Below are 115,077 nucleotides of genomic sequence, written 5' to 3' on the forward strand. Positions count from 1 at the left end.
ACTGTGGACACGCCCCAGACACAATGTTTTCGGACTATTGAGTGGAGATCGAGATGGAAAGTATCAGTCTATTGCTCGGTGAGGCTCTGAGCCCGTATCAGGTTTCTTTGTCTCCAAGCGGTGCCCACGGTGAATGCCTGGTGACCTTGAAGAACAGCAACGGCGCGATTGTGGTGGAGCGCCAATTCAACCAGGCGCAGTTGACCGACAAGCGTCAGTTGACCGATGTCGTTGACGGCTTGCACCGCGACATTCTGATTGCCGAAGGACGCCTGGAGCCCTGTGTGATTGCGGCCTTGCGTAACGCGGCTCTGGACAAGCGTCCGGCGCTCTGAAAATCAAACATCTATTGTGGGAACCTTCCTGCATCCCTGTCAGTCAGACCCCATGACAGCAGGATCAAGCATTGTGCTCCGGTGCTTGTCGCTTGCTGTTACGGGCCTTATGCAGGCCACGTTTAACCCCGAGTCGTCTCCCCACTTCTCGGGGTTTCTTTTTGTCTGCAATTTGCTCAGGGCGCCGCTTGTTGCTTGAAGAATGATCGGGCCTGTTCGAGGTAATCGCTTCGCATCGCGGGGTCCAGCCAGTCGGCGTACAGCTGGTTCAGTTGGTCGTGGGGGAGGGTGCGCAGCAGTTGGTTTATTTCGCTGATCGCCTGACGGCCCTGGTGTGTGTCGGAGCAGCCGATGTAGCCCGACAGATATTTACCGGTGCCGCGGATCGGATAAAACAGCAACTCGTCTTCGGCGATTTGCGCCAGATGAGCCTGATAACGAATTTCTGGCCAATAGCCCAGCACCACCTGTAATCGTCCCAGGCGCTGCATCATCAGCAGACTGTTCAGGGCGTCATTGCCGTAATGAGGTGTCAGTGCGTTGCGAGGTGCCTGGCGCAGCAGGTCATCGACCATTTCACCGTAACTGCGCTCAGCCACGACACCGATTTTCTCGTTGCCATTGGCCAGGAGCGCTGCCAGATCGATTTCACCCTCCACGAGAAACGGCGCCAACACTTCGCGATCTTTCTGACGCACCACCAGCCCATTACTGACGGCGCGAAAGGCCGGGATGGAGTACGCGATCCATTGCGCCCGCTCTTTGCTCCAGATCAGCGACGGGTCGCAGGTGAAGGAGGCTTCGTGAAGCATCTGAATGCCTCGGGCTCGGTTGACCCGCATCAGCTGGTGTTCGTATTGCGGCATGCCGGCGATCAGCATCGGCATGAGGTGATCAATGACGCCCTGGCCCTTTTTCGGGCCTTCGAAAATAGTCAGCGGTGGCAAGTCGCGCAATAACCAGGTCAATGTCGGTTTCGCCTGAGCCCAGGCTGGCAAGGTCAGTAGAAACACCAGGCCGAACAGCCGCCACGTCCACCACTGGTGGGCGCGGTTGGCGTCCGGTGTTGGCAGGCGTTTCAGCTCAAATGGCTCCGTCTTCGCGCAACCGGGCGATCTGCTTTTCGTCGTAGCCAAGCTCGTGGAGTACCTGCGCATTGTGTTCACCGAGCTGCGGACCGACCCATTCGGAGGAGCCCGGTGTCTCTGAGAGTTTCGGCACGATCCCCGGCATCTTGAAGGGTTTGCCGTCCGGCAGTCTGGCGTGAAGGAACATTTCCCGGGCCAGATACTGCGGGTCGTTGAACATGTCTTCGGCGCTGAATATCCGGCTGACGGGCACCTCGGCCTGATTAAGCAGATCGAGCACGCTTTGCAGAGGCAGCGAATTGACCCAACGATCGATCACGCCATACAACTCGTCGCGGCGCTGGTCGCGACCGTCGTTGCTCGCCAGTGTCAGATCGTTAGCCAGGTCTTCACGGCCGATGATCAGCATGAAGCGTTTGAAAATCGCGTCACCATTGGCGCCGATCTGCACGTGCTTGCCGTCGGCACTGGTGTGGATGGAGGAGGGCGTGATGCCGGGCATGATGTTGCCGGTGCGCTCGCGGATAAAACCGAACACGTCGAACTCCGGCACCATGCTTTCCATCATCGCGAAAATCGCTTCGTACAACGCCACATCGACAACCTGACCGGTGCCACCGTTGACCTCACGATGACGCAGCGCCATCAGTGCGCCGATCACGCCCCACAACGCGGCAATCGAATCGCCGATGGAGATCCCGGTACGCACCGGTGGCCGGTCCTCGAATCCACTGATGTAGCGCAGACCGCCCATGGACTCGCCGACCGCGCCGAAGCCGGGCTGATCTTTCATCGGCCCGGTCTGACCGAAACCGGACAGGCGCACCATCACCAGTTTTGGATTCAGCGCGTGCAAGGTGTCCCAACTCAGGCCGAGTTTTTCCAGGACGCCGGGACGGAAATTCTCGATGAGGATGTCGGCTTCACTGAGGAGTTTTTTCAGGATCGCCAGACCTTCAGGGTGTTTGAGGTTCAGCGTCAGCGACTTTTTATTGCGCGCCTGAACGAACCACCACAGCGACGTGCCTTCGTACAGTTTTCGCCATTTGCGCAAGGGATCACCGCCGTCTGGCGACTCGATCTTGATCACTTCGGCACCGAACTCGCCGCAAATACGCGAGGCAAACGGCCCGGCAATCAATGTACCCAATTCAATGACTTTCACACCGCTGAGCGGTTTGTTGGCGAACGGCATACTGAATCCTGTAGGACAAGGCTAAGCAGATACAGCGTTTTAACATAGCCGGCTGTCAGACGCCGCAGGTTGATCGCCATCAATTCGATGATTGCCTACCGCATCGGTTAGACTTGCCGACTTTCCTCGTATCAAGAAGCCCGTTCATGGCCCAGCCGTCCACTACCTACAAATTTGAACTGAACCTCACCGACCTCGACCGCAGTGTCTACGAGAGCGTCAAGCAGACCATCGCCCGTCACCCTTCGGAAACCGAAGAGCGCATGACCGTGCGATTGCTGGCTTACGCCCTCTGGTACAACGAGCAGTTGTCGTTTGGCCGTGGTCTGTCAGACGTGGATGAACCTGCACTGTGGGAAAAGAGCCTGGACGACCGTGTTCTGCACTGGATCGAAGTCGGCCAGCCTGATGCCGATCGCCTGACCTGGTGCTCGCGTCGCACCGAACGCACCAGCCTGCTGGCCTACGGCAGCCTGCGTGTCTGGGAAACCAAGGTGATCCCGGCGATCAAGAACCTGAAAAACGTCAACATCGCTGCAGTCCCGCAAGACGTGCTGGAAACCTTGGCCAAGGACATGCCCCGCGTTATCAAGTGGGACGTGATGATCAGCGAAGGGACGATCTTCGTCACCGACGATCGTGGTCAGCACGAAGTCCAGTTGCAATGGCTGCAAGGTGAGCGCGGCTGATCCCGCGTCACCACCAGAATAATCCCACGTAATCAAGAGAAGTCTCCGTCACCCCATGCGTATCGAACCTCGTCAACTGCCTGCCACTCTGCCTTTTCTCGGTGATCTGCCGCCGCTGTTGACCCGCTTGTACGCGGCGCGGGGCGTGCAGTCCGAGGCTGAGCTGGACAAGAGCCTGGCGCGGTTGATCCCGTTCCAGCAACTCAAGGGCATAGACGCAGCGGTAGACCTGCTGGTGACGGCGCTGGAACAGCGCCAGCGCATCCTCATCGTTGGTGACTTCGATGCGGACGGCGCGACGGCCAGCACTGTCGGCATGCTCGGTTTGCGCTTGCTCGGTGCGGTGCACGTCGATTATCTGGTGCCGAACCGCTTTGAATATGGCTATGGCCTGACTCCGGAAATCGTCGAAGTTGCGATGACCCGCGAGCCGCAATTGCTGATCACCGTCGACAACGGCATCTCCAGTGTCGAAGGCGTGGCCGCCGCCAAACGCCATGGCCTCAAAGTGCTGATCACCGATCACCACTTGCCCGGTGATGAGCTGCCGCAGGCCGATGCGCTGGTCAATCCGAATCAGCCAGGTTGCGAGTTTCCGAGCAAGGCATTGGCCGGTGTCGGGGTGATTTTTTATGTGTTGATGGCGTTGCGCGCGCGTTTGCGCAGCCTCGGCTGGTACGAGAACACGCCGCAGCCGAACATCGGTGAACTGCTGGATCTGGTGGCGCTGGGCAGCGTTGCCGACGTGGTGCCGCTGGACGCCAACAACCGGATTCTGGTGCATCAGGGCCTGGAACGGATTCGCGCCGGTCGCGCACGGCCGGGGATCAAAGCGATCCTTGAAGTGGCCAAACGAGACGCTGCGCGCATCACCTCCACCGATCTTGGTTTTATCGTCGGGCCGCGCCTGAATGCCGCCGGGCGTCTGGATGACATGAGTCTGGGCATTGAATGCCTGCTGACCGCCGACGCCAACCTGGCCCGGGAAATGGCCGCGCAACTGGACGGCATGAACCAGGATCGCAAATCCATCGAGCAGGGCATGCAGCGTGAAGCGCTGGCGCAGCTCAAGGACCTGCCGGTCGAGTCGATGCCGTTTGGTTTGTGCCTGTTCGATCCCGAGTGGCACCAGGGTGTGATCGGCATTCTCGCGTCGCGGATGAAAGAGCGTTATTTCCGTCCGACCATTGCTTTCGCCGATGCGGGCGATGGTTTGCTCAAGGGCTCGGGGCGTTCGGTGCAAGGCTTCCACATTCGTGATGCCTTGAGCGTGGTCGCAGCGCAGCATCCAAACCTGATCGCCAAGTACGGTGGCCACGCAATGGCCGCAGGTCTGACCTTGCCGCAGGAGAATTTTCCGCTGTTCGCCGAGGCCTTTGACGCTGAAGTGCGTAGGCAACTTCGCGAAGACGACCTGACCGGGCGCATGCTGACCGATGGCACGCTAGCGGTTGAAGAGTTCCACCTCGAACTGGCCCGCGCCCTGCGCCACGCCGGGCCTTGGGGACAGCACTTCCCGGAGCCGCTGTTTCATGGCGTGTTTCAATTGGTCGAACAGCGAGTGGTCGGCGAAAGGCATCTCAAAGTGGTGCTGAAGAGCGAATGTGGCTCGCTGAAGCTGGATGGCATTGCCTTTGGTATTGACCGCGATATCTGGCCGAACCCGACGATTCAGTGGGTTGAACTGGCTTACAAGCTCGACGTTAACGAGTTTCGGGGTAATGAGACGGTACAACTGATGATTGCCCATATCGAACCGCGTTGACCCCTTCGCGAGCAGGCTCGCTCCCACAGGTACGGTGTTGTCCTTGTGGGAGCGAGCCTGCTCGCGAAAGCGTCCTTTCACACACTGAATCACTCTGAACCCTCCCTCATCCCCGGTTGTCGACTAGGCTCTAAGCACTGCTTGATTGGCCTTGTGACGTCTTGTCGAATTTTTTGCCCGCGGGGGCGGGTGCTGCACCTTTTTCCTGTCACTCGTCGACTATTCAAACAGAACCCTGGAGCCTGCCCACTGATTTGAGAGGTGCCCCATGAGTCTGCTGCTTGAACCCTTCACCCTGCGCCAACTGACCCTGCCCAACCGCATCGCCGTCTCGCCGATGTGCCAATACTCGAGCGTCGACGGCCTGGCCAACGACTGGCACTTGGTACACCTCGGCAGCCGCGCGGTGGGCGGCGCCGGTCTGGTCTTCACTGAAGCCACGGCGATCACGGCCGACGGGCGGATTACCGCCGAAGACCTGGGCCTGTGGAACGACGAACAGATCGAACCGCTGCAACGCATTACCCGATTCATCACGTCCCAAGGCGCAGTCGCCGGTATTCAATTGGCCCACGCCGGGCGCAAGGCCAGCACCCATCGGCCGTGGATCGGCAAGCATGGTAGCGTCAAACCCGATGATGGCGGCTGGACTCCGGTCGGGCCGTCGCCGATTGCCTTTGATCCGCAACATACGCAACCGAAACAGCTCGACGAAGGGCAGATTGCCGACGTCATTCAGGCCTTTGTCGATGCTGCCAAACGTGCTTTGACGGCTGGTTTCAGTGTGGTTGAGGTGCATGCGGCGCATGGTTATCTGCTGCATCAGTTTCTTTCGCCGCTTAGCAATCAGCGCCGCGATCAGTACGGTGGTTCGTTTGAAAACCGTATTCGTCTGGTTCTGCAAGTGACTGAAGCGGTGAGAGCGGTCTGGCCTGAGGAGTTGCCGGTGTTTGTTCGCGTGTCGGCGACTGACTGGGTGGAAGACGGCTGGAATCCGGACGAAACCGTGGAGCTGGCGCGACGCCTGCACACTCTGGGCGCCGATCTCATCGACGTATCGTCGGGCGGGACGGCGGCCAACGCTGAAATTCCCGTCGGGCCGGGTTATCAGACGCGCTTCGCCGAACGTGTGCGCAAGGAGTCAGGCATCGCCACTGGCACCGTGGGAATGATTACCGAGCCGGCGCAAGCCGAGCACATTCTGCGCACCTGTCAGGCCGATATCATCTTCCTTGCTCGCGAGCTGCTGCGTGATCCGTACTGGCCGCTGCACGCGGACGATGATCTGGGTGGGCGCAAAGCGGTGTGGCCGGCGCAGTATCAGCGCGCGACTCATCGGGATCAGCCGATTCATGAGTCTGATTTGCGCGATTGAGTATTAGCGATAAAGCAAAAAGCCCCGGTCAGTGATGGCCGGGGCTTTGTTTTCTATCTGCTGAATGTTGTTTTGCCTGTACGGTCTTCGCGAGCAGGCTCGCTCCCACATTGAATCAATGCCGGTCATGACTTTTGTGATCGGCCGAGATCAACTGTGGGAGCGAGCCTGCTCGCGAAGAGGCCTGCCCAAACGCTAGAGAATCCTCAAGGGTACTTACGCTTGTCCGGCGCCGGCGGGAAGTACTGATACAACCAGGTCTCGCTCAACGTGCGGTCATTGGTGCGAATAAACAACCGCAGCTCCACCGGCTCGACGCTGTCATTGGTCGGGTACCAGTCGAACAGGATCCGGTAACCCTTGATGTCATCCAGCACCAGCACGCTGAAGTCCTGCACCTTGCCGTTCGAGCACGTCACCACCGGCTCGATCCCGGTGCCTTGCGGCAATCGATCCAGACCGCCACCGGTGAAGTCCACGGCAAAACGGCGCGCCCAGACTGGCGGGTAATGCTCGCCCGGTGCCCAACCTTCGGTGAAACCGCCCATGCCGGACCGGGTGGCGTGTACGCGGGCCAACGGCGTACCCACTGGCGGCAATGCGCTCCAGTAAAGTTTGTAGCCGTAGTTCAGCGAATCCCCGGCAGCGACCGGTTTTTTCGGGGTCCAGAATGCCACGATGTTGTCGAGGGTCTCGCCGGTGGTAGGAATTTCCAACAGATCGATAGAGCCTTCACCCCACGCGGTGGTCGGTTCTACCCACAGGCTCGGGCGCTTGCTGTACCAGTCGACGGTGTCCTGATAGTTGGCGAATTCGTGGTCGGTCTGCACCAGACCGAAACCCTTTGGATCGGTGTCGGCAAACGCATTGAATTGCAGGGTCGCCGGGTTATTCAGCGGACGGCAGATCCACTCGCCGTTGCCGCGCCACATGGCCAGACGATCCGAATCGTGGATCTGCGGGTGGATGGTGTCGCACATGCGGCGCTCGTGGGTGCCGCAACTGAACATACTGGTCATCGGCGAGATGCCCAATTGCTCGATCGCCGTGCGCGCATTGATGTGCGCATCGACTTCCATCACCACGCGCTCGGCCTGGCAGTCGATGTCGAAACGGTAAGCGCCAGTGGCACTCGGCGAGTCGAGCAGGGCATACACCACAAATCGGGTGGCGTTCTTGTCCGGTGTCTCGAACCAGAACTTGGTGAAGTCAGGGAATTCTTCGCGTTTTTTCGCGTACGTGTCGATCGCCAGGCCGCGCGCCGAGAGGCCATATTGGCCAGTGGCGTCTACCGCACGGAAATAGCTGGCGCCGAGGAACGACAACACATCGTGACGATCCAGCTCCGGTGCTTTGAACAGCTTGAAGCCGGCAAAACCGAGGTCACCCTTGAGCTGCTGGGTGTCGACTGAAGTGTTTTCATAGTTGAACAGTGCCGGGCGGAAATGCACTTCGCGGGCAGTGCGGGTCTTGGCGTCGACGCTGTACATGCGCACCGGCTGACGGAACCCCATGCCGACGTGGAAGAACTGTACGTCGAGCTGGCCCTTGTTTTCCTTCCACAGCGAATGCTCGCCGTCGTAGCGGATCGCGTTGAAGTTCTGCGGGGTCATAGTCGCCAGAGTTGGCGGCAGCACCTGTTTGGTGTCCTGATAGGCGCTGCCAGCCAGTTGCTTGGCCTGGCGTTTCAGCGCTTCGAAGTCGAAGGCCTGAGCCTCGCCATCGGCGGCGCCGCCATTGGCCGCCCACGCACGGCTGGCCAGCAGGCCAGTGGCTGAAAGACCGGTGTAAGCCGCAATGGCCATGGACGCTTTGAGCAAATTCCTGCGGTGCATAAATACAACCTGTCGTGTGCAATCCCGCGCCGTTCCTGGCACGTGCTGGATCAGAAATAACGGTTCGGACAAGCCTTCGGCCAAACGCAACGGACTATTAACAGATGCCCGCTAGCTTAAACGGTTCGCTCGCAATGCAAAATTCGTTGATTCACCGCGCCAGTGTGTCAATGAAACAAGACATGTCGGTTAAAAATCTGACAGCGCGTTCTGATTTACACGGCATATCTGCTTTTTTCGACTAATTACTCTAAAAACCGCTTTTCAGCGCCGATTTAATTTCTATTCTATGGGCATGACCGGTGCTGACCGGTAGGGCACACGGCGCTGCTGTAAGGGGCAGGGCGATGTGGTGGTTTAGCAATTCTTTGAAGTATTGAAGGACATCGTCCATGGCAAAAATACAAGGTATTACCGACATGCTGGGCATCTTTCCCTGCCTCGGCAGCGGCCGCAAAAGGCGTCGGCTCAGCTCTGACGAAGTGAAGCTGGTGGAGCGTTATCGGGAGCTTTCGGAGAATGACCGGATTGCGATGCGGTATCTGGTGGATGCGATGCGGAGTGTTTCGCGGTTTTGAGTGGAAATAAAAAGGGGCGGACTGAAAGGTCCGCCCCTTTTTTATTTGGATCAGCTACACGTTCCCAAGACTGGATATGGCCGCTGGCCGTGCATCAACTCCGGCACATCCCGCCATTTGACCCACGCCTGCTGTTGCCAGTGCAGCAGCGGTACGGTGACGCCTGCCCAATGCATCGAACTCAGGCTCGGGTGGTTTTCCGCAGGGCTCGATTGGGTTTCGCGCAGCATCGGGATGACTTCATGGCTCAGCCATTGGCGCAGGTGGCGGTTTTCCGGGACGAAGTGATGGACGAGCAGGGCGAACAGGCCGGACTCGCTGACCATCGCGCAATCGATGATTTCGCCGTCCTTGCGCAGGAGGACATTGCGACGCTGGTCGGGATCGAGTTTCAGGGTGAGGCGTTCGTTTAGCGGATAACCCATCAAGCGACCGAGATCCTGAACACAGAACCAGGCTTCGTGGTCTTGCATGAAGGCGTGGAGGAAACGGTTGTGGCGGGTGAAGACGGTGGGGGTGAAGTGGGTCGACGATGAATTTTGGATTTGCGCAGACATGTAGTGACTTCCGATTTGAGTAGGAAAGTCGCCATCAACTCTTCGACAAGTTGGGTGGCGAACCGTATGGCGTTCGAAGTCGGGATACTTCCAGTCAAACACGGAAAAGCCAGAAGGCCCGCGCCACACGGCCCGCCATAAAGCAAAACTGAAGCTGTGACAGCCACAGTTCAATGGAGGGCATGCAAGCACCGCGTTGACAGTTTCCGGCTTCGACCCCGGATCGCTGAATTAACAGCGACGGGATAAAGCCTATCGGTCAGGCGCTTGCGGCGACAAGTCTACCCTTTCGCCGCACAGCGTAGGAAATGGGGCTTTCTCCGGAAGGCTGCATCTGTAGGAAATGCCTGTTTTTGCACTCGCTGCAGCCTGTCTGCATCTGAAGCCTGTTTTTTCGTTTATTCATGAAAACCCAAGCAATGAACTGCAGGTTTTCTCCATGTTGATCGAATTCTCGGTATCCAATTACCGCTCATTTCGGGACAGGCAAACCCTGTCCATGGCGGCGAGCCCTCGTCTGAGCAAAACACGCAATACGTTCAAAGCCTCCACGAGCGCAGAAAAGCTTCCGGAGCTGTTGAAGGTTGCAGCTATTTACGGTCCGAACGCCTCCGGAAAGTCTTCACTGATTCGCGCAATGGGCATCGTCGGACGCTTGCTAGCGACACCACGTGGTTCAAATGACGAAGCTCTGCCCGTTTCACCTTTTCGATTTGATTGCACTCTGAGCGATGCGCCCAGTGTCTTTGAGTACGACTTTATTCAGGGCGGACTGCGCTATCGGTTTGTCCTGGGGCTGACCGCGCAGAGGATTGTTCAGGAACAACTGACTGCTTATCCGAAAGGTAAGGAAACACTGCTTTATGACCGCCGGTTTGATGCTGAAGGTGAGCACTACCTGTTTGGTAAAACCCTTGATGGCGGCAAGGAAGTGCATTGCGCCTGGCGCCGATTGACCAGTCCGACGATGCTGTTTATTGCACAAGCCGTCACTCATAGCAGCGAAGAGTTGAGTCAACTGCGCACTCCATTTAGTTGGTTTCAAACCGGTCTGCTAGTCATTGAACAAAACAACATGCTTGGCTTATCCACAGCCTCGATTCGCTTTCTGCAAATGGTGAAAAATCATACGAGCAACCTGCGCGATTTTCTCAGTGCGCTGGATATTCCTGTGTCTGCGATACAGCTCGACCCGGATGACGCCTCTGCAGACTTGAGCAACAGAAAACTGACCTTGAAGGAGTTCTTCGCGGCGGCTCAAAGGGACAAACTGACCCTCACGCATTCCAGCATTTCAGGCGATGCGCAGTTCGACTTCTCGGAGGAGTCTTGCGGAACCAAAAACCTGATTGGCTTCTGGTTGCCCTGGTTCATGATGAATCAGGCCGGTGGCAGTGGGATCCTCTGCGTCGACGAACTGAATAGCAGTCTTCATCCCGAAATCGTCGCTGACTTGATCGCAAAGCATCTGGACAGTGGGTTGGATACCCAACTGATTTTCACGACACACGATACCCACCTGATGAATGAAAAGATTCTGCGGCGTGACCAGTTCTGGATTACAGAACGTGATGCTCATGGCGCCACGAGCCTGTTTTCCGTACACGATTTTGGAGGCCGGGAAAGCGAGGATGTCGAGAAGCGTTACTTCGAAGGGCGTTATCGCGGGCTGCCGCTGATAAGGCGGGGGTGAGGGTCGTGAGTTTGTTCAAATCGTTTGATCGCAAGGCTTCCCGCTTCAAACCGCAGCCTAAGGTGCTGGTGTTGTGTGAAGACAGTAAGTCAGGGAAACGTTATCTGGAGGAAGCCGCGTTTTATTTTCGGGCCAGGGCCCAGGTTGAGATCGTCCACTGCGGTGTTACACATCCAAGCGGCATTGTTGAGCGAGCAGTCGTAAGGCAAAAAAGCTTCGATAAGGTGTTCTGTGTTTTGGATCGAGACACCCACATGTGCTTCGAGCGAGCGTTGAATGCGGCGAAGTCTTATCCAAAAATCCAAGTCATCGCATCTTATCCGTGCTTCGAGTTTTGGCTACTACTGCACTTTGGCTACAGTCGAAAACCGTTCAGCACAGCCGGGAAGAACTCTCCGGCTGATTTGGTGACCAAGAGCCTCAGAGCAAAACCCAGCATGGCTGACTATCAGAAAGGCAAAGACGTCAGCTACTTCGCTCAGCTACTCGGAAAGCCATTTCAGCAGGCAAGAGCGCTGGCCCCCAAAGTTCTTGAGGATGTCGCCCTCAGTGGCGAACACAACCCAAGCACTGAAATTCACCTATTGATGGATGAGTTCGAAGCCCTCTCAAAGCCCCAGCCGATTGACACATAAGCCCTCTCCGAGCCTCCCCATTGGCCTGGCTCAGTAGCTGAGAGGAGACGTTGCTGGCAGGCGCTGGCTGAACCAAAACCATTCAGTCTCCATCCACTGTAGGAAACAAGATTTTTCCTTGAAGGTCACGCCTGTAGGAAATGCCTGTTTTTGCACTGGCATCAGTGAAACCACTCCTAACCAGTATTTTTTCCGTTATTTGTTTGAATCTCGCGCATCGCTACAGATGCTCGGCCCTTGGGATCAGGGCTGGGTGAAAATTTACGTCGCAGCGCTAACTTGGAAGTGAGCTCAATGACGACTGTATTTATTGCCGGCTCTATCAACATCAAGAACCTTGATCCGAAGGTTAAAGGGCGCATCAATAATATCGTCGCGTCAGATTTTGAGGTGGTGGTTGGGGATGCAGGGGGCGCCGATACCTCCATTCAGGAGTACCTGCTGAGTCTCGAACGATCCAGAACCACGGTGTTCTGCAGCGGTTCGGCACCGAGGAACAACCTAGGGCACTGGCCCGCCAGAACAGTCGACTCCAAGCATTCCAAAGGGTCGAGAGCCTTCTTCACCGAGAAAGACGTCGTCATGGCCGAAGCGGCTGACTACGGTTTGATGATCTGGGACGCAAAGAGCACCGGCACGCTCAGCAACGTCATTGAATTGTTGTCGAGAAAGAAGAAGTCGCTTGTTTTCGTCAACAAGGAAAAGGAATTCAAAGTAGTCGGAGACGTCAGTCAGCTCGAAGAATTGGTTGCATTCATGTCCGATTACGCCAAGCAAAAAGCCAATGAAAAAATCAAACTGTTCGATCGTATTTCCTTGCTGAAACACGATCAGGCAGAGCTTTCCTTTTGATGGTTTTTCTCGGTTTTCCTGAACCCCGGCACCTTGTCGGTGCCAGGATCGCAGGCTCTTAGCGACTCACCTTCCAAGCATCCCCAGCCGGGGCCTTGCCATGGTCATACGGCTTGCCAATCCACATATAAACCAGCCCCAACCCAATCACGATCGCCGTGCTCAACACCATCGCATAGTTCACGTACCACGCCGCATCCGGCGTACGTGGCCAGGCCATGTTGATGATTGCGCCAACGCCATACACCAGCGCGCCGATGTTCACCGGCCAGCCCCATGCGCCAAGGGTGAATTTGCCGCTGGGTTTCCAGCCTTTCATCCGCGCATACAACGCGGCCAGGACGATCATCTGGAACGCGAGGTAGATGCCGATCGCGGCGAAGCTGACGATGGTGGCCACGGCGTCTTGCAGGAAGAAGCCGAGGGCGATGATCAGGGCCGGTAGGACGCCGGACACGAACAGTGCGGCAACCGGTACTTGGGTGGTAGGAGAAATCTTTTTCAGCAGTCGGCTGCCGATGACCATTTCGTCTCGAGCGTAGGAGTACAGCAGACGACTCGCCGCGGCTTGTAGGCTGATGACGCAGGAGATGAAGGAAATCATTACCACGCCCATCACCACTTTCGAACCGACCGGGCCGAAGGCGTTGTTGAGGATGGTGGTGACCGGGTCTTTGTCGGTGCCGTTGATCACCGCTTGCATGTCCGGCACGGCGAGGATCAGCGCCAGGCAGGCGAACATCGCCGCGATGCCGCCGATGTAGATGGTCATGCGCATGGCCACCGGGATTTTTGCGCTCGGGTTCGGGGTTTCTTCAGCGACGTCGCCGCAGGCCTCGAAGCCGTAGTAGAGGAACATCCCCGCCAGCGAGGCAGTGAGAAACGCCGGCAGGTACGAGCCGTCGACGCTGATGTCGAAGGTGTTAAACAGCACGCTTAGCGGTTGGTGACGCTCGAACACCAACAGGTAAACACCGACGATCACCGCGCCGACCAGTTCGCAGAGAAAGCCGAACATGGCGATGCGCGCCAGCACTTTGGTGCCGCTGAGGTTGACCAGTGTGGCGAACAGGGTCAGCACCAGGGCGATGACGATGTTGGTGTTGTTGCTCGGTTCAAAACCGAGCATCGCGGCCAGGTACGGGCCAGCGCCGACGGCAACTGCAGCAATGGTGACGCAGAGGGCGATGGAGTAGATCCAGCCGACCATCCATGCCCATTTTTTACCGACCAAGCGGCGTGCCCAAGGGTAAACGCCGCCGGAAATCGGGAACTGCGAAACCACTTCGCCGAAGATCAGGCAAACCAGCAACTGGCCGCAACCGACCAGCAAATAAGCCCAGAACATCGGTGGCCCGCCGGCGGCGAGGCACAGGCCGAAGAGGGTATAAACCCCTACGACCGGTGACAGATAAGTGAAGCCTAGAGCGAAGTTTTCCCACAGGCTCATGCTGCGGTTGAAGTTCGAGGTGTAGCCCAGTTTGCGCAGTTGTTCGGCATCGCTGTCGGCAACGGCTGCGGCGAGATCGGGTGAGGCACTCATGTGTGATTGCTCCGTGAAATCGGCAGATTTCGGATGGCCGAGGCCGTGGCGGGGCTTTGTGGGCGCCGCCCGGTTCGGTAGTTATTGTTTTGGGATCCTGGTGGTGCGTAATGCCGGTTTCCTTCCTGAAACCGAGGTGACGCCTTCGCGAGCAGGCTCGCTCCCACAATTGGAATGCAGTTCCCTGTGGGAGCGAGCCTGCTCGCGAAGCTTTTGACCTTAGTGCTTGAACATCACATGCCGAACCGTGGTGTAGTCCTCCAGCCCATACATGGACATGTCCTTGCCGTAACCGGACAATTTCTGACCGCCATGGGGCATTTCGCTGACAAGCATGAAGTGCGTATTCACCCATGTGCAGCCGTACTGCAAACGCGCCGACATGCGATGCGCGCGTCCTACATCCGCTGTCCACACGGAGGACGCGAGGCCGTAGTCCGAATCGTTGGCCCATTCCAGTGCCTGCGCTTCATCAGTAAATTTGGTCACCGAAACCACCGGCCCAAACACTTCGCGACGAACGATTTCGTCGTCCTGCTGCGCATCGGCCAACACCGTCGGCTCGAAGAAGAAACCATTGCCATCAACAGCCTTGCCACCAGTGATCAAACGAATGTGCGACTGCGCCACGGCACGCTCGACAAACCCGGCCACACGGTCGCGATGTTGCGCAGTAATCAACGGCCCCAGTTCAGTCGACGGATCATCCTGCAAACCGTATTTGATGCTGCTGACTGCCGCGCCGAGCTTCTCGACGAACTTGTCGTAGATGCCCTGTTGCGCATAAATCCGGCACGCCGCCGTGCAATCCTGCCCGGCGTTGTAAAAACCAAAGGTACGAATGCCTTCCACCGCCGCATCGATATCGGCGTCATCGAAGATGATTACCGGCGCCTTGCCGCCCAGTTCCATGTGCATGCGTTTAACGCTGTCGGCAGTGCTGGAAATGATGTTGGCGCCTGTGGCGATGGAGCCGGTCAGCGAAACCATGCGCACTTTCGGATGGGTAACCAACGGACTGCCAACGGTAGGCCCACGACCAAATACCAGATTGAGTACACCAGCCGGGAAGATTTCCGACGCCAGTTCGGCCAGACGCAACGCGGTCAGCGGGGTTTGTTCCGACGGCTTGAGCACCACGGTATTACCGGCCGCCAGCGCCGGGGCGATTTTCCAGGCGACCATCATCAGCGGGTAGTTCCACGGCGCGATGGAGGCAATCACGCCGACCGGGTCGCGACGGATCATCGAGGTATGGCCGGGCAGGTATTCGCCACCGGCCGAACCGCTCATGCAACGGCTGGCGCCGGCGAAGAAGCGGAACACGTCGGCGATCGCCGGGATCTCGTCGTTGAGCGCGGCGCTGTAGGGTTTGCCGCAGTTGGCGGATTCCAATTTGGCCAGTTCTTCGCCGTGGGCTTCGATGGCGTCGGCGAGTTTGAGCAGCAGTAGCGAGCGGTCTTTCGGCGCGGTTTGCGACCACTCGGCGAAGGCGTTGTCGGCGGCGCGCACGGCGGCGTCGACCTGGGCTTCGCTGGCTTCGTTGATTTCTACCAGGACTTCGCCAAGTGAAGGGTTGAGCACCGGTTGCGCCGGGCCTTCGCCGTTGACCAGTTGGCCGTTGATCAAGAGTTTGGTTTGCATGTCTGTTGTCCTCACTAACACTTTATTGTTCTGCCGAAACCGAACCCATGTAGGAGCTGCCGAAGGCTGCGATCTTTTGATCTTGATCATCAAAGCAACATCAAAAGATCGCAGCCTTCGGCAGCTCCTACACGGGATTCGGTTTCTTCAGTTATTCGGTTATTTGCCGCCGCTACCGGCCACGCTTTCGCCGCCGCGCGTCAGGTAATACGCGCCGAGAATCGGCAGCATCGTCACCATCATCACCAGCATGGCGACGACGTTGGTCACCGGCACATCCCGTGGCCGGCTCAGTTGATTGAGCAGCCACAACGGCAACGTGCGCTCATGCCCGGCGGTAAACGTGGTGACGATGATTTCGTCGAACGACAGCGCAAACGCCAACATGCCGCCGGCCAGCAACGCCGAGCCGAGATTGGGCAGGATGATGTAGCGAAAGGTCTGCCAGCCATCGGCGCCGAGGTCCATTGAGGCCTCAATCAAACTGTGCGAAGTACGGCGCAGGCGGGCGATGACGTTGTTGTAGACGATCACCACGCAGAAGGTCGCGTGGCCGACAATGATGGTGAACATCCCCGGCTCGATCCCCAGCGTCTTGAACGTCGCCAGCAGCGCGATCCCGGTGATGATCCCCGGCAGCGCGATCGGCAAAATCAGCATCAGTGAAATGCCTTGTTTGCCGAAGAAATCCCGGCGGTACAAAGCGGCCGATGCGAGCGTGCCGAGCACCATCGCAATCAACGTGGCGATGGCGGCGATTTGCAGCGACAGCTTGATCGACTCCAGAACATCCGGTCGCGAAAACGCCACGCTGAACCAGTGCAACGTGAAGCCCTTCGGTGGAAAGCTGAACGCGGCTTCCTCGGTGTTGAAGGCGTAAAGGAAGATGATCAGGATCGGGAAGTGCAGAAACACCAACCCGCCCCAAGCTGCGATCTTTAAGCCTAATGATGCTTTCTCAGAGTGCATCGAAAGCCCCCAGTCGTTTGACGATGGACAGGTAAACCGCGATCAACACAATCGGCACCAACGTGAACGCCGCCGCCATCGGCATGTTGCCGATCGCACCTTGCTGCGCGTAGACCATGCTGCCGACGAAGTAGCCCGGCGGCCCGACCAGTTGCGGCACGATGAAGTCGCCCAAGGTCAGCGAAAACGTGAAGATCGAACCGGCAGCAATCCCCGGAATCGACAGCGGCAAAATCACTTGCATAAAGGTCTGACGCGGCTTGGCACCAAGGTCAGCAGAGGCCTGCAACAGCGACGGCGGCAAACGTTCCAGCGACGCCTGAATCGGCAGGATCATGAACGGCAGCCAGATATAGACAAACACCATGAACCGCCCCAGATGCGAGGTCGACAAGGTGCTGCCGCCGACGCCGGGAATCCCCAGAATGAACTGCAACACCGGCTCCAGCCCCAAGTGCTGCACGAACCACTGCGCCACGCCGCCCTTGGCCAGCAGCAACGTCCACGCATAGGCCTTGACGATGTAACTGGCCCACATCGGCATCATCACCGCGATGTAGAAAAACGCCTTGGTTTTGCCCGTGGTGTAGCGCGCCATGTAATAGGCGATCGGGAACGCGACGATGGCGCTGGCGATCGACACGACAATGGCCATGCTCAGCGTGCGCAGGATGATGTCGAAGTTCGACGGTTGAAACAGCGCGGCGAAATTGGCCAGGGTCAGGTCAGGGGTGACCGCCATGGTGAAGTCGTCGAAGGTGTAGAAACCCTGCCACAACAGCACCAGCAGCGAGCCGAGGTAGATCGCGCCAAACCACAGCAGCGGCGGCACCAGCAGCATCGACAGATACAGGTTCGGCTTGCGGTAGAGCAGGTTGGAAAACCGGCGCAACGGCGGCGATGCAGTCATCGCGAGCGTGCTCATGTCACACCCCGCTCGTCACGGTGTCGTGCAACGGAATCATCGCTTCCCGCGCCCAACGTGCGCTCAGGCGTTGGCCAGTCTGGTGTTGCGCGCTGCTGTCGATCCATTGATTGTTGGCGTGGCTGATGCTCAGAGTCTGACCGTTTTCCAGCTTCAATTCATAACGCGTGGCGCTGCCCTGATACTGGATGTCGTGGAGCAGGCCGCTGACTTCGATTTCGTGACTGGCCAGCGGGCCTTCGGCAAAACGCACGTGTTCCGGGCGGATCGAAAACGGCTGCGGATGGCCGCTGATTTGGCGTGCCAGATCGCCACGAATCACGTTCGAGGTGCCGACGAATTCAGCGACAAATGTGGTGGTCGGCTTCATGTACAGATTGCGCGGTGTGTCGACCTGTTCGATGCGGCCCTTGTTGAACACGGCGACGCGATCGGACATCGACAGCGCTTCGGTTTGATCGTGGGTGACGAAGATGAAAGTGATGCCGAGTTGGCGTTGCAGCTTCTTCAGTTCGCTCTGCATTTGCTCGCGAAGCTTCAAGTCGAGCGCACCCAAAGGCTCATCGAGCAACAGCACGCGCGGACGGTTGACCAAGGCGCGGGCGAGGGCCACACGTTGGCGCTGACCGCCGGACAACTGCACCGGTTTGCGTGCGCCGTAACCGCCGAGGGCGACCATGTCCAAGGCTTCTTCGGCACGTTTATGCCGTTCGGTTTTGCCGACGCCTTTGACCTTCAAACCGTAGGCGACGTTGTCGAGGACGTTCATGTGCGGGAACAGCGCGTAATCCTGAAACACCGTGTTGACGTCACGTTGATACGGCGGCAACCCTGCCGCTTCGGCACCGTGGATACGGATCGAGCCGGCGCTCGGTTGTTCGAACCCGGCGATCAGGCGCAGGCAGGTGGTTTTGCCCGAGCCGGAAGGGCCGAGCATGGAAAAGAACTCGCCGTCCTCGATATCGATGGAGACCCGGTCAACGGCTTTTACTTCGCCGAACTGCCGGGAAACGTTGGTGAACTGGACTGCAAGCGTCATGGTGCGGTGCTCCAAAAAGGCGAAGGCCGTCGCAGCGGCCCTGTCTGGACTTCTTTCGAATGATCGTTCCCACGCTCTGCGTGGGAATGCATCACCGGACGCTCCGCGTCCATTTGCACGAGGTGACGCAGAGCGTCACAGGCTGCATTCCCACGCAGAGCGTGGGAACGATCGGCATCTAAAGGTGAATGCGATCTGCTTTTAGCTCCCTCTCCCTCCGGGAGAGGGCGGGGGGTGAGGGTGGCGGTTTCGGGCTTTACTCTGAGATCAAGGGCAAGGTCAAAAGCTACCCCCTCACCCCAGCCCTCTCCCCCAGGGGGGCGAGGGGGAAAGGGAGCTCGACCGAGTTGCTCTCGGGCTTAGCGTCCACCCATGATCGCGATGTAGTCCTGCGTCCAGCGGCTATACGGCACAAACTTGCCGCCTTCAGCCTGCGGGGTTTTCCAGAAGGCGATCTTGTCGAACTGGTCGAAGCCGTTGGTCTTGCAGCCTTCAGCGCCGAGCAATTCGCTCTCCTTGCACGCCGCCGGCACCGCTGGCAATGAACCAAACCACGCCGCCACATCACTCTGTACTTTTGGCTTCAGCGACCAGTCCATCCACTTGTACGCGCAGTTCGGGTGCTTGGCCTCGGCGTGCAACATGGTGGTGTCGGCCCAACCCGTGGCGCCTTCTTTCGGAATGGTCGAAGCAATCGGCTGCTTCTCGTTCATCAAACCATTGACCTGATACGGCCAGGCACTCGACGCCACCACGCCTTCGTTTTTGAAGTCGCTCATCTGCACCGTGGTGTCGTGCCAGTAGCGGTGGATCAGCGGCTGCTGCGCGCGCAACAGATCAAGCACGGCTTTGTACTGATCTTCGGTGAGTTGGTACGGATCCTTGATGCCCAGTTCAGGCTTGGTCGATTTCAGATAGAGCGCCGCGTCGGCGATATAAATCGGGCCGTCGTAAGCCTGCACGCGGCCTTTGTTCGGCTTGCCGTCGGGCAGATCCTGCGCGGAAAACACCACGCTCCAACTGCTCGGCGCGGTCTTGAATACGTTGCTGTTGTACATCAACACATTCGGGCCCCACTGGTATGGGGTGCCGTAAGTCTGGTTGTTGACCACGTACCACGGCGCGTCTTTCAGGCGCGGGTCGAGGGTGTTCCAGTTCGGGATCAACGCGGTGTTGATCGGTTGCACACGCTTGCCAACGATCAACCGCAGCGACGCATCGCCCGACGCGGTGACCAGGTCATAACCGCCCTTGGCCATCAGGCTGACCATTTCGTCGGAGGTTGCAGCGGTCTTCACATTGACCTTGCAGCCGGTTTCTTTTTCGAAACCGGTCACCCAGTCGTAGGCTTTATCGCTCTCGCCACGTTCGATGTAGCCCGGCCACGCAACGATATCCAGCTGACCTTCGCCAGCACCGACAGCCTTCAGTGGCTCTGCGGCTTGCAGGCTGGCGCTGGCCAGCAGGGCCGTGGTGATTGCACTGAGCAGTGCGGTCTTGTGCACGAACATGGTTGAACCCTCTTCTTTAAATTATGGTCGGGGCAGTTGTGAACGCGGTGAAGCATGCCGTTGACGGCTTGTTATTAGCGTAGTCAGAGATGCTGGCCGTGGCGGGCCATGATGTGCCGCACCACGCTGTAGTCCTGCAGCGAATCACTGGATAAGTCTTTGCCGTAACCGGAGCGCTTCAGCCCGCCGTGGGGCATTTCGCTGACCAGCATGAAATGGCTGTTGATCCAGGTGCAGCCGTACTGCAGGCGCGCCGCGACTTGCATCGCCTTGTCCAGATTCTGTGTCCAGACCGACGAGGCGAGGCCGTATTCGGAGTCGTTGGCCCAGTCGACGGCCTGCGCGAGTTCGTCGAAACGGGTCACGGTGACTACCGGGCCGAACACTTCGCGCTGGACGATTTCGTCGCTCTGTTTGCAACCGGCGAGCAACGTCGGTTGATAGTAGAAACCGGCGCCGGAATGCACCGCCGCACCGGTCACCCGTTCAATGTGCGGCTGACCGAGGGCGCGCTCGACGAAACTGGCGACGCGGTCGCGCTGACGGGTGCTGATCAGCGGGCCAATCTCGTTATCAGCGTCACGTTTGCCGGCGAAGCGCAGGCTGCTGACGGCGGCGCCGAGTTCGGCGACCAATTTGTCGTGAATCCCGGCCTGCGCGTAGATCCGGCAGGCGGCGGTGCAGTCCTGTCCGGCGTTGTAGTAACCGTAGGTGCGCACGCCATCGACCACGGCCTGGATGTCGGCGTCGTTGCAGACGATCACCGGGGCTTTGCCGCCGAGTTCAAGGTGCGTGCGTTTCAGGGTTTTCGCGGCGGCCTGGAGGATTTTCTGTCCGGTGACGATATCGCCGGTCAGCGAGACCATGCGCACTTTGGCGTGGCCGACCAAATGGCTGCCGACGCCTTCGCCGCCACCACAGATGATGTTGATCACCCCGCGCGGCAGGATTTCAGCCAGCGCTGGCGCCAGTGCGAGGATCGACAGCGGTGTGTGTTCGGACGGTTTGAACACCAGCGTGTTGCCGGCGGCGAGGGCCGGGGCGATTTTCCACGCGGCCATCATGATCGGGTAATTCCACGGCGCAATCGAGGCGACCACGCCAATCGGATCGCGCCGCACCATGCTGGTGTAGCCCGGCAGGTATTCGCCGCTCAACTGACCAGTCTGGCAACGCACCGCGCCGGCGAAGAAGCGGAATACATCGACGGTCGCGGTCAGATCGTCCTGACGCGCCAGGTGCAACGGCTTGCCGCAGTTCAGCGATTCGAGGCGGGCGAGGTGGTCGGCGTGTTTTTCGACGGCGTTGGCGATGTCGAGCAATAGGTTTGAACGTTGCTGCGGCGTGGTGCGCGACCATTCGGCGAAAGCGCGGTGGGCGGCGAGGATGGCGGCTTCGACTTGCTCGGTGCTGGCTTCGGCGATGTGCGTAAGGATTTCGCCGGTGGCCGGGTTGAGAATCGGCTCGACAAAACCTTCCCCGGCGACCAGTTCGCCATCGATCAACAACGCGGTACACATCGGGGTTTGCGCGCCAGCCATCTTCCGCGATCTCTTTTCTTGTGTGGCCATTGTTGCTCCCTGAAACCGGGAACCGACCGTCTTATAGATGCAGCAAGACTAGTGCGCGGCTCCGAGGTCGACAAATTCTAAATACTGAAGGCAGTATTCGATTAAATAGATGGCTTGCGTCCGCCGTGGGGTTGTTCGCGGGCCACGGTGAGGAATGGGTCGACCAGCGCCGGGCGCGCGGTGCCACGGCGCCAGGCCAGGCCGACGTCGAGGGTCTGGTTGAGGTCGGCGATTGGCCGCGCTTCGATGATGTCGCCTTCCAGTGACCACGGGCGGTAAGTCATGTCCGGCTGGATCGACACGCCCAAACCGGCGGCGACCAGACTTCGCACGGCTTCGGTGGACGCTGTTCTCAGAGTGATCTTCGGTTGCAGTCCGGAACCGCGCCAGAAACGCTGGGCATTGCGATCCATTTCATCGACGTTGAGTTGAATCAACGGTTCGCGGGCGACGTCGGCGAGATTGATGCTGTCGTGTTCCAGCAATGGGTGCTGCGCTGGCAGCCACAAACGGTGCGGCGAGTGGGTCAGCACTTCGGTCTGCAAGGCGTGGCGATCTTCCAGGTTGGAAAGGATCAACACGCCGACATCGATCTCGCCACTGACCAGCAAATGCTCGATGTAAGGGCGCTCGTCTTCCATCACGCGGATTTCGACGTTGGGATAGGCGCGTTGGAATCGTGTGAGCAAATCCGCCAGGTAATAACCGGCGACCAGACTGGTTACGCCGACGATCAACTGCCCGGCGACCTGATCGGTGCTCTGCTGAAGGCTGCGCTTGGCGTTGTCCACGGTCGCCAGAATCAGGTGCGCCTGGCGTAGGAACTGATGGCCTTGGTGCGTAAGGGTCATGCCCTTGGCGTGACGGCTGAACAGGCTGACGCCGATTTCCTCTTCCAGTTGCTGGATCGCCAGGGTCAGGGTCGATTGGGAAATGAATGCGGTTTGCGCGGCGGCGGAGATCGAGCCGGTCTCGGCCACGGCGATGAAGTGACGGATCTGACGCAGGGTCATCATGAAGAGGGTACCCAGTGGGCGGTTTTTATAGATTGGCCTGAGTGTATATCTATTTTCACGAAGGGCTTGGGCGTACTGAGCAACATCTGGAAGCACACTCGCAAGCAGGGCAGGGGCACTTTCGAACTAGGCTGAGGGCCTTATAGATCCGGATAACCCCTGTTTGGAGGCGGAACATGAACACCCGTGGATTGCTCGATCAACTGCTTAAATCTGGCCAGGATCTGTTGCAGAACAAGGCTGGCGGAACGCAGAACAAACCGGCTGCCGGTGGCTTAGGCGGTTTGCTCGGCGGCGCCTCTGGCTCCGGTGGCCTCGGCAGTCTGCTGTCAGGTGCAGGTGGTGGTGCATTGGCAGCAGGTGCGATGGGCTTGCTGCTTGGTAACAAGAAAGTGCGCAAGGTCGGCGGTAAAGTCGCGATTTATGGCGGTCTCGCGGCGCTGGGTGTGCTGGCGTACAAGGCTTACGGCAACTACAACGCGCAAAAGGGCACCGCCCCACAACGCGAACCGCAAACCCTCGACCGTTTGCCACCGGCACAAGCCGAGCAACACAGCCAGGCCATTCTCAAGGCGCTGGTCGCTGCTGCCAAAGCTGACGGCCATATCGATGACCGCGAACGTGAGCTGATCGAAGGCGAATTCACTAAACTCGACAACGATCAGGAGCTACAGCACTGGCTGCACGCCGAGCTCAACAAACCCCTGGACCCGACCGACGTCGCCCGTGCGGCGAGCACACCTGAGATGGCCGCGGAGATGTACATCGCCAGCGTGATGTTGGTGGATGAGGAGAACTTCATGGAGAAGAGTTATCTGGATGAACTGGCGCGGCAATTGAAGCTCGAGCCGGGGTTGAAGTCGGAGCTGGAGAAGCAGGTGCGGCTGGCCTCTGTGTAGAGACGGCGTGTTTTAACAATCGCAACCCCTGTGGGAGCGAGCCTGCTCGCGAAAGCGCCGGGCCAGACGACATCGATGTTGACCGTTCCGGCCTCTTCGCGAGCAGGCTCGCTCCCACAGGTTATTCCGGAGTGCACGGAGCCTGCTCGCGATGATGTTTCAGCCTCACTGCATACGCCATGGCCGATCTATCGCCTCCTTTTGCCAGTACCCCACTGGCACGATCACCTGCAATTGTCGGACAGTCCCACCCCAGAGCCCTCCCGCAAACCATGCCGGACGGGCCCGAGGGTTAAAAAGCGTCTTATAAATGAAACACCGCCCTCGGCTATACTCCCCGCATTTCGATCAGGCACGAGGAATCACTGTGAAGAACTGGACGTTGCGCCAACGCATTTTGGCGAGCTTTGCGGTGATTATCGCCATTATGTTGCTGATGGTCGTCGTCTCGTATTCGCGACTGTTGAAGATTGAAACCAGTGAAAACAGCGTGCGCGATGATGCGATTCCCGGCGTCTATTACAGTTCGATGATCCGTGGCGCCTGGGTCGACAGTTATCTGCAGACCCAAGAACTGCTCGGGCTCAAGGAAGGTCAGGGGATTTCCAGCGAGGACGCGGCCGACTACAAGGCCTTCGAGGCGCGTTTGCAGGAGCAGATGGCCAACTATCGCAAGACCATGGCGACCGACGAGGATCGTCTCGAGTTCGCCGCGTTCGAGAAGTACCACGACGCCTACATCCAGATTCAGGATGCCGTGCTGGACCTGCATAAACGCAATCTGGAAGCGGACGCGGTCAGGATGTTCCACGACAAGCTCACGCCTGCCTGGTATTCCGGGCGCATGAAGCTCAACGACATCATCGGCGAAAACAAGACAGTCGCCGATCAGGCCATGAACAATATCGACGATGCCGTTGCCGCAGCCAAAGTCAGCATGTTCATTTCCCTGTTGGTCGCTGTCCTCGCCGCCGGCCTCTGCGGTCTGTTGTTGATGCGCGCAATCATGGCGCCGATGAACCGCATCGTGCAGATCCTTGAAACCATGCGCACCGGCGATCTCAGTTCGCGTTTGAACCTCGACCGCAAAGACGAGTTCGGCGCCGTCGAAACCGGCTTCAACGACATGATGACCGAGCTGACCGCACTGGTTTCCCAGGCGCAGCGCTCGTCGGTGCAGGTGACCACCTCGGTGACCGAGATCGCCGCCACTTCCAAGCAACAACAAGCCACCGCCACCGAAACCGCCGCGACGACCACCGAGATTGGCGCGACGTCCCGTGAGATTGCGGCAACTTCGCGCGATCTTGTGCGCACCATGACCGAAGTGTCCACCGCCGCCGATCAGGCTTCGGTGCTCGCCGGCTCGGGCCAGCAAGGCTTGGCGCGCATGGAAGACACCATGCATTCGGTGATGGGCGCGGCCGATCTGGTCAACGCCAAACTGGCGATCCTCAATGAGAAGGCCGGCAACATCAACCAGGTGGTGGTGACCATCGTCAAGGTTGCGGACCAGACCAACCTGTTGTCGCTCAACGCGGCGATTGAAGCCGAGAAGGCCGGTGAATACGGTCGCGGTTTTGCCGTGGTCGCCACTGAAGTGCGGCGTCTGGCGGATCAGACCGCTGTTGCCACTTACGACATCGAACAGATGGTGCGCGAGATCCAGTCGGCGGTGTCGGCGGGTGTGATGGGCATGGACAAGTTCTCCGAAGAAGTGCGCCGTGGCATGTCCGAAGTGCAGCAGGTCGGCGAGCAGCTGTCGCAGATCATCCACCAAGTGCAGGCGCTGGCGCCGCGGGTGCTGATGGTCAACGAAGGCATGCAGGCTCAGGCCACCGGTGCCGAGCAGATCAACCATGCGCTGGTGCAGTTGGGTGACGCCAGCAGCCAGACCGTCGAGTCGTTGCGTCAGGCCAGTTTCGCCATCGACGAACTGAGCCAGGTGGCCGTCGGGCTGCGCAGCGGCGTTTCGCGATTCAAAGTCTGATGAGCGACATCATCGCCAAACGCAGCGCCGCGCAGGTGGCGAAGCCGGCGTTGTTCCTGCTGTTTCGCATCGGTAGCGAACGTTACGCCCTGCGCGCCACCGAGGTCGCGGAAGTGTTGCCGCGCCTGCCGTTGAAACCGATTGCGCGGGCGCCGCAGTGGGTTGCCGGTGTGTTCGCTTATCGCGGTGCGGTAGTCCCGGTAATCGACCTCAGCGCATTGACCTTTGGCCATCCCGCTCAGGCGCGTACCAGCACGCGTCTTGTTCTGGTCAATTACCAGCCTGATGAGTCGCAACCGGCGCAATGGCTCGGACTGATTCTGGAACAGGCCACCGACACGCTGCGCTGCCATCCTCATGAGTTTGCGCCCTACGGCCTCGACAACCGCGAGGCGCCTTACCTCGGCCCGGTGCGTGAAGATGCGCAGGGATTGGTGCAATGGGTACTGGTCGATGACTTGCTCGATGACGCCGTGCGTACTTTGCTGTTCCCCGATCCGCCGCTGAGTCCGGCGCAGCTTGAGGCGCAGGCATGAGCAGCGATCAGCGTTTTTTCGACTTTCTCAAGGAACGCATCGGTCTCGATGTGACGTCGGTCGGCCCGGCGATCATCGAGCGGGCCGTGCGCCAGCGCACAACGTTGTCGCAAGCGGCGCATGCCGATGAATATTGGCAGTTGCTGCAAGGCTCGCGGGATGAGCAACAGGCGTTGATCGAAGCGGTGATCGTCCCGGAAACGTGGTTTTTCCGTTACCCGGAATCCTTTGCCACGCTGGGCAAGCTGGCGCGCAATCGCCTCGCCGAGCTGAACAACATGCGTGCGCTGCGCATCCTCAGCCTGCCGTGCTCCACCGGCGAAGAACCCTATTCGATTGCCATGGCCTTGCTCGATGCCGGGCTTAAGCCGCATCAGTTCAAGGTCGATGGCATGGACGTCAGTCCGCTGTCGGTGGAGAAGGCGCGGCGTGCGCTGTATGGCAAAAACTCGTTTCGCGGTCAGGATCTGGACTTTCGCGAACGGCATTTCACGTCTGAGCAGGACGGCCATCGGGTCAACGAGAGCGTGCGTGAGCAAGTGCGTTTGCAGGTCGGCAATGTGCTCGATCCGACGTTGTTGGCCAGTGAGCCGGCGTTCGATTTCGTGTTTTGCCGCAATCTGTTGATCTATTTCGATCAGCCGACGCAAAAGCTGGTGTTCGAGGTGCTCAAGCGTCTGACTCATTTCGACGGCGTGCTGTTTATCGGCCCGGCCGAGGGCAGTTTGCTTGGACGCTTGGGCATGCGTTCGATCGGCATCCCGCAATCCTTTGCGTTCAGCCGCCACAGCGATCCGCACCCCGAACCGCTGCCGACACCCAAACCGATCGCGGTGCCGATCAGCCAACCGCAGCGCAGCACGCCGCCAGCGCCGGTGCGCAATCGACCGTTTGCCGCCGTAACGCCACTGCCAATCGCCAGCAAAAGCGCGAACCCGGACGCAGCGACCTTGCTGGCCAATATCGCCGCGCTGGCTAACGAAGGCAAAAGCGCCGAAGCCCGGGCTGCCTGCGAACAGTATCTGCGCAGTCATGAACCGGTGGCTCAGGTGTTTTACTGGCTCGGCTTGCTCAGCGATGTCGCCGGCCTGACCCTCGAAGCCCAAGGCTTTTATCGCAAAGCGTTGTATCTCGAACCGCAACATCCCGAAGCGTTGATGCACCTGGCCGCGCTGCTGCAGGCCCAGGGCGACAGCGTCGGTGCCAGACGATTGCAGGAGCGCGCCGCCCGCAGCGGGCGCACCACCGACAGTGAGCGTAAACGATGATCCCGTCCGACACCTTGAACGTCACCCACGAAGACGCCCGGGCCATCGATGATTGCTGGAACCGCATCGGCATCCATGGCGACAAGTCCTGCCCGCTGCTGGAAGAGCACATTCATTGCCGCAATTGCTCGGTGTATTCCGCCGCTGCCACGCGCCTGCTCGACCGTTATGCGTTGCAGCAGGACGAGCGCGACCCGGTGGCGACCGCCGTGGAAAGCGATGTGAAAACCCGTTCGTTGCTGATGTTCCGTCTCGGCGAAGAATGGCTGGGGCTCGCGACGCGCAGCCTCGTTGAAGTGGCGCCGCTGCAGGCGATTCACTCGTTGCCGCACCAGCGCTCGCGCGCCTTGCTCGGCGTGGCCAATGTGCGTGGCGCGCTGGTGGCGTGCCTGTCGCTGGTTGAGTTGCTTGATCTGGATGGCAACGCTGCGCCAGCCAATGGCGCGCGCATCATGCCGCGTATGCTGATCATCGCCGCCCATGGCGGGCCAGTCGTGGTGCCGGTGGATGAGGTCGACGGTATTCATGCCATCGACGAGCGCATCCTTGATGCAGCGTCGCAATCCGGGGCGCAGGCCAGCGCCAAATACACCCGTGGTGTTCTGCAATATCGCGGTCGCAGCCTGCGTTGGCTGGATGAAGAACAGCTGTTGTCCGCCGTGACCCGGAGCCTCACATGACCCCCGAGCAAATGCGCGACGCCTCGCTGCTGGAGTTGTTCAGCCTCGAAGCCGAAGCGCAGACCCAAGTACTCAGCGCCGGGTTGCTGGCGCTGGAGCGCAACCCGACCCAGGCCGATCAGTTGGAATCGTGCATGCGCGCGGCGCACTCGCTCAAAGGTGCGGCGCGGATTGTCGGCATCGACAGCGGCGTCAGCGTCGCCCATGTTATGGAAGATTGCCTGGTCAGTGCGCAGGAAGGACGGTTGTTGCTGCGGCCCGAGCATATCGATGCGTTGTTGCAGGGCACCGATTTGCTGATGCGCGTTGCTACGCCGACGAATGCGCCGCAGCCGAGTGATATCGACGCTTACGTGGCGTTGATGGCGAGTTTGCTCGATCCGTCGACGCCAGCGGCAACGCTGATTGCACCGCCGATGGCCGAGTTGCAACTTCAAGCGCCGTCGGTCTTTGAACCCGCGCCAGCTCCTATCATGGACGCGCCGGTTGAGCCTTCCGAGCCGACGTCCCGCAAAAGCAAACGCACCACCGAAGGTGGCGAACGCGTCTTGCGCGTTACCGCCGAGCGCCTGAACAGCCTGCTCGATCTGTCGAGCAAATCGCTGGTGGAAACCCAGCGCCTCAAGCCGCATTTGGCGACCATGCAGCGTCTCAAGCGCATGCAGAACAACGGCCTGCGCGCGCTGGAAAACCTCAACGTGCACCTCAAGGAACATGCGTTGAGCCTTGAAGCGCTGGAAGCCTTGGAGGACGCGCGCCGTTTGCTCGCCGAATCCCAGCAACTGCTGAGCGAGAAAAACGCCGAACTCGACGAATTCGCCTGGCAGGCCAGCCAGCGCGCGCAAGTGCTCTACGACACCGCGCTGGCGTGCCGCATGCGGCCCTTCGCCGATGTGCTCACCGGTCAAGTGCGCATGGTGCGGGATCTGGGCCGCAGCCTTGGCAAACAGGTACGCCTGGAGATCGAAGGCGAGAAAACCCAGGTCGACCGCGACGTGCTGGAGAAACTCGAAGCACCGCTGACGCATTTGCTGCGCAACGCCGTTGATCACGGCATCGAAACCCCTAAGCAGCGTCTGCTCAAAGGTAAATCAGAAGAGGGCCTGATCCGCCTGCGCGCCTCGCATCAGGCCGGTCTGCTGGTGCTGGAACTGAGCGATGACGGCAATGGCGTCGACCTGGAGAAGGTCCGCCGCAGCATCGTCGAGCGGCAGTTATCCCCAGCCGAAACCGCAGCGCAGCTAAGCGAAGAGGAGCTGCTGACCTTCCTCTTTTTGCCCGGTTTCAGCCTGCGCGACACCGTCACCGAAGTGTCCGGTCGCGGCGTTGGCCTCGATGCCGTTCAACACATGGTTCGCCAACTGCGCGGTGCGGTGGTGCTGGAGCAGACGGCGGGCGAGGGCAGTCGCTTTCATCTGGAAGTGCCGTTGACCTTGTCGGTGGTGCGCAGTCTGGTGGTGGAAGTTGGCGAAGAGGCCTACGCCTTCCCGCTGGCGCACATCGAACGCATGTGCGATCTGGCGCCGGAGGACATCGTGCAGGTCGAAGGCCGTCAGCATTTCTGGCACGAAGGCCAGCACGTCGGGCTGGTTGCGGCCAGCCAGTTGCTCAACCGCCCGGCCAGCCAGAACAGCGGCGAAACCCTTAAAGTCGTGGTGATCCGTGAGCGCGATGCGGTTTACGGGGTTGCCGTGGAGCGCTTTATTGGCGAACGCACATTGGTGGTCTTGCCACTCGATGAGCGTCTGGGCAAAGTGCAGGATATCTCCGCTGGCGCCTTGCTCGACGACGGCTCGGTGGTGCTGATCGTCGACGTTGAAGACATGCTGCGTTCGGTGGACAAACTGCTCAATACCGGTCGCCTCGAGCGCATCGCCCGTCATGGCAATCAGGCCGCCGAGTCGGCGCGCAAGCGGGTGCTGGTGGTCGACGACTCGCTGACCGTGCGCGAGCTGCAACGCAAACTGCTGCTCAATCGCGGCTACGACGTCGCGGTGGCGGTGGACGGCATGGACGGTTGGAACGCGCTGCGTTCGGAGGACTTCGATTTGCTGATCACCGACATCGACATGCCGCGCATGGACGGCATCGAACTGGTCACGCTGCTGCGTCGCGACAACCGTCTGCAATCGCTGCCGGTGATGGTCGTGTCGTACAAGGATCGCGAAGAGGATCGTCGCCGTGGCCTCGATGCCGGCGCTGACTATTATTTAGCCAAAGCCAGTTTTCATGACGACGCCCTGCTCGACGCAGTGGTCGAGCTTATCGGAGGAGCGCGGGCATGAAGATCGCAATCGTCAACGACATGCCCATGGCGGTCGAGGCCCTGCGCCGGGCGCTGGCTTTCGAGCCGGCGCATCAGGTGGTCTGGGTTGCCCGCAACGGTGCCGAGGCGGTGCAACTGTGCGCCGAAAACACCCCCGATCTGATCCTCATGGATCTGATCATGCCGGTGATGGACGGCGTCGAAGCCACCCGGCGGATCATGGCTGAAACCCCGTGTGCCATTGTCATCGTGACCGTCGACCGCCAGCAGAACGTGCACCGTGTCTTCGAAGCCATGGGCCACGGCGCGCTGGACGTGGTCGATACCCCCGCCCTCGGCGCGGGCAATGCGCAGGAAGCGGCGGCGCCGTTGCTGCGCAAGATCCTCAATATTGGCTGGCTGATCGGCGACAAAGCGCCGCGCTCACGTCCCGCGCCGACGCCGCCGCGCAGTTCGGGTTCGCGCCAGCGGCTGGTAGCGATCGGTTCATCCGCAGGCGGGCCGGCGGCGCTGGAGATGCTGCTCAAAGGCTTGCCCAAGGATTTCTCGGCAGCCATTGTGCTGGTGCAGCACGTCGATCAAGTGTTTGCTGCCGGCATGGCCGAATGGCTGGCCAGCGCCAGCGGCCTCGATGTAAGGCTCGCCCGCGAAGGCGAACCGCCACAGGCCGGCGCAGTGCTGCTGGCCGGGACCAACCACCATATTCGCTTGTTGAAAAACGGCACGCTGGCCTACACGGCCGAGCCGGTCAACGAAATCTATCGGCCCTCGATCGATGTGTTTTTCGAGAGTGTCGCCAGTTATTGGAATGGCGACGCCGTCGGGGTTTTATTGACCGGGATGGGGCGTGACGGCGCGCAAGGGCTTAAGCTCATGCGCCAACAGGGTTATCTGACCATCGCGCAGGATCAGCAAAGCAGTGCGGTGTACGGCATGCCCAAGGCCGCTGCGGCCATTGATGCCGCCGTAGAAATACGTCCACTGGAAAGAATAGCGCCACGATTGCAGGAGATTTTCCCCAAATGATCAGGTCAATCCGCAATCCTGGCCCCCGCAGTACTCAGGTGACCGCCCATGAATGACTTACAGATCGACGACATTAAAACCGACGAAAACGCCGCCATGGTGTTGTTGGTGGACGATCAGGCGATGATCGGCGAAGCGGTGCGCCGTGGGCTGTCGAATCAGGAAAATATCGACTTTCACTTCTGCTCCGACCCGCAGCAGGCTATTGCCCAGGCGGTGCGGATCAAACCAACGGTGATTCTCCAGGACCTGGTGATGCCCGGCCTCGATGGCCTGAGCCTGGTGCGCGAATACCGCAATCACCCGGCGACCAAGGACATCCCGATCATCGTCCTGTCGACCAAGGAGGACCCGCTGATCAAAAGCGCGGCGTTCTCGGCCGGGGCCAACGATTATCTGGTGAAGCTGCCGGACACCATCGAACTGGTGGCGCGCATCCGCTATCACTCGCGCTCGTACATGACGTTGTTGCAGCGCGACGCGGCATATCGCGCGCTGCGGGTCAGCCAGCAGCAATTGCTCGACACCAATCTGGTGCTGCAACGGCTGATGAACTCCGATGGCCTGACCGGGCTGTCCAATCGCCGCCATTTCGACGAGTACCTGGAACTGGAGTGGCGCCGCTCGCTGCGGGATCAGAGTCAGTTGTCGCTGTTGATGATCGACGTCGATTACTTCAAGTCCTACAACGACAGCTTTGGCCATGTTGAAGGTGATGAGGCGTTGCGCAAGGTCGCCACGGCGATCCGCGAGGCCAGCGCACGACCGTCGGATCTGCCGGCGCGTTATGGTGGTGAGGAGTTTGTGCTGGTGCTGCCGAACACCTCGCCGGGCGGCGCGCGGCTGGTGGCGGAGAAACTGCGCCAGACCGTGGCCTCGCTGAAAATTCCGCACAACACCCCGGCGGAAGGGGCGAGCCTGACGATCAGTATTGGTCTGGCGACCATGGTGCCGCAGGCGGGTAGTGATTGCCGGTTGCTGATTTCAGCGGCGGATCGTGGCTTGTACCTGGCGAAGAACAGTGGGCGTAATCAGGTCGGAATCGAGTAGCGGCTGACCCTCACCCCATCCCTCTCCCGGAGGGAGAGGGGGCCGACCGAGGTGTCTTGGGTTCTGCATCGACCTGAAAGACCTCGGCGATTATGGATCTGTAAGCGTGGCGATCATGGATTCGGCAAAGCCCTTTCACGTCGGCGTACCTCTCAAATATCCCCCGATCGGTCCCCTCTACCTCTGGGAGAGGGTTAGGGTGAGGGCAAAGGCTTTAATGATCCCCGTAGCCGCCAGACGGGCTGCCGTCACAGCCTGATTACGTTATACTCGCCGGCTTTCAAAAGTTCGCCAACGAGTGCTGCCCGTCATGGAAATCAACCCGATCCTGAACACCATCAAGGACCTGTCCGAGCGCTCCGAAACTATTCGGGGGTATCTTTGACTACGATCAAAAGCATGAGCGTCTGACTGAGGTCAATCGCGAGCTTGAAGATCCGAGCGTCTGGAACAAACCTGAATACGCCCAGGAACTGGGCCGCGAGCGCGCCGCGCTGGCACAGATCGTCGATACCCTCGACGAACTGAACGGCGGTCTGGCCGATTGCCGCGACCTGCTGGACATGGCCGTCGAAGAAAACGACGAAGGCGCAGTGGGCGATGTCGTCGCCGAGCTGGCCCGTCTCGAGGAAAATCTGGCCAAGCTGGAATTCCGCCGCATGTTCAGCCATGAAATGGACCCGAACAACGCCTACCTGGACATCCAGGCCGGTTCCGGCGGCACCGAGGCCCAGGACTGGGCCAACATCCTCCTGCGCATGTACCTGCGCTGGGCGGATAAACGCGGTTTCGACGCGACCATCATGGAACTGTCGGCCGGTGAAGTCGCCGGTATCAAAGGCGCGACCGTGCACATCAAGGGCGAATACGCCTTTGGCTGGTTGCGTACCGAGATCGGCGTGCACCGTCTGGTGCGCAAGAGCCCGTTCGACTCCGGCAACCGTCGCCACACCTCGTTCTCCGCGGTTTTCGTCTCGCCAGAGATCGACGACAAGGTCGAAATCGAAATCAACCCGGCAGACCTGCGGATCGACACCTATCGTTCCTCCGGTGCCGGTGGTCAGCACGTAAACACCACCGACTCGGCCGTACGTATCACTCACGTACCGACCAACACCGTGGTCAGCTGCCAGAACGAACGTTCCCAGCACGCCAACAAGGACACCGCCATGAAAATGCTGCGGGCCAAGTTGTACGAGCAGGAAATGCAGAAACGCAACGCCGCGTCGCAAGCGCTGGAAGACACCAAGTCCGATATCGGCTGGGGTCACCAGATCCGCTCGTACGTGCTCGATGCGTCGCGGATCAAGGATCTGCGCACCAACATCGAACGCAGCGACTGCGACAAGGTACTCGACGGTGATATCGACGAATACCTGTATGCCAGCCTGAAGTCCGGGCTGTAAAAGACGCATTACAGGGTCGGCTGATTCAAACCGATCCCTGTAGGAGCCAGCCCTGCTGGCGATCCCCGGGCCGGCAGGCCTGGGGGCAACGAACCTGATGGAATATCTAAAGACATGAGCGACCAACAACTCGACCCGCAAGCCCTGCAACAGGAAGAAAACTCCCTGATCGCCCTGCGCAAGGAAAAGCTGGCTGCCGAGCGCGCCAAGGGCAACGCCTTCCCGAACGACTTCCGCCGCGAAAACTACTGCGATGCACTGCAGAAACAGTACGCGGACAAGACCAAGGAAGAGCTGGCAGAGGCTGCAATCCCGGTCAAGGTTGCCGGTCGCATCATGCTCAACCGTGGCTCGTTCATGGTGATCCAGGACATGACCGGTCGCATCCAGGTTTACGTCAACCGTAAAACCCTGTCGGAAGACACCCTGGCCGCGGTGAAAACCTGGGACATGGGCGACATCATTGCCGCCGAAGGCACCCTGGCGCGTTCCGGCAAGGGCGACCTGTACGTTGAAATGACCAGCGTGCGTCTGCTGACCAAATCGCTGCGCCCGCTGCCGGACAAGCACCACGGCCTGACCGACACCGAACAGCGCTACCGTCAGCGCTACGTTGACCTGATCGTCAACGACGAAGTGCGTCAGACCTTCCGCGTGCGTTCGCAAGTCATCGCGCACATCCGCAGCTTCCTGATGAAGCGCGACTTCCTCGAAGTCGAAACGCCGATGCTGCAGACCATTCCGGGCGGCGCTGCTGCCAAGCCGTTCGAAACCCACCACAACGCGCTGGACATGGAAATGTTCCTGCGTATCGCGCCTGAGCTGTACCTCAAGCGCTTGGTAGTCGGCGGTTTCGAGAAAGTCTTCGAGATCAATCGCAACTTCCGTAACGAAGGCGTTTCGACGCGTCACAACCCGGAATTCACCATGTTGGAGTTCTACCAGGCTTACGCCGACTATGAAGACAACATGGACCTGACCGAAGAACTGTTCCGTGAACTGGCGCAGCTGGTACTGGGCAGCACCGACGTGCCGTACGGCGACAAGGTGTTCCACTTCGGCGAGCCGTTCGTGCGTCTGTCGGTGTTCGACTCGATCCTCAAGTACAACCCTGAGCTGACCGCCGATGATCTGAACGACATCGACAAGGCCCGCGCCATCGCCAAGAAGGCCGGCGCCAAGGTGCTGGGCTTCGAAGGTCTGGGCAAGCTGCAGGTGATGATTTTCGAAGAGCTGGTCGAGCACAAGCTGGAGCAGCCGCACTTCATCACTCAGTACCCGTTCGAAGTGTCGCCGCTGGCCCGTCGCAACGACGACAACCCGAACGTCACCGACCGCTTCGAGCTGTTCATCGGTGGCCGTGAAATCGCCAACGCCTACTCCGAGTTGAACGACGCGGAAGACCAGGCCGAGCGCTTCATGGCGCAGGTGGCCGACAAGGACGCCGGCGACGACGAAGCCATGCACTACGACGCCGACTTCGTTCGCGCGCTGGAGTACGGCATGCCGCCAACGGCCGGTGAAGGCATCGGCATCGATCGTCTGGTGATGTTGCTGACCAACTCGCCGTCGATCCGCGATGTGATCCTGTTCCCGCACATGCGACCGCAAGCGTAAACGTTTCAGTTAAAAAGCCGCCTAAAACAGGCGGCTTTTTATTGCCTGTCTGGTACAAATGTATCAATTGGTTAATTTTGCAATAGCAGAGGAAGTTCTGTCGTGATGGGTGCAATAGCTCAAGAGGGTGCAGCGGGTATCGCCACTGCGGTCGCTGAAAGTGTTCAGTACCAGGGTCGCAAGGCCAGCCGACAGGGCAGTGAGCAGCGTCGACAGGACATTCTCGATGCAGCGATGCGTATTGTCGTGCGTGACGGCGTGCGTGCCGTGCGCCACCGTGCAGTGGCCGCCGAGGCCGGAGTGCCGCTGTCGGCGACCACCTACTACTTCAAGGACATCGATGACCTGCTCACCGATACCTTCGCCCAATACGTTGAACGCAGCGCGGCGTACATGGCCAAGTTGTGGGTCAACAATGAAGGTCTGTTGCGTGACATGGTCGTTAGTGGTGACGGCAGCCCCGAATCGCGCTCGCAACTGGCCGACGACATTGCGCGGTTGATGGCCGACTATGTTCACCGGCAATTGGTTAACCGGCGCGAGCATTTGATGGCTGAGCAGGCGTTCCGTCAGGAAGCGCTGCTCAACCCGCGTCTGGCAATTCTGGTGCGCTCGCATCAGCAGATTCTGTTGCAGGGCACCTGCCAGTTGTTTCAGGTATTGGGCTCGCGTGAACCGCAACAGGATGCCAAGGTGTTGACGGCGATTATCGGACGGATGGAATATCAGGGCCTGCTCAACGACGCCGAGCCTTTGGCCGAAGAGGACATGCTCGGTATTCTGACGCGGTATATGCACCTGGTGCTTGCGTCGGTGTAATCGGTTGTTGCTTCACCCTGTGGGAGCGAGCCTGCTCGCGAATGCGGTCTGACATTCAACATCTTTGTTGCCTGACACACCGCTTTCGCGAGCAGGCTCGCTCCCACAGGATAATGTGGCGATGTTCAGGGCCGTGTGTTCATAGGGAGTATTGAATGAAAGCCTGGCGTGGCGCGTTGATCGCCTTGTCGTTCCTGCTGCTCAGTGGCTGTCTGGTGACCTTCAAGGAGCCGCTGACCGCCAGTGACCCGGCGCCCAAAGGCCTGCTCGGCAAATGGTCGAGCACCAACGCCTGGGGCGAGCCGATGAACCTTGAGCTGACGCGATTGGGCAACGATCGCTATCAGGCCGTTACGTACTTCAAGGCCAAACCCCACGAACGCGAAGCCTATCCGTTCACCGTGTCGCGCCACGGCAACCGCTGGTATCTGTCGGCGAAAGTCCCGGCGCAGTACGGTGGCCACTTCACCATCGCTGGTTTCGAGCTCACCGACAAACACGAACTGGTGGTCTACAACCTCGATCTCGAACAGATCAATCAAGCGATCAAGCAAAAAGCCCTCGACGGTCAAGCCTTCCAGACCGACGATGGCGACGGCGTGCATGTCGACAGCAACCTCGACAAGGTCTTTGCTTACCTCGACGATCCGGCCAATTCCGATGTCTTCGTTGAAGCCGTGCGCTACCAGCGCCAGGCCCGCACCAAATAATTCAGTGTTCTACAGGAGTTTCGGGTGGACGATTACCAGCAGTCGATACGCATATTGTCCGACCGCATTGTGCTGGCGCAGACACCGATCCGTGTGCTCGACGCGGTCAAGTGGGATGAGAATATCCGCAAGGGCTTCCTCAAGGCCAAAGGCAAGGAAATGCCGGCGGTGGATCGCGACTACTACCTCAATCGACCGCTGAGTTTCGACTCGAGCAAGGTCAAACTGGAATTCCAGAACATCGAGCGCGACATCACCCGCCAGCTCGGCCAGTTCAACCCGGTCGGGCAGATCATGCGGCGCATGTGCAAGGAATACCGCATGGTGGTGCGCATGCTCGAAGCGCGCGGCACCGAGGATTTCGGCCTGATCTCGCAAGAGTTGTACGGGGCTGCGTCCGATGCCTTTCACGCCGGTGACCCGACGTTGGCCGACCTCGGCCTGATGATGTCCGACTACCTGAACAACATCGATGGCCGAGGCGATCTGAAAGACGAGCCGAAAACCCTCACCGCCAAAGACGCTGTGCACTTGCTGCAAACCCGTCTGAACAAGGTCTTTGGCGAGGCCGAGGAAACCATTCGCGTGTTCGAGTCTGACGGCATCGTCGCCGACGCGGCGGCCGGCGCGGACTACATCAAGATCCGCACCGACGCGATGTTCAACGATCGTGATGTGCGCGCGCTGGAAGTCCACGAAGGTCTGGTCCATGTGGGCACTACGCTCAACGGGCTGAACCAGCCGATCTGCACCTTCCTGTCCAAAGGCCCACCGTCGTCGACGGTGACCCAGGAAGGCCTGGCGATCCTGATGGAAATCATCACCTTCGCCTCCTACCCGAGCCGCCTGCGCAAATTGACCAACCGCACCCGCGCCATCCACATGGTCGAGGAGGGCGCGGACTTCTTGCAGATCTTCGAGTTCTTCCGCGAGCAGGGCTTCGAGATGGCGGAAAGTTACGGCAACGCCAGTCGGGTTTTCCGTGGATCTACGCCGACCGGTCTGCCATTCACCAAAGACTTGTCCTACCTCAAGGGCTTTATCATGGTTTACAACTACATTCAGTTGGCCGTGCGTAAGGGCAAACTTGAGCAGATCCCGTTGTTGTTTTGTGGCAAGACCACGCTGGAAGACATGCGGACCTTGCGTCAGTTGGTGGATGAAGGACTGGTGGTGGCGCCGAAATACTTGCCGGATCAGTTCCGCGATTTGAATGCGTTGTCGGCGTGGATGTGCTTCTCCAACTTCCTCAATCATTTGAGCCTGGACCGGATCGAAGCGGATTACTCCAATATTCTCTGAATAACCAATATCCCCTGTGGGAGCGAGCCTGCTCGCGAATGCGATTTCACATTCAACATTAATGTTGGCTGACACACCGCTTTCGCGAGCAGGCTCGCTCCCACAGTTTCGATTTGTGTCTGACTCCCTATTTCTGCGAGGTTTCACCGGATGAGAATCCTCGGCATCTTCTGCCTGCTCCTGACCCTCGGCGGTTGCAGTTCGCTGTTGTTCTACCCCGAGCCGGGCCAGATCTTTACCCCGGAAAAAGCCAAGCTCGAATACCGCACCGTCACCCTGGTCACGGCGGATGGCTTGGAGCTCAATGCCTGGTGGCTGCCGGCCAAATCCGGCGTCGAGGTCAAAGGTACCGTCCTGCATTTGCACGGCAACGGCGGCAACCTGCCGATGCATTTGGGCGGGAGCTGGTGGCTACCGAAAAACGGCTATCAAGTGTTGTTGGTCGACTATCGTGGTTATGGCTTATCTGAGGGCGAGCCGAGTTTGCCGGCGATCTATCAGGACATTGATACCGCTTTTGCGTGGCTGGACAGGGCGCCGGAAGTCAAAGGCAAGCCGCTGATTCTGCTCGGTCAGAGCCTCGGCGGTTCGATGGCCGTGCATTGGCTGGTGCAGCATCCCGAGCGACAGAAGCAGCTCAAGGCTTTGGTGCTCGACGGCGTGCCCGCCAGTTACCGCAGCGTCGGCCAGTATGCGCTGAGCACTTCTTGGCTGACCTGGCCATTTCAGGTGCCGCTGTCGTGGCTGGTGCCGGACGGCGACAGCGCGATCAACTCGATGCCGCAGCTCAACGGCGTGCCGAAACTGATCTTCCACAGCATCGACGATCCACTGGTACCACTGTCTAACGGCATCCGTCTGTATCAGGCTGCGCCGCCACCGCGCGTGCTGCAACTGACCCGTGGCGGCCATGTGCAGACCTTCGGTGACCCGGTGTGGCGCCAAGTCATGCTGCGTTATCTGGATGATCCCGAGCACTTCAACGGCCTGCGCCGTCTCGGCGAAATCCCCAATTACCCGACACCCCCGAATTCTGAAGATGAGAGCCCGCAATGAGTGAAGAACGTAACGCCATCCCGCTGATCATCACCGGTATCTGCAGCATCCTCGGCACCGTCGGGGCGCTGTGGTACTACGGCTACCTGCACTTCGCCAAACCCGAGGATGCGTTGCTGCTCAACGAATTCACCATGCTCAAGACCGTGCCCGGCGAAGACTACAAAGTCTCGCTGGACCCGGCACCGCAAGTGGCGCAGTGCATTGATGGGGTGCTGGTGTTGTTCGATACCGAGCAGAAAGGTCTGACAGGTGTGTTGATCAATGCGCAGAAAAAAGCCGTGCGTTGCATGGGCGAGGAGACTCCGCAGAAGCTTGAGCAGTGATTCTGCAGGACAAGCCCTCACCCTAACCCTCTCCCAGAGGGAGAGGGGACTGAGCGAGGTGTCTTTCGCTATACGCCGACCTGAAAGATTGCGTTGATTATGGATTCGGCGAAGCACTTTCAGGTCGACGCAGCTATCGAGCATCCCCCAATCGGCTCCCTCTCCCTCGGGAGAGGGCTGGGGTGAGGGGCTGCGATTTCAGCCCGCACAAAAAAGCCCCGCCTGATCCATCGTGTCGAACACAAATTCTGAAAGCACCACAAATCGGCTCCCTCTCCCTCGGGAGAGGGCTAGGGTGAGGGGCCGCGATTTCCGCCCGCACAAAAAAGCCCCGCCTGATCCATCGTGCCGAACACAAATTCTGAAAGCACCACAAATCGGCTCCCTCTCCCTCGGGAGAGGGCTGGGGTGAGGGGCCGCGATTTCAGCCCGCACAAAAAAGCCCCGCCTGATCAATCAGGCGGGGCTTTCGCGTTACAGCAGGGAGCTTAGTTCGAGCTGACCGCCGAACGTGGCATCACTGGCTGGTTGTCGTTGGAAATGGTCACTTCCACACGACGGTTCATCGCACGGCCGGAAACGCTGCCGTTCTCGGCAACCGGGTATTCCTTGCCGTAGCCTTGGGTGACGATACGCGCTGGATCAACGCCCATTTTCACCAGTGCGGTGCGCACGGAGTTGGCGCGACGCTCGGACAGCGACTGGTTGTGGCTGGCGGTACCGGTGCTGTCGGTGTAACCCTCAACGATCACTTTGCGATCCGGGTTTTCCTGAAGGAACTGCGCCAGTTTGTTGATATTCACCAGACCGCTGGATTTCAGGTCGGCACGGTCGGTGGCGAACAGCACGTCACCGAAAGTCACCAGCGTACCGCGATCGGTCTGCTTGGCGTTCAGGCTGTCCTGCAGCTGTTTGATCTGCTGATCACGCGCATCCAGACGCGCCTGGGCACGTTGGGCAGCGGCGTTCTTCAGGTTGTTTTCCGCAGTGCGCAGGGCGATGGTCTGCTTGGCCACTTCCACACGCTGGTTGGTCAGGTAGGCCAATTGGTCGACCTTGGCCGCGTCTTGCTTGTCCAGATAAGCCTTGTCGGCCTTGTCCAGGTAATCACTGGCGTCTTTGGTTTCCAGCGCCGCGACTTTGCTCGCCTGTGGGTTGGCTTGCAGGCCGGCGTAGTTGGTGCGCGCCTGTTCCAGGTTCGGGTTAGGCGGGGTAGAGCAGGCAGCCAGAGCGACGCTTGCGGCCAGAAGAGCTGGGATCATCAGTTGCTTACGCATAATTTTCGTCCTTTCTATCGATAAAAGTTTCAGCGTTGCTATCGGGATGCGCGCTTACTGCACGGTGCGCTGACTTTCCTGACGCAGTTCCTGAACACCTTTCTGGGAATCCTTCACGGCTTGTTCAGCCTTGGCTGCCTGAGCCTTGCGTTCGGCGACGCGAGCGTCCCACTCGGCTTGCTCGGACAGGGTGCGAGCCTCGTCATACTTCTTGTCGTGCATGGCGATTTCGGCTTGCTTCAGCTTGTCCTGCGCCTGCTTCATCTCAACCGCAGCGAACTCGGTACCGCCGGCGCTGACTGCGCTGTTCACGGCCGATTGGGTCACGGCGTATTGCTCGGTCGGTGGGTTACCGGCGCAACCGGCCAGTACGAAGCTGGTGCCGATCGCCAGAGCAGCCAGTTTCAGACCGCGCAGGTGGGTAAACGAGGTTTGGTTTTTCATGGTCTTCAACTCCATTAGGCATCTCCTGAAAACATCTGAATCCATCCTGGTCGAGGAGCCGCAAGCGACGTGTGAAAGCGCGTTTTTGAAACGCTCGTTCCAGGCGTGGTTACAGGTTCCGACCGGCGGGATTTTTCAAAAGTTCAGAAAAGATGGCTAATCGCCAAAAAAAACTTTGACCGAATGGACAAGGCTCTAGAGCGGGAACTTTGGCGGCAGAGAGTGGTACGCGCGGGGTTTCAAGACGCCGAAAACACATCGATTTTCAGCTTGAAATACGATTCCTGTAGGAGTGAGCCTGCTCGCGATGGCGTCGTATCAGACAACAAAAATGTTGAATGAAAAAACGCTATCGCGAGCAGGCTCACTCCTACAGTTTGATCTAGGTTGTGTCAGTGTTTTTGCTTGCCGGCAGTGGCCGAGAGGTCATGCAAATGCCGGCGCGACAACGCCAGAAACCGCGGCGTCGGCCCGACATCCTCATACAACGGATCACCTTCCTCATCGGTCGCCACCACCGTCGAGCCCTTCACATACGGCAGGCTCGCTTCAAACTCTTCAAGGGCTGCGCCAATCAGTTCGCCGAGCAGTTCTTCGGCATGCCGTTTCGGGTACATCTCGGCAATCGCTGCCAGACGCGCAGCGGCTTCGACGTCCAGATGGATCGTGTAGCCAGTGTCGGTCAGGCGACCCTTGGCGTTTTCTTCCCAATGCTGGGCGAGTTCACGAATTTTCATGATGACCTCATTTCGCGCCTGCTCATGGCAGGCCTGGGTGAGTGTCCGGCAGCGCCGGCGGCAAGCCGTTGTACGGCTTACTGTTGAGACTAGCTTTTGTCAGTAAGGTTTAAAGTCCCTTGGTCGGCTGCTTGTAAGAAGCGTCGTAGAGCGGCACTCTCTAGGTCATGCACTTGTTTCTAAGCCGTCCGGATTACTGCTGGGGAATTGCTGATGACCGATATTGATGCACGCTTGCGCGAAGACGTTCACCTGCTCGGAGAGCTGCTGGGCAACACCATTCGAGATCAATACGGCGAGGCCTTCCTCGACAAGATCGAGCAGATCCGCAAGGGCGCCAAGGCCGATCGGCGTGGTTCGATGGACGCCGAACTGAGCGCCAGCCTCAATCAATTGAGCGAAGACGAATTGCTCCCGGTGGCGCGGGCGTTCAACCAGTTTCTCAACCTGGCGAACATCGCCGAGCAGTATCAGTTGATCCATCGGCGCGAAGAGTCGCAGCCGGCGCCGTTCGAATCCCGCGTGCTGCCGGAATTGCTCGCGCGTTTGCGTAACGAAGGCCACAGCGCCGAATCGCTGGCCCGGCAACTGGCGCGCCTGGAAATCGAACTGGTGCTGACTGCGCACCCGACCGAAGTCGCGCGACGCACGCTGATTCAGAAGTACGACGCGATCGCCGGGCAACTCGCTGCGCAGGATCATCGCGACCTGACCAGCGCCGAACGCGAACAGATTCAAAACACTCTGCAACGGTTGATCGCCGAAGCCTGGCACACCGAAGAAATCCGCCGCACACGACCGACGCCAGTCGACGAAGCCAAGTGGGGTTTCGCGGTGATCGAGCATTCGCTGTGGCAGGCGATCCCCAACCATATGCGCAAGGCCGACAAGGCCTTGCATGAAGCGACCGGCCTGCGTCTGCCCTTGGAAGCGGCACCGATTCGCTTCGCGTCGTGGATGGGCGGCGACCGTGACGGCAACCCCAACGTCACCGCCGCAGTGACCCGCGAAGTGTTGCTGCTGGCGCGCTGGATGGCCGCCGATTTGTACCTGCGCGATGTTGATCACCTGGCGGCCGAACTGTCGATGCAGCAGGCCAGCGATGCCCTGAAGGCCAAGGCTGGCGACAGCGCCGAGCCGTATCGCGCGGTGCTCAAACAATTGCGCGAACGCCTGCGCGCGACGCGCAACTGGGCACACGCTGCGCTGACTGCGCCAACCCCGGCGCCGGCCGATGTGCTGCACAACAACCGCGATCTGCTTGATCCGCTGGAGCTGTGTTTCAACTCGCTGCACGAATGCGGCATGGGCGTGATTGCAGACGGCCCGTTGCTCGATTGCTTGCGTCGTGCGGTGACCTTCGGCCTGTTCCTCGTGCGCCTCGATGTGCGGCAGGATTCCTCGCGGCACAGTTCGGCGATGACTGAAATCACTGATTACCTCGGTCTCGGTCGCTATGAAGACTGGGACGAAGAGCAGCGCATCACCTTCCTGACCCGCGAGCTGAACAACCGTCGGCCATTGCTGCCGGCACATTTCAAACCGTCCGCCGACACCGCCGAAGTGCTCAACACCTGCAAGGAAATTGCCGCAGCACCGGGCGCTTCGCTCGGCTCCTACGTGATCTCCATGGCCGGCGCCGCTTCCGATGTGCTCGCCGTGCAACTGCTGCTCAAAGAGTCCGGCGTGTTGCGGCCGATGCGTGTGGTGCCGCTGTTCGAAACCCTCGCCGACCTCGACAACGCCGGGCCGGTGATGGAGCGGTTGTTGCTGCTGCCGGGTTACCGCGCACGGCTGCAAGGCCCGCAGGAAGTGATGATCGGCTACTCCGATTCGGCCAAGGACGCCGGCACCACGGCGGCGGCCTGGGCGCAATATCGTGCACAGGAACGCCTGGTGGAGATCTGCCGCGAGCAGCAAGTCGAACTACTCCTGTTCCACGGTCGCGGCGGTACTGTTGGTCGTGGCGGTGGCCCGGCGCACGCGGCGATTCTGTCGCAGCCACCGGGTTCGGTGGCCGGGCGTTTCCGCACCACCGAGCAGGGCGAAATGATTCGATTCAAATTCGGCCTGCCGGACATCGCCGAGCAAAATCTCAACCTGTATCTGGCGGCGGTGCTTGAAGCAACGTTGTTGCCACCGCCGCCACCGACACCGGAATGGCGCCATCTGATGGATGAATTGGCGGCGGACGGTGTCAGCGCTTATCGCCAGGTCGTGCGGGAAAATCCGCAATTCGTCGAGTACTTCCGCCAGTCCACGCCGGAGCAGGAACTGGGGCGTTTACCGCTCGGTAGTCGCCCGGCCAAGCGTCGCGCGGGCGGGATAGAAAGCCTGCGAGCGATCCCGTGGATCTTCGGCTGGACGCAAACGCGGCTGATGCTGCCAGCGTGGCTGGGTTGGGAGTCGGCGCTGAGCAAAGCGCTGGAGCGCGGCGAAGGCAAGTTGCTCGGGCAGATGCGCGAGCAGTGGCCGTTCTTCCGTACCCGTATCGACATGCTCGAAATGGTCCTGGCCAAGGCTGACGCGGATATCGCGCTGTCCTACGATCAGCGTCTCGTCGAGGCGGACTTGCTGCCATTGGGCGCGCAGTTGCGCGACCTATTGTCGCAGGCGTGCGCAGTGGTGCTCGGCCTGACTGGCCAGTCGCAGCTGCTGGCACATAGCCCTGACACCCTTGAATTCATCCGTCTGCGTAACACCTACCTCGACCCGCTGCATCTATTGCAGGCCGAACTGCTGGCCCGCTCGCGGCAGCAGGATGTCGAGCAGGGCAGCCCGGTGGAACAGGCATTGCTGGTGTCTGTGGCGGGGATTGCCGCCGGTTTGCGAAATACCGGCTAAGGTTTTTGTCTGGGCACGCGGCTTCCGGAACACGTACCGGATGCCGCTTTGCCTGATGGCGGAAAGTGCCGCCAGGCGACAGTTAATGATGGGGTTGCGACTTGGGTTACCGCGTCGCAAGGTCGCAGGGGGCGTCGGTTTCTCCGACTTTTGGCGTCTTGTGTGGGCGCAGCCTGCTGTGTATCTTGATCAGCCTTTGGCCGTTTGTGCGGCCACGACCCGTATTTTCAGGATTCGTCCCAAGCGGCGAATCCTTTGTTTTGTAAAAGCTTTTTATAAAAAAATTGAGGAGCACATCTAATGCGCGTCATTCTGCTGGGAGCTCCCGGGGCCGGTAAAGGTACTCAGGCTAAGTTCATCACCGAAAAATTCGGCATTCCACAAATTTCCACCGGCGACATGCTGCGTGCAGCGGTCAAGGCCGGTACTCCGCTGGGCGTGCAAGCCAAGAGCATCATGGATGCCGGCGGCCTGGTGTCGGATGACCTGATCATCGCACTGGTTCAGGACCGTATCGCTCAGCCAGACTGCGCCAATGGTTTCCTGTTCGACGGCTTCCCGCGCACCATTCCGCAGGCTGAAGCGTTGGTAACTGCCGGCGTCGAGCTGGATGCTGTGGTTGAAATCGCTGTTGAAGACGAAGAAATCGTTCAACGCATCGCCGGCCGTCGTGTTCACGAAGCCAGCGGCCGCGTTTACCACATCGTCTACAACCCGCCGAAAATCGCGGGCAAAGACGACATCACCGGCGAAGAGCTGGTACAGCGCAAGGACGACACCGAAGAAACCGTGCGTCATCGCCTGTCGGTCTACCACTCGCAGACCAAGCCGCTGGTGGAGTTCTATCAGAGCCTGTCCGCCAAAAACGCTGGCAAGCCGAAGTACAGCCACATCCCGGGCGTTGGTTCGGTCGATGCGATCACCGCCAAGGTGCTGGCCGCGCTGAGCTGAAAAGTCTGAACCGCAGCATCATCCACGGCCCGCTTGCGGGCCGTAGTTGTTTATACTGACGCACTTTTTCCCTCCCCTGTTTTGGAAACATCGATGAGCACCTTGCTGGCCCTGGACACCGCGACTGAAGCTTGCTCCGTTGCCTTGCTGCATGACGGCAAGGTCACGAGCCATTACGAGGTGATCCCACGCCTGCACGCGCAGAAGCTGCTGCCGATGATCCAGCAATTGCTGGCCGACGCCGGCACCACGTTGCAAGCGGTCGATGCGATTGCTTTCGGTCGCGGGCCGGGTGCGTTTACCGGGGTGCGGATTGCCATTGGTGTGGTGCAGGGGCTGGCGTTTGCGCTGGATCGTCCGGTGTTGCCGGTGTCCAACCTCGCAGTGCTGGCGCAGCGTGCGTTGCGTGAACATGGCGTGAGCCAGGTCGCGGCGGCCATCGATGCGCGGATGGATGAAGTGTATTGGGGCTGCTACCGCGAGACGGCGGGGGAGATGCGTCTGGTCGGTGCCGAAGCGGTGTTGCCGCCGGAAGTCGCAGCGCTGCCGGCCGATGCCAGTGGCGACTGGTTTGGTGCCGGTACCGGTTGGGGTTATGGCGAGCGTATCGCGGTCAATCTGACGGGATCCGACGCAGGCATGTTGCCCCACGCCGAAGACCTGCTGACGCTGGCGCGTTTTGCCTGGGAACGCGGCGAGTCGATCCCGGCGGATGACGCGCAACCGGTTTACCTGCGCGATAAAGTCGCCACCCCGAAAGCCCGCTGATTCACTCGATACCGAATTGCCACTTTCGCGAGCAGGCTCGCTCCCACAGGTACAGCGCCGTCCTTGTGGGAGCGAGCCTGCTCGCGAATAGCTTTCTGCCGACGACACCAATCGTCAGTTTCTAACCCCGCGTTTTAAACCTTTTGCGCTTTATGTGTTCTAGTTATCACTCGGCGGTTTGCTAAGTCGGTCAAGTGCCGCTAAATTGCCATCATCGATACCGAGCATGAATTTATGCGTATAGACGGCCTTTCCTCTCAGTCCTACCCCATCAAGCGCAAGCCTCGCAAAGGCCATGTGACTGTGGATGAGTCCGTCGACGATATCGACGGTGAGATCGAATTTCCGACTGAAGAGCAACTGGCTGCCCGTGCTGCCGCCAAAGCTGCCGCGCAACGCCTGAGCAATCTGCCCGCCCGCCAACAAGACATGATCTACCACCGTGCGATGAAAAAAAGCGTAGCGATGGCCTTGGCCAGCTACCTGAGCACCGCCGGTTTTGTCGATTGGGATGCAGACGTGCTGGGCCTCGATCTGTACATCTGATGGATCTGCCTTACTACCTCGGTTGCCCGTCCTGGAGCGAAAACGCTTGGCGCGAGTATCTGTACCCGGTAGACGCCAAAACCTCCGATTTTCTCGGTCTCTATTCCCAGGTGTTCAACGCCGTTGAAGGCAACACGACCTTCTACGCCAGCCCGTCGCCCGCCACGGTGCAGCGTTGGGCTGAGGTGATGCCTGAACACTTTCGCTTCACCGCCAAATTCCCCGGCGACATCAGCCACAGCGGTGATCTGCGCGAGCACCTGACCGCCGCTGAAACCTTCCTGCAATTACTCAAGCCGCTCGGTGAGCGCGTCTCGCCGATGTGGCTGCAATTGTCGAAGAGCTTCACGCCACACCGATTGCCGGAACTGGCGGCATTCATCGATGCGCTGGATTGCCCGCTGGCGGTGGAAGTACGGCATGAACAGTTCTTCGCCAAGGGTGAGAGCGAACGTTTGCTCAATCGTCTGCTGCTGGATCGTGGTGTCGAGCGCATTTGCCTTGATCCGCGTGCGCTGTTCAGCTGCCTGTCGACCGAGTCTTCGGTGATCCACGCGCAATCGAAAAAACCGCGCGTGCCGACACGCCCGGCGGCGTTCACCCAGTTCCCGCAAGTGCGCTTCATAGGCCATCCCGAGCTTGAGGCCAACGACCCGTTCCTGGTGCCGTGGGTGGCGAAAATCGCCGAGTGGATCGAAGAGGGCCGCACGCCGTACATCTTCCTGCACACCGCCGACAATCTCCTCGCGGCGAAGCTGGCGCAACGTTTTCACGCACAACTGATGCAACGTTTGCCTGGCCTGCCAGCGCTGCCTGAGCTATACAGAGAACCCGCCGCGGAGCAACTTGGCCTGCTCTGAAGCGGATTTTTATCCTGTCCAGGAGCCTGCCGATGGATGCCCAAGCCGTTAAAGCACACGCCTTCAAAGCCCTGCATGAACGTCCGGGGATTTTCGTCATTCCCAATCCGTGGGATGCCGGTTCGGCGAAAATGCTCGCCAGTCTCGGTTATCAGGCGTTGGCGACCACCAGCGCCGGTTATGCGTTTTCTCAGGGTAAGGCCGATGGTGGGTTAAGCCTCGACGAGACCCTGGCCAATGTCCGCGCGATTGTCGCGGCCACCGATTTGCCGGTGGCGGTGGATCTGGAAAACGGTTTTTCCGATGATCCAGCCGAGGCCGCGAAAAGCCTGATTCGCGCAGCCGAGGCGGGCGCGGTCGGCGGTTCGATCGAAGACGCGACGGGCCGCGCGGATGCGCCGATCTATTGCTTCGAACACGCTGTGGCACGTATCGAAGCCGCCGTCGCAGCTGTGCGCACGCTGCCATTCCCCTTCATCCTGACTGCCCGCGCGGAAAACTACCTGCACGGCAATCCCGATATCAACGACACCATTCGCCGCTTGCAGGCCTTCGCCGAAGCAGGCGCCGACGTGCTGTACGCGCCAGGTTTGCGCAACGCCGAAGAAGTGCTGGCGGTGGTGCGCGCGGTGGCGCCGAAACCAGTCAACGTGCTGATGTCTGGCGGCTTGAAACTGACCGTGCAGGAGCTGGAGGAAATGGGCGTGCGCCGCATCAGTACCGGTTCGGCATTGGCGTTGGCGGCGTTCGGCGAGTTCTTCCGCGCCGCTGAAGAGATCCAGCAATCGGGCACATTCGGCTTTACCTCGCAGTCGATGCCGTACGCCAAAGCCAATCAGTTTTTCAAAGGCTGAACATGGGGCGGTGGATATTCTGGCTGGTGCTGCTGCTGATTGGCGGCGCTGCGGTCAGTGTCTGGCGCGGTTGGCTTGAAGTCCCACCGCAGTGGAATCCGTGGGCACCGCTGGACGTGAAAGCCGCGCCCAACTGGCTGACCGGCTACAAACTGATGCGTTTGCGCAGTGATCCTGAACTCTGCACCCAGGCGTTGAGCAGCTCGGATCTTCGTGTCACGCGGCAATCCGACAGCCCCGACGCCAAGTGTCCGCTGATCGGCGCCATGCGTGTGCAGGGCGGTGAGGTGGCTTTGAGCAGTAGCTTCCTCGCCAGTTGCCCATTGGCGGTGGCTTACGCGATGTTTGAACACCACACGCTGCAACCCACCGCGCATTCTGTTTACGGGCAGAAGGTCGTGCGCCTCGATCACCTCGGCAGCTTTGCCTGCCGCAACGTCTACAACCGCGAGAGCGGGGCGCTCAGCCGTCATGCCAGTGCCGATGCGCTGGACATCGCCGGGTTTCGCCTGGGCGATGGCCGCACGGTCAGCGTGCTCAAGGACTGGCCTAAGCAAAATCAGGACGCGCAGTTTTTGCGTCAGGTGCGCGATGGCGCCTGCGAGGCGTTCAGTGTGGTGTTGAGTCCGGATTACAACGCCGCCCACCGCAATCACTTTCATGTCGATGTCGGGCGCTGGAGCGTGTGTCGCTGAGGTTTAAGCGGCGAGGCGCAGGTTCTGCAGAACGATCGGGCGCGCCCAGCCGTTATCGAAGTCCAGCGCCTTTTGTTGCTCGACGATTTCTTCTGGCGGGAACGGCGGGTAAGGCTTCTGCATCAGGTCGAGGTCGAATTCGGCAATCGGCAGGTACAGCGGTTTCTTCTGCGGGGCCGGGCCTGGTTCTGGAACGGGCTGACCATTGTTGATCACCACCGGGCGAACCCAGCTGCTGTCGAAATCCTGTTGCTCTTGCTGAGCTTTCAGTTCTTCTGGCGGGAACGGCGGGAATGGTTTGTCCAGCAAGTCCATTTCGAATTCGGCGATCGGCAGGAACAGCGGCTCTGGCGGACGCACTTCGGTTTCCACTACGTCGCATTCGCGCTGGCTGATGATGTGCGCGTGCAGCTCGCTGCCGATGGTCGGTTCTTCAGGGCTGTTCAGGTCAACCGGCGGAAACGTGCCGCAGGCAGGCACCACTTCACTCGTCTGTTCGGCCATCGCTTGGGCAAAGAAATCCTGCCACAGGTGACTGACGCCGCTCAGTGCTTGAGTGTTGTGACGGCTAAAGTCGCCATGGGGCGAGATGTAGCCAATCGATGTGGGAAGAATGCCTGACATTTTTTTCGGTTGACGCTCAGCTCTGGCAAAATGCGCGTTGAATGAGTTATCGGCGGTTTTTGCCGCTCCTTGAATTTTTGAGCGTGTTTTCCATGATTGAGCAACCCGCGGCCTGCCGCATCCATGTTCAGGCCCTCGGCCCGACGTTTGAAGCGCAAGCCGAGCAGTGGGCCGAGCGTCTGGGCCTGCCGCTTGAAGTGGCGGACGGCGAGTTTGCCTTGCAGGTCGGCGAGCAGGGTTTGCAGCTGCAACAGCTCGGCTCGGACGCACCGGGGCCGGTGCGCGTCGACTTTGTTGAGGGTGGCGCGGCGCATCGTCGGCTATACGGCGGTGGCAGCGGGCAGATGATCGCCAAGGCTGTCGGTATCGCCCAAGGCGTGCGCCCGCGCGTGCTGGATGCCACGGCAGGGTTGGGCAAGGATGCGTTTGTGCTGGCGAGCCTCGGTTGCGAAATGAGTCTGATCGAACGCCAGCCGCTGATTGGCGCCTTGCTGGAGGATGGTCTGGCGCGCGCGGCGGAAGATTTCGACGTGGCGCCGATCGTGGCGCGGATGAAATTGCTCAAGGGCAACTCCATCGAGGTGATGCAGAACTGGGAAGGGGAGCCGCCGCAGGTGATCTACCTCGACCCGATGTTTCCGCATCGCGAGAAGACCGCGCTGGTGAAAAAGGAAATGCGCTTGTTCCGGCCATTGGTGGGGGATGATTCGGACGCGCCGGCGCTGTTGCAGGCTGCTTTGGCATTAGCGACGCACCGGGTGGTGGTCAAGCGGCCGCGCAAGGCGCCGTGCATTGAGGGGCCGAAGCCGAGTCATGCGCTGGATGGCAAATCGAGCCGGTATGACATCTACCCGAAGAAAGCGCTAAAACCCTAAGACCGAGTCGCTGCTATTCGCGAGCAGGCTCGCTCCCACCTTGGAATGCATTTCAACTGTGGGAGCGAGCCTGCTCGCGAAAGCGTTCGTCCAAGCAACGCAAGGCTGTCAGGGCCGATAGGCACGCATAAACAACGCTACAACTTCCTGCACATGGCTTTCCGCTGCCTCTTCAGTCAACGGCTCCCCACAGCCATACAACAAGCGAAAATTCCCCGCACCCTTGATCAGGCAAAAGAAATGCTCGGCGGCATTGCGCGGCAGATCGATGCTCAGCGCGCCGGTTTCGTGGATGCGCGTCAACAGCCGCTCCATTCCCTGCACCATGCGTTGCGGGCCGGCCTCGAAGAAGATCAGTGACAGCTTCGGGTCCTGACTGCCCAGCGCCATGATCAAGCGGTGCAGATTCACCGATTCATCACTGTTGATCAGGTGATGGAAGCCGCGCGCAATGTTCAGCAACACATTTTCCACGGCAATGCCTTCGGGCAATTCGAAGAACAATGGCGGTAATTGCTCCTCGCATTTGGCCACCACGGCGGCGGAGAACAGCGTCTCCTTGTCGTTGAAATGGCTGTAGACCGTCAGCTTCGACACGCCGGCCTCGCTGGCGACCGCGTCCATGCTGGTGTTGGCGTAGCCATGACTCAGAAACAGAATTTTCGCCGCGTCGAGGATGGCCTGGCGCTTGGCCAGATCCTTGGGGCGGCCCGGACCGTTTGGAGCTGAAAGATTGTTCGACATTCTTCGCTTTTAATACTGGACTGGTGAGTTTGCTATTAATAACATACCCGCCAGTATAATTATTCCAAGCACCATTAGCGAAAGGTCCGTCACCATGTTCCGCCATGCGTTGTCCCTCGCGTTGCCAGTGAGTCTGGCGTTCCTTTTGTCAGCGTGTGGTCAGGAAGAGGCGACGCAAGTCACCGTGCGACCGGCCATGGTGGTGCAGCCAGAGCCTTCGGCACAGGCGATGGAAAGTTATCCGGGCGAAGTACGTGCCCGTTACGAACCCGATCTGGCCTTCCGCATTGGCGGCAAAGTCAGCCGACGACTGGTCGATGAAGGTCAGCGCGTGAAGGCTGATCAACCGCTCGCCGAGCTCGATCCGCAAGACGTGCGCCTGCAACTGGAAGCCACCCGCGCCCAGGTTGCCGCCGCCGAAGCCAATCTCAATCTGGTCCGCGCCGAGCGTGATCGCTACAAGACCCTGATGGATCGGCAGATGGTCAGCCGCTCGGCATACGACAATGCCGAAAACCTTTACCGCTCTGGTGAAGCCCGCCTCAAACAAATCAAAGCTGAATTCAACGTATCGACCAATCAGGCCAGTTACGCGGTGCTGCGTGCGCCGCAGGATGGCGTGGTGGCCAAGCGTTCGGTCGAGGTGGGGCAGGTCGTCGCCGCCGGGCAAACGGTGTTTACCCTCGCCACCGATGGCGAGCGCGAAGTGCTGATCAGCCTGCCGGAGCAGAGCTTCGGGCGCTTCAAGGTTGGCCAGCCTGTGACCGTCGAACTGTGGACCCAACAGAACCAGCGCTTCGCCGGACAGATCCGCGAACTGTCGCCCGCCGCCGATCCACGCTCGCGCACCTTTGCCGCGCGCATCTCCTTCGCCGGCGGCAAAGTCCCGGCCGAACTGGGTCAGAGCGCCCGTGTGTTCGTGCAGTCGGCCGACAGCGTTTCCCTGTCGGTGCCGCTCTCGGCACTCACTGCCGAAAACGGCGCGACCTACGTCTGGGTCGTCAACGGCAACAACACCTTGAAGAAAACCCCGGTGCGCATCGGCCCGTTCGGCGAAAAAAGCGTGCCGGTGCTTGAGGGCTTGAACGCCAGCGACTGGGTGGTCGCCGCCGGTGTGCATGTGTTGCTCGAAGGGCAGCAGGTGCGTCCGGTGGATCGCTCCAACCGTGTGGTCAATCTGGCGGACAAGGAGTAAGCCCCGATGCGCTTCAACCTTTCCGAATGGGCGCTGCGTAATCGCCAGATCGTACTGTTCCTGATGCTTTTGCTGGCGATTGTCGGCGCCTTGTCCTACACCAAACTCGGCCAGAGCGAAGACCCGCCGTTCACTTTCAAAGCCATGGTGATTCAGACCCGTTGGCCGGGTGCGACCGCGCAGGAAGTCTCGCGGCAGGTTACCGAACGCATCGAAAAGAAACTGATGGAAACCGGTGAGTACGAACGCATCGTGTCGTTCTCGCGCCCCGGCGAATCGCAGGTCACCTTCATTGCCCGCGACTCTATGCATTCCAAGCAAATCCCTGACCTCTGGTATCAGGTGCGCAAGAAGGTCAGCGATATTCGCCAGACCTTGCCGCCGGATATTCAGGGTCCGTTCTTCAACGATGAATTCGGCACCACGTTCGGCAATATCTATGCGCTGACCGGCGACGGTTTCGATTACGCCGTGCTCAAGGATTACGCCGACCGCATCCAGATCCAGCTGCAACGGGTCAAGGATGTCGGCAAGGTCGACTTGCTCGGTTTGCAGGACGAGAAGATCTGGGTCGAGCTGTCCAACGTCAAGCTGGCGACCCTTGGCTTGCCGCTGGCGGCAGTGCAACAGGCGCTGCAAGAGCAGAACGCGGTCTCTACCGCAGGTTTCTTCGAGACTGGTAGCGAGCGCTTGCAGCTACGGGTTTCGGGGAATTTTCAGACGGTCGAGGAGATAAAAAACTTCCCGATCCGCGTCGGTGATCGTACGTTCCGCATCTCCGATGTCGCCGACGTGCGTCGCGGTTTCAACGATCCACCGGCGCCGCGCATGCGCTTCATGGGCGAAGACGCGATTGGTCTCGCCGTGGCGATGAAGGATGGCGGCGACATTCTAGTGCTCGGTAAAGCGCTGGAAGGAGAGTTCTCGCGCATCCAGAAAAACCTCCCGGCCGGTATGCAATTACGCAAGGTTTCCGATCAACCGGCGGCGGTGAAAACCGGGGTCGGCGAGTTTGTTCAAGTACTGGTCGAGGCGCTGGCGATTGTCTTGCTGGTGAGCTTCTTCTCCCTCGGCGTGCGCACCGGCATGGTGGTGGCGCTGACCATTCCGCTGGTGCTGGCGATGACCTTCGCCTGTATGTATTACCTCGGCATCGGCCTGCACAAGATCTCTCTTGGCGCGTTGGTGCTGGCGCTGGGTTTGCTGGTGGACGATGCGATCATTGCTGTGGAAATGATGGCGATCAAAATGGAGCAGGGCTTCGACCGTATTCGTGCGGCGAGTTATGCCTGGACCAGCACCGCATTTCCAATGCTCACCGGTACGTTGATCACTGCCGCCGGGTTCTTGCCGATTGCCACGGCGCAATCCGGCACTGGCGAATACACCCGGTCGATCTTTCAGGTAGTGACCATCGCGTTGCTCGCGTCATGGGTGGCGGCGGTGGTGTTTGTGCCGTATCTGGGGGAAAAACTGCTGCCGGATCTGGCGAAAATTCATGCGGTCAAACACGGCACCGGCGATGGCCAGCCTGATCCGTATGGCACGCCGTTTTATCAGCGCGTTCGGCGCTTGGTGGAATGGTGCGTGGCGCATCGCAAGACCGTGATCGTGCTGACGGTCGGGCTGTTTATCGCCTCGGTGATGTTGTTCCGCTTCGTGCCACAGCAGTTCTTCCCGGCTTCCAATCGACTGGAGTTGATGGTCGATCTGAAACTGGCCGAAGGCGCGTCGCTGGCCAATACCACCGGTGAGGTGAAACGGCTGGAGGCGATGCTCAAGGAGCATGCCGGCATTGATAATTACGTCGCCTATGTTGGCACGGGGTCGCCGCGTTTCTATCTGCCGCTGGATCAGCAATTGCCGGCGGCGAGCTTCGCGCAGTTTGTGGTGTTGGCGAAAACCATCGAGGAGCGCGAAGCACTACGCAGCTGGTTGATTGAAACGCTTAACGAGCAGTTCCCGGCATTGCGTTCGCGGGTTACGCGGTTGGAGAACGGTCCGCCGGTTGGCTATCCGGTGCAGTTCCGCGTCACTGGTGAGCACATCGAAGAAGTCCGCGCGTTGGCGCGCAAGGTGGCGGCCAAGGTTCGCGAGAATCCGCATGTGGTCAATGTGCATCTGGATTGGGAAGAGCCGAGCAAGGTCGTGTACCTGAATATCGATCAGGATCGTGCCCGGGCGTTGGGTGTGAGCACGGCCAATCTGGCGAAATTCCTGCAGAGTTCGTTGACCGGGTCGAGTGTCAGCCAGTACCGCGAAGACAATGAGTTGATCGAGATTCTGCTGCGCGGCACGGTGCATGAGCGCACTGAATTGTCGTTGTTGCCGAGTCTGGCGGTGCCGACGGATAACGGCCGCAGTGTGGCGTTGTCGCAGATTGCCACGCTGGAATACGGCTTCGAAGAGGGGATTATCTGGCACCGCAATCGCCTGCCGAACGTGACCGTGCGGGCGGATATTTATGGCAAGGAGCAGCCGGCGACGTTGGTGAAGCAGATCATGCCGACGCTGGATTCGATTCGCGCCGAGTTGCCCGATGGTTATCTGTTGGATGTCGGTGGCACGGTGGAGGATTCCGAGCGTGGGCAGAAGTCGGTGAATGCCGGGGTGCCGATGTTCATTGTCGTGGTGCTGACGTTGCTGATGGTGCAGTTGCGCAGTTTTTCGCGCACGGCGATGGTGTTTTTGACGGCGCCGTTGGGGTTGATCGGGGTGGTGCTGTTTTTGATGGTGTTCCGTCAGCCGTTCGGGTTTGTGGCGATGTTGGGGACGATTGCGTTGTCGGGGATGATCATGCGCAATTCGGTGATTCTGGTGGATCAGATTGAGCAGGATATTGCTTCGGGGCTTAAGCCTTGGCAGGCGATTATCGAGGCTACGGTTCGACGCTTTCGGCCGATTGTGTTGACGGCGCTGGCGGCGGTTTTGGCGATGATTCCGTTGTCACGTAGTGTGTTTTTTGGGCCGATGGCGGTGGCGATCATGGGTGGGTTGATTGTTGCGACTGCGCTGACGTTGTTGTTTTTGCCGGCGTTGTATGCGGCTTGGTTCCGGGTGCGTAGGGACGCTTGATTGTGTTGTGACGTGGCGGCCTTCGGGCCGACCATGTTCTTGGGGTTTGGGTGGATATCCGTTTCTGCGGGTGCTGCGGCTGGCGGTTTCGCTCTTACAGCGAGTCCCTTTGGCAAACGCCCCAAAGGAACCAAAGGTCTGTGCCCTGACGTTCGGCCCCTCGCTGAGGCTCGGGGTTCCTTCGCTCCGGGATCGATCCGGGGGCATCGCCTACGGTTTGCTTCGCTGCACCTCCTCTCGATGTGTTCGACTTCGTCGAACGGTCGCTGCGCTCCCACCCCCGGATCAATCCCTCCACTCAGCCTGCCGACGGGCTCTAAGATCAAAAGCTGCAGCCGAGCTAACGCTCATCCTGTTGAGTGGTGAGGAGCGGGTGGTAGGCATGGCTTTGCTTTGCTCTTCTGTGGGAGCGAGCCTGCTCGCGAAGGCGGCCTGATAGCCGACCTGTTTTTTGCAGATGTACGCAATCCAACTGTAGGAGCGAGCCTGCTCGCGAAGGCGGCCTGACAGCCGACCTGTTTTTTGCAGATTTACTCAATCCAACTGTAGGAGTGAGCCTGCTCGAGATGGCGGCCTGACAGCCGACCTGTTTTCCACAGGTGTACTCAGTTCGACTGTGGGAGCGAGCCTGCTCGCGAAGGCGGCCTGACAGCCGACCTGTTTTCTGCAGGTGTACTCAGTTCAACTGTGTGCGAGCCTGATCGCCGACCAGTCTCTAGCTGACGACCCATAGCCCGCTTTACCTGCGCCACTTCCTACATCTTTTTCAGAAGCCTCTGATCTTGAGCCAGATTGCCTCGGATGTTGTACTCCAGCCTCTGCTTTACAGCTTTCCTGAGTTTGTCTTGATGAAAAAGCCGCCAGCATTGAAAGGCAGAACCGACCCCGTTTTCGACTTGTTGGTGCGCCCGCCCCAGAAGCATCGTCTGGAGGATTATCTTGCGCTGCTCAAGCCGCTCGATGATCAAGGTCGTTATCTGCCATTTGAAGCGTTGCGTTATCGCTGGGCGCCAGGGCTGGATGCCAGACTGTGCTGGGCTTTGGTCAAGAAGGCACGCGCTGCCCAGCACATTAACCTTCTGCCACTGGGCGAGCCTGTGCAGTGGGGCAAGTATCTGTTGACGCCGTTGGCACAGAAAACCATCTCCATCGTGGATCGACAGGCCAGTACTGCGGCGCTGGAATATATGACCAGCCAGATCGGCGAGCGGGCGCATTTCAGTTATCTGCTTAACGATTTGATCGAAGATGAAGCCATCGCCAGCAGTCAGCTGGAAGGCGCTGCGACGACTACGCGTGTGGCCAAGGACATGCTCAAGCAGCAGCGCCAGCCCCGCACTCCGGATGAACGCATGGTGATGGGGAATTACCGGATGATGAATTTCGCCTGGGAGAGGCGTTACGAACCGATGAGCGTGGAGTTGATTGCGGCGATTCATCGGGTGGGGGTCGAGGGTATCGATGACGAGCAGTATTCCCCAGGGGTGTTCAGGGCCAATGACGAGGTGGTCGTTCAGGACGGGGCGGGCGACACGGTGCACCGGCCACCACCTGCAGCAGGATTGGTGTCGCGGCTTGAGCGACTGTCGCACTGGATCAATCTGCCCGAAGGCTCACCGCAAGAGACGAGCTACCTGCATCCACTGATCAAGGCGATCACGCTGCATTTTGCCTTGGGCTACGAACATCCCTTCCGCGACGGTAACGGGCGGGTCGCCAGGGCGTTGTTTTACTGGTTCATGTTCAAGAACGAGTTTGCGGCGTTTCGCTACATAGCGATCAGTTTGTTACTGCGTAATGCACCGGTGAAATATGGACGTTCATACCTGCATACCGAGGCGGATGAGCTGGATCTGACGTACTTCATCGAATTCCAGTGTTCGGTGATCCAGCGAGCGGTGCTCGGGTTTACTGATGTTTACCGCAAGAGCGTGGGGTGCACCGAAGAGTTCGAGCGCAGGCTGAAGAATTGCGGCTTCTTTGATCAACTCACGGAAAAACAACGCGCGTTGTACGAGGTGGCCAAAAACGGAGTGGCGAAGGAGTTCACCGCGAGCAATGTGGCTGAGAATTTTGCTTGCTCGCATAGCGAGGCGGCGTCGGCACTAGACGGATTAGACGAGTTACGAGTTTTTGAACGAAGGAAGATGGGGCGGGAGTGGGTGTTCTTTTTACGTAATCCTGTAGGTGGATGGAAGCACGGGAGCGAATTCCTTCGCCCCCATGTTGTGACAGCTTAGAGCGTCCCGAACACCTTCTTCGCCAGACTGGTCGCCGCAGCGGCCGGGTTCTGGCGGATGGTTTCTTCCTGTTTGCCGATCATTTCGAACAGGCCATTCAGCGCTTGCTCGGTGACGTAGTTTTCAACGTTGGCGCTCTTCGCATCGACAACGCCAAACGCAGCAGCCTGGCCCGCGAACGAGTTGTACTTCTGCGCTACGCCAACCTTGTCGGTCGCTTGCTTGACGATTGGCAGGAACTTGGCGCGGATCTGTTCGCGGCTGGATTTGTCGAGGTATTGCGTGGCCGAGTCCTTGCCGCCGCTGAGGATGCCTTTGGCGTCTTCCACGCTCATTTTTTTCACGGCGTCGACGAGGATTGGCTGGGCTTGAGTTACAGCGCTTTCCGCCGCCTTGTTCATGGCTGTTTCCAGTTCTTCAACCTGAGCGCCCATGCCGAAGGCTTTCATTTTGCTCGCGGCTTTGCCGAGTTTGCCCGGCAGTTCGATCTTCACGTCCGGGTTGTTGCTAAAGCCGCCGGGGGTGCCCAGTTGTTTGACGGCAATTTGTGCGCCTTGGGTCAGGGCATCCTTGAGGCCGCCGGTGGCGTCTTTTTGCGACAGGTCACTGAGCGACAGGGCCAGCGCGCTGGCGGAGATCATCAGGCCTGCGCACAGGCCGGCGAAGCGAAGGGTAGGGCGGAGCATGGCGGCTTCCTTGAGGCAGAAAATGAATTAACGAACGGCGTCGACGCGGATTTTCAGCGGCTGCGGGTCGTTGCCGTCGAGTTGCACGGCGTGGTTTTCGGTGGTGATGAACATCAGTTCGCCGTTGACTTCAATGCGCGCGCTGACCGAGTAACGATGGCCGGGTTTGACCTGCGTCGGATCGTAGCTCAAGTGGAAGGGCAGCGGCACCTGGCCTTTGACCGGGCCTTTCTGCTCGTCCAGCACCACGGCTGGCGCATCGGCCAGCGAAACGTCCTGCAGGCTGACGCTGAGGGTCGCGCTCGGAGGCAGGGCGATGCGCTGCAGGTAGAACACTTCACCGTCGAGGCCGACCTTGCCGGCGGGACTGGTCGATTGGCAGGCGCTCAACAGCGTAGCGGCGGCGAGCAGAGTCAGTTTTTTCATGGTGTTCTCCATTCAATTGTGGGAGCGAGCCTGCTCGCGAAAGTGGTATTTCAGTCACTGAGATGTCGACTGACACTCCGCCTTCGCGAGCAAGCTCACTCCCACCAGGTTTGCATCAGGTCTCGGGTTGGGCGACGACCTGATCTGCAGCATCCTCACTGCGATGCAGCGCCACCTGGCGGATCGACAAGCGAATCTCCGCCGGCAACACACGTTTGGCCGCACCTTCGGCGAGTTCGCCGAGCAGTTCGTGATAACTCAGTTTGCCGGCCTCGTCGCGACGCAGCACGTCGAGGTCGAGCAGGGTCTGGATAAAGTGGCGGAACAGGCTCTTGTCGAAGAACTCCGGCGCATTCAGGCCGTGGAGGATCGACAGGCGCTGGGCCATGACGGTGCAGAGGTCTTCCAGCTCTTCGGCGCTGATACTGTTCTGGCCGCTGTTGAGCAGCAAGGACACGGTCATGTAGAAGCGCTGCAAGGTCTGCGCGATGCTTTTCGACAGCAGCGTCAGCAGGACGAAATGCCGCGAGCTTGGCGCCGGACGCAGATAAACATCCTTCTCGAAACGCAGCAGGCCTTGCTCGACGAATGCGTCCAGCCACTGATCGACCACACCGTCCAGTTCGTCCAGCGTCCAGCGAATGAACAGTTCCGATTGCAGGTACGGATACAGCGCGCGGGTGTAGCGCAGGATCTGTTCGCGGCTCATGCGCGAGGCGCTCTGGAAGAAGCTCGCCAGCAGTGCCGGCAGGGCGAAGATGTGCAGCACGTTGTTGCGGTAGTAGGTCATCAGGACGGCATTCTGCTCATCCAGATAGAGAATCTTGCCCAGCGCATCGTTCTGCTCGGCGAGCAGATCCATGTCCTTCACATGCTCGATCAACGCGCGGCCGTCGCCTTCCGGCAGCGTAGTGTGTGGCGAGTACGGAACCTTGCGCAGTAGCGCCAGATACAGATCGAGCACCCGCGCCATCGCGCGATCGTCCAGCGCCAGACGCGTGGTCGACAGCAGCGCCAGCGCCACTAGATTTACCGGGTTGATCGCCGCCGCTTCGTTCAGATGCTGCGCGACTTTCTCGCCGAGGCGATTGGTGGTTTCGTTGAGCCACGCTGGTTTGTACTGCGGGCCGAGTTCCTGCTGGCGCCAGTCCGGTTGCTCGGCGTCGAGGAATTCCGCCAGTTTGATCGGCTCACCGAAGTTCACCGCGACCTGACCGAAACGCTGTTTGAGCGCACCGATGACTTTGAAAATGTCGAAGATCGATTCTTTCTTCTTGCTCGCCCCGCGCAGTTCGCCGAGGTAGGTGCGACCTTCCAGCACGCGCTCATAACCGATGTACACCGGCACAAACACGATCGGCATGCGCGACGAACGCAGGAAGCTGCGCATGGTAATGGCGAGCATGCCGGTTTTTGGCTGCAGCATGCGTCCGGTGCGCGAGCGGCCGCCCTCGACGAAGTATTCGACCGGGAAGCCTTTGGTGAACAGGGTGTGCAGGTATTCGTTGAACACCGAGGTGTACAGCGGATTGCCCTTGAACGTGCGACGCATGAAGAATGCGCCGCCACGGCGCAGCAGGCTGCCGATCACCGGCATGTTCAGGTTGATCCCGGCGGCAATGTGCGGCGGGGTCAGGCCGTTGCGGAACAGCAGATACGACAGCAGCAGGTAGTCGATGTGGCTGCGGTGACACGGCACATAGATCACTTCGTGACCCTGGGCGACTTTCTGCACGCCTTCGATGTGGTTGACCTTGATGCCGTCGTAAATCTTGTTCCAGAACCAGCTCAACACCACTTCCAGAAAACGGATCGCGGTGTAGGTGTAGTCCGAGGCGATCTCGTTGCCGTAGCGCAAGGCCTGAGCCTTGGCTTTCTCGGGGGAGATGTTTTCTCGCTCGGCTTCGTCGAGGATCGCTTGCTTGACCAGTGGCTGGTTGAGCAAGCCTTTGACCAGATTGCGACGGTGGGAAATGTCCGGGCCGATGACCGCCGCTTTCAGATTGCGGAAGTGTACGCGCAGGATGCGCTGGGCCATGCGCACGGTGCGCTCGTGGCCCTTGTTGTGTTCGATCAGCTCGCGCAGGTGAATTGGCGCGGAGAACTGCACGCGGGTTTTACGCCCGAGAACAATGATGCTCAGCAAGCGACGCAAACGCCCGGTAACGGCCCAGCTGTCGGCGAACAACAGCTTCCACGGACTGTTTTCGCTGTCCGGCGATTGGCCCCAGAACACGCTGACCGGGATGATCTGCGCGTCTTCGGCAGCGTTCTGGGTGAGGGCGCTGACCAGACGCGTCAGGGTCGGCGGTGCGCCGCGTTTGTCCTGGCGACCGAGCCAGTCCGGATCCGGCGTCAGGTAGAAAAACGCCGCCGGTTCGATCAGCGAACCCACCGACACCGGCAGCACCGGACGCGGCAGGCCGGCCTTGGTGCACTCGGTGTCGAGCACGGCCAGATCGGTCAGCGAAGGGTTTTGCAGGACGTAGAACACCGGACGACTGCGGTCGAGGTTGAGGGTGAACGACGACTGGTTGATCGTCTCCGAGCGAACCCAGAGGTACAACAGTCGGCGCAGGGTGCCAAACACAAGACGGCGGAACGGAGAACGGGTCATACGGCTTCTGCATGAGTGGATAAAACCGAGCGTTTGCTCGGGCGGTCGATAGTGTGCCGTATTGGACGAAAATCGGCAAAAAAGCGGCGAAGTAATCTCCTGTTGAGAGTTTTCGCGCCTGTCATATACTCGGCGGTCTGTCGCCGGGGCCCTTTATGGACGTCGGACACAGGCTGACGTTCCTCAAAGGCTTTCCTGCGAAAAGCCTGTTCAATAATAAAAAAGGAGTATGAACAGATGGCAACACGTGAAACCGGCAACGTGAAGTGGTTCAACGACGCCAAGGGCTACGGCTTTATCCAGCGCGAAGACGGGGTGGACGTGTTCGTGCACTACCGCGCGATTCGTGGCGAAGGGCATCGGTCGCTGACTGAAGGCCAGCAGGTCGAATACGCGGTGATTACTGGCGAGAAGGGTTTGCAGGCTGAGGATGTTGTAGGCTTGTAAAAGCAGCTTCGAGCTGCAAGTCACAAGCTGCAAGCTACAAGCAGTTCAACTTGAGACTTGCAGCTTGCAGCTCGTAACTTGCAGCTGCTTTTATGCTGTTTTCCAGGTGATTTCTTCTTCACCGTCTGCGCTGATGCGAATCCAGCGATCTGCCGTCTCCTCACCTTCTTCTTCAACCCACGTGCCCGGTGCGCAACGCACTTCGACGTTCAGCGCAGCAAACGCTGCACGGGCGCAGGCGATGTCGTCGTCCCATGGGGTCTGGTCGCTTTCCAGGTACAGGCTGTTCCATTTGCCCACGGCTTTCGGCAGCCAGGTCACCGGCACGTTGCCGGCCTTGCACTTGTAAGTCTGGCCTTTCTGTACCCAGTCGCTGCACGGGCCCAGCGCGGCGCCCAGCCAGGCCGAAATGGCCTTGTGGTCGACGTCGGCGTCTTTCAGGTAAATCTCGATGTCCGGTTGGCGCATGGATGTCCTCACTGCGGGTCTGAAAAATCCATTCGCGGATTTAGCCGGCCCCGGGCACTCGCCCGAGACCAAAAGTTATTGAAGAACGAAATAATCGTAGCGCATCGACACGGTGGTCTCGAACGGCTCGGCCTGCTCGATCACCGCCGCACGACGCTCGGCACTGGCGCGCCAGCCGTGGGGTGTCATCGCCAACAGGTTGGCGCGATCCTCGGGCCTGTCCAGCGTCAGCTTGAATTCCAGGGTTTCACTGTGCGCCAGCGCCATGCCTTGCGGCACCAGGGCCAGATGCTTGTCGTCGGTGTATTCGCGCACTTCGTCGTACAGGCGTTCGCGCAGTTCCATCAGGTGGCCGCTGGTCGGGCCGACTTTCATCAGACCGCCGCCGACACTGAGCAGACGCTTGGCTTCTTCCCAATCCAAAGGACTGAAAACGCTGGCGAGAAACTGGCAGCTGCCCGATGCCAACGGCACACGCGCCATGCTGGCGATCAACCAGCTAATCGCCGGGTTGCGCTTGCAGGCGCGTTTGACCGCCTCGCGGGAAATATCCAGCGCGTAGCCATCAGCGTTCGGCAAGGCCTCGGCAATTTGCGCGGTGTAATAACCCTCGCCACAGCCGATGTCGACCCAGCGATCCGGCGCGTAACTCGCCGCCAGCTCGGCCAGACGCTTGGCCACCGGCGCGTAATGGCCAGCGTTCAAGAAATCGCGGCGCGCTTCGACCATGGCCTGGTTGTCGCCAGGGTCGCGGCTGTTCTTGTGCTGCACCGGCAGCAGGTTCAGGTAACCCTGGCGCGCACGGTCGAAGCGGTGGCCGGCGGGGCAGACCACGCCGTTGTCCACCGCATTCAGCGGTTCATTGCAGATGGGGCAAGCAAGCATCAGGCGAGCAACTTGATCATTGTCTGGTAGTAGATCTCGGTCAGTACGTCGAGATCGGCTGCCAGCACGCGTTCGTTGACCTGGTGAATGGTCGCGTTGACCGGGCCCAGTTCAACCACTTGCGTGCCCATGGTCGCGATAAAGCGGCCATCGGAGGTGCCACCGCTGGTCGACGCTTTGGTCTCGCGACCGGTGATGTCCTTGATGCTCGCCGACACCGCGTCAAGCAGTGCGCCCGGTTCGGTGAGGAACGGCAGGCCGGACAGCGCCCAGTCGATATGCCAGTCCAGATCGTGCTTGTCGAGAATATCGGCCACACGTTTCTGCAGGCCTTCGACGGTCGATTCGGTAGAGAAGCGGAAGTTGAACACCGCCACCAGATCACCCGGAATCACGTTGGTCGCGCCGGTGCCGGAGTTGACGTTGGAAATCTGGAAACTGGTCGGCGGGAAGAAATCGTTACCGTGATCCCAGTGCTCGGCGGCCAGTTCGGCCAGCGCTGGAGCAGCGAGGTGGATCGGGTTCTTCGCCAAGTGTGGATAGGCGACGTGACCCTGAATGCCTTTGACCGTGAGCTTGGCGCCCAGCGAGCCGCGACGGCCGTTTTTCACCACGTCACCAACCAAAGTGGTGCTCGACGGTTCGCCGACGATGCACCAGTCCAGACGCTCGTTACGTGCAGCCAGACGCTCGACCACAGCCTTGGTGCCGTGGTGCGCCGGGCCTTCTTCGTCGCTGGTGATCAGGAACGCGACCTTGCCCTTGTGATTCGGGTAGTCGGCAACGAAGCGCTCGGCGGCGACGGTCATCGACGCCAGGCTGCCTTTCATGTCCGCCGCGCCACGGCCGCAGAGCATGCCGTGTTCATCGATCAGCGCGTTGAACGGGTCGATCTGCCACGCGGTGACCGGGCCGGTCGGCACCACGTCGGTGTGGCCGGCGAAGCACAGCACCGGGCCGTCGTTGTTGCCGTGGGTCGCCCAGAAGTTATCCACATCTTCGATACGCATCGGCTCGAGAGTGAAACCGGCATCGCCCAGGCGCTGCATCATCTGCTTCTGGCAATCGGCGTCGACCGGCGTCACAGACGGACGGCGGATCAGGTCGATGGCGAGTTGGAGGGTCGGCGAAAGGTCGGCGTGGGCCGTCATGGAAAACTCCGGGGTCATGAATTTGAGCGAGGGCCAATGTGGGAGCGAGCCTGCTCGCGAATGCGGTGTATCAGGCAACATAAGGGTTGAATGTTACAAAGCCTTCGCGAGCAAGCTCGCTCCCACAGGGATTGGGTTCGGTCGGTTACACCGCGTATCACGCCAAGCCCCGCAAAATGGCGGTTATCTTAAAGCAAAACGGCGACCATTGGCCGCCGTTTAGTGCATCGATGAGGATTTAGACGACCGGCGCCGGCTCCGGTGCAGCCGCCGGTTTCGGCAACGACGACAGGAACGCCATGATCAGCGCGGCCAGATACGGCAGCGACTGCACCAGCAACATCACCACCCAGAAGCGCATGTCGTTGCTCGGCATGCCGTTGACCAGGAAGATCCCCAGCGCCGCGCCCCACAACAGCAGCATGATGAACAGCTCTTCCCGCGCTTCGGAAATCGCCACCCAGAAGCCGTGGTTGTCAGCGTTTTTCGGCGTACGGAAGAACGGAATGCTGCTGGTGAAGAAGCCGTACAGCACCGCTTTGGCGATGGTGTGCGACAACGCCAACCCGGCCAGTGCCGCGCAGAAGGCATCTTTCAGGTTCACGCCAACGGCGCGACGGTAGAGGAAGATGATCTTGCCGACCTTGAACACGAACAACGCCAGAGGCGGGATTGCGAAGATCAGCAGCGGCGGATCGACCCGCTGCGGCACGATGATCATCGCCGCCGACCACAACAGCGCACCGACGGTGAAGAAGATGTTCATGCCGTCCGCGACCCACGGCAACCAGCCCGCGAGGAAGTGATAACGCTGGCCGCGCGTCAGTTCGGTGTCCTTGCCGCGCAGCAGGCTGCCGGTGTGACGTTTGATGATCTGGATCGCACCGTAAGCCCAGCGGAAACGCTGTTTCTTGAAGTCGATAAACGTATCCGGCATCAGACCCTTGCCGTAGCTGTCGTGGTAGTACGCCGCCGACAGGCCTTTCTCAAACACGCGCAGACCCAGTTCGGCGTCTTCACAGATGCACCAGTCGGCCCAGCCCAATTCTTCCAGAACCGAGCGGCGGGTCATGGTCATGGTGCCGTGCTGAATGATCGCATCACGGTCGTTACGGGTGACCATGCCGATGTGGAAGAAGCCTTTGTATTCGGCATAGCAGAGCTTCTTGAAGGTGCTTTCGTTCTGATCGCGGTAATCCTGCGGCGACTGCACCACAGCGATTTTCGGTTCGGCGAAGTGCGGCACCATGTGCTTGAGCCAGTTCGGGTGCACGCAGTAATCGGAGTCGATCACGGCGATCACTTCGGCATCCTTGGCGGTGTGCGGGATCAGGTAGTTCAGCGCGCCGCCCTTGAAACCGGCCAGCGGCGAGACGTGGAAGAACTTGAAGCGCGGGCCGAGGGTTGCGCAGTAGTCGCGCACCGGTTCCCACACCGCCGGGTCCTTGGTGTTGTTGTCGATGATCAGGACTTCGTAGTCCGGATAATCGAGCGCTGCCAGTGCGTCGAGGGTCTGTTTGACCATGTCCGGCGGCTCGTTGTAGCAAGGCACGTGGATCGACACTTTCGGGCGATAGCTGGAGTCGCCCTCGACCGGCAGGAATTCGCGTCGACGCTTGTGAATCCATACCGCTTCGGCCAGTTCATGGGCCTCCGTCAGCAAGACGATAAACACCCCAAGCGCACCGAGCGCCAAGAGGAAGCCGACCGTCAAACTGAACCACGTGCTGTATTGCAGGCTGTAGTCGTAACCGATCCACACCAGCACCGAACCGCAAAGGAACGCGATGAAGGTCAGGAAGATCCGCCCACGCTGGCGCAACGCCGAGCCGTCGATCATCAGCAGGGTCAGCGACAGCAACGCCAACACCACCGAACCGACTGCCAGCACACGCCATTGCGGAATCGCCACCACCGGGCCTTCGAAGTTGAATTTCTGCTGGCGCGCGGCGTTGAACACGCCCCAATAGGCGCCGACCGAACCTTCGTCACTGGCCTTCCACGGCTGGTCGAACGCTTCGATCACGAAGTAGTTGAAACCTTGGCGGTTGAGTTTGTTGACCAGAGTGCGCAGGTAGATCGCCTGATCCGCCGGCGATGCATCGGCGCCACCGCGCATGCGGCCGTTGCTCGGCCAGCCGACTTCGGAGAGCAGCAATGGTTTTTTCGGGAACAGCTTTTTCAGGTCGCGGGCGCGATCGAAAACGAACTGCCCGGCCTTGTCGACCGGAATGAACTCCCAGTACGGCAGAACGTGGGCGGCGATCAGGTCAACGTGCTTGGCCAGTTCCGGGTGTTCTTCCCAGACGTGCCATTGCTCGGACGTGGTCACCGGCACTTTCACCGCAGCGCGCACGCGATCGAGCAATACGCTCAGCTCTTGGGCGGTGATTTCCTTACGGAAGATCGCTTCGTTACCGACCACCACGCGCACCACGCTGCGTGAAGTGTTGGCCAGTTCGATGGCGCGGGTGATTTCCCGTTCGTTGCGTTCCTGGTCGGGGCTGATCCAGATCCCCAGGGTCACGCGCAGGCCGAATTCTTCGGCCAGTTTGGGGATGTCTTGCAACGAGCCGTCGACCGAGTAGATGCGGATGTTGTCCGTCAGCTTGCTCATGATCTCCAGGTCGCGGCGCATCTCTTCGTCAGACGGATATTGATCCTTCTGTGGGTATTGGCCCTGCTGGAATGGCGAATAGGAGAAACCGGAGATCTGCTCCGGCCAGTTCGGCGCGGAAACCGGACGATTGATCAGCGCCCAGAAACCGGTGAACAGGGCGGCGATTGCCAGAACCACCACCAGGTTGAGTCCAAATTTACGCGATGACATAGCTATTTCGGGTTCCAAAGGCTGTGGAACGAAGGATCGGTCGGCTAGACGCCCGAGGGGCGCGCATCCTACACCGGCAGTTCACAAGTCGTACATCAGACATGGAAATGCCCGACATTGGGCAGCCGACTTTGACTTAAGTTCTTACACTTGTAGCTGATGTTTAGAACTTGTCGCCGCATAGCCCTATAATGCGCGCCGGTTTTTGGGGTAATGGTCATGAGTACAGAAGATCCGCGGTTTGCAGGCATCGCCCGTTTGTATGGCATTGAAGGCCTGGAGCGCCTGCGCGCGGCCCATGTGGCGATCGTCGGCGTCGGTGGCGTCGGTTCCTGGGCGGCGGAAGCCATGGCCCGCTGTGGCGTCGGCGAGATTTCGCTGTTCGACCTCGATGACGTCTGCGTTAGCAACGCCAACCGCCAGTTGCATGCGCTGGACAGCACCGTCGGCAAACCCAAGGTCGAAGTGATGGCCGAGCGTCTGCGCGGGATCAACCCGGATTGCACCGTGCACGCCGTGGCGGATTTCGTCACCCGCGACACCATGGCCGAATACATCACGCCGAACATCGACTGCGTGATCGACTGCATCGACGCGGTCAACGCCAAGGCTGCGCTGATCGCCTGGTGCAAGCGCCGCAAGATCCAGATCATCACCACTGGCGGTGCGGGCGGGCAGATTGATCCGACGCTGATTCAGGTGTGCGATCTCAACCGCACCTTCAACGATCCGTTGGCGTCGAAAGTGCGCTCGACGTTGCGTCGCGATTATGGTTTTTCGCGCACCGTGACCCGTCATTACAGCGTGCCGTGCGTGTTTTCCACGGAGCAACTGCGTTACCCGAAACCGGATGGCAGCATTTGTTTGCAGAAGAGTTTTGTCGGTGATGGGGTGAAACTGGACTGCGCCGGTGGTTTTGGTGCGGTGATGATGGTCACGGCGACGTTCGGCATGGTCGCGGCGACCAAGGCTGTGGACAAGATTGTCGCGGGTGTTCGGCGTCCGGCGGATCGCATTAAACCTGAGGTTTGATCGGTGGGGCTGATGGCCTCTTCGCGAGCAGGCTCGCTCCCACATTGAAATGCATTCCCCCTGTGGGAGCGAGCCTGCTCGCGAAAGCGATTAACCAGCCAACTCATTCATTCGCTGAAGTACGGCATTGAGGCCATTGCTGCGCGAGGGCGATAGCTGCCGCGAAAGGCCTAGTTGATTGAACCAGTCCGGCAAATCAACCTGCTGCAATTCAGCCGCCGACAACCCGTTAACCCGTAGCAGCAACAACGCCACCAACCCGCGAATCATCCGCGCATCGCTGCTCGCGCTGAATTGCCAGTGACCGTTGTCCAGTTCGCCAACCAGCCACACCTGGCTCTCACAGCCATGCACCCGGTTAGCGTCGCACTTGTCCGCCTCGCTGAGCGCTGTCAGACGATCACCAAACTGCATCAACAATCGCGCCCGCTGTTCCCAGCCCGCTGCATTCTGAAAAGTCTGCAACGCCTCTGCCGCTTCGACCGGCAAGCTCATCGCAACAACTCCAGCGCCTGATCCAGCGCTTCAAAGAAGCGCTCCAGATCCTCGGAATCGTTGTACAGCGCCAGTGACACCCGAATCGCCCCGGCCAGTTCGAAGCTTTTCAGCAGCGGCATCGCGCAGTGATGACCGGCGCGCACGGCAATCCCTTGCTCGGTCAGCAAGTGCGCCAGATCAGCGTTATGCACACCCTCGACGACAAAACTGGCCAGCGCCAATTGCGGCTTGCCGAGCAGACGAATGCCATTACGCGCCGCGAGGCCACGCAGCAAATAGTCATGCAACGCGGCTTCATGAGCAGAGACCGCGTCCTGATCCAGACCCGCCAGATAATCCAGCGTCGCGCCAAGGCCGATGACACTGGCAATCGGCGGCGTGCCCGCCTCGAAACCCAGCGGAGCAGGGCGGAAACGCGCGTCGTGATAGTTGGCTTCCAGCACCATTTCGCCGCCGAACTGCCATGGCTTCAATTGCTCAAGCGCAGCGTTGCGCCCGAACAATACGCCGAGGCCATCGGGGCCATACAGTTTGTGGCTGGAAAACACATAGAAGTCGCAACCCAGCGCCTGCACGTCATGCCGGCCGTGGACCACGCCTTGGGCGCCGTCGACCACGGTCAGCGCGTTCTGCGCCTTGGCCATGCCGAGTAATGCCGGCAATGGCTGCCAGGCACCGAGCACGTTGGATAACTGACTGATCGCCAGCAAACGCGTGCGCGGACCGATCAGATGCACGGCGGCCGCAAGGTCGATCAAACCGTCGGCATCCAGCGGCAGAATCACCAGCTTCAGATTGCGCCGTTGTGCCAGTTGCTGCCACGGCAGCAGGTTGGCGTGATGCTCCAGGGCGCTGATGACAATTTCATCGCCCGGTTGGAATAGATGTTCCAGGCCATAAGCCAGGAGATTCAGCGCACTGGTGGCGCCGTGGGTAAAGATGATCTGCCCGCTGTCACCGGCATTCAGCCACTGGGCAACCTTGAGCCGACTGTCCTCGAACGCCTGCGTTGCGTGAGCGCCGGGCAGGTGTTGCGCGCGATGCACATTGGCCGCACCGTTGGCGTAGTAATGCGTCAGTGCGTCGAGCAGGGCCTGGGGTTTTTGCGTGGTGGCGGCGTTGTCCAGATAGGTCTGGTCTTGCCGTTGCAGAGCGGCGATGGCCGGAAAATCGGCACGCCAGGGGGAGGGAATCATCACAGTTTTTAGCCCTGGTGAAGAGGGGCGGGATGTACGCCAAATCCTGTAGGAGTGAGCCTGCTCGCGATGGCGTCCGTGAGGGCGCTAAAAGCATCGCGAGCAGGCTCACTCCTACAATGGATTATTCAAACACTTAGTTGTGAGCGTGCAGCGCTTCGTTCAGTTCGATCGCCGATTTGTGGGTTTTGCATTCCACTGCACCGGTTTCCGAATTGCGACGGAACAGCAGGTCAGTCTGACCAGCCAATTCACGCGCTTTCACAACCTTGACCAGGTTGTTGTTTTCGTCGAGCAGCGCCACCTTGGTGCCGGCGGTCACGTACAGGCCCGACTCAACGGTGTTGCGGTCGCCCAACGGGATACCGATACCGGCGTTGGCGCCGATCAGGCAGCCTTCGCCGACCTTGATGACGATGTTGCCGCCGCCCGACAGAGTGCCCATGGTCGAGCAGCCGCCGCCCAGGTCTGAACCCTTGCCGACGAATACGCCAGCGGAAACGCGGCCTTCGATCATGCCCGGGCCTTCGGTGCCGGCGTTGAAGTTGATGAAACCTTCGTGCATGACGGTGGTGCCTTCACCGACGTAAGCGCCCAGACGCAGACGTGCCGCGTCAGCGATACGCACGCCAGCCGGAACCACGTAGTCGGTCATTTTCGGGAACTTGTCTACCGAGAATACTTCCAGCAGTTCGCCACGCAGACGCGCTTCCAGTTGCATTTCCGCCAGTTCGCTCAGGTCAACAGCACCTTGGCTGGTCCAGGCAACGTTCGGCAGCAGCGGGAAGATCCCGGCCAGGCTCACGCCGTGCGGCTTGACCAGACGGTGCGACAGCAGATGCAGCTTGAGGTAGGCCTCAGGCGTCGAAGTCAGTTGGGCATCTTCGGCCAACAGGGTGGCGACCAGTGGCTTGTGGCTTTCAGCCAGACGGGTCAGCAGCTTGCCTTGCACGGCGTCGATGCCTTTCACGGCTTCAGCCAGTTGTGCAGCCTGGGCGGTGGTGAAAGTGATGGCCTGGTTGCCTTCGGTGTAACCGAGGATTGGCGCAACTGCCGCGACCAGTTCGGCCGAAGGGTTGAGCAGTGGCTGTGCGTAGAACACTTCCAGCCAGGCGCCTTGACGGTTCTGAGTGCCGACACCAAAGGCGATGCTGAACAGGGAATTGGACATGTAAATACACCTCTACAAAGAGTGACGGGCTGCTTACTTCAGAGCGGCCGCGTAGATATCTGGCTTGAAGCCAATCAGGGTTCGGTCACCGAGATCGAGCACCGGGCGCTTGATCATCGAGGGTTGAGCGAGCATCAGTTCGATGGCTTTCGACTGGTCGAGATCGGCTTTGCGTTCGTCGTCGAGTTTGCGAAAGGTCGTGCCTGCGCGGTTCAACACCGTTTGCCAGCCATGTTCGTCACACCATTGGGTCAGGTGTTCACGGTCGATGCCGGCGCTTTTGTAATCGTGAAAGTCGTAGCTGACAGCGTGTTCATCGAGCCAGGTGCGCGCCTTTTTCATGGTGTCGCAGGCTTTGATGCCGAAAAGGTGCAACGTTTTACTTGAAACGGTCAAGGAATTGCCCCCTTTACAGGTGCTGGAGAAAAATGGTGTCGGATTATGCCATGACCCTTCGGTGAATACGCAAAACCTGTGGAAGCGAGCCTGCTCGCGAAGGGGCCATATCAGGCGACATCGATATTGAATGATCCACCGCATTCGCGAGCAGGCTCGCTCCCACAAGGGACTGCAATCCGGCAGCTGCGACATAGGTGCAACGGTCAGATTCATCCTAAGCAGCTAATATGGCAGTTCAACGCTGTCGATTGTCTGAGATTTCCGCTTTATGCAAACCGCTTACACCGTCCTGATCCTGCTGATGCTGGTCAGCGTTTCGCGGCTGGTCGGACGGGTCATCCCGTTGCCACTGCCGCTGGTACAAATCGCCGCCGGCGCCTTGCTCGCCTGGCCGACCCTCGGCCTGCACGTGGCGCTTGATCCCGAATTGTTCCTCTTTCTGTTCTTGCCGCCCCTGCTGTTTTCCGATGGCTGGCGCATGCCCAAGCGCGAGTTCTGGCATTTGCGCGGGCCGATCCTGACCCTGGCGGTGGGGCTGGTGTTGTTCACCGTGGTCGGCGCCGGTTACTTCATTCATTGGTTGTTGCCATCAATTCCGTTGCCGGTGGCTTTCGCCCTGGCGGCAGTGCTGTCGCCGACGGACGCCGTGGCGGTATCGGCCATTTCGCAAAACCGTTTGCCGACCCCGCTGATGCATATCTTGCAGGGCGAGGCGCTGATGAACGATGCCTCGGGTCTGGTGACCTTCAAGTTCGCCCTGGTGGCGGCTATCACAGGGGTGTTCTCACTGACCAACGCCAGCCTCACCTTTGTCGTGGTGGCGCTCGGTGGTCTGGCAGTCGGTGTGGCATTGAGCTGGCTGGTCGGGCGCTTGCGGGCGTGGATGATCGCCCGAGGCTGGGACGATCCGGCCACTCACGTGGTGTTCATGTTGCTGCTGCCGTTCGCCGCTTATGTGCTGGCGGAACGTCTTGGCGTCTCGGGCATTCTCTCAGCCGTGGCGGCAGGGATGATGCAGAGCTGGCTCGATCTGTTGCCTCGGCAGACCAGCACCCGCTTGCTCAATCGCAGTGTCTGGTCGCTGCTGGAGTTCGCCTTCAACGGTTTGATCTTCCTGCGATTCATGCCCTGGAGACGGAGGAGGTCGCCCCGCAGGACGCCGCTCAAGCCGCTCTCTCGGCGGAACTCAAGGCGCGGATCATGTCCGAGTATCGCCATCAACTGGAAGTTTTCAACGATTCGGCAGAAGCCCAGGCGCTAGCGTTCCAGATGGATCTGCTGGAACGCCGTTTGCGTTTGAAGGCGCTGCGGGCACAACGCCTTGAACTTTATAGCTTGAGTCGCCAACACGAGATTGGTGATGACGTCCTGCGAGAAGTGTTGGCAGATCTTGATTTAAGCGAAGCAAACCTGGGGCAGGTCAAATAAACATGCACTGGCGGATAAAGTCATTCGCTTGCTTGCGGTGGATAGGGGTAGGCCTTTGCCATGAAGGCTTTGTCGTGTTCACTGAGTTCCAGATTAGGAAAGATCTGGAAGTCACCTTCAGTCCAGGTCTGCTGGATGACGTAGTGCATGATCGATTTACGGTCATACGTTGAATAAAGACTTTCGCTCGGGTCGGCACGGTCAAGGTACAACTGGTTCAGTTTATTGCGTATTACTCCGGCCTGATAGTCATCTTCCTCGGGGTTGTCGGTGATTCCATGACTCTCATACAGGGCTGTTCTATTCCAGGGGATGTTGGCTGTCGGATTGGTTTGTTCGTGTTCTGCGCCGAGCATATGGCCAAACTCATGCATGACGTTCGCTGCGAAATAACGTGCATGATTACTCGAGTGTGGCCAGAGCCGCATGGTGGGTTCATCGGTGTCGAGCAATGCATCGGTGCCAATCTGCGACCAGAACGTGCCATTTTCGCTGAGTATGCGGATATCACCTTCTGCCCCCTCGACGAAGTTGAACTTCAAATTGATGTGTGCCAGCCAGTTACTGGCGGCGGAACGGACGGCTTGTTTGAATTCAGGCGTGCCATTAAGGAAGGCGATACGCAACGTCTGGCCAGGAGTCCACAGTTTGGAGGGATTGTTTCGGGCCCACATTATTGTTGTACTCCGCTTCCGGTTTGAATGTTTGCGAGCATTATGCTGAAGCCGATATTAGTGGTCGGGTTCATGATTGAACTTCCTTGTTTTGATATTTGATATTAGTTAGCAGTTAAATCTGCGCAGCGTGATACGCAGCTCAATAGTAAGCTGTTAGATGGACTAAGGCGGGATACAAGTTTATTGAGTTGTGTCTTTGCAGGGGGAAGTTACCGTGCCAGTTTTGCTGGCACGGTAAAGTTGCTCAGCGTTGGCGAGTCATGAACGCGCGAATCCGTTCCGCGGCTTCCACGCATTCAGCCAGCGGCGCCACGAGTGCCATGCGTACACGGCCGGCCCCTGGGTTGACGCCGTCGACATCGCGCGAAAGATAGGATCCCGGCACCACGGTCACGTGCTCTTCGGCGAACAAATCACGGCAGAACGCCGCGTCATCGCCGTTCACATTCGGCCACAAATAGAAACTGCCATCCGGACGCTGAACATCCATCACCGGGCTGAGGATCTCCAACACCGCATCGAACTTTTCGCGGTACAGCGCGCGATTGGCGCGCACATGCACTTCGTCATTCCACGCAGCCACGCTGGCCAGTTGCGTTTGCACCGGCATCGCGCAGCCGTGGTAGGTGCGATACAGCAGGAAACCTTTGAGGATATCGGCATCGCCCGCCACGAACCCGGAGCGCAGACCCGGCAGATTGGAGCGCTTGGACAGGCTGTGAAACACCACGCAGCGCTTGAAATCCTTGCGGCCCAGTTCGACGCAGGCAGTGAGCAGGCCTGGCGGTGGCGTCTGTTCGTCGAAGTACAGTTCGCTATAGCACTCGTCGGCGGCGATCACGAAGTCGTACTCGTCGGCCAGGGCGATCAGCTTTTTCAGGGTGTCGACCGGAATAAGTGCGCCGGTCGGGTTACCCGGCGAGCAGAGGAACAGGATCTGGCAGCGTTTCCAGATATCTGGCGAAACGTCATCGAAATCCGGGTTGAAGCCGTTTTCGTCAAGGCACGGCAGGTAATGCGGCTTGGCCCCGGCGAGGAACGCAGCGCCCTCGTAGATCTGGTAGAACGGGTTCGGGCTGACTACCAGCGCGTCGTCGCCACGGTTGACCACGGTCTGGGTGAACGCGAACAACGCTTCACGCGTGCCATTGACCGGCAACACGTTGCGCGCCGGATCGATCCAGCCGCCTGGCACGCCGAAACGACGCCCGCACCAGCCGGCGATGGCTTCACGCAGCGCCGGGATGCCGAGGGTGGTCGGGTACACCGCCATCTGATCCAGACTGTTGGCCAGCGTTTCGGCGACAAAGCTTGGCGAGCGATGCTTCGGCTCGCCAATCGACAGCGCGATCGGACGTTTATCCGGGTTCGGGGTCACGGTGCCGAGCAGGGCGCGGAGCTTTTCGAACGGGTAGGGCTGGAGCTGGTTCAGAGCGTTGTTCATTGGGGCTGGGTCTCGTGCAAAGCCATTTGAATCCGGGGGCGCGATCAAATACTGATGCGCGACAGTTTGATATCGGGTTCCTGATTGACGCTCAGTTGCTCAACGATCGCATCCTGCAAACGGCTGCACAGCAACGGGTCGGACAACGGTTGATTGTGGGCGTCGGTGATGAAGAACACGTCCTCGACCCGTTCGCCCAGGGTCGCAATCTTGGCGTTCTGCAGCGACAGGTCGAACTCGAGGAAAATCCCGCCGATCCGCGCCAACAGGCCCGGGCGATCAGGTGCGGTCAATTCCAGCACGGTCACCGGTCGCTGAGCATCGTTGTGAATCGTCACCTGCGGCGCAAAGGCGAAGTGCTTGAGCTGGCGCGGCACGCGGCGCTGGATGATCGTCGGGTAATCGTCCGGATTACGCAGGGCTTCGGTCAGACCTTCGCGGATCTGCTTGACCCGTGCCGGGTTGTCGCCGATGGATTCGCCTTCGTTGTCGAGCACGATGTAGGTGTCGAGGGTGAACTGGCTACTGGACGTGATGACACGGGCGTCGTGAATGTTCAGGTTGAGCTGATCCATCGCCGCCACGGTCACGGCGAAGAAGTCGTGCTGATCCGGTGCATAAATGAAAATCTGCGTACCGCCCTCGAACTCGCGCTGGGTGGTTTCCTTGATCAGCACCAGCGGCCCGCCATTGACGGGCTGCTGAAGAATGGCGTCGCTGTGCCAGGCGACATCGCCGGCGGTGTGGCGAAGGAAATAGTCATCACCCAGTTGCGCCCACAATTGCTCGACATCGTCCGGGTCAGTGCCGCCACGTACCAGAATGTCCAGTGCAGCGCTTTGGGTCTGGCGGATCTGCTCTTCGCGATCCACAGGGTTTTCCAGGCCACGGCGCAAGGCGCGTTTGGTCTCGGTGTAGAGCTGGCGCAACAGGCTGGCGCGCCAGGAGTTCCACAACGTCGGGTTGGTCGCGTTGATGTCGGCCACGGTCAGCACATAGAGATAGTCGAGGCGTGTTTCATCGCCAACCGCCTGAGCGAAATCGTGGATCACCTGCGGATCGGACAAATCCTTGCGCTGGGCGGTGGTCGACATCACCAAGTGGTTTTGCACCAGCCATACAATCAGCCGGCTGTCCCACACCGGCAATTGATGGCGCTGGCAGAACGCTTCGGCATCGACCGCGCCGATTTCCGAGTGATCGCCATGTCGGCCTTTACCGATGTCGTGGTACAGACCGGCCATATAGATCAGTTCGGGCTTGGGCAGTTTGGCCATGAGCTTGGCGGCCAGCGGGAATTTCTCCGAGACCTGGGTGTACTGCAACTTGCGCAGGTGCTTGATCAGGTTCAGCGTGTGCGCATCGACCGTATAAATGTGGAACAGGTCGTGCTGCATCTGCCCGACGATAAAACCGAACTCCGGCAGATAACGCCCGAGAATGCCGTAACGGTTCATCCGCCGCAGATTGCGATGGATGCCGATCTTGCACTTGAACAGTTCGATGAACAGGCTGGTGTTACGGATATCGTTGCGGAAGTTGTCGTCGATCAGGTGACGATGCTCGCGCAGCAAGCGGATGGTGTCGGCGCGCACGCCTTTGATTTCCGGTTGCTGCGCCATCAGCACGAAAATTTCCAGCATGGCGAACGGTGTACGGCGGAACACGTTGTCGTTACGTGCCTCGATGTAGCCGTCATGCAACTGGAAGCGCGAGTTGATCGGCTGCGGCGGCGCTTCGTCTTCCGGCGCGAGGATGACTTCTTCGAAGTGCTGGATGATCAGGTCGCTGAGCTGGGCAATGCTCATCACCACGCGGAAATACTGTTGCATGAAGTTTTCGACGGCCTGCTTGGCGTCGTCACCTTCAAATCCCAGCAGGCCGGCGATGGTGCGTTGATGATCGAACAGCAAGCGGTCTTCTGAGCGACCGGCGAGCATGTGCAGGGCGTAGCGCACTTTCCAGAGAAATTCCTGAGAGGAGGCGAGCAGGGCGTTTTCGCTCTCGACCAGGAAGCCTTCGCCGGCGAGGGCGCGCAGGTTCAGGGTGCCGTACTGACGCCGGGCCACCCACAGAATCGTCTGGATATCCCGCAGGCCCCCGGGCGAACCTTTGACGTTGGGTTCCAGGTTGTATTCGGTGTCGTTGTACTTGTGGTGGCGGGCCTTTTGCTCGGCACGTTTGGCCAGGAAAAACTCCTTGGCTGGCCACATGTGGGCGGTGCTGGTGACGTCAAGCATGCGCTGGCGCAGACGCTCGGGACCGCAGATGGTGCGGCTTTCCATCAGGTTGGTGACAACAGTCAGATCAGCGCGGGCTTCTTCGGCGCATTCATCGACCGAGCGCACGCTCTGGCCGACTTCCAGGCCGATGTCCCACAACAGCGTCAGAAAACGCTCGATGGAATCGCGGAAAACTTCGTGATCGGCGCTGTCCAGCAGGATCAGCAAGTCGATGTCGGAATAGGGGTGCAGCTCGCCACGGCCATAGCCGCCGACCGCGACCAGCGCGATATCGGCGTCTTCGCTCCAGTTGAACTGCTCCCAAGCCTTTTGCAGGATGTTGTCGACGAACCAGGCGCGGTCTTCGATCAGGCGGCGGATGTCACGGCCACTGCGAAAACGCGCATCAAGGACGTCGCGAGCCTGGCGGATCGCCTTCTTGAACGCTGCGATAGGACTCGCTTTCAGGGCCAGTTCAGCCTGGAACTGGCCGCGGTCGAAGAGTTCGGGATCCACCTGCGGCATCGATTGGCTTTCCTTCTATACAAGGCTGGGAGCGTTATGTGAATCAGGCCGAGATGCGTGGGATGGTGTCATCGGCGCGCAGGGTGAAGATCTCGTAGCCGGTGTCGGTGACCAGCAAAGTATGTTCCCACTGGGCCGAGAGCTTGCGGTCCTTGGTGATTGCGGTCCAGCCATCGCCCAATACCTTGGTGTCGGCCTTGCCCTGGTTGATCATCGGTTCGATGGTAAAGGTCATGCCGGCCTTCAGTTCCATGCCGGTGCCGGCGCGGCCGTAGTGCAGGATCTGCGGCTCTTCGTGGAAGACCTTGCCGATGCCGTGACCGCAGAACTCGCGAACCACCGAAAAACCGTTCTTCTCGGCGTGCTTCTGGATCACTTCGCCGATGTCGCCGAGGCGGCAGCCGGGTTTGACGATCTCGATCGCCTTGTACATGCATTCCTGAGTGATCTGCGACAGACGCTCGGCCCAGACCGGCACTTCGCCGACATGGAACATGCGGCTGGTGTCGCCGTGGTAGCCGTCTTTGATGACGGTGATGTCGATGTTCAGGGTGTCGCCGTTTTTCAGCGGCTTGTCATTCGGGATGCCATGGCAGACCACGTGGTTGATCGAGGTGCAGATCGACTTCGGGTAGCCCTTGTAGTTGAGCGGGGCAGGGATGGCTTGCTGCACATTGACGATGTAATCGTGGCAGATCTGGTTCAGCTCATCGGTGGTGACGCCCGGTTTGACATGTTCGGCAATCATTTCCAGCACATCGGCGGCCAGTTTGCCGGCGACGCGCATGCCAGCGATGTCCTCGGGAGTTTTGAGGTTGACGGTCATACAGGCTCTCTCTGCGCTCGGCGGCGCTTGCTGATACGGATAGGGTGGCCGGTGTTCGATCGGCGACCCTGAAAAACGCGATTCTAACAGACGCACGGCGCAATTCAGCGCCCGCGTGCATCGCTTCTCTCTATACAATGGTGCGTTCGGGGCCGATTCCAAGGGGGCTGCGCCCATGTCCTTGGTGCGAATACAGATTCCGGGTTCCGTTTCTGCGCACCCTGTGGTATAAAATGCGCCGCTTTCCGGGGATACCCCGAAAAGCTTAAATCCACACACGTGTCGACACGATGACCTGGGTGCTTTTGGCTTTATGCCACTGGTTGGTCATTGGGATACGTGGAGGCCAAACCCGACTTATTAAGGAACTATCATGTCCCAAGTCAATATGCGCGATATGCTGAAGGCCGGTGTGCACTTCGGTCACCAAACCCGTTACTGGAATCCGAAAATGGGTAAGTACATTTTCGGCGCGCGTAACAAGATTCACATCATCAACCTTGAAAAAACCCTGCCAATGTTCAACGAAGCTCTGACTTTCGTAGAGCGTCTGGCCCAGGGCAAAAACAAGATTCTGTTCGTCGGCACCAAGCGTTCCGCTGGCAAGATCGTTGCTGAAGAAGCAGCACGTTGCGGTTCGCCGTACGTCGATCACCGCTGGTTGGGCGGCATGCTGACCAACTTCAAAACCATTCGTGCTTCCATCAAGCGTCTGCGTGACCTTGAAGTTCAAGCCGAAGACGGTACTTTCGCCAAGCTGACCAAGAAAGAAGCGCTGATGCGCTCCCGTGATCTTGAGAAGCTGGATCGTTCGCTGGGCGGCATCAAGGACATGGGCGGTCTGCCAGACGCACTGTTCGTGATCGACGTTGACCACGAGCGCATCGCGATCACCGAAGCCAACAAGCTGGGCATCCCGGTAATCGGCGTTGTCGACACCAACAGCAGCCCGGAAGGCGTTGACTACATCATCCCAGGCAACGATGACGCAATCCGCGCTATCCAGCTGTACATGGGTTCGATGGCTGACGCAGTGATCCGTGGTCGCAACAATGTTGCTGGCGGCACTGTAGAATTCGCAGCTGAAGAAACTCAGGCTGCAGCTGAGTAATTAACGCCCTGGCGTTGACTCAGTAAGCAAAAAGGGGGCTTGGCCCCCTTTTTGCCACCTCGAAAACCATTTGTCGGCGCCCACGGCACTGTTTGTAATGTGCGGCAGCTAACAAGGGTGGTTCGGGAAGAATTGAACGCCCGTTCGATCGGGTGGAATGGTTGAAAACCTATCCAAGAGGAATTTGAAAATGGCAGCAATTACTGCAGCGTTGGTTAAAGAACTGCGCGAGCGTACCGGCGAAGGCATGATGGACTGCAAGAAAGCCCTGGAAAAGGCTGACGGCGACATCGAAAAAGCCATTGATGACATGCGTGCTTCGGGCGCGATCAAGGCTGCGAAGAAGGCTGGCAACGTTGCCGCCGAAGGCGCAATCGCAATCAAGGACGACGGTAAAGCTGCCGTTATCCTGGAAGTGAACTCGCAGACCGACTTCCTGGCTCTGCAAGACGACTTCAAGAACTTCGTTGCTGCCAGCGTTGAAAAAGCTTTCGCTGACAAGCTGACCGACGCTGCTCCGCTGATCGCTTCGCAAGAAGCTGCTCGTGAAGCGCTGGTTGCCAAAGTAGGCGAAAACGTCAACATCCGTCGTCTGGCCCGTATCGAAGCTGACGTTGTAGGTTCGTACCTGCACGGCAACAAGATCGGTGTTGTTGTGGCTCTGAAAGGCGGTGACGTCGAGCTGGCCAAAGACATCGCGATGCACGTTGCTGCAAGCAACCCTGAGTTCCTGCTGCCTTCGCAAGTTTCGGCTGAAGCGATCGAGCGTGAAAAAGCTGTGTTCCTGCAGCTGAACGAAGAGAAGATCAAAGGCAAGCCAGAAAACATTGTTGAGAACATGGTCAAAGGCCGTATCAGCAAGTTCCTGGCAGAAGCAAGCCTGGTTGAGCAAGCGTTCGTCAAGAACCCTGAAATCAAGGTTGGCGAGCTGGCCAAGAAAGGCGGCGCAGAAATCGTTTCCTTCACCTACTACAAAGTGGGCGACGGCATCGAGAAGCCAGTAGACAACTTCGCTGAAGAAGTTGCTGCCCAGCTGGCTGCCGCCAAGCAGTAAGACGGTTTTTCAACTGTCGCCGAAAGAGGCTGCCCGCTAACGCGCGCAGCCTCTTTTCAGATGGGGTTGCCAATTTTTTATTGGTTTCCACTTGGAACTGACTTACAAAGCCATGTTCCGATGGCGCTGAAGCAGCGCCAAGCTAGAGTGAACGCCAGCTGTAAACAGCTCGCAAAGAATTTTAAATACGCCGCAGGAGAGATTCGCAATGGCTCAGCAGGGCAGTGGTTATCAGGCTCGCTATAAACGCATTCTACTCAAGCTTAGCGGCGAGGCCCTGATGGGCTCGGAAGAGTTCGGGATCGATCCAAAAGTGCTGGATCGGATGGCGCTGGAAGTCGGCCAACTGGTCGGCATCGGCGTACAGGTCGGTCTGGTGATCGGCGGTGGCAACCTGTTCCGCGGCGAAGCTTTGAGCAAAGCCGGTATGGATCGGGTCACAGGCGACCACATGGGCATGCTGGCCACTGTGATGAACGCCCTGGCCATGCGCGATGCGCTGGAACGTGCCAATATCTCGGCCATCGTGATGTCGGCCATTTCCATGGTGGGTGTGACCGATCACTACGATCGCCGCAAAGCCATGCGTCACCTGAACTCCAAAGACGTCGTGATCTTCGCTGCCGGTACCGGCAACCCGTTCTTCACCACGGATTCGGCAGCCTGCCTGCGCGCAATCGAAATCGATGCCGACGTCGTGCTGAAAGCGACCAAAGTCGATGGCGTCTACACCGCTGACCCGTTCAAAGACCCGCATGCCGAGAAGTTCGATCATCTGACTTATGATGAAGTGCTGGATCGCAAGCTGGGTGTAATGGATCTGACCGCTATTTGCCTGTGCCGCGACCACAAGATGCCGTTGCGCGTATTCAACATGAACAAGCCCGGTGCCCTGCTGAACATCGTCCATGGCGGCGCTGAAGGCACCCTGATCGAGGAAGGTCAACAATGATCAACGAAATCAAGAAAGACGCTCAAGAGCGCATGCAGAAATCCCTGGACTCTCTGGCCCACGCATTTGGTCAGATTCGTACCGGCAAGGCTCACCCAAGCATTCTGGGCAGCGTGATGGTGCCGTACTACGGCGCAGACACCTCCATCACCCAAGTGGCGAACATCACCGTTAAGGACTCGCGCACCCTGCAGGTCGTTGCGTTCGAGCGCAACATGCTCGCCGCAGTCGACAAAGCAATCCAGAGCGCTGGTCTGAACCTCAACCCGACCAACCTGGGCGAGTTGCTGCTGATCTCCATGCCTGCCCTGACTGAAGAAACCCGCAAGGGCTTCACCAAGCAGGCGCGCAGTGCTGCTGAAGACGCTCGTGTTGCCGTGCGCAACATCCGTCGTGACGCCTTGGGCGAGCTGAAGAAACTGGTCAAGGACAAAGAAATCAGCGAAGACGAAGAGCGTCGTGCCGCTGCCGATATTCAGAAGCTCACCGACAAGGCCGAGGCTGATATCGACACGGCTACCAAGCAAAAAGAAGCGGATCTGATGGCCGTATAAGGTTCGAGCTTTTAATGGACAAGACCAAGCAGACTGCGCCGTCCGCGGTGCCGCGCCATGTCGCGATCATCATGGATGGCAACAATCGCTGGGCGAAAAAACGCTTTATGCCGGGTGTCGCCGGGCATAAGGCGGGCGTGGATGCTGTGCGGGCGGTGATTGAGGTGTGCGCTGAGGCCAAGGTCGAAGTGCTCACCCTGTTCGCATTTTCCAGTGAGAACTGGCAGCGCCCGGCCGATGAAGTCAGTGCCTTGATGGACCTGTTCTTCAAGGCGCTGCGTCGCGAAGCCAAGCGCCTCAATGACAACAACATCAGCCTGCGCATCATTGGCGATCGTTCACGCTTTCATCCGGAGCTTCAGGCAGCAATGCGTGAAGCTGAGGCGATGACGGCGGGTGCCAATCGTTTCATCCTGCAGATCGCCGCCAATTATGGTGGTCAGTGGGATATTGCACAGGCGGCCCAGCGTCTGGCGCGTGAAGTCCAGGCCGGGCACCTGCGCCCGGAAGACATCACTCCGGATCTGTTGCAAACCTGTCTGGCAACCGGTGATCTGCCGTTGCCGGATCTGTGCATCCGCACGGGTGGCGAGCACCGCATCAGCAACTTTCTGCTGTGGCAGCTGGCTTACGCCGAGCTGTACTTCTCCGACCTGTTCTGGCCGGACTTCAAACACGATGCCATGCGCAATGCGCTGGCCGATTTCGCTTCGCGCCAGCGTCGTTTCGGTAAAACGAGCGAACAGGTTGAAGCTGGAGCCCGGGTTTAATGCTTAAACAACGAATCATCACTGCGCTGATCCTGCTGCCGATCGCCTTGTGCGGGTTTTTCCTGCTCGAAGGTTCCGGTTTTGCGCTGTTCATCGGGCTGGTTGTCAGTCTGGGGGCGTGGGAGTGGGCGCGGCTTGCCGGCTTCACTGGTCAGGCGTTCCGGGTCGGTTATGCCGCCGTGGTCGCCCTGATGCTGTTCGTCATGTACATCCTGCCCGGCCTGGCGCCATGGGTGTTGGGTGCTTCGGTGTTGTGGTGGGCGGTGGCAACGTATCTGGTGCTGACCTATCCGCGCTCGAGCGAGCACTGGTCGAGTGCCGCGACCAAGCTGGTGATCGGTCTGTTGATCCTGTTGCCGGCGTGGCAAGGTCTGGTACAGATCAAGCAGTACCCGTTGGGTAACTGGTTGATCATGGCTGTGATGGTGCTGGTCTGGGGGGCCGATATCGGTGCCTATTTCTCGGGCCGTGCATTCGGCAAGCGCAAGCTTGCACCGCAGGTCAGTCCGGGGAAAAGCTGGGAAGGTGTTTACGGCGGTCTGGCGCTGAGTCTGGTGATCACTGCGATTGTCGGGCTGGTGCGCGACTGGACGGTTGCCGAATTGATCAAAGGCTTGATTGGCGCTGCGCTGATCGTCTTCATTTCCGTCGTCGGCGATCTCACTGAAAGCATGTTCAAGCGCCAGTCCGGTATCAAGGACAGCAGTAATCTGCTGCCGGGGCATGGTGGCATTCTTGATCGTATCGACAGTTTGACGGCGGCGATTCCAGTATTTGCAGTGTTGTTGTGGATGGCCGCACCGTGAGTCGTCCACAGCAGATTACTGTCCTCGGGGCGACCGGCTCGATCGGTCTGAGCACGCTTGATGTCATTGCTCGTCACCCGGAGCGATATCAGGTTTTCGCCTTGAGCGGCTTCACTCGCCTGAGTGAGCTGCTGGCTCTGTGCGTACGCCATGTGCCGCAATTTGCCGTGGTGCCGGAAGTTGCTGCGGCGCGCGGCTTGCAGGACGATTTGCGCGCGGCCGGTTTGCCAACCCGCGTTCTGGTAGGGGAGGAGGGGCTGTGTCAGGTTGCCTCCGCTCCGGAAGTCGACGCGGTGATGGCGGCGATCGTTGGTGCGGCAGGTCTGCGCCCGACTCTGGCGGCCGTTGAGGCTGGCAAAAAGATTCTCCTGGCCAATAAAGAGGCGCTGGTGATGTCCGGCGCCTTGTTCATGCAGGCAGTGCGTAAAAGCGGTTCGGTGCTGCTGCCGATCGATAGCGAGCACAACGCAATTTTCCAGTGCATGCCGCAGGATTTCGCCCGGGGCTTGAGCTCGGTGGGCGTACGGCGGATTTTGCTTACAGCCTCCGGTGGCCCATTCCGGCAGACACCGATGGCTGAATTGGCGCATGTTTCACCTGACCAGGCGTGTGCGCATCCGAACTGGTCCATGGGGCGCAAAATTTCTGTGGATTCGGCCAGCATGATGAACAAGGGGCTCGAGTTGATCGAAGCCTGCTGGTTGTTCGATGCCAAGCCTGCGCAGGTCGAGGTAGTGATCCATCCGCAAAGCGTGATCCATTCGCTGGTCGACTACGTCGACGGTTCGGTGCTGGCGCAATTGGGCAATCCTGATATGCGCACGCCTATTGCCAATGCGCTGGCCTGGCCTGAGCGCATCGACTCGGGCGTGGCGCCGCTGGATCTGTTCGCCATTGCGCGTCTGGACTTCGAAGCGCCGGATGAGGAGCGTTTCCCGTGCCTGCGTTTGGCCCGTCAAGCTGCCGAAGCGGGCGATAGCGCGCCGGCAATGCTCAATGCGGCCAACGAAGTGGCTGTGGCAGCGTTTCTCGACGGACGGGTTCGCTACCTTGAAATCGCGAGTATCATCGAGGAGGTTTTGAACCTCGAACCGGTGGTCGCGCTGGATGATCTCGATGCGGTGTTCACCGCCGACGCCAAGGCACGAGTTTTGGCTGAACAATGGTTGAGTCGTCACCGCTGATAAGTTTTGCAACACAATGGCTTCATGCGGCACTGAACGGGATTGCGGAGAAAGTAGATGAGCGCGCTCTATATGATTGCCGGCACCCTGATCGCCTTGGGTGTGCTGGTCACCTTTCACGAATTCGGCCACTTCTGGGTCGCGCGTCGCTGTGGCGTCAAGGTTCTGCGCTTTTCCGTAGGCTTTGGCATGCCGTTGCTGCGCTGGCACGACAAGCAGGGCACCGAGTTTGTGGTGGCCGCGATTCCGCTCGGTGGTTACGTCAAGATGCTCGATGAGCGTGAGGGCGAAGTGCCGGCCGATCAGCTGGATCAGTCTTTCAATCGCAAATCAGTTCGTCAGCGTATCGCCATTGTCGCTGCAGGTCCGATCGCCAACTTTCTGTTGGCGCTGGTGTTTTTCTGGGTGTTGGCCATGCTCGGCAGCGAGCAGGTGCGCCCGGTCATTGGTGCTGTCGAGTCCGGCAGCATCGCTGCTAAGGCCGGTTTGAATGCGGGCCAGGAAATCGTCGCTATCGATGGTGAGCCGACTTCCGGTTGGGCAGCTGTCAATTTACAACTGGTGCGGCGCCTGGGCGAAAGCGGTTCTTTGCAGTTGCTGGTCCGTGAGCAAGGCTCAAGCGTAGATACCCCGCGTGAGCTGGCGCTGGATAACTGGCTCAAAGGCGCTGATGAGCCGGACCCGATTCGCTCTCTGGGTATTCGTCCATGGCGTCCGGCCTTGCCGCCGGTGCTTGCCGAACTTGATCCGAAAGGCCCGGCCCAGGCTGCCGGTCTGAAAACCGGTGATCGCCTGTTGGCCCTTGATGGTCAGGCGCTGAATGACTGGCAGCAAGTGGTCGATACCGTTCGTACGCGTCCTGATACCAAAATCATGCTGCGCATCGAGCGTGACAGTGCTCAAATCGATGTCCCTGTGACCTTGGCTGCGCGTGGTGAAAGCAAATCGCCAAGCGGATATCTGGGCGCAGGCGTGAAAGCTGTCGACTGGCCACCGGAAATGATCCGTGAGGTCAGTTATGGGCCGTTGGCCGCGATTGGCGAGGGTGCCCGACGCACTTGGACCATGAGCATTCTGACGCTGGATTCACTCAAGAAAATGCTGTTCGGCGAGCTCTCGGTAAAAAACTTGAGTGGACCGATAACCATTGCTAAAGTGGCGGGCGCTTCTGCCCAGTCGGGCGTCGCTGATTTCCTGAATTTCCTTGCTTATCTGAGTATTAGCCTGGGGGTTCTGAATTTGCTGCCCATTCCTGTACTGGATGGGGGGCATTTGTTGTTTTATCTGATCGAGTGGGCGCGTGGTCGTCCCTTGTCGGATCGGGTGCAAGGTTGGGGGATACAGATCGGTATCAGTTTGGTGGTCGGGGTGATGTTGCTTGCTCTGGTCAACGATCTGGGTCGACTGTAACGCTTCGCTGAATTGCGAATCTGCCGCATTTTGCGGCAGTTTGTTTATTGCCAGTTGGAATAAGAAAGGACTTCATGAAACGTCTGCTGCTAACTGCGGTTCTCACCGTATTGATGATCGCCGAAGTTCACGCCGAGTCCTTCACTATCTCTGATATTCGCGTCAATGGCCTCCAGCGGGTCTCCGCGGGTAGCGTCTTTGGTGCCTTGCCGTTGAACGTCGGTGAGCAGGCGGATGATCGTCGCCTGGTGGAATCCACTCGTGCGTTGTTCAAAACCGGTTTCTTTCAAGATATCCAGCTGGGCCGCGAAGGCAACGTTCTGGTCATCACGGTCGTCGAGCGTCCGTCGGTCGCCAGTATCGAAATCGAAGGCAACAAGGCGATCTCGACTGAAGACCTGATGAAAGGTCTCAAGCAATCCGGTCTGGCCGAAGGCGAGATCTTCCAGCGCGCCACCCTTGAGGGCGTGCGTAACGAACTGCAGCGTCAGTACGTCGCGCAAGGTCGCTACTCGGCTACGGTCGATACCGAAGTGGTATCGCAACCGCGTAACCGCGTCGGCCTGAAAGTGAAGATCAACGAAGGTACCGTTGCGGCGATTCAGCACATCAACGTGGTGGGCAACACGGTTTTCCCTGAGGAAGACCTGACCGACCTGTTCGAACTGAAGACCACCAACTGGCTGTCGTTCTTCAAGAACGATGACAAGTACGCCCGTGAAAAACTGTCCGGTGACCTGGAGCGTCTGCGTTCCTACTACCTGGATCGTGGCTATATCAACATGGATATCGCTTCGACTCAGGTGTCGATCACCCCGGACAAAAAACACGTCTACATCACTGTCAACGTCACCGAAGGCGAGAAGTACACCGTTCGTGACGTCAAACTCAGTGGTGATCTGAAAGTCCCTGAAGATCAGGTCAAGTCCCTGCTGCTGGTGCAGAAGGGTCAGGTGTTCTCGCGCAAACTGATGACCACCACCTCCGAGCTGATCACCCGTCGTCTGGGTAACGAGGGTTACACCTTCGCCAACGTCAACGGCGTACCTCAGCCGCACGATGAAGATCACACCGTCGATATCCTGTTCGCTGTTGATCCGGGCAAGCGCGCCTACGTCAACCGCATCAACTTCCGTGGCAACACCAAGTCCGAAGACGAAGTGCTGCGTCGTGAAATGCGTCAGATGGAAGGCGGCTGGGCTTCGACCTACCTGATCGACCAGTCCAAGACCCGTCTTGAGCGTCTGGGCTTCTTTAAAGAAGTGAACGTTGAAACTCCGGCTGTCCCGGGTGTCGACGATCAGGTTGACGTGAACTACGCCGTTGAAGAACAGGCTTCCGGTTCGATTACCGCCAGTGTCGGTTTCGCCCAGAGTGCCGGTCTGATCCTCGGTGGTTCGATCACCCAGAACAACTTCCTTGGTACCGGTAACCGCGTCAGCATCGGCCTGACCCGCAGCGAATACCAGAGCCGCTACAACTTCGGTTACGTTGACCCGTACTGGACCGCCGATGGCGTGAGCCTGGGTTACAACGCGTTCTATCGCACCACTGACTACAAAGACCTCGACGTCGACGTAGCGAGCTATGCGGTAGACAGCCTGGGTGCCGGCGTGAACGTTGGCTACCCGATCAGCGAGACTTCGCGTCTGACCTTTGGCCTGTCGGTTCAACAGGACGAGATCAAGACCGGTACCTATACCGTTGACGAGATTTTCGACTTCGTTAACAAGGAAGGCGACAAGTACCTGAACTTCAAGGCTTCGGCCGGCTGGTCCGAGTCGACTCTGAACAAAGGCGTACTGCCGACCCGTGGTCGTTCCCAGAGTCTGACCCTGGAAACCACAGTGCCGGGCAGCGACCTGTCGTTCTACAAACTTGATTACCGCGGTCAGCTGTTCCAGCCAATCAGCGAGAACTACACCCTGCGTCTGCACACCGAGCTGGGTTATGGCGACGGATACGGCGGAACCGATGGCTTGCCATTCTATGAAAACTACTATGCTGGTGGTTTCAACTCGGTTCGTGGCTTCAAGGACAGCACCCTCGGCCCACGCAGTACGCCGAGCCGTGGTACCAACCCGGGCACGCTGGCTGACCCGGACCAGGATCCGCTGCCGTTCGGTGGTAACGTCCTGATCCAGGGTGGTGTCGAGGTTCTGTTCCCGCTGCCGTTCGTGAAAGATCAGCGTTCCCTGCGCACTTCTGTTTTCTGGGATGTGGGTAACGTATTTGACTCGCAGTGCAAGGACACTACCAATGCAAACGGCTCGACGTCGAACACCAAGTGCAACGACATCAGCCTGAGCAACATGGCCAGTTCCGTCGGTGTGGGTGTGACCTGGGTCACCGCACTGGGTCCTCTGAGCTTCGCGTTGGCCATGCCGATCAAGAAGCCGGATGAGGCTGAAACTCAAGTGTTCCAATTCTCCCTCGGCCAGACGTTCTAAGCGTCTGACCCAAGATAACGACAATGGATTTTGTAGGAGTGCATCGTGCGTAAGTTGACTCAATTGGTTCTCCTGGCCTCCTTGATGGTGGCAGGCCCGGCATTTGCCGACATGAAAATTGCCGTTCTGAACTATCAGATGGCCTTGCTGGAGTCCGACGCGGCGAAGAAATATGCCGTGGATGCCGAGAAGAAGTTCGGTCCGCAACTGACCAAACTGAAGACGCTGGAAAGCAGCGCCAAAGGCATTCAGGACCGTCTGATGGCCGGTGGCGACAAAATGCAGCAAGGTGAGCGTGAGCGTCTGGAGCTGGAATTCAAGCAAAAGGCTCGCGACTTCCAGTTCCAGTCCAAGGAGCTGAACGAAGCGAAAGCCGTTGCCGACCGCGAAATGCTCAAGCAACTGAAGCCGAAACTGGATAGCGCAGTGGAAGAAGTCATCAAGAAAGGTGGTTTTGACCTGGTGTTCGAGCGTGGCGCAGTGATCGATGTCAAACCTCAGTACGACATCACGCGCCAGGTTATCGAGCGCATGAATCAGCTGAAGTAACCCATGACCGTGACTATCAAGCTCGGCCAGTTGGCCGAGTTCCTCGGCGCCACCCTGCGTGGCGACCCTGAGACGAAAATTACTGGGCTAGCCACTTTGCAAGAGGCTGGCCCAGCTCAGTTGAGCTTTCTGGCAAACCCTCAATATCGCAAATACCTGGCGGGCTCGCAGGCAGCTGCATTGCTGCTCAAAGAAGCTGATGCCGAAGGATTTGCCGGTAATGCGTTGGTCGTGCCTGATCCTTACCTGGCTTATGCGCGTATCTCTCATTTGTTCGATCCCAAGCCAAAAGCTGCGGCTGGTATTCACCCATCTGCAGTGATTGCGGCGGACGCGGTGGTTAATCCAAGCGCCAGCATCGGCCCTTTTGTGGTGATCGAAGCCGGCGCACGCGTTGGTGCGCAAGTGACACTGGGTGCGCATTGCGTCGTCGGTGCACGTAGCGAAATCGGCGAAGGCGGCTGGCTCGCGCCGCGCGTGACGCTGTATCACGACGTGCGCATCGGCAAGCGTGTGGTGATCCAGTCCGGTGCCGTGCTCGGCGGTGAAGGTTTTGGTTTCGCCAACGAAAAAGGTATCTGGCAGAAGATCGCGCAGATCGGTGGCGTGACCATCGGCGACGATGTCGAGATTGGCGTGAATACCGCCATCGACCGCGGCGCTCTGGCTGATACCGTGATCGGCAACGGCGTGAAGCTCGACAATCAGATCCAGATCGCCCACAACGTTCAGGTCGGTGATCACACTGCCATGGCCGCATGTGTCGGGATCTCCGGCAGCACCAAGATTGGCAAGCATTGCATGCTCGCTGGTGGTGTCGGTCTGGTCGGCCACATTGATATTTGCGACAACGTTTTCCTGACCGGGATGACCATGGTGACCCACTCGATTACCGAGCCGGGTGCCTATTCTTCCGGCACAGCCATGCAACCGGCGGCCGAATGGCGCAAAAGCGCGGCCCGCATCCGTCAGCTCGATGACATCGCGCGACGTTTGAAACAGCTGGAAAAGCGCGTAGGGGAAGTGACCCCTGACGGCAATGCTTCATCAGATGGCTGATACCATTTCCATATCAAGTGTGCACAGCCGCTAGACTGCCTCCTTGATTTGCTAGAGGAGTGCGCGTCAGTCGCGCTCCCAATCTTTACATAGGCTTCCCCCCGAAATGATGGACATCAACGAGATTCGCGAATACCTGCCTCACCGTTACCCGTTCCTGCTGGTGGACCGGGTGGTGGAACTGGACACTGAAGGCAAGCGCATTCGCGCCTACAAGAATGTCAGCATCAATGAACCGTTCTTCAATGGTCACTTCCCTGCGCATCCAATCATGCCGGGCGTGCTGATCATCGAAGCGATGGCTCAGGCTGCCGGGATCCTCGGTTTCAAAATGCTTGATGTGAAGCCTGCCGACGGCACGCTTTACTACTTCGTCGGTTCCGACAAACTGCGCTTCCGCCAGCCTGTGCTGCCGGGCGATCAGTTGATCCTCGAAGCCAAGTTCATCAGCTGCAAGCGCCAGATCTGGAAATTCGAATGCCAGGCTTCGGTCGACGGCAAACCAGTCTGCTCCGCTGAAATCATCTGCGCGGAACGCAAGCTATGAGTTTGATTGACCCTCGCGCAATCATCGATCCGTCGGCCGTTCTGGCTGATGGCGTCGAGGTCGGCCCGTGGTCGATCATCGGCGCAGGTGTGGAAATCGGCGAGGGTACCGTGATCGGGCCGCATGTGATCCTCAAAGGCCCGACCCGCATCGGCAAGCACAATCGCATCTACCAGTTTTCCTCGGTAGGCGAAGACACGCCTGATCTGAAGTACAAGGGTGAAGAAACCCGTCTGGTGATCGGTGACCACAACGTCATCCGCGAAGGCGTGACGATTCACCGTGGCACCGTGCAGGACCGTTCGGAAACCACGCTGGGCGATCACAACCTGATCATGGCCTATGCGCACATCGGTCACGACAGCGTCATCGGCAACCACTGCATTCTGGTCAACAACACCGCGTTGGCCGGCCATGTGCACGTGGATGACTGGGCGATCCTCTCCGGGTTTACTCTGGTTCATCAGTATTGCCGCATTGGCGCTCACAGCTTTTCCGGCATGGGCACCGCCATCGGCAAGGACGTTCCGGCGTTCGTCACCGTGTTCGGCAACCCGGCCGAAGCGCGCAGCATGAACTTCGAAGGCATGCGCCGTCGCGGTTTCAGTGAAGACGCGATCCACACCCTGCGTCGCGCTTACAAAACCGTCTATCGCCAAGGCCTCACGGTCGAACAGGCGTTGGCCGAACTGGCCGAGCCTGCTGCGCAGTTCCCGGAAGTTGCGATATTCCGTGACTCCATCCAGTCGTCGACTCGCGGCATCACTCGCTGATCATGGCCAATTTGCGTATTGCGCTGGTGGCGGGTGAAGCTTCCGGTGACATTCTCGGCGCCGGTCTCATGCGCGCGCTCAAGGCTCAGCATCCGGCGGTCGAGTTCATCGGCGTCGGTGGTCCGTTAATGCAGGCCGAAGGCCTGACGTCCTACTTTCCCATGGAACGCTTGTCGGTCATGGGCCTGGTGGAAGTCCTCGGCCGGCTGCGCGAATTGCTCAAACGCCGCAAAGACCTGATCGCCACGCTGATCGCCGAGAAGCCGGACGTATTCATCGGTATCGATGCACCGGACTTCAATCTCAACATTGAATTGAAGCTGCGTCAGGCCGGGATCAAAACCGTGCATTACGTCAGCCCTTCGGTGTGGGCATGGCGGCAGAAGCGTGTACTGAAGATCCGCGAAGGCTGCGATCTGATGCTGACGCTGCTGCCGTTCGAAGCAAAATTTTACGAAGAGAAGGGCGTGCCAGTGCGGTTCGTCGGTCACACCCTGGCCGATACCATTCCATTGGAGGCCGATCGTGCTGCGGCCCGTGCCGAGTTGGGCTTGCCCGATGGCCCGCTGGTGGCGTTGATGCCCGGCAGCCGGGGCGGCGAAGTCTCTCGTCTGGGTGCACTGTTCCTCGACACCGCCGAACGCCTGCGCGCCATGCGCCCGGGTTTGCGCTTTGTCATTCCTTGCGCCAATCCGGAACGCCGCGCGCAACTTGAAGAGCTACTCGCCGGACGTGATCTGCCGGTCACCTTGCTCGATGGCAAATCCCATCTGGCTCTGGCCGCGTGCAACGCGGTGTTGATCGCCTCCGGTACCGCCACCCTTGAAGCGCTGTTGTACAAGCGACCGATGGTGGTGGCGTACCGCTTGGCACCGCTGACGTTCTGGATTCTGAAACGCATGGTCAAGAGCCCGTACGTGTCCCTGCCGAACCTGCTGGCCCAGCGTCTGCTGGTCCCGGAGTTGTTGCAGGATGATGCGACGGTCGAAGCACTGGCGCAGACGTTGTCGCCGCTGATCGAAGGTGGCGAAGAACAAACACGCGGTTTCGACGAGATCCATCGCACGCTGCGGCTGGATGCCTCCAATCAGGCGGCGGACGCCGTCCTCAACCTGATCGGTCAGACACGATGAGCAAGACAAGCATGCAGATGGGCCTGGATTTCACCCTGGTCGCCGAAGTTGAAGAACTGGTGGCCGGTGTCGATGAAGTCGGTCGCGGCCCGTTGTGCGGGGCGGTGGTGACGGCGGCGGTGATTCTCGATCCGAACCGGCCGATCCTCGGCCTCAACGACTCGAAGAAGCTCACCGAAGCCAAGCGCGAAAAGCTCTATGACGAAATCATCGAGAAGTCCCTGAGCTGGTGCATCGCCCGCGCCGAAGTCGAAGAAATCGACGAGCTGAACATCCTCCACGCAACCATGTTGGCCATGCAGCGCGCGGTGGCCGGCCTGCACATTCAGCCGAAACTGGCGATGATCGACGGCAACCGCTGCCCGAAACTGCCGATGCGCGCCGAAGCGGTGGTGCAGGGCGACGGCAAGGTGCCGGCTATCGCTGCCGCATCGATTCTGGCCAAGGTCAGTCGCGACCGTGAAATGGCTGCCTTCGAATTGATCTACCCGGGTTATGGCATCGGTGGCCATAAAGGCTATCCGACGCCCGTTCATCTGGAAGCGTTGGCGCGTCTTGGCCCGACGCCGATTCACCGGCGCTCGTTCGCCCCGGTGCGTCAGGCTTATGAAGCGCTGGAAGGTCTGACGCAGGTTTAGTCGCAAGGCTGATGTTTTGTTCGAGGCCCGGTACAATCCGGGCCTTGTTGTCTCTATGTAACTGGACAGGATCACTATGCCGGCTTCATTTGTTCATCTACGCCTGCACACTGAATACTCCCTGGTCGACGGGCTGGTGCGGATCAAGCCGCTGGTCAAGGCGCTGACGGCCATGAACATGCCGGCGGTCGCGGTCACCGACCAGAACAACATGTGTTCTCTGGTCAAATTCTATAAAAACACCATGGGCGCGGGCATCAAGCCGATCTGCGGCGCCGACCTGTGGCTGTCGAACAAGGACCCGGACGCACCGCTGAGCCGGCTCAGCCTGTTGGTGATGAACGCCAAGGGTTATCGCAACCTCACCGAGTTGATCTCGCGCGGCTTCATCGAAGGCCAGCGTAACGGCATGATCATCGTCGAGCGCGAGTGGGTCGCAGAGGCCAACGAAGGCCTGATCATGCTATCCGCCGCCAAAGAAGGCGAGATCGGCATGGCCATGATCGGCGGCAACCCGGCCGAAGCCGAAGTGCTGGCGCGTGAATGGATGGCGGTGTTCCCGGATCGTTTCTATCTGGAAATCCAGCGCACCAACCGTCCCAACGATGAAGAACAATTGCACGGCGCCGTGGCCCTCGCCGACAAACTGGGCGCGCCGCTGGTGGCGACCAATGATGTGCGCTTCATCAAGCAGGAAGACTTTGCCGCCCACGAAACTCGCGTGTGCATCGGTGAGGGCCGCGCCCTCGACGATCCGCGGCGTTCGAAGAATTACAGCGATCAGCAATACCTGAAAAGCGCCGAGGAGATGATCGAGCTGTTCAGCGATATTCCCGACGCCATCGAAAACACCGTCGAAATCGCCAAGCGCTGCAACATTGAAGTGAAGCTGGGCACGCACTTTTTGCCCAACTTCCCGATTCCCGATGGCATGACCATCGACGAATATTTCCGCAAAGTCTCCTTCGACGGTCTCGAAGAACGCCTGTCGGTGCTGCTGCCCAAAGACACTACCGAAGACTACGAAGCCAAGCGTCAGGTCTACGTCGACCGCTTGAATTTCGAACTGGATATCATCATCCAGATGGGCTTCCCCGGTTACTTCCTGATCGTTATGGACTTTATCCAGTGGGCCAAGAACAACGGCGTGCCGGTAGGTCCGGGCCGTGGGTCGGGTGCCGGTTCGTTGGTGGCTTATGTACAGAAGATCACCGACCTCGATCCGCTGGAATACGACCTGCTGTTCGAACGTTTCCTTAACCCGGAACGGGTATCGATGCCCGACTTCGACGTCGACTTCTGCATGGACGGTCGTGACCGCGTGATCGATTACGTGGCCGAGAAATACGGCCGCAACGCGGTAAGCCAGATCATCACTTTCGGTTCCATGGCCGCCAAGGCTGTGGTGCGCGACGTGGCGCGGGTACAGGGCAAGTCCTACGGCCTGGCGGATCGTCTGTCGAAGATGATTCCGTTCGAAGTCGGCATGACCCTGGAAAAAGCCTACGAGCAGGAAGAAATTCTGCGTGACTTCATTAAGGTCGATGAAGAAGCTGCGGAAATCTGGGAGATGGCGCGCAAGCTCGAAGGCGTGGTGCGTAACGTTGGTAAGCACGCCGGTGGTGTGGTTATTGCGCCGACCAAGCTGACTGACTTTTCGCCGATCTATTGCGACGAGGCCGGTGACGGTCTGGTAACCCAGTTCGACAAGGACGACGTTGAGGCGGCCGGTCTGGTGAAGTTCGACTTCCTCGGTCTGCGGACCCTGACGATCATCGACTGGGCGCTGAAAACCATCAACCGTGATCGCGCCAAGGTCAACGAGCCACCGCTGGATATTGCGTTTATCCCGCTGGACGACAAGCCGACCTACACGCTGTTGCAGAAAGCCGAAACCACTGCGGTGTTCCAGCTTGAATCGCGCGGCATGAAAGAGCTGATCAAAAAGCTCAAGCCCGACTGCCTGGAAGACTTGATCGCACTGGTGGCCCTGTTCCGTCCGGGCCCGCTGCAGTCCGGCATGGTGGATGACTTCATCAACCGTAAGCACGGTCGCGCCGAATTGGCGTACCCGCACTCGGATTACCAGTACGAAGGGTTGAAGCCTGTTCTGGCGCCGACTTACGGCATCATCCTGTATCAGGAACAGGTGATGCAGATTGCTCAGGTCATGGCCGGTTACACCCTCGGCGGTGCGGACATGCTCCGTCGCGCCATGGGTAAGAAGAAACCCGAGGAAATGGCCAAGCAGCGCGGCGGTTTCATTGAAGGTTGCGCGACCAACAATATCGACGCCGACCTCGCCGGTAACATTTTCGACCTGGTAGAAAAATTCGCCGGTTACGGCTTCAACAAATCCCACTCCGCCGCCTACGGCCTGGTCTCGTACCAGACTGCATGGTTGAAAGCCCACTACCCGGCGCCGTTCATGGCTGCGGTACTTTCAGCGGATATGCACAACACCGACAAGGTCGTGACCTTGATCGAGGAAGTGCGCACGATGAAGCTGCGCCTCGACGCGCCGGACGTGAACACTTCGGAGTTCAAGTTCACGGTGAACGACGATGGCCGCATCGTGTATGGCCTCGGCGCGATCAAAGGTGTTGGTGAAGGCCCGGTTGAGGCCATTACCGAAGCGCGTCAGGCCGGTCCGTTCAAGGATCTGTTCGACTTCTGTGCCCGTGTCGACCTCAAGCGCATCAACAAACGTACGCTCGACGGTTTGATTCGTAGCGGTGCGCTGGATCGCCTGGGGCCGTATTTCCACGACGAACAAAAAGCCTATCAGGCCAACATCGATCGCAACCGCGCGGTGCTGCTGGCCGCGATGGAGGAAGCGATCAAATCCGCCGAACAGACTGCCCGCACCCACGACAGCGGTCACGCCGACCTGTTTGGCGGTTTGTTTGTCGAGGAGGACGCCGACGTTTACGCGGTGCATCGCAAGGCCAAGGAGTTGACCCTCAAGGAGCGCCTCAAAGGTGAGAAAGACACCTTGGGCCTGTACCTGACCGGTCACCCGATCGACGAATACGAAGGCGAGATTCGGCGTTTCGCCCGTCAGCGCATCATCGACCTGAAACCGGCCCGGGATACGCAAACCGTGGCGGGGATGATCATTGCCTTGCGCGTGATGAAGAACAAGAAGGGCGACAAGATGGGCTTCATCACCCTCGACGACCGCTCGGGGCGGATCGAGGCGTCGCTGTTTGCCGATGCGTTCCATTCTGCGCAATCGCTGTTGCAGACCGATGCGATGGTGGTGGTCGAAGGCGAAGTCAGCAACGACGACTTCTCCGGTGGCCTGCGCCTGCGGGTCAAACGCGTGATGAGCATGGAAGATGCGCGCACCAACCTCGCCGAGAGCCTGCGCCTGAAACTGCAAACTCAGGACCTGAAAGGCGATCAGCTACGCTGGTTGGGTGATTTGCTCAAGCGTCATCGCGGCGCTTGTCCGATCACCATGGAGTACACCAGCCCGGATGCGAAGACCTTGCTGCAGTTCGGCGAGACGTGGCGAATTGATCCGGCGGATGCCTTGATTCAGGCTCTGCGTGACCAGTTCGGGCGAGACAACGTCTTCCTCCAATACCGTTGACCGGCAAGTGCCATCATTGCGCTTGCCCGCAACCTGAATTTTTAATCTCGACCTCAGCGCGCCTCTCCCTTAAGGTAGGGCGCGAATAGACAACCGGCCGGCCCAAGCTCATTTGGGACACGACCCAAGACGGACGCCTATGAACCCGAATTTTCTAGATTTCGAACAGCCGATCGCCGACCTGCAAGCCAAGATCGAAGAGTTGCGCTTGGTCGGTAATGACAATTCGCTGAATATCGGCGATGAGATCTCCCGCCTGCAGGACAAGAGCAAAACGCTGACCGAAGACATCTTCGGCAAGCTGACCAGCTGGCAGATCGCACGCCTGGCGCGTCACCCGAAACGCCCGTACACCCTCGACTACATCGAACACATCTTCACCGAGTTCGACGAGCTGCACGGCGACCGTCACTTCTCTGATGATGCTGCCATCGTTGGCGGCATCGCCCGTCTGGAAGATCAGCCGGTGATGATCATCGGCCACCAGAAGGGCCGTGAAGTGCGCGAGAAGGTACGCCGCAACTTCGGCATGCCGCGTCCGGAAGGCTACCGCAAGGCTTGCCGCCTGATGGAAATGGCCGAGCGTTTCAAAATGCCGATCCTGACCTTCATCGACACCCCGGGCGCCTACCCTGGGATCGACGCTGAAGAGCGCAACCAGAGCGAAGCGATTGCCTGGAACCTGCGTGTGATGTCGCGCCTGAAAACCCCGATCATCGCCACCGTTATCGGTGAGGGTGGTTCCGGCGGTGCACTGGCCATCGGCGTCTGCGATCAGTTGAACATGCTGCAATATTCGACCTACGCGGTGATCTCGCCGGAAGGTTGTGCTTCGATTCTGTGGAAAACCGCAGAAAAAGCGCCGGATGCTGCTGAGGCGATGGGCATCACCGCTGAGCGTCTGAAAGGCCTCGGCATCGTCGATAAAGTTATCGGCGAGCCTCTGGGTGGTGCGCACCGTGATCCAGCCGCTGCTGCGGCGTCGATCCGTGCCGAGCTGAGCTCGCAACTGGCGATGCTGAAGAAGTTCGATAACGAAGCGCTGTTGAAGCGCCGTTATGATCGACTGATGAGCTACGGTCTCTAAGTCGAGCGCAATACCCATCTGGGAGCGAGCCTGTTCGCGAAAGCGGTATAACAGTCGACAACTCTGTTGAATGTTAAACCGTCTTCGCGAGCAGGATCGCTCCCACATTTGGTTCAGGCAAGGGTAAAGAAATGGGTCAGTCCATGAGTGATTTACCGTCGCGGCTTCTGCTGAACCTTGAGCCTTGGCGCAACGCCGCTCATTGGCGCGTCGCGTTCTCCGGTGGTCTCGATTCCACCGTCCTGCTGCATCTTCTCGCCCATCTCGCCCAATCCGAATCCCTTCCTCGATTAAGTGCAGTTCATATTCATCACGGTCTTCAGGCTGCGGCTGACGCGTGGCCACAACATTGCCAGTCTGTCTGTGATGCGCTGGGGGTGCCGTTGCTGATTGAGCGGGTGAAGGTGCAACCGGGTGCAAGTCTGGAGCGGGCGGCGCGGGATGCGCGGTACGCGGTGTTCAGTTCGCTGACGCAAGCCAATGACGTGTTGCTCACTGGCCAGCATCGTGATGATCAAGCGGAAACGCTGTTGTTTCGATTCATGCGTGGTGCGGGTGCGCGCGGATTGGCGGGGATGCCCAAGCAGCGACCAGTCGGGCAGGGCACACTGATTCGTCCGTTACTGGATGTTTCTCGTTCCGAGCTGGAAGCGTATGCGCAGGCTCACCAATTAGTCTGGATCGAAGACCCATCGAATCAGGATCGGAAGTTCTCGCGCAACTACTTGCGCCATCAAGTCATGCCGCTGCTGACTGAGCGCTGGCCGCAAGCGCAGGCGAGCATGGCCCGCAGCGCCGCGCATTTGCGTGAAGCCCAGGGACTGCTCGATGAGCTGGCGCAGATTGATCTGGCTGACGCCGCCACCGCGCATGAATTCGAATGGCTGGGATTGCCGTCATTGGAACTGGCACCCCTGGCTGCATTGTCTGTCGCTCGTCAACGAAATGCCCTCAGCCACTGGCTGGAACCACTGACCCGACTACCCGACACCGACCATTGGTCGGGTTGGGCGAATCTGTGCGACGCTGCCCATGACGCAGCGCCAATCTGGCGTCTGGCCGATGGCGAGCTGCACCGCAGCGCCGGCCGTCTGTGGTGGCTCAGTGGTGACTGGCTGCGTACGCCAGTGATCGGCTGCGAGTGGCAGAGCCCGTCTTCAGCGCTACGCTTGGCCGATAACGGACGTGTCATGTTCAGCGGGCAGACTCCCGGCGGACCGTTGCGTGTTGCCTATCGTCAGGGCGGTGAAGTCATGCATCTGGGTGATCGCGGTCACCGTGATCTCAAGCGCCTGCTCAATGAGCGCTCGGTGCCGGGCTTCGTGCGTGGCAGATTGCCGCTGCTGTTTCGCGGCGATGAATTGCTCGCGGTGGCGAACCTGCCGGGACTTGATGGCTCTATGCAGGACGGCTGGAAATTGCATTGGCTGCCAACAGACGAAGATCAAGGTTTGAGCTGAAAGGAGCATTCCGGTAGACTACGCTCCCTTCTTGATACAACTTCTGTGGATTCGCCTGAATTGCAGGAGTTGCCGATTACCAAGCAGTCTTTGCTGGGCGATTCCAAAAAATGTGTAGCGAGCAACGTACCGGTGTTTCACCTGCCGGTCTGTCCCAACGCGGCGGTTTTTTTGAAAGGTGCACTGTGATTAATGCAGGTGATCGGGGGCTTCGGCCTTCCTTCGCTTTCCCCGGCGGCTCGTACCGCTTTAACGCAGACTTCTAGGGTTTTTCATGACGCGCTACATATTCGTCACGGGCGGTGTTGTTTCTTCATTGGGGAAAGGCATTGCATCGGCTTCATTGGCGGCCATCCTGGAGGCGCGGGGACTTAAGGTCACCATGCTGAAGCTGGACCCGTACATCAACGTCGACCCGGGCACCATGAGCCCGTTCCAGCACGGTGAAGTGTTCGTCACCCACGACGGCGCCGAGACCGACCTGGACCTGGGCCACTACGAGCGGTTCATCCGCACGACCATGACCCAGAACAACAACTTCACCACTGGCCGTGTCTACGAGCATGTGCTGCGCAAAGAGCGCCGTGGTGACTACCTGGGTGCAACCATCCAGGTGATCCCGCACATCACCGACGAAATCAAGCGCCGCATCATCAAGGGTGCCGGTGACGCTGACGTGGCGATGGTTGAAATCGGTGGCACCGTCGGTGACATCGAGTCGCAACCGTTCCTCGAAGCCATCCGTCAACTCCGTTTCGAAGTCGGCGCCAAGCGCGCGATGCTGATGCACCTGACGCTGGTGCCGTACATCGCCACCGCTGGTGAAACCAAAACCAAGCCAACCCAGCACTCGGTAAAAGAGCTGCGTTCGATCGGCCTGCAGCCAGACGTGCTGGTGTGCCGTTCCGATCACCCGATCGACATATCGTCGCGTCGCAAGATCGCTCAGTTCACCAACGTTGAAGAACGTGCGGTGATCGCGCTGGAAGACGCCGACACCATCTACAAGATCCCGGGCATCCTGCACTCGCAGGGTCTGGACGATTTCGTCGTTGAGCGTTTCGGTCTGCAATGCGGCAGCGCTGATCTGTCCGAGTGGGAAGCGGTGGTTGACGCCAAGCTGAACCCGGAACACGAAGTGACCATCGCCATGGTCGGCAAGTACATGGAGCTGCTCGACGCCTACAAGTCGCTGATCGAAGCGATGAGTCACGCCGGCATCAGCAACCGCACCAAGGTCAATCTGCGTTACATCGATTCCGAAGACATCGAAAACCAGGGCACTGCGCTGCTCGAAGGTGTCGACGCGATTCTCGTACCGGGCGGCTTCGGTCTGCGCGGCGTGGAAGGCAAGATCACTGCCGTTCAGTACGCTCGTGAGAACAAGGTTCCGTACCTGGGTATCTGCCTGGGCATGCAAGTGGCGGTCATCGAGTTCGCTCGTAATGTCATGGGCTGGAAAGACGCCAACTCCACCGAGTTCGACCGCGCCAGCGGCCATCCGGTTGTGGGTCTGATCACCGAGTGGGAAGACGCAACCGGCGCAGTCGAAGTGCGTACCGAAAGCTCCGATCTGGGCGGCACCATGCGTCTCGGCGCTCAGGAATGCCTGCTCGAAGCCGGCTCCAAGGTGCATGATTGCTACGCCAAGGACGTGATCGTTGAACGTCACCGTCACCGTTACGAAGTGAACAACAACCTGCTGCCGCAAATCATCGAAGCCGGGCTGAAAATCTCCGGTCGCTCCGCTGACGCAGCACTGGTTGAAGTGGTTGAAGCAGCGGATCATCCATGGTTCGTCGCTTGCCAGTTCCACCCTGAGTTCACCTCGACACCACGTGATGGCCATCCGCTGTTCAGCGGTTTTGTCAAAGCAGCATTGGCTCAACACCAGAAGAAGGCGTAACCCCGATGGCACAGAAGATCATCCGCGTCGGCGACATCGAGATTGCCAACGACAAACCCATGGTGCTGTTCGGTGGCATGAACGTGCTGGAAAGCCGCGACATGGCCATGCAGGTTTGCGAGGAGTATGTGAAGGTCACCGAGAAACTCGGTATCCCTTACGTGTTCAAGGCCAGTTTCGACAAGGCCAACCGTTCTTCTGTGACCTCCTATCGTGGTCCTGGCCTGGAAGAGGGCATGCGCATCTTCCAGGACATCAAACAAGCCTTCGGCGTACCGATCATCACCGACGTCCACGAGCCTGAGCAGGCCGCGGTCGTCGCTGAGGTCTGCGACATTATCCAGCTGCCGGCCTTCCTGTCGCGCCAGACCGATCTGGTCGTCGCGATGGCCAAGACCAATGCAGTGATCAACATCAAGAAAGCCCAGTTCCTCGCGCCTCAGGAAATGAAACACATCCTGAACAAGTGCGTGGAAGCGGGTAACGATCAATTGATCCTCTGCGAGCGTGGTTCGAGCTTCGGCTACAACAACCTCGTGGTCGACATGCTCGGCTTCGGCATCATGAAGCAGTTCGAGTACCCGGTATTCTTCGACGTGACCCATGCGCTGCAAATGCCGGGTGGTCGTGCCGACTCCGCTGGCGGTCGCCGCGCACAGGTTCTGGATCTGGCCAAGGCCGGCATGAGCCAGTCGCTGGCGGGTCTGTTCCTCGAAGCGCATCCGGACCCGGACAACGCCAAATGCGACGGCCCTTGCGCCTTGCGTCTGGACAAACTGGAGCCATTCCTGGCCCAGCTCAAAGCTCTGGACGAACTGGTGAAGAGTTTTCCGACGGTAGAAACCGCGTAACACTCAATTCTCCGGTAAAGTACCGCACGATTTGTCGCTCATGCCCTCGGGCATGAGCGTTATCGTCTGCAAGTCTGCCCGCTGCACACCCCTTGCCGACGGTAAAAAGATTTCCTCTAGCTGCGTCGTTTTCGTCAACTTTGGAGTGTTTACAACAATGGCAAAAATCGTCGACATCAAAGGTCGTGAAGTTCTCGACTCCCGTGGCAATCCCACCGTGGAAGCGGACGTGCTTCTCGACAACGGCATCATCGGCAGCGCTTGCGCGCCGTCCGGTGCATCCACTGGCTCGCGTGAAGCGCTCGAGCTGCGTGATGGCGACAAGAGCCGTTACCTGGGCAAGGGCGTGCTCAAAGCGGTAGCCAACATCAACGGTCCGATCCGCGATCTGCTGCTGGGCACCGACCCAAGCGACCAGAAAGCCCTGGATCACGCGATGATCAAGCTCGACGGTACCGAAAACAAAGCGACCCTGGGCGCCAACGCCATCCTCGCCGTGTCCCTGGCTGCGGCCAAGGCTGCTGCACAGGATCAGGACCTGCCGCTGTACGCACACATCGCCAACCTCAACGGCACTCCGGGTGTCTACTCGATGCCGGTGCCGATGATGAACATCATCAACGGTGGCGAGCACGCCGATAACAACGTCGACATCCAGGAGTTCATGGTGCAGCCGGTTGGCGCCAAGTCGTTCTCGGAAGGTCTGCGCATGGGCACCGAGATTTTCCATCACTTGAAAGCCGTGCTGAAGGCCCGTGGCCTGAGCACTGCCGTTGGCGACGAAGGCGGTTTCGCACCGAACCTGGCGTCCAACGAAGACGCGCTGAAAGTGATCTCGGAAGCTGTGGCCAATGCCGGTTACAAGCTGGGCACCGACGTGACCCTGGCGCTGGACTGCGCGGCCAGCGAATTCTACGAAGACGGCAAGTACAACCTGTCCGGCGAAGGCCAGGTGTTCACCGCTGAAGGTTTCGCTGATTACCTGAAAGGTCTGACCGAACGTTATCCGATCATCTCGATCGAAGACGGTCTGGACGAGTCCGACTGGGCTGGCTGGAAGATCCTCACCGACAAGATCGGCGAGAAGGTTCAATTGGTAGGCGACGACCTGTTCGTGACCAACACCAAGATCCTGAAAGAGGGCATCGATAAAAACATCGCCAACTCGATCCTGATCAAGTTCAACCAGATCGGCACCCTGACCGAAACCCTGGAAGCCATCCAGATGGCCAAGGCTGCCGGTTACACCGCAGTGATCTCGCACCGTTCGGGCGAAACCGAAGATTCGACCATTGCCGACCTGGCCGTGGGCACCTCGGCTGGCCAGATCAAGACCGGTTCGCTGTGCCGTTCCGACCGCGTTTCCAAGTACAACCAACTGCTGCGTATCGAAGAGCAGTTGAATGGCAAGGCCAAGTACAACGGTCGCAGCGAATTCCGCGGCTAAGTACAAATCGATGGAAGGACACCGGATTGTGTCGAAAAAGTCGTGACAGCGATGGATTTGCCACTAATCTGATGCCTTAACAGCACAAGCCTGGGTCTTCCAGGCTTCGTGCTATCAGATGCTTCAAAGTTTTGGCGTGGCTGTCTTTTTTCACTGGATACCTGATATTCGATGCGCAGTCCTTACTGGTTGTTTCTCGTTTTGCTCTTGCTACTGGCCGGTCTGCAGTACCGCCTGTGGGTGGGCAATGGCAGTCTGGCGCAGGTCGCCGAGCTGAATCAGCAGATTGCTGATCAACACGCCGAGAACGAAGGTTTGCTGGAGCGCAACCGAGTGATGGACGCTGAAGTCAGCGAGTTGAAAAAGGGCATGGAGACCGTTGAAGAACGGGCTCGTCACGAACTGGGCATGGTCAAGGACGGCGAAACCCTTTACCAGTTGGCCCAATGATCAATTCCCTGCCGGCCTTCTGGGCCGTGATTCCTGCCGCGGGCGTCGGTGCCCGAATGGCCGCGGACCGTCCCAAGCAATATCTGCAACTGGGCGGGCGCACAATTCTCGAACACAGCCTCGGCTGTTTCCTTGATCACCCAAGCCTTAAAGGGCTGGTGGTCAGTCTTGCTGTTGATGATCCTTATTGGCCGAACCTGGCGTGCGTCAGCGATCCGCGCATTCAGCGGGTTGAAGGCGGGGCCGAGCGTTCTGGTTCGGTGCTCAATGCCTTGCTGCATTTGCATGCGCAGGGTGCCGATGATGAGGATTGGGTGCTGGTGCACGATGCGGCACGGCCGAATCTGAGTCGCGAAGATCTCGACAAGTTACTCGATGAACTGGCGGATGATCCGGTCGGCGGTTTGCTCGCCGTCCCTGCGCGCGACACGTTGAAGCGCGTCGATAAGCATGGGCGCGTTGTGGAAACCGTGGATCGTAGTGTGATCTGGCAAGCCTATACGCCGCAGATGTTTCGCCTCGGCGCGTTGCATCGGGCGTTGGCGGACAGCCTTGTCGCGGATGCCGTGATTACTGACGAAGCTTCGGCGATGGAGTGGGCTGGCCTGGCGCCGCGACTGATTGAAGGGCGGGCGGATAACCTCAAGGTCACCCGGCCTGAAGATCTCGAATGGTTGCGTCAGCGTTGGGCTAACCGCCGCTGAGTGCAGTGGTGCTTGTCAGATTGCCTTCGCGAGCAGGCTCGCTCCCACATTTGATTTGTGCCAGCCACACGTTTCGCATCCACTGAAAATCCCCTGTGGGAGCGAGCCTGCTCGCGAAAGCGATAGTTCAGGCAATCCCATCGCTCAACTCCGATATTCGGGCCGCTCAGCCAACCCTTCCTTGAGAAAATCCACCAACTTGCGCACCTTCGGCGACAAATGCCGCTGCTGCGGGTACAACGCCCACACCGCCGTATTCGGCGGCTGATGCGCCTCCAGCAACGAAATCAGTGCACCACTGTGCAGATGCTCCAGCACGTAATAATCCGGCAACTGACACAACCCCACTCCCTGCAACGCCGCATCCAGCACCGCCTGCCCGCTGTTGCAGCGCCAGTTGCCCTGCACGCGCTGGGAAAACTCGCGCCCGTTTTGCTCAAGCTGCCAGATGTCCGAGCTGCCGATCAGGCAATTGTGCCGACTCAATTCCGACAGACTGTGTGGGCGGCCGTACCGCTCAACGTAGGACGGTGACGCGCAGAGATACATTCGCCGTGGCGCCAGGCGTGTCGCGACCAACCGCGAGTCCTGCAAACGCCCCAGACGAATCGCCAGGTCCAGCCCTTCATGCACCAGATCGAGCTGGCGATTGCTCAGTTCGATATCGATGCGCAGCTGCGGATACAGCCCCATGAAACGCGTGACCAGCGGCACGATAAAGCGCTCGCCATACGCGACGGCACAGGTCATGCGCAACATGCCTTTCGGTTCGCTGGTCAGATCGCCAACCGCACGCAGTGCTTCCTCACGACCATCCTGCAAGCGTTGGCAATGTTGCAGGAATGTCTGTCCGGCCTCAGTCAGCGTCACCCGGCGGGTGCTTCGATAGAGCAGGCGCGTCTGTAAACGCTCCTCCAACCGTACGATTTGTCGACTGACGTGCGAGGACGAAACCCCAAGACGTTCGGCAGCGGCAGTGAACTGGCTGCATTCAGCAACGGCGACGAACTCGTCGATGCCTTCCCAGCGGTTTTCGGACATCGGGATTATCCCTGTGTGGCAATAATGTTTTGCTTTTGTCCGGATTATTCATCGTAAAGCTGTGTATTACACTCCTTGTCTGGTTTTTTTTATTCAATGCATTCACTGGAGAGTCAGCATGATCAAGTCGCGCGCCGCCGTTGCCTTCGAGGCCAAGAAGCCGCTGGAAATCGTAGAAGTCGACGTCGCCATGCCCAAGGCCGGTGAAGTCCTGCTGCGCGTGGTGGCTTCCGGGGTTTGCCACACCGACGCCTACACCCTGTCCGGTGCTGATCCGGAAGGCATCTTCCCGTCGATCCTCGGTCACGAAGGCGGCGCCATCGTTGAAGCCATCGGCGAAGGCGTGACCTCGGTTGCCGTGGGCGATCACGTCATTCCGCTGTACACCCCGGAATGCGGCCAGTGCAAATTCTGCAAATCGGGCAAGACCAATCTGTGTCAGGCAATTCGCGCAACGCAAGGCAAAGGCTTGATGCCGGACGGCACTTCGCGCTTTTCCTACAAGGGCGAAACGATTTTCCACTACATGGGTACGTCGACGTTCTCGGAATACACCGTGTTGCCGGAAATCTCCGTGGCCAAGATCTCCAAGGATGCGCCACTGGAAAAAGTCTGCCTGCTGGGCTGCGGCGTCACCACCGGTATCGGTGCCGTGCTCAACACCGCCAAGGTCAAACCGGGTGACACCGTGGCCATCTTTGGTCTGGGCGGCATCGGTCTGTCGGCAGTGATCGGAGCGGTGAAAGCCAAGGCTGCGCGCATCATCGCCATTGACATCAACCCGGCCAAGTTCGAGATCGCCAAACAACTGGGCGCAACCGACTGCGTGAACCCGAAAGATTTCGATCGTCCGATCCAGGAAGTGATCGTCGACATGACCGATGGCGGCGTGGACTTCTCCTTCGAATGCATCGGCAACGTGCAACTGATGCGCGCAGCGCTTGAGTGCTGCCACAAAGGTTGGGGCGAGTCGGTGATTATCGGCGTTGCCGGTGCCGGTCAGGAAATCTCCACCCGTCCATTCCAGTTGGTCACCGGTCGCGTCTGGCGCGGTTCGGCGTTCGGCGGCGTGCGCGGTCGTACCGAGTTGCCAAGCTACGTCGACATGGCGCAAAGCGGCGAGATCCCGCTGGATACTTTCATCACCCACACCATGGGCCTGGAAGACATCAACAAGGCCTTCGACCTGATGCACGAAGGCAAGAGCATCCGTACCGTCATTCATTTCTAAAAGCAGCCCAAGTTACGAGCTTCAAGCTGCAAGTCAGGCCGCTTTTGCCTTTGCTTGCAGCTCGAAGCTTGCCACTTGCAGCTGGGAGAACCCCCATGAGTCTGGAAAACATCTCCTGTCAGAAAAGTTTCGGCGGTTGGCACAAGCGCTATCGCCATCGCTCCGACGTGCTCGGTTGCGACATGGTGTTTGCCGTGTATCTGCCACCGCAGGCGGAGCAGGGCGGCAAACTGCCGGTGCTGTACTGGCTGTCAGGCCTGACCTGCACCGATGAAAACTTCATGCAGAAGGCTGGCGCGATGCGCATGGCTGCCGAACTGGGTCTGATCATCGTTGCGCCGGACACCAGCCCGCGTGGTCCGGATGTGCCGGGCGATCCGGATGGCGCCTGGGATTTTGGTCTCGGCGCCGGGTTCTATCTGAATGCCACGCAAGAACCTTGGTCGCGCCACTATCGGATGCATGACTATGTCGTGCAGGAATTGCCGTCACTGGTTGAAGCGCATTTCCCAGCGTCAGACAAACGCAGCATCAGCGGACACTCCATGGGTGGCCACGGTGCGTTGGTCTGCGCGTTGCGCAATCCTGGGCGTTACCAATCGGTGTCGGCTTTTTCGCCGATCAACAACCCGATGGATTGCCCGTGGGGGCAAAAGGCGTTCTCCCGCTACTTGGGCGAAGATCGTTCGAAGTGGAAAGAGTGGGATGCCTGCGCGCTGATCGCCGAAGCGGATGAAAAATTGCCGCTGCTGGTTGATCAAGGTGATCGCGACGACTTCCTCGAAAATCAGCTCAAACCCGAAGCCCTGCAACAAGCGGCAAAACAAGCGGGCCATCCGCTGACATTGCGTCTGCAACCGGGCTACGACCACAGCTATTTCTTCATCTCAAGCTTTATAGACGACCACTTGCAGCATCACGCACGCGCCCTGCGCGGTTAATGCAGGTAGAATCACGCCCTGACAAAAATCGGGGCGTTTTTTTTATGCGTATTGGCCACGGCTATGATGTGCACCGTTTCGCTGAAGGCGATTTCATTACTCTGGGCGGCGTGCGCATTGCACACAGCTTCGGGCTGCTCGCTCATTCCGACGGTGACGTCCTGCTGCACGCCTTGAGCGATGCCTTGCTCGGCGCTGCGGCGCTGGGTGATATCGGCAAACACTTCCCGGACACCGACCCGCAATTCAAGGGCGCCGACAGCCGTGCGCTGCTGCGTCATGTGGTCGCGTTGATCCATGCCAAAGGCTGGAAAGTCGGCAACGTCGATAACACCATCGTTGCCCAGGCGCCGAAAATGGCCCCGCATATCGAATCGATGCGCGCGTTGATCGCGGCGGATCTACAAGTTGAGTTGGATCAAGTGAACGTGAAAGCTACCACCACCGAAAAGCTCGGCTTTGTCGGTCGCGAAGAAGGCATTGCCGTGCACTCCGTTGCCTTGTTGCTGCGCGCATGAATGAACTGCAATTGCTCGGCCCGCGGGCCTATGGCGAACCTCTCGGCACTGCGGTACTGAAAGCCATCGCTGAAGATTTTCAGGTGGATGAAGTCCTCGACATCCCGTTCAGCGGCGACGGCGAGCACCTGTGGATCTGGGTGGAAAAACGCGGCCTCAACACTGAAGAGGCCGCACGGCGTATCGCCAAGGCAGCCGGGGTGCCGTTGCGCACCGTCAGCTATGCCGGTCTCAAGGATCGTCAGGCGCTGACCCGCCAGTGGTTCAGCGTGCAATTGCCGGGCAAGGCAGATCCGGATCTGTCAGCGGCGGAAAACGACACGCTGAAGATCCTCAAGACCACCCGCCACAAACGCAAACTGCAACGCGGCGCGCATTCGGCCAATGGTTTCACCTTGCGCCTGACCCAATTCGCCGGCGACAAAGCTGCTATCGAAGAGCGTCTGCAACTGATCGCCAAACAAGGCATACCCAATTATTTCGGCGCCCAGCGTTTCGGCCATGACGGCGGCAACGTCGTTGATGCGCGTGCGTGGGCCGCGCGCAAAGCCTTGCCTGAGCAACGTAATGTGCGTTCGCGCTTGCTCTCGACCGCGCGCAGTTTTCTGTTCAATCAGGTGCTTGCCGCGCGGGTAGCTGATGGCACTTGGCAAAAAGCCCAGGTCGGCGATCTGCTGGCGTTCACCGACAGCCGCAGTTTTTTCCCGGCTGGTGAGGCTGAGTGCAGTGACCCGCGTCTGGCGATTCTTGACCTGCATCCGACCGGTCCGCAGTGGGGCGAAGGTGACTCGCCGACCGCAGGCGCTGTCCATGATCTGGAGCAGGGGATCGCCGCACGCGAGGCGGAGCTGCGCGATTGGTTGGTTCATGCCGGCATGAGCCACGAACGTCGCATCCTGCGGCTGCCCATTGGCGGGTTGACGTGGCATTATCCCCAGCCTGACATTCTGCAACTGGAATTCGTCCTCCCGGCCGGATGCTTCGCCACCGTATTGGTGCGCGAACTCGTTGATCTGGTGCCGGTGGGGCAGACGGACAGCCCATGCGTATTCTGATTTCTAACGACGATGGGGTAACCGCACCCGGTCTCGCCGCGCTTTATGCTGCGCTGGCGGATTACACCGAATGCGTGGTTATCGCCCCGGAGCAGGACAAAAGCGGCGCCAGCAGTTCGCTGACGCTCGACCGTCCGCTGCACCCGCAATACCTGGCCAACGGCTTTATCAGCCTCAATGGCACGCCGACCGATTGCGTTCATCTGGGCCTCAACGGCTTGCTTGAGCGTGAAGCGGACATGGTGGTGTCCGGGATCAATCTCGGCGCCAACCTGGGCGATGATGTGCTGTATTCCGGGACAGTGGCGGCCGCCCTTGAGGGACGTTTTCTCGAGCGCCCGTCGTTCGCTTTTTCGCTGGTTTCGCGGCAGGTGGACAATCTGCCGACAGCGGCATACTTTGCGCGCAAACTGGTCGAGGCCCACGCCGGGCTGGATCTGCCGCCGCGCACGGTGCTCAACGTGAACATTCCCAATCTGCCGATCGACCATATTCGCGGTATTCAGTTGACCCGCCTCGGCCACCGCGCCAGAGCGGCAGCGCCGATGAAAGTGGTCGATCCGCGTGGCAAGGCCGGTTACTGGATTGCTGCAGCCGGCGACGCCGAAGACGGCGGCCCGGGCACGGACTTCCATGCGGTGATGCAGGGCTACGTTTCCATCACCCCGTTGCAGCTCGATCGCACCTTTAACGATGCGTTCAGAAGCCTCGACGGCTGGCTGGAGGGATTGCGCTGATGGCCCGTGAACATGAAGACCGCCTGCGCAGCGGTATCGGCATGACCTCTCAGCGCACCCGTGAGCGTCTGATCCAGCGCCTCTACGAAGAAGGTGTGTCCAACGCCAAGGTGCTGGAAGTGATTCGGCGCACGCCGCGTCACCTGTTCGTCGATGAAGCGCTTGCCCATCGCGCCTATGAAGACACGGCGCTGCCGATCGGCAATAACCAGACGATATCCCAGCCTTATATGGTGGCACGCATGAGCGAGCTGCTGTTGGAGGCGGGGCCACTTGATAAGGTATTGGAAATCGGTACCGGTTCGGGTTACCAGACAGCCGTGTTGTCGCAACTGGTCGAGCGAGTGTTCTCGGTCGAGCGGATCAAGGTGCTGCAGGACCGCGCCAAGGAACGCCTGGTTGAACTGAATCTGCGCAACGTGGTGTTCCGTTGGGGCGATGGTTGGGAAGGCTGGCCGGCGCTGGCGCCTTATAACGGCATCATCGTCACCGCCGTGGCCACGGATGTACCGCAAGCCTTGCTTGATCAGTTGGCTCCGGGAGGCCGCATGGTGATTCCGGTCGGCTCTGGAGAGGTGCAGCAATTGATGCTGATCGTGCGTGAAGAAAACGGCTTCTCCCGCCATGTTTTGGGTGCAGTGCGTTTCGTGCCTTTGCTCAACGGGCCGCTGGCCTGAGCATTTGTTCAAGGGTGCTGAATTCCTTTCGTTCGCTTGTGTCTTACATCGGCGGTGATGGTTTAAACGCAGCAGACTGTCCACTTGCAAACGTGTGCGCGAAGCGATTTCGCTTCATTAAAGGTAAAGCCGATCCGGCCCGTTATACTGGCGACACCTCATGCCGGAATTCGGCATTTCACATTTTTCAGCCACCACAAAGGGAGCGGCGGGTGAGTCTCACAGTCATTGCGCAGCGTATGGGTAACACGAGCTTTCAGCGCCTGGTGACTGGCCTTGTCTTGAGCACCTTGCTGGTCGGTTGCTCCAGCACCAAATCGAGCAATGTCCGGGTAGTTGATCGCAACAACGCGGTGGCCCAGCGTCCTACCGTGACAACCGGACAATATGTAGTCCGTCCCGGCGATACGATGTTTTCGATCGCGTTTCGCTATGGTTGGGACTACAAAGCCCTCGCGGCCCGGAACAATATTCCTACGCCGTATACGATCCATCCGGGTCAGACAATTCGCTTTGATGGCCGCACCGGTTCAACGCCGACGGCGGTGGTGAGCAACAGCAGTTCTTCGCCTTCTTCGTCGAGCAAAACCACGGTAATCCGGCGCCAGGCAAATGGCACGACTACCACTACAACCACCGGTTCTACTGGGGCTGTACCGTCCGTCGCGAACAAACCGGCACCTGCGCCACTGCCTCCGGCAGGCCCGGCCCCGACCGGCTGGGGGTGGCCATCTAATGGCATTCTGATTGGAAAATTCTCTTCAAACGGTAGTTTGAATAAAGGAATTGATATCGCCGGGGATTTGGGACAGCCTGTTTTAGCTGCGTCTGATGGGACGGTGGTATACGCCGGGAGTGGCTTAAGGGGCTACGGCGAATTAGTCATCATCAAACACAGCGAAACCTACGTCAGTGCCTACGGCCATAACCGCAGGCTGTTGGTTCGGGAGGGACAGCAGGTCAAGGTCGGACAGACAATTGCCGAAATGGGGTCAACGGGTACGGACCGGGTGAAACTGCATTTTGAGATTCGCCGCCAAGGTAAACCTGTAGATCCGCTGCAGTTCCTGCCAAGACGTTGATTTGTAAGCCAGCCTGTTCCGTCGCGTAGAGGGGACAGGCTCCAGCGCTGCCAAGGATAAAGGCGTCGCTTGAGCTTGGGGTCGAACTCACCAAAGGACTATAACAATGGCTCTCAGTAAAGAAGTGCCGGAGTTTGACATCGACGATGAGGTTCTCCTTATGGAGACCGGCATCGATTCGGAATCTTCGATGTCGAATGATGAAGGGGCTGCTCCACCTTCCGTTCGTTCCAAATCCAAACACTCCGCTTCACTTAAACAACATAAGTACATCGACTACACGCGGGCACTTGATGCCACGCAGTTGTATCTCAACGAAATCGGCTTTTCCCCATTGCTCTCTCCCGAGGAAGAAGTACATTTTGCGCGATTGTCGCAAAGTGGCGATCCGGCCGGGCGCAAGCGCATGATTGAAAGTAACCTGCGGCTGGTGGTCAAAATCGCCCGGCGTTACGTCAATCGGGGGCTGTCGCTGCTGGATCTGATCGAAGAGGGCAACCTCGGGCTGATCCGCGCGGTGGAAAAGTTCGATCCCGAGCGCGGCTTCCGCTTCTCGACCTACGCAACCTGGTGGATTCGTCAGACCATCGAACGCGCAATCATGAATCAGACCCGGACCATCCGGTTGCCGATTCACGTGGTCAAAGAGTTGAATGTGTACCTGCGGGCCGCACGGGAGCTGACGCAAAAGCTCGACCACGAACCTTCACCCGAAGAAATTGCCAACCTGCTGGAAAAACCGGTGGGTGAGGTCAAGCGCATGCTGGGCCTGAACGAACGGGTTTCTTCGGTCGACGTCTCGCTGGGTCCGGATTCGGATAAAACCCTGCTGGACACCCTTACCGATGATCGTCCGACCGATCCGTGCGAACTGCTGCAGGATGACGACCTGTCGCAGAGCATTGATCAATGGCTGTCTGAGCTGACCGACAAGCAGCGCGAGGTGGTTGTGCGCCGCTTCGGTCTGCGCGGTCACGAGAGCAGCACGCTGGAAGACGTAGGCCTGGAGATCGGTCTGACCCGGGAACGGGTACGGCAGATCCAGGTAGAAGGCCTCAAACGCCTTCGTGAAATCCTCGAGAAGAATGGCCTGTCGAGCGAGTCGCTGTTTCAGTAAGCGCCTCACACGCCCGCCCGCAAAAAGCCCCGACTGGTTCGGGGCTTTTTGTTGACCCGGATTTGTTGGCTATCCCACATCCCTGTTTATTGCCGGACGTACGGTTGGCAATTCCATCGTTTGTAGTCTCGCGGTGTAAGCCTTGGCTTACTCTTTCGTAGGTGTTCACTATTTTTACAAGACGGCAGACGTCGATTATCCTCGGCGTGATTATTTAACTTATTGATTTATATATTTATTTTTTAATGTGAAGTGCTTATTACAGCGCTTTTGCGGTATCAGGGCCGATTGCTCTCGCCGGGGAATTCTCTAGTATCCGTGTTGTGTCGACGGACAGACACGCCCTTCAAGGATGAGGGGAATGGACATCGCAGGACGCGATTCATCAGGACGATGAAAAGGAATACAGGGAATAGGGAAAAAATGTGGGCGGGTCATACCGCCCCTTTTTTTGCCTGCAAAAAAGCACAGCGCTGAAAAGCAAAAAGGCCCGCAAGGGGCCTTTTCATTCGAGCGCGGGGCAAATCAGCGTTCGAGGTCTTTGATCTTGCCTTTGACGCCATCCCACTCTTCGGCATCCGGCAGCGATTCTTTCTTCTCGGTGATGTTTGGCCAGATTTCAGCCAGCTCAACGTTGAGTTGAATGAACTCCTGCATCTCTTCCGGAACTTCGTCCTCGGAGAAGATGGCTACAGCCGGGCATTCCGGTTCGCACAGGGCGCAGTCGATGCACTCATCCGGGTGAATCACCAGGAAATTCGG

The 115,077-nt window shown here is 59.2% G+C and carries 102 protein-coding genes and 1 pseudogene (1 of these 103 running past the window's edge); 69 read left to right on the top strand and 34 right to left on the bottom strand.

What is annotated here, in order from left to right; all coding sequences use genetic code 11:
* Positions 1 to 53 precede the first annotated feature (53 nt).
* On the top strand, positions 54 to 335 hold the full coding sequence (locus HU718_RS06275; RefSeq protein WP_016986381.1) for a DUF3509 domain-containing protein: 282 nt from the start codon (positions 54 to 56) through the stop codon (positions 333 to 335).
* A gap of 176 nt (positions 336 to 511) precedes the next feature.
* On the opposite strand, the gene HU718_RS06280 is transcribed toward HU718_RS06275, so the two are convergent.
* Positions 512 to 1,471: a TIGR02285 family protein gene (locus tag HU718_RS06280; protein WP_224795073.1), complete on the bottom strand. Its 960-nt coding sequence runs from the start codon at positions 1,469 to 1,471 to the stop codon at positions 512 to 514.
* Positions 1,419 to 2,618 carry a CaiB/BaiF CoA transferase family protein gene (locus tag HU718_RS06285; RefSeq protein ID WP_186612436.1) on the bottom strand — a complete coding sequence of 400 codons (1,200 nt, stop codon included), beginning with the start codon at positions 2,616 to 2,618 and terminating at the stop codon, positions 1,419 to 1,421. The genes HU718_RS06280 and HU718_RS06285 overlap by 53 nt, the downstream gene beginning before the upstream one ends.
* A gap of 146 nt (positions 2,619 to 2,764) precedes the next feature.
* On the opposite strand from HU718_RS06285, the gene HU718_RS06290 reads away from it, so the two are divergent.
* From HU718_RS06290 to HU718_RS06300, 3 genes are all read left to right on the top strand, one after another.
* Positions 2,765 to 3,307: a YaeQ family protein gene (locus tag HU718_RS06290; RefSeq protein WP_150729512.1), complete on the top strand. Its 543-nt coding sequence runs from the start codon at positions 2,765 to 2,767 to the stop codon at positions 3,305 to 3,307.
* Positions 3,308 to 3,362: 55 nt separating this feature from the next.
* The gene (gene recJ, locus HU718_RS06295) at positions 3,363 to 5,072 is read left to right on the top strand and encodes a single-stranded-DNA-specific exonuclease RecJ (RefSeq protein ID WP_186612438.1); all 1,710 of its coding nucleotides are present in this window, start codon (positions 3,363 to 3,365) and stop codon (positions 5,070 to 5,072) included.
* 268 nt (positions 5,073 to 5,340) lie between these two features.
* Complete coding sequence (locus HU718_RS06300; RefSeq protein ID WP_186612440.1) at positions 5,341 to 6,447, top strand: NADH:flavin oxidoreductase/NADH oxidase; 1,107 nt, start codon at positions 5,341 to 5,343, stop codon at positions 6,445 to 6,447.
* 206 nt (positions 6,448 to 6,653) lie between these two features.
* Here HU718_RS06300 and HU718_RS06305 read toward each other — a convergent pair whose 3' ends face one another.
* A complete protein-coding gene (locus HU718_RS06305) occupies positions 6,654 to 8,282 on the bottom strand; it encodes a glucan biosynthesis protein D (RefSeq protein WP_038357769.1) in 1,629 nt (542 codons plus the stop codon).
* A 392-nt stretch (positions 8,283 to 8,674) separates the two neighbouring features.
* Between HU718_RS06305 and HU718_RS06310 the strand changes: the two genes are divergently transcribed.
* Positions 8,675 to 8,860: a hypothetical protein gene (locus tag HU718_RS06310; protein ID WP_007908956.1), complete on the top strand. Its 186-nt coding sequence runs from the start codon at positions 8,675 to 8,677 to the stop codon at positions 8,858 to 8,860.
* Positions 8,861 to 8,910: 50 nt separating this feature from the next.
* Here HU718_RS06310 and HU718_RS06315 read toward each other — a convergent pair whose 3' ends face one another.
* Positions 8,911 to 9,417, bottom strand: coding sequence for a BRO-N domain-containing protein (locus HU718_RS06315; protein WP_186612442.1), 507 nt, complete (start codon positions 9,415 to 9,417; stop codon positions 8,911 to 8,913).
* A gap of 439 nt (positions 9,418 to 9,856) precedes the next feature.
* Here HU718_RS06315 and HU718_RS06320 point away from each other — a divergent pair, with 439 nt between their 5' ends.
* The 3 genes from HU718_RS06320 (at position 9,857) to HU718_RS06330 (ending at position 12,597) form a co-directional block, all read left to right on the top strand.
* Entirely contained in the window at positions 9,857 to 11,110 is a 1,254-nt protein-coding gene (locus HU718_RS06320; protein WP_186612766.1) for an AAA family ATPase, read from the top strand.
* A complete protein-coding gene (locus HU718_RS06325) occupies positions 11,107 to 11,745 on the top strand; it encodes an RloB family protein (protein ID WP_186612444.1) in 639 nt (212 codons plus the stop codon). The genes HU718_RS06320 and HU718_RS06325 overlap by 4 nt, the downstream gene beginning before the upstream one ends.
* Before the next feature lie 294 nt (positions 11,746 to 12,039).
* Positions 12,040 to 12,597 carry a hypothetical protein gene (locus tag HU718_RS06330; protein WP_186612446.1) on the top strand — a complete coding sequence of 186 codons (558 nt, stop codon included), beginning with the start codon at positions 12,040 to 12,042 and terminating at the stop codon, positions 12,595 to 12,597.
* 58 nt (positions 12,598 to 12,655) lie between these two features.
* Here HU718_RS06330 and HU718_RS06335 read toward each other — a convergent pair whose 3' ends face one another.
* The 8 genes from HU718_RS06335 to HU718_RS06370 all read right to left on the bottom strand — a co-directional run bounded on the left by HU718_RS06335 (position 12,656) and on the right by HU718_RS06370 (position 22,815).
* Positions 12,656 to 14,140: an APC family permease gene (locus HU718_RS06335; protein ID WP_150729506.1), complete on the bottom strand. Its 1,485-nt coding sequence runs from the start codon at positions 14,138 to 14,140 to the stop codon at positions 12,656 to 12,658.
* A gap of 219 nt (positions 14,141 to 14,359) precedes the next feature.
* The gene (locus HU718_RS06340) at positions 14,360 to 15,784 is read right to left on the bottom strand and encodes a gamma-aminobutyraldehyde dehydrogenase (protein ID WP_186612448.1); all 1,425 of its coding nucleotides are present in this window, start codon (positions 15,782 to 15,784) and stop codon (positions 14,360 to 14,362) included.
* 159 nt (positions 15,785 to 15,943) lie between these two features.
* Positions 15,944 to 16,753, bottom strand: coding sequence for an ABC transporter permease (locus HU718_RS06345; protein ID WP_038357783.1), 810 nt, complete (start codon positions 16,751 to 16,753; stop codon positions 15,944 to 15,946).
* Positions 16,743 to 17,663, bottom strand: coding sequence for an ABC transporter permease (locus HU718_RS06350; RefSeq protein ID WP_007908947.1), 921 nt, complete (start codon positions 17,661 to 17,663; stop codon positions 16,743 to 16,745). The genes HU718_RS06345 and HU718_RS06350 overlap by 11 nt, the downstream gene beginning before the upstream one ends.
* 16 nt (positions 17,664 to 17,679) lie before the next feature.
* A complete protein-coding gene (locus tag HU718_RS06355) occupies positions 17,680 to 18,717 on the bottom strand; it encodes an ABC transporter ATP-binding protein (RefSeq protein WP_038357786.1) in 1,038 nt (345 codons plus the stop codon).
* Positions 18,718 to 19,076: 359 nt separating this feature from the next.
* Positions 19,077 to 20,228, bottom strand: a complete 1,152-nt coding sequence (gene ydcS / locus HU718_RS06360; protein ID WP_186612450.1) for a putative ABC transporter substrate-binding protein YdcS — start codon at positions 20,226 to 20,228, stop codon at positions 19,077 to 19,079.
* A gap of 83 nt (positions 20,229 to 20,311) precedes the next feature.
* Entirely contained in the window at positions 20,312 to 21,769 is a 1,458-nt protein-coding gene (locus HU718_RS06365) for a gamma-aminobutyraldehyde dehydrogenase (protein WP_186612452.1), read from the bottom strand.
* A 131-nt stretch (positions 21,770 to 21,900) separates the two neighbouring features.
* Positions 21,901 to 22,815 carry a LysR family transcriptional regulator gene (locus tag HU718_RS06370; protein ID WP_007949637.1) on the bottom strand — a complete coding sequence of 305 codons (915 nt, stop codon included), beginning with the start codon at positions 22,813 to 22,815 and terminating at the stop codon, positions 21,901 to 21,903.
* Positions 22,816 to 22,991: 176 nt separating this feature from the next.
* Here HU718_RS06370 and HU718_RS06375 point away from each other — a divergent pair, with 176 nt between their 5' ends.
* The 15 genes from HU718_RS06375 (at position 22,992) to HU718_RS06445 (ending at position 39,766) form a co-directional block, all read left to right on the top strand.
* On the top strand, positions 22,992 to 23,714 hold the full coding sequence (locus HU718_RS06375; RefSeq protein WP_134174846.1) for a tellurite resistance TerB family protein: 723 nt from the start codon (positions 22,992 to 22,994) through the stop codon (positions 23,712 to 23,714).
* A 367-nt stretch (positions 23,715 to 24,081) separates the two neighbouring features.
* Positions 24,082 to 25,704: a methyl-accepting chemotaxis protein gene (locus HU718_RS06380; RefSeq protein WP_150706049.1), complete on the top strand. Its 1,623-nt coding sequence runs from the start codon at positions 24,082 to 24,084 to the stop codon at positions 25,702 to 25,704.
* Positions 25,704 to 26,240, top strand: a complete 537-nt coding sequence (locus tag HU718_RS06385) for a chemotaxis protein CheW (protein WP_186612454.1) — start codon at positions 25,704 to 25,706, stop codon at positions 26,238 to 26,240. Before HU718_RS06380 ends, HU718_RS06385 begins: the two co-directional genes overlap by 1 nt.
* Positions 26,237 to 27,508 (top strand): CheR family methyltransferase, encoded by a 1,272-nt coding sequence (locus HU718_RS06390; RefSeq protein WP_186612457.1) that lies wholly within the window; start codon positions 26,237 to 26,239, stop codon positions 27,506 to 27,508. Before HU718_RS06385 ends, HU718_RS06390 begins: the two co-directional genes overlap by 4 nt.
* Positions 27,505 to 28,188: a chemotaxis protein CheW gene (locus HU718_RS06395; protein ID WP_150706052.1), complete on the top strand. Its 684-nt coding sequence runs from the start codon at positions 27,505 to 27,507 to the stop codon at positions 28,186 to 28,188. Before HU718_RS06390 ends, HU718_RS06395 begins: the two co-directional genes overlap by 4 nt.
* Positions 28,185 to 30,473 carry a hybrid sensor histidine kinase/response regulator gene (locus tag HU718_RS06400; protein ID WP_186612459.1) on the top strand — a complete coding sequence of 763 codons (2,289 nt, stop codon included), beginning with the start codon at positions 28,185 to 28,187 and terminating at the stop codon, positions 30,471 to 30,473. The genes HU718_RS06395 and HU718_RS06400 overlap by 4 nt, the downstream gene beginning before the upstream one ends.
* Positions 30,470 to 31,480: a chemotaxis response regulator protein-glutamate methylesterase gene (locus tag HU718_RS06405; RefSeq protein WP_095119324.1), complete on the top strand. Its 1,011-nt coding sequence runs from the start codon at positions 30,470 to 30,472 to the stop codon at positions 31,478 to 31,480. The genes HU718_RS06400 and HU718_RS06405 overlap by 4 nt, the downstream gene beginning before the upstream one ends.
* Before the next feature lie 48 nt (positions 31,481 to 31,528).
* Complete coding sequence (locus HU718_RS06410; protein ID WP_095126472.1) at positions 31,529 to 32,530, top strand: response regulator; 1,002 nt, start codon at positions 31,529 to 31,531, stop codon at positions 32,528 to 32,530.
* A 310-nt stretch (positions 32,531 to 32,840) separates the two neighbouring features.
* Positions 32,841 to 33,936, top strand: a protein-coding gene (prfB, locus tag HU718_RS06415) for a peptide chain release factor 2 (protein WP_102900567.1) whose coding sequence is annotated in 2 segments (ribosomal slippage) — positions 32,841 to 32,912 and positions 32,914 to 33,936 — 1,095 coding nt in all. Because the reading frame shifts where the segments join, the coding sequence is not laid out codon by codon here.
* 114 nt (positions 33,937 to 34,050) lie between these two features.
* Positions 34,051 to 35,553: a lysine--tRNA ligase gene (lysS, locus tag HU718_RS06420; protein WP_095126473.1), complete on the top strand. Its 1,503-nt coding sequence runs from the start codon at positions 34,051 to 34,053 to the stop codon at positions 35,551 to 35,553.
* Positions 35,554 to 35,658: 105 nt separating this feature from the next.
* A complete protein-coding gene (locus tag HU718_RS06425; RefSeq protein WP_095050372.1) occupies positions 35,659 to 36,372 on the top strand; it encodes a TetR/AcrR family transcriptional regulator in 714 nt (237 codons plus the stop codon).
* 155 nt (positions 36,373 to 36,527) lie between these two features.
* A complete protein-coding gene (locus HU718_RS06430) occupies positions 36,528 to 37,082 on the top strand; it encodes a hypothetical protein (RefSeq protein ID WP_186612461.1) in 555 nt (184 codons plus the stop codon).
* Between the two features lie 24 nt (positions 37,083 to 37,106).
* Positions 37,107 to 38,384, top strand: a complete 1,278-nt coding sequence (locus HU718_RS06435; RefSeq protein ID WP_150706056.1) for a flavohemoglobin expression-modulating QEGLA motif protein — start codon at positions 37,107 to 37,109, stop codon at positions 38,382 to 38,384.
* Positions 38,385 to 38,534: 150 nt separating this feature from the next.
* Positions 38,535 to 39,440, top strand: coding sequence for an alpha/beta hydrolase (locus HU718_RS06440; RefSeq protein ID WP_150731458.1), 906 nt, complete (start codon positions 38,535 to 38,537; stop codon positions 39,438 to 39,440).
* Positions 39,437 to 39,766, top strand: coding sequence for a PA3694 family proteiin (locus HU718_RS06445; RefSeq protein WP_122591285.1), 330 nt, complete (start codon positions 39,437 to 39,439; stop codon positions 39,764 to 39,766). Before HU718_RS06440 ends, HU718_RS06445 begins: the two co-directional genes overlap by 4 nt.
* Positions 39,767 to 40,254: 488 nt before the next feature.
* Here HU718_RS06445 and lptF read toward each other — a convergent pair whose 3' ends face one another.
* The 3 genes from lptF to HU718_RS06460 form a co-directional block, all read right to left on the bottom strand.
* A complete protein-coding gene (gene lptF / locus HU718_RS06450) occupies positions 40,255 to 41,043 on the bottom strand; it encodes a lipotoxin F family OmpA-related lipoprotein LptF (protein WP_038357819.1) in 789 nt (262 codons plus the stop codon).
* Positions 41,044 to 41,097: 54 nt separating this feature from the next.
* On the bottom strand, positions 41,098 to 41,502 hold the full coding sequence (locus HU718_RS06455; RefSeq protein WP_034154861.1) for a DUF4398 domain-containing protein: 405 nt from the start codon (positions 41,500 to 41,502) through the stop codon (positions 41,098 to 41,100).
* A 377-nt stretch (positions 41,503 to 41,879) separates the two neighbouring features.
* Positions 41,880 to 42,224 (bottom strand): hypothetical protein, encoded by a 345-nt coding sequence (locus HU718_RS06460; RefSeq protein WP_038357825.1) that lies wholly within the window; start codon positions 42,222 to 42,224, stop codon positions 41,880 to 41,882.
* Between the two features lie 213 nt (positions 42,225 to 42,437).
* On the opposite strand from HU718_RS06460, the gene ppc reads away from it, so the two are divergent.
* The 7 genes from ppc (at position 42,438) to HU718_RS06495 (ending at position 49,742) form a co-directional block, all read left to right on the top strand.
* Positions 42,438 to 45,068, top strand: a complete 2,631-nt coding sequence (ppc, locus tag HU718_RS06465) for a phosphoenolpyruvate carboxylase (RefSeq protein ID WP_186612463.1) — start codon at positions 42,438 to 42,440, stop codon at positions 45,066 to 45,068.
* A gap of 300 nt (positions 45,069 to 45,368) precedes the next feature.
* The gene (adk, locus tag HU718_RS06470) at positions 45,369 to 46,019 is read left to right on the top strand and encodes an adenylate kinase (RefSeq protein WP_008078383.1); all 651 of its coding nucleotides are present in this window, start codon (positions 45,369 to 45,371) and stop codon (positions 46,017 to 46,019) included.
* A 93-nt stretch (positions 46,020 to 46,112) separates the two neighbouring features.
* The gene (gene tsaB, locus HU718_RS06475; protein ID WP_150706061.1) at positions 46,113 to 46,787 is read left to right on the top strand and encodes a tRNA (adenosine(37)-N6)-threonylcarbamoyltransferase complex dimerization subunit type 1 TsaB; all 675 of its coding nucleotides are present in this window, start codon (positions 46,113 to 46,115) and stop codon (positions 46,785 to 46,787) included.
* A gap of 234 nt (positions 46,788 to 47,021) precedes the next feature.
* Complete coding sequence (locus HU718_RS06480) at positions 47,022 to 47,333, top strand: hypothetical protein (protein WP_102900558.1); 312 nt, start codon at positions 47,022 to 47,024, stop codon at positions 47,331 to 47,333.
* Positions 47,333 to 48,193 carry a DUF72 domain-containing protein gene (locus HU718_RS06485; protein ID WP_186612465.1) on the top strand — a complete coding sequence of 287 codons (861 nt, stop codon included), beginning with the start codon at positions 47,333 to 47,335 and terminating at the stop codon, positions 48,191 to 48,193. The genes HU718_RS06480 and HU718_RS06485 overlap by 1 nt, the downstream gene beginning before the upstream one ends.
* Before the next feature lie 32 nt (positions 48,194 to 48,225).
* Positions 48,226 to 49,047 (top strand): isocitrate lyase/PEP mutase family protein, encoded by an 822-nt coding sequence (locus HU718_RS06490; RefSeq protein ID WP_186612468.1) that lies wholly within the window; start codon positions 48,226 to 48,228, stop codon positions 49,045 to 49,047.
* A 2-nt stretch (positions 49,048 to 49,049) separates the two neighbouring features.
* Positions 49,050 to 49,742 (top strand): extensin-like domain-containing protein, encoded by a 693-nt coding sequence (locus HU718_RS06495; protein ID WP_186612470.1) that lies wholly within the window; start codon positions 49,050 to 49,052, stop codon positions 49,740 to 49,742.
* A 3-nt stretch (positions 49,743 to 49,745) separates the two neighbouring features.
* Here HU718_RS06495 and HU718_RS06500 read toward each other — a convergent pair whose 3' ends face one another.
* Positions 49,746 to 50,366, bottom strand: a complete 621-nt coding sequence (locus tag HU718_RS06500) for an energy transducer TonB (protein WP_186612472.1) — start codon at positions 50,364 to 50,366, stop codon at positions 49,746 to 49,748.
* Between the two features lie 92 nt (positions 50,367 to 50,458).
* On the opposite strand from HU718_RS06500, the gene HU718_RS06505 reads away from it, so the two are divergent.
* On the top strand, positions 50,459 to 51,241 hold the full coding sequence (locus HU718_RS06505; protein ID WP_189683820.1) for a class I SAM-dependent methyltransferase: 783 nt from the start codon (positions 50,459 to 50,461) through the stop codon (positions 51,239 to 51,241).
* Between the two features lie 108 nt (positions 51,242 to 51,349).
* Here HU718_RS06505 and HU718_RS06510 read toward each other — a convergent pair whose 3' ends face one another.
* Positions 51,350 to 51,985 carry a TetR/AcrR family transcriptional regulator gene (locus HU718_RS06510; protein ID WP_095119312.1) on the bottom strand — a complete coding sequence of 212 codons (636 nt, stop codon included), beginning with the start codon at positions 51,983 to 51,985 and terminating at the stop codon, positions 51,350 to 51,352.
* A gap of 94 nt (positions 51,986 to 52,079) precedes the next feature.
* Here HU718_RS06510 and HU718_RS06515 point away from each other — a divergent pair, with 94 nt between their 5' ends.
* The 3 genes from HU718_RS06515 (at position 52,080) to HU718_RS06525 (ending at position 58,495) form a co-directional block, all read left to right on the top strand.
* Positions 52,080 to 53,180 carry an efflux RND transporter periplasmic adaptor subunit gene (locus HU718_RS06515; RefSeq protein WP_102900552.1) on the top strand — a complete coding sequence of 367 codons (1,101 nt, stop codon included), beginning with the start codon at positions 52,080 to 52,082 and terminating at the stop codon, positions 53,178 to 53,180.
* A 6-nt stretch (positions 53,181 to 53,186) separates the two neighbouring features.
* Positions 53,187 to 56,255 (top strand): efflux RND transporter permease subunit, encoded by a 3,069-nt coding sequence (locus HU718_RS06520; protein ID WP_186612474.1) that lies wholly within the window; start codon positions 53,187 to 53,189, stop codon positions 56,253 to 56,255.
* An 848-nt stretch (positions 56,256 to 57,103) separates the two neighbouring features.
* A complete protein-coding gene (locus HU718_RS06525; protein ID WP_186612770.1) occupies positions 57,104 to 58,495 on the top strand; it encodes a Fic family protein in 1,392 nt (463 codons plus the stop codon).
* Here the strand turns inward: HU718_RS06525 and HU718_RS06530 are convergent.
* The 3 genes from HU718_RS06530 to plsB form a co-directional block, all read right to left on the bottom strand.
* Positions 58,492 to 59,181, bottom strand: a complete 690-nt coding sequence (locus tag HU718_RS06530; RefSeq protein ID WP_016985113.1) for a DUF4197 domain-containing protein — start codon at positions 59,179 to 59,181, stop codon at positions 58,492 to 58,494. The genes HU718_RS06525 and HU718_RS06530 overlap by 4 nt on opposite strands.
* A 27-nt stretch (positions 59,182 to 59,208) precedes the next feature.
* Entirely contained in the window at positions 59,209 to 59,607 is a 399-nt protein-coding gene (locus HU718_RS06535; RefSeq protein WP_095119306.1) for a YbaY family lipoprotein, read from the bottom strand.
* 115 nt (positions 59,608 to 59,722) lie between these two features.
* Positions 59,723 to 62,224, bottom strand: a complete 2,502-nt coding sequence (gene plsB, locus HU718_RS06540; RefSeq protein ID WP_186612476.1) for a glycerol-3-phosphate 1-O-acyltransferase PlsB — start codon at positions 62,222 to 62,224, stop codon at positions 59,723 to 59,725.
* A gap of 237 nt (positions 62,225 to 62,461) precedes the next feature.
* Here plsB and HU718_RS06545 point away from each other — a divergent pair, with 237 nt between their 5' ends.
* Positions 62,462 to 62,671, top strand: a complete 210-nt coding sequence (locus HU718_RS06545) for a cold-shock protein (protein WP_007908870.1) — start codon at positions 62,462 to 62,464, stop codon at positions 62,669 to 62,671.
* 90 nt (positions 62,672 to 62,761) lie between these two features.
* Here the strand turns inward: HU718_RS06545 and HU718_RS06550 are convergent, their stop codons facing one another.
* From HU718_RS06550 to HU718_RS06565, 4 genes are all read right to left on the bottom strand, one after another.
* Positions 62,762 to 63,139 (bottom strand): hypothetical protein, encoded by a 378-nt coding sequence (locus tag HU718_RS06550; protein WP_064364265.1) that lies wholly within the window; start codon positions 63,137 to 63,139, stop codon positions 62,762 to 62,764.
* Between the two features lie 75 nt (positions 63,140 to 63,214).
* Positions 63,215 to 64,024, bottom strand: a complete 810-nt coding sequence (locus tag HU718_RS06555) for a putative RNA methyltransferase (protein WP_186612478.1) — start codon at positions 64,022 to 64,024, stop codon at positions 63,215 to 63,217.
* Positions 64,024 to 65,175: a succinyl-diaminopimelate desuccinylase gene (dapE, locus tag HU718_RS06560; protein WP_110720122.1), complete on the bottom strand. Its 1,152-nt coding sequence runs from the start codon at positions 65,173 to 65,175 to the stop codon at positions 64,024 to 64,026. The genes HU718_RS06555 and dapE overlap by 1 nt, the downstream gene beginning before the upstream one ends.
* A 238-nt stretch (positions 65,176 to 65,413) precedes the next feature.
* The gene (locus tag HU718_RS06565) at positions 65,414 to 68,005 is read right to left on the bottom strand and encodes a glycosyltransferase (protein ID WP_186612480.1); all 2,592 of its coding nucleotides are present in this window, start codon (positions 68,003 to 68,005) and stop codon (positions 65,414 to 65,416) included.
* Between the two features lie 213 nt (positions 68,006 to 68,218).
* Between HU718_RS06565 and tcdA the strand changes: the two genes are divergently transcribed.
* Positions 68,219 to 69,037: a tRNA cyclic N6-threonylcarbamoyladenosine(37) synthase TcdA gene (tcdA, locus tag HU718_RS06570; protein WP_095119300.1), complete on the top strand. Its 819-nt coding sequence runs from the start codon at positions 68,219 to 68,221 to the stop codon at positions 69,035 to 69,037.
* Between the two features lie 90 nt (positions 69,038 to 69,127).
* Here tcdA and HU718_RS06575 read toward each other — a convergent pair whose 3' ends face one another.
* The 4 genes from HU718_RS06575 to HU718_RS06590 all read right to left on the bottom strand — a co-directional run bounded on the left by HU718_RS06575 (position 69,128) and on the right by HU718_RS06590 (position 72,298).
* Positions 69,128 to 69,532: a SufE family protein gene (locus HU718_RS06575; RefSeq protein WP_150706074.1), complete on the bottom strand. Its 405-nt coding sequence runs from the start codon at positions 69,530 to 69,532 to the stop codon at positions 69,128 to 69,130.
* Positions 69,529 to 70,734, bottom strand: coding sequence for an aminotransferase class V-fold PLP-dependent enzyme (locus HU718_RS06580; RefSeq protein ID WP_186612482.1), 1,206 nt, complete (start codon positions 70,732 to 70,734; stop codon positions 69,529 to 69,531). The genes HU718_RS06575 and HU718_RS06580 overlap by 4 nt, the downstream gene beginning before the upstream one ends.
* A gap of 133 nt (positions 70,735 to 70,867) precedes the next feature.
* Positions 70,868 to 71,902 (bottom strand): 2,3,4,5-tetrahydropyridine-2,6-dicarboxylate N-succinyltransferase, encoded by a 1,035-nt coding sequence (gene dapD / locus HU718_RS06585; RefSeq protein WP_077571310.1) that lies wholly within the window; start codon positions 71,900 to 71,902, stop codon positions 70,868 to 70,870.
* A 33-nt stretch (positions 71,903 to 71,935) separates the two neighbouring features.
* Complete coding sequence (locus HU718_RS06590) at positions 71,936 to 72,298, bottom strand: ArsC family reductase (RefSeq protein WP_016985102.1); 363 nt, start codon at positions 72,296 to 72,298, stop codon at positions 71,936 to 71,938.
* A gap of 271 nt (positions 72,299 to 72,569) precedes the next feature.
* On the opposite strand from HU718_RS06590, the pseudogene HU718_RS06595 reads away from it, so the two are divergent.
* A pseudogene (locus HU718_RS06595) lies at positions 72,570 to 73,418 on the top strand (Na+/H+ antiporter); the annotation flags it as partial.
* Positions 73,419 to 73,501: 83 nt separating this feature from the next.
* Entirely contained in the window at positions 73,502 to 73,729 is a 228-nt protein-coding gene (locus HU718_RS06600) for a hypothetical protein (protein ID WP_186612486.1), read from the top strand.
* A 20-nt stretch (positions 73,730 to 73,749) separates the two neighbouring features.
* Here HU718_RS06600 and HU718_RS06605 read toward each other — a convergent pair whose 3' ends face one another.
* The 4 genes from HU718_RS06605 to map form a co-directional block, all read right to left on the bottom strand.
* Positions 73,750 to 74,403, bottom strand: coding sequence for a zinc metalloprotease (locus HU718_RS06605; RefSeq protein ID WP_186612488.1), 654 nt, complete (start codon positions 74,401 to 74,403; stop codon positions 73,750 to 73,752).
* A gap of 247 nt (positions 74,404 to 74,650) precedes the next feature.
* A complete protein-coding gene (dapC, locus tag HU718_RS06610; protein ID WP_186612490.1) occupies positions 74,651 to 75,850 on the bottom strand; it encodes a succinyldiaminopimelate transaminase in 1,200 nt (399 codons plus the stop codon).
* A 44-nt stretch (positions 75,851 to 75,894) separates the two neighbouring features.
* Positions 75,895 to 78,597, bottom strand: coding sequence for a [protein-PII] uridylyltransferase (locus HU718_RS06615; RefSeq protein ID WP_095119294.1), 2,703 nt, complete (start codon positions 78,595 to 78,597; stop codon positions 75,895 to 75,897).
* 43 nt (positions 78,598 to 78,640) lie between these two features.
* Complete coding sequence (gene map, locus HU718_RS06620) at positions 78,641 to 79,423, bottom strand: type I methionyl aminopeptidase (protein WP_186612492.1); 783 nt, start codon at positions 79,421 to 79,423, stop codon at positions 78,641 to 78,643.
* 373 nt (positions 79,424 to 79,796) lie between these two features.
* On the opposite strand from map, the gene rpsB reads away from it, so the two are divergent.
* From rpsB to ispD, 23 genes are all read left to right on the top strand, one after another.
* Entirely contained in the window at positions 79,797 to 80,534 is a 738-nt protein-coding gene (gene rpsB / locus HU718_RS06625) for a 30S ribosomal protein S2 (RefSeq protein WP_003222119.1), read from the top strand.
* A gap of 190 nt (positions 80,535 to 80,724) precedes the next feature.
* Complete coding sequence (gene tsf, locus HU718_RS06630) at positions 80,725 to 81,588, top strand: translation elongation factor Ts (protein WP_095119292.1); 864 nt, start codon at positions 80,725 to 80,727, stop codon at positions 81,586 to 81,588.
* 208 nt (positions 81,589 to 81,796) lie between these two features.
* Positions 81,797 to 82,540, top strand: a complete 744-nt coding sequence (pyrH, locus tag HU718_RS06635; protein WP_003222124.1) for a UMP kinase — start codon at positions 81,797 to 81,799, stop codon at positions 82,538 to 82,540.
* Positions 82,537 to 83,094 (top strand): ribosome recycling factor, encoded by a 558-nt coding sequence (frr, locus tag HU718_RS06640; RefSeq protein WP_007908855.1) that lies wholly within the window; start codon positions 82,537 to 82,539, stop codon positions 83,092 to 83,094. Before pyrH ends, frr begins: the two co-directional genes overlap by 4 nt.
* 14 nt (positions 83,095 to 83,108) lie before the next feature.
* Positions 83,109 to 83,864: a polyprenyl diphosphate synthase gene (gene uppS / locus HU718_RS06645; RefSeq protein ID WP_007908854.1), complete on the top strand. Its 756-nt coding sequence runs from the start codon at positions 83,109 to 83,111 to the stop codon at positions 83,862 to 83,864.
* Positions 83,864 to 84,670 carry a phosphatidate cytidylyltransferase gene (locus HU718_RS06650; RefSeq protein ID WP_150706077.1) on the top strand — a complete coding sequence of 269 codons (807 nt, stop codon included), beginning with the start codon at positions 83,864 to 83,866 and terminating at the stop codon, positions 84,668 to 84,670. The genes uppS and HU718_RS06650 overlap by 1 nt, the downstream gene beginning before the upstream one ends.
* The gene (gene ispC / locus HU718_RS06655) at positions 84,667 to 85,854 is read left to right on the top strand and encodes a 1-deoxy-D-xylulose-5-phosphate reductoisomerase (RefSeq protein WP_150706078.1); all 1,188 of its coding nucleotides are present in this window, start codon (positions 84,667 to 84,669) and stop codon (positions 85,852 to 85,854) included. The genes HU718_RS06650 and ispC overlap by 4 nt, the downstream gene beginning before the upstream one ends.
* Before the next feature lie 57 nt (positions 85,855 to 85,911).
* Positions 85,912 to 87,264, top strand: a complete 1,353-nt coding sequence (rseP, locus tag HU718_RS06660; RefSeq protein ID WP_150706079.1) for a sigma E protease regulator RseP — start codon at positions 85,912 to 85,914, stop codon at positions 87,262 to 87,264.
* A gap of 74 nt (positions 87,265 to 87,338) precedes the next feature.
* A complete protein-coding gene (gene bamA / locus HU718_RS06665; RefSeq protein ID WP_038357906.1) occupies positions 87,339 to 89,714 on the top strand; it encodes an outer membrane protein assembly factor BamA in 2,376 nt (791 codons plus the stop codon).
* Between the two features lie 45 nt (positions 89,715 to 89,759).
* A complete protein-coding gene (locus HU718_RS06670) occupies positions 89,760 to 90,263 on the top strand; it encodes an OmpH/Skp family outer membrane protein (protein ID WP_007908849.1) in 504 nt (167 codons plus the stop codon).
* Positions 90,264 to 90,266: 3 nt separating this feature from the next.
* A complete protein-coding gene (lpxD, locus tag HU718_RS06675) occupies positions 90,267 to 91,322 on the top strand; it encodes a UDP-3-O-(3-hydroxymyristoyl)glucosamine N-acyltransferase (RefSeq protein ID WP_186612494.1) in 1,056 nt (351 codons plus the stop codon).
* 106 nt (positions 91,323 to 91,428) lie between these two features.
* Positions 91,429 to 91,869: a 3-hydroxyacyl-ACP dehydratase FabZ gene (fabZ, locus tag HU718_RS06680; RefSeq protein WP_003222142.1), complete on the top strand. Its 441-nt coding sequence runs from the start codon at positions 91,429 to 91,431 to the stop codon at positions 91,867 to 91,869.
* The gene (gene lpxA / locus HU718_RS06685; RefSeq protein ID WP_150706080.1) at positions 91,866 to 92,642 is read left to right on the top strand and encodes an acyl-ACP--UDP-N-acetylglucosamine O-acyltransferase; all 777 of its coding nucleotides are present in this window, start codon (positions 91,866 to 91,868) and stop codon (positions 92,640 to 92,642) included. The genes fabZ and lpxA overlap by 4 nt, the downstream gene beginning before the upstream one ends.
* Positions 92,643 to 92,644: 2 nt before the next feature.
* Positions 92,645 to 93,775, top strand: coding sequence for a lipid-A-disaccharide synthase (gene lpxB / locus HU718_RS06690; RefSeq protein WP_016985089.1), 1,131 nt, complete (start codon positions 92,645 to 92,647; stop codon positions 93,773 to 93,775).
* 11 nt (positions 93,776 to 93,786) lie between these two features.
* Entirely contained in the window at positions 93,787 to 94,413 is a 627-nt protein-coding gene (gene rnhB / locus HU718_RS06695) for a ribonuclease HII (RefSeq protein WP_186612772.1), read from the top strand.
* Positions 94,414 to 94,489: 76 nt separating this feature from the next.
* Complete coding sequence (gene dnaE / locus HU718_RS06700; RefSeq protein WP_150706082.1) at positions 94,490 to 98,011, top strand: DNA polymerase III subunit alpha; 3,522 nt, start codon at positions 94,490 to 94,492, stop codon at positions 98,009 to 98,011.
* A gap of 139 nt (positions 98,012 to 98,150) precedes the next feature.
* Positions 98,151 to 99,098, top strand: coding sequence for an acetyl-CoA carboxylase carboxyltransferase subunit alpha (locus HU718_RS06705; protein WP_038357918.1), 948 nt, complete (start codon positions 98,151 to 98,153; stop codon positions 99,096 to 99,098).
* Between the two features lie 131 nt (positions 99,099 to 99,229).
* Complete coding sequence (tilS, locus tag HU718_RS06710) at positions 99,230 to 100,558, top strand: tRNA lysidine(34) synthetase TilS (RefSeq protein WP_186612496.1); 1,329 nt, start codon at positions 99,230 to 99,232, stop codon at positions 100,556 to 100,558.
* Between the two features lie 274 nt (positions 100,559 to 100,832).
* The gene (gene pyrG / locus HU718_RS06715) at positions 100,833 to 102,464 is read left to right on the top strand and encodes a CTP synthase (protein WP_186612498.1); all 1,632 of its coding nucleotides are present in this window, start codon (positions 100,833 to 100,835) and stop codon (positions 102,462 to 102,464) included.
* Between the two features lie 5 nt (positions 102,465 to 102,469).
* Positions 102,470 to 103,315 carry a 3-deoxy-8-phosphooctulonate synthase gene (gene kdsA, locus HU718_RS06720; RefSeq protein ID WP_007908840.1) on the top strand — a complete coding sequence of 282 codons (846 nt, stop codon included), beginning with the start codon at positions 102,470 to 102,472 and terminating at the stop codon, positions 103,313 to 103,315.
* Positions 103,316 to 103,472: 157 nt separating this feature from the next.
* Positions 103,473 to 104,762, top strand: coding sequence for a phosphopyruvate hydratase (eno, locus tag HU718_RS06725; protein WP_007908839.1), 1,290 nt, complete (start codon positions 103,473 to 103,475; stop codon positions 104,760 to 104,762).
* Positions 104,763 to 104,933: 171 nt separating this feature from the next.
* A complete protein-coding gene (gene ftsB, locus HU718_RS06730) occupies positions 104,934 to 105,212 on the top strand; it encodes a cell division protein FtsB (protein ID WP_007908838.1) in 279 nt (92 codons plus the stop codon).
* On the top strand, positions 105,209 to 105,916 hold the full coding sequence (ispD, locus tag HU718_RS06735; RefSeq protein WP_186612500.1) for a 2-C-methyl-D-erythritol 4-phosphate cytidylyltransferase: 708 nt from the start codon (positions 105,209 to 105,211) through the stop codon (positions 105,914 to 105,916). Before ftsB ends, ispD begins: the two co-directional genes overlap by 4 nt.
* Positions 105,917 to 106,060: 144 nt before the next feature.
* Here the strand turns inward: ispD and HU718_RS06740 are convergent, their stop codons facing one another.
* Complete coding sequence (locus HU718_RS06740; RefSeq protein ID WP_150706086.1) at positions 106,061 to 106,957, bottom strand: LysR family transcriptional regulator; 897 nt, start codon at positions 106,955 to 106,957, stop codon at positions 106,061 to 106,063.
* A gap of 118 nt (positions 106,958 to 107,075) precedes the next feature.
* Between HU718_RS06740 and HU718_RS06745 the strand changes: the two genes are divergently transcribed.
* The 8 genes from HU718_RS06745 (at position 107,076) to rpoS (ending at position 114,315) form a co-directional block, all read left to right on the top strand.
* Positions 107,076 to 108,188, top strand: a complete 1,113-nt coding sequence (locus HU718_RS06745) for an S-(hydroxymethyl)glutathione dehydrogenase/class III alcohol dehydrogenase (RefSeq protein ID WP_008081726.1) — start codon at positions 107,076 to 107,078, stop codon at positions 108,186 to 108,188.
* 95 nt (positions 108,189 to 108,283) lie between these two features.
* The gene (gene fghA, locus HU718_RS06750) at positions 108,284 to 109,129 is read left to right on the top strand and encodes an S-formylglutathione hydrolase (protein WP_110720135.1); all 846 of its coding nucleotides are present in this window, start codon (positions 108,284 to 108,286) and stop codon (positions 109,127 to 109,129) included.
* A gap of 44 nt (positions 109,130 to 109,173) precedes the next feature.
* Positions 109,174 to 109,647: a 2-C-methyl-D-erythritol 2,4-cyclodiphosphate synthase gene (gene ispF / locus HU718_RS06755; RefSeq protein ID WP_034149878.1), complete on the top strand. Its 474-nt coding sequence runs from the start codon at positions 109,174 to 109,176 to the stop codon at positions 109,645 to 109,647.
* Positions 109,644 to 110,702 (top strand): tRNA pseudouridine(13) synthase TruD, encoded by a 1,059-nt coding sequence (truD, locus tag HU718_RS06760; protein WP_150792487.1) that lies wholly within the window; start codon positions 109,644 to 109,646, stop codon positions 110,700 to 110,702. The genes ispF and truD overlap by 4 nt, the downstream gene beginning before the upstream one ends.
* Positions 110,690 to 111,439 (top strand): 5'/3'-nucleotidase SurE, encoded by a 750-nt coding sequence (gene surE / locus HU718_RS06765; protein WP_007908831.1) that lies wholly within the window; start codon positions 110,690 to 110,692, stop codon positions 111,437 to 111,439. The genes truD and surE overlap by 13 nt, the downstream gene beginning before the upstream one ends.
* A 41-nt stretch (positions 111,440 to 111,480) precedes the next feature.
* The gene (locus HU718_RS06770) at positions 111,481 to 112,116 is read left to right on the top strand and encodes a protein-L-isoaspartate(D-aspartate) O-methyltransferase (protein WP_172828219.1); all 636 of its coding nucleotides are present in this window, start codon (positions 111,481 to 111,483) and stop codon (positions 112,114 to 112,116) included.
* 212 nt (positions 112,117 to 112,328) lie between these two features.
* Positions 112,329 to 113,198: a peptidoglycan DD-metalloendopeptidase family protein gene (locus HU718_RS06775; protein WP_095119278.1), complete on the top strand. Its 870-nt coding sequence runs from the start codon at positions 112,329 to 112,331 to the stop codon at positions 113,196 to 113,198.
* Positions 113,199 to 113,304: 106 nt separating this feature from the next.
* Positions 113,305 to 114,315, top strand: a complete 1,011-nt coding sequence (gene rpoS / locus HU718_RS06780) for an RNA polymerase sigma factor RpoS (RefSeq protein WP_038357938.1) — start codon at positions 113,305 to 113,307, stop codon at positions 114,313 to 114,315.
* A gap of 525 nt (positions 114,316 to 114,840) precedes the next feature.
* Here the strand turns inward: rpoS and fdxA are convergent.
* A protein-coding gene (fdxA, locus tag HU718_RS06785; protein WP_007908827.1) for a ferredoxin FdxA crosses the window boundary here: on the bottom strand, positions 114,841 to 115,077 show its 3' portion. 87 nt of this gene lie beyond the right edge of the window; the window shows 237 of its 324 coding nt (coding positions 88-324); its start codon lies off the right edge, out of view; the stop codon is at positions 114,841 to 114,843.

It is taken from the genome of Pseudomonas tensinigenes, from assembly GCF_014268445.2.
Classification (GTDB): Bacteria; Pseudomonadota; Gammaproteobacteria; order Pseudomonadales; family Pseudomonadaceae; genus Aquipseudomonas; species Aquipseudomonas tensinigenes.

Excerpts from the sequence above, each read along its gene's own strand:
- dnaE (WP_150706082.1), top strand. The coding sequence starts at position 94,490 with ATGCCGGCTTCATTTGTTCATCTACGCCTGCACACTGAATACTCCCTG.
- HU718_RS06530 (WP_016985113.1), bottom strand. The coding sequence starts at position 59,181 with ATGCTCCGCCCTACCCTTCGCTTCGCCGGCCTGTGCGCAGGCCTGATG.
- lpxA (WP_150706080.1), top strand. The coding sequence starts at position 91,866 with ATGAGTTTGATTGACCCTCGCGCAATCATCGATCCGTCGGCCGTTCTG.
- HU718_RS06395 (WP_150706052.1), top strand. The coding sequence starts at position 27,505 with ATGATCCCGTCCGACACCTTGAACGTCACCCACGAAGACGCCCGGGCC.
- HU718_RS06485 (WP_186612465.1), top strand. The coding sequence starts at position 47,333 with ATGGATCTGCCTTACTACCTCGGTTGCCCGTCCTGGAGCGAAAACGCT.
- HU718_RS06355 (WP_038357786.1), bottom strand. The coding sequence starts at position 18,717 with ATGACGCTTGCAGTCCAGTTCACCAACGTTTCCCGGCAGTTCGGCGAA.
- HU718_RS06550 (WP_064364265.1), bottom strand. The coding sequence starts at position 63,139 with ATGCGCCAACCGGACATCGAGATTTACCTGAAAGACGCCGACGTCGAC.
- HU718_RS06495 (WP_186612470.1), top strand. The coding sequence starts at position 49,050 with ATGGGGCGGTGGATATTCTGGCTGGTGCTGCTGCTGATTGGCGGCGCT.
- HU718_RS06545 (WP_007908870.1), top strand. The coding sequence starts at position 62,462 with ATGGCAACACGTGAAACCGGCAACGTGAAGTGGTTCAACGACGCCAAG.
- HU718_RS06290 (WP_150729512.1), top strand. The coding sequence starts at position 2,765 with ATGGCCCAGCCGTCCACTACCTACAAATTTGAACTGAACCTCACCGAC.
- HU718_RS06365 (WP_186612452.1), bottom strand. The coding sequence starts at position 21,769 with ATGGCTGGCGCGCAAACCCCGATGTGTACCGCGTTGTTGATCGATGGC.
- HU718_RS06425 (WP_095050372.1), top strand. The coding sequence starts at position 35,659 with ATGGGTGCAATAGCTCAAGAGGGTGCAGCGGGTATCGCCACTGCGGTC.
- HU718_RS06340 (WP_186612448.1), bottom strand. The coding sequence starts at position 15,784 with ATGCAAACCAAACTCTTGATCAACGGCCAACTGGTCAACGGCGAAGGC.
- HU718_RS06315 (WP_186612442.1), bottom strand. The coding sequence starts at position 9,417 with ATGTCTGCGCAAATCCAAAATTCATCGTCGACCCACTTCACCCCCACC.
- HU718_RS06520 (WP_186612474.1), top strand. The coding sequence starts at position 53,187 with ATGCGCTTCAACCTTTCCGAATGGGCGCTGCGTAATCGCCAGATCGTA.
- uppS (WP_007908854.1), top strand. The coding sequence starts at position 83,109 with ATGGACAAGACCAAGCAGACTGCGCCGTCCGCGGTGCCGCGCCATGTC.
- HU718_RS06650 (WP_150706077.1), top strand. The coding sequence starts at position 83,864 with ATGCTTAAACAACGAATCATCACTGCGCTGATCCTGCTGCCGATCGCC.
- HU718_RS06385 (WP_186612454.1), top strand. The coding sequence starts at position 25,704 with ATGAGCGACATCATCGCCAAACGCAGCGCCGCGCAGGTGGCGAAGCCG.
- HU718_RS06335 (WP_150729506.1), bottom strand. The coding sequence starts at position 14,140 with ATGAGTGCCTCACCCGATCTCGCCGCAGCCGTTGCCGACAGCGATGCC.
- HU718_RS06505 (WP_189683820.1), top strand. The coding sequence starts at position 50,459 with ATGATTGAGCAACCCGCGGCCTGCCGCATCCATGTTCAGGCCCTCGGC.
- dapC (WP_186612490.1), bottom strand. The coding sequence starts at position 75,850 with ATGAACAACGCTCTGAACCAGCTCCAGCCCTACCCGTTCGAAAAGCTC.
- ydcS (WP_186612450.1), bottom strand. The coding sequence starts at position 20,228 with ATGTTCGTGCACAAGACCGCACTGCTCAGTGCAATCACCACGGCCCTG.
- HU718_RS06490 (WP_186612468.1), top strand. The coding sequence starts at position 48,226 with ATGGATGCCCAAGCCGTTAAAGCACACGCCTTCAAAGCCCTGCATGAA.
- dapD (WP_077571310.1), bottom strand. The coding sequence starts at position 71,902 with ATGTCCAATTCCCTGTTCAGCATCGCCTTTGGTGTCGGCACTCAGAAC.
- lpxD (WP_186612494.1), top strand. The coding sequence starts at position 90,267 with ATGACCGTGACTATCAAGCTCGGCCAGTTGGCCGAGTTCCTCGGCGCC.
- HU718_RS06310 (WP_007908956.1), top strand. The coding sequence starts at position 8,675 with ATGGCAAAAATACAAGGTATTACCGACATGCTGGGCATCTTTCCCTGC.
- HU718_RS06740 (WP_150706086.1), bottom strand. The coding sequence starts at position 106,957 with ATGTCCGAAAACCGCTGGGAAGGCATCGACGAGTTCGTCGCCGTTGCT.
- fghA (WP_110720135.1), top strand. The coding sequence starts at position 108,284 with ATGAGTCTGGAAAACATCTCCTGTCAGAAAAGTTTCGGCGGTTGGCAC.
- HU718_RS06480 (WP_102900558.1), top strand. The coding sequence starts at position 47,022 with ATGCGTATAGACGGCCTTTCCTCTCAGTCCTACCCCATCAAGCGCAAG.
- dapE (WP_110720122.1), bottom strand. The coding sequence starts at position 65,175 with ATGACGGCCCACGCCGACCTTTCGCCGACCCTCCAACTCGCCATCGAC.
- ispD (WP_186612500.1), top strand. The coding sequence starts at position 105,209 with ATGATCAATTCCCTGCCGGCCTTCTGGGCCGTGATTCCTGCCGCGGGC.
- HU718_RS06600 (WP_186612486.1), top strand. The coding sequence starts at position 73,502 with ATGTCCGAGTATCGCCATCAACTGGAAGTTTTCAACGATTCGGCAGAA.
- pyrH (WP_003222124.1), top strand. The coding sequence starts at position 81,797 with ATGGCTCAGCAGGGCAGTGGTTATCAGGCTCGCTATAAACGCATTCTA.
- HU718_RS06300 (WP_186612440.1), top strand. The coding sequence starts at position 5,341 with ATGAGTCTGCTGCTTGAACCCTTCACCCTGCGCCAACTGACCCTGCCC.
- HU718_RS06575 (WP_150706074.1), bottom strand. The coding sequence starts at position 69,532 with ATGAGCTTGCCGGTCGAAGCGGCAGAGGCGTTGCAGACTTTTCAGAAT.
- tilS (WP_186612496.1), top strand. The coding sequence starts at position 99,230 with ATGGGTCAGTCCATGAGTGATTTACCGTCGCGGCTTCTGCTGAACCTT.
- ppc (WP_186612463.1), top strand. The coding sequence starts at position 42,438 with ATGACCGATATTGATGCACGCTTGCGCGAAGACGTTCACCTGCTCGGA.
- HU718_RS06745 (WP_008081726.1), top strand. The coding sequence starts at position 107,076 with ATGATCAAGTCGCGCGCCGCCGTTGCCTTCGAGGCCAAGAAGCCGCTG.
- HU718_RS06500 (WP_186612472.1), bottom strand. The coding sequence starts at position 50,366 with ATGTCAGGCATTCTTCCCACATCGATTGGCTACATCTCGCCCCATGGC.
- adk (WP_008078383.1), top strand. The coding sequence starts at position 45,369 with ATGCGCGTCATTCTGCTGGGAGCTCCCGGGGCCGGTAAAGGTACTCAG.
- HU718_RS06555 (WP_186612478.1), bottom strand. The coding sequence starts at position 64,024 with ATGCTTGCTTGCCCCATCTGCAATGAACCGCTGAATGCGGTGGACAAC.
- HU718_RS06605 (WP_186612488.1), bottom strand. The coding sequence starts at position 74,403 with ATGTGGGCCCGAAACAATCCCTCCAAACTGTGGACTCCTGGCCAGACG.
- rpoS (WP_038357938.1), top strand. The coding sequence starts at position 113,305 with ATGGCTCTCAGTAAAGAAGTGCCGGAGTTTGACATCGACGATGAGGTT.
- lpxB (WP_016985089.1), top strand. The coding sequence starts at position 92,645 with ATGGCCAATTTGCGTATTGCGCTGGTGGCGGGTGAAGCTTCCGGTGAC.
- HU718_RS06430 (WP_186612461.1), top strand. The coding sequence starts at position 36,528 with ATGAAAGCCTGGCGTGGCGCGTTGATCGCCTTGTCGTTCCTGCTGCTC.
- kdsA (WP_007908840.1), top strand. The coding sequence starts at position 102,470 with ATGGCACAGAAGATCATCCGCGTCGGCGACATCGAGATTGCCAACGAC.
- frr (WP_007908855.1), top strand. The coding sequence starts at position 82,537 with ATGATCAACGAAATCAAGAAAGACGCTCAAGAGCGCATGCAGAAATCC.
- HU718_RS06615 (WP_095119294.1), bottom strand. The coding sequence starts at position 78,597 with ATGCCGCAGGTGGATCCCGAACTCTTCGACCGCGGCCAGTTCCAGGCT.
- HU718_RS06350 (WP_007908947.1), bottom strand. The coding sequence starts at position 17,663 with ATGACTGCATCGCCGCCGTTGCGCCGGTTTTCCAACCTGCTCTACCGC.
- eno (WP_007908839.1), top strand. The coding sequence starts at position 103,473 with ATGGCAAAAATCGTCGACATCAAAGGTCGTGAAGTTCTCGACTCCCGT.
- pyrG (WP_186612498.1), top strand. The coding sequence starts at position 100,833 with ATGACGCGCTACATATTCGTCACGGGCGGTGTTGTTTCTTCATTGGGG.
- tcdA (WP_095119300.1), top strand. The coding sequence starts at position 68,219 with ATGGTCATGAGTACAGAAGATCCGCGGTTTGCAGGCATCGCCCGTTTG.
- tsaB (WP_150706061.1), top strand. The coding sequence starts at position 46,113 with ATGAGCACCTTGCTGGCCCTGGACACCGCGACTGAAGCTTGCTCCGTT.
- fabZ (WP_003222142.1), top strand. The coding sequence starts at position 91,429 with ATGATGGACATCAACGAGATTCGCGAATACCTGCCTCACCGTTACCCG.
- HU718_RS06345 (WP_038357783.1), bottom strand. The coding sequence starts at position 16,753 with ATGCACTCTGAGAAAGCATCATTAGGCTTAAAGATCGCAGCTTGGGGC.
- HU718_RS06515 (WP_102900552.1), top strand. The coding sequence starts at position 52,080 with ATGTTCCGCCATGCGTTGTCCCTCGCGTTGCCAGTGAGTCTGGCGTTC.
- HU718_RS06440 (WP_150731458.1), top strand. The coding sequence starts at position 38,535 with ATGAGAATCCTCGGCATCTTCTGCCTGCTCCTGACCCTCGGCGGTTGC.
- lptF (WP_038357819.1), bottom strand. The coding sequence starts at position 41,043 with ATGCGTAAGCAACTGATGATCCCAGCTCTTCTGGCCGCAAGCGTCGCT.
- HU718_RS06410 (WP_095126472.1), top strand. The coding sequence starts at position 31,529 with ATGAATGACTTACAGATCGACGACATTAAAACCGACGAAAACGCCGCC.
- HU718_RS06770 (WP_172828219.1), top strand. The coding sequence starts at position 111,481 with ATGACCTCTCAGCGCACCCGTGAGCGTCTGATCCAGCGCCTCTACGAA.
- HU718_RS06405 (WP_095119324.1), top strand. The coding sequence starts at position 30,470 with ATGAAGATCGCAATCGTCAACGACATGCCCATGGCGGTCGAGGCCCTG.
- HU718_RS06375 (WP_134174846.1), top strand. The coding sequence starts at position 22,992 with ATGAACACCCGTGGATTGCTCGATCAACTGCTTAAATCTGGCCAGGAT.
- plsB (WP_186612476.1), bottom strand. The coding sequence starts at position 62,224 with ATGACCCGTTCTCCGTTCCGCCGTCTTGTGTTTGGCACCCTGCGCCGA.
- rnhB (WP_186612772.1), top strand. The coding sequence starts at position 93,787 with ATGCAGATGGGCCTGGATTTCACCCTGGTCGCCGAAGTTGAAGAACTG.
- truD (WP_150792487.1), top strand. The coding sequence starts at position 109,644 with ATGAATGAACTGCAATTGCTCGGCCCGCGGGCCTATGGCGAACCTCTC.
- HU718_RS06390 (WP_186612457.1), top strand. The coding sequence starts at position 26,237 with ATGAGCAGCGATCAGCGTTTTTTCGACTTTCTCAAGGAACGCATCGGT.
- ispF (WP_034149878.1), top strand. The coding sequence starts at position 109,174 with ATGCGTATTGGCCACGGCTATGATGTGCACCGTTTCGCTGAAGGCGAT.
- HU718_RS06535 (WP_095119306.1), bottom strand. The coding sequence starts at position 59,607 with ATGAAAAAACTGACTCTGCTCGCCGCCGCTACGCTGTTGAGCGCCTGC.
- HU718_RS06285 (WP_186612436.1), bottom strand. The coding sequence starts at position 2,618 with ATGCCGTTCGCCAACAAACCGCTCAGCGGTGTGAAAGTCATTGAATTG.
- HU718_RS06455 (WP_034154861.1), bottom strand. The coding sequence starts at position 41,502 with ATGGAGTTGAAGACCATGAAAAACCAAACCTCGTTTACCCACCTGCGC.
- HU718_RS06275 (WP_016986381.1), top strand. The coding sequence starts at position 54 with ATGGAAAGTATCAGTCTATTGCTCGGTGAGGCTCTGAGCCCGTATCAG.
- HU718_RS06370 (WP_007949637.1), bottom strand. The coding sequence starts at position 22,815 with ATGATGACCCTGCGTCAGATCCGTCACTTCATCGCCGTGGCCGAGACC.
- lysS (WP_095126473.1), top strand. The coding sequence starts at position 34,051 with ATGAGCGACCAACAACTCGACCCGCAAGCCCTGCAACAGGAAGAAAAC.
- ftsB (WP_007908838.1), top strand. The coding sequence starts at position 104,934 with ATGCGCAGTCCTTACTGGTTGTTTCTCGTTTTGCTCTTGCTACTGGCC.
- HU718_RS06525 (WP_186612770.1), top strand. The coding sequence starts at position 57,104 with ATGAAAAAGCCGCCAGCATTGAAAGGCAGAACCGACCCCGTTTTCGAC.
- bamA (WP_038357906.1), top strand. The coding sequence starts at position 87,339 with ATGAAACGTCTGCTGCTAACTGCGGTTCTCACCGTATTGATGATCGCC.
- recJ (WP_186612438.1), top strand. The coding sequence starts at position 3,363 with ATGCGTATCGAACCTCGTCAACTGCCTGCCACTCTGCCTTTTCTCGGT.
- HU718_RS06400 (WP_186612459.1), top strand. The coding sequence starts at position 28,185 with ATGACCCCCGAGCAAATGCGCGACGCCTCGCTGCTGGAGTTGTTCAGC.
- HU718_RS06445 (WP_122591285.1), top strand. The coding sequence starts at position 39,437 with ATGAGTGAAGAACGTAACGCCATCCCGCTGATCATCACCGGTATCTGC.
- rpsB (WP_003222119.1), top strand. The coding sequence starts at position 79,797 with ATGTCCCAAGTCAATATGCGCGATATGCTGAAGGCCGGTGTGCACTTC.
- HU718_RS06565 (WP_186612480.1), bottom strand. The coding sequence starts at position 68,005 with ATGTCATCGCGTAAATTTGGACTCAACCTGGTGGTGGTTCTGGCAATC.
- rseP (WP_150706079.1), top strand. The coding sequence starts at position 85,912 with ATGAGCGCGCTCTATATGATTGCCGGCACCCTGATCGCCTTGGGTGTG.
- tsf (WP_095119292.1), top strand. The coding sequence starts at position 80,725 with ATGGCAGCAATTACTGCAGCGTTGGTTAAAGAACTGCGCGAGCGTACC.
- surE (WP_007908831.1), top strand. The coding sequence starts at position 110,690 with ATGCGTATTCTGATTTCTAACGACGATGGGGTAACCGCACCCGGTCTC.
- HU718_RS06330 (WP_186612446.1), top strand. The coding sequence starts at position 12,040 with ATGACGACTGTATTTATTGCCGGCTCTATCAACATCAAGAACCTTGAT.
- HU718_RS06320 (WP_186612766.1), top strand. The coding sequence starts at position 9,857 with ATGTTGATCGAATTCTCGGTATCCAATTACCGCTCATTTCGGGACAGG.
- HU718_RS06460 (WP_038357825.1), bottom strand. The coding sequence starts at position 42,224 with ATGAAAATTCGTGAACTCGCCCAGCATTGGGAAGAAAACGCCAAGGGT.
- map (WP_186612492.1), bottom strand. The coding sequence starts at position 79,423 with ATGACCGTCAACCTCAAAACTCCCGAGGACATCGCTGGCATGCGCGTC.
- HU718_RS06705 (WP_038357918.1), top strand. The coding sequence starts at position 98,151 with ATGAACCCGAATTTTCTAGATTTCGAACAGCCGATCGCCGACCTGCAA.
- HU718_RS06510 (WP_095119312.1), bottom strand. The coding sequence starts at position 51,985 with ATGTCGAACAATCTTTCAGCTCCAAACGGTCCGGGCCGCCCCAAGGAT.
- HU718_RS06305 (WP_038357769.1), bottom strand. The coding sequence starts at position 8,282 with ATGCACCGCAGGAATTTGCTCAAAGCGTCCATGGCCATTGCGGCTTAC.